This is a genomic window from Phycicoccus sp. Soil748, from assembly GCF_001428025.1.
Classification (GTDB): Bacteria; Actinomycetota; Actinomycetes; order Actinomycetales; family Dermatophilaceae; genus Pedococcus.
Genome location: NZ_LMSC01000007.1, coordinates 119352 through 231888 on the forward strand (window position 1 = coordinate 119352; position 112537 = coordinate 231888).

111 protein-coding genes, 1 tRNA gene and 2 pseudogenes (2 of these 114 only partly in view) are annotated in these 112537 nt (G+C 72.9%); 75 read left to right on the forward strand and 39 right to left on the reverse strand.

Annotation, left to right across the window (positions count from 1 at the left end):
* The 7 genes from ASG70_RS08265 to ASG70_RS19255 all read left to right on the forward strand — a co-directional run.
* Nucleotides 1–590, forward strand: partial view of a TIGR00730 family Rossman fold protein gene (locus tag ASG70_RS08265; protein ID WP_056884079.1) — the 3' portion only. Its footprint begins 130 nt before the window's first position; the window shows 590 of its 720 coding nt (coding positions 131–720); its start codon lies beyond the left edge, outside the window; its stop codon occupies nt 588–590.
* 40 nt (nt 591–630) lie between these two features.
* Nucleotides 631–885 (forward strand): hypothetical protein, encoded by a 255-nt coding sequence (locus ASG70_RS08270; RefSeq protein WP_156399897.1) that lies wholly within the window; start codon nt 631–633, stop codon nt 883–885.
* 113 nt (nt 886–998) lie between these two features.
* A complete protein-coding gene (locus ASG70_RS08275; RefSeq protein WP_056883373.1) occupies nt 999–1313 on the forward strand; it encodes a DivIVA domain-containing protein in 315 nt (104 codons plus the stop codon).
* 4 nt (nt 1314–1317) lie between these two features.
* Nucleotides 1318–1782: an SRPBCC family protein gene (locus ASG70_RS08280; RefSeq protein WP_056883374.1), complete on the forward strand. Its 465-nt coding sequence runs from the start codon at nt 1318–1320 to the stop codon at nt 1780–1782.
* Complete coding sequence (locus ASG70_RS08285; RefSeq protein WP_056883375.1) at nt 1779–2384, forward strand: DNA-3-methyladenine glycosylase I; 606 nt, start codon at nt 1779–1781, stop codon at nt 2382–2384. The genes ASG70_RS08280 and ASG70_RS08285 overlap by 4 nt, the downstream gene beginning before the upstream one ends.
* On the forward strand, nt 2384–3574 hold the full coding sequence (locus ASG70_RS08290) for a hypothetical protein (RefSeq protein WP_156399898.1): 1191 nt from the start codon (nt 2384–2386) through the stop codon (nt 3572–3574). The genes ASG70_RS08285 and ASG70_RS08290 overlap by 1 nt, the downstream gene beginning before the upstream one ends.
* Nucleotides 3571–4872, forward strand: a complete 1302-nt coding sequence (locus ASG70_RS19255) for a hypothetical protein (RefSeq protein WP_056883377.1) — start codon at nt 3571–3573, stop codon at nt 4870–4872. Before ASG70_RS08290 ends, ASG70_RS19255 begins: the two co-directional genes overlap by 4 nt.
* Before the next feature lie 15 nt (nt 4873–4887).
* On the opposite strand, the gene ASG70_RS08300 is transcribed toward ASG70_RS19255, so the two are convergent.
* A complete protein-coding gene (locus ASG70_RS08300) occupies nt 4888–5721 on the reverse strand; it encodes an enoyl-CoA hydratase/isomerase family protein (RefSeq protein ID WP_056883378.1) in 834 nt (277 codons plus the stop codon).
* A gap of 165 nt (nt 5722–5886) precedes the next feature.
* Between ASG70_RS08300 and ASG70_RS18860 the strand changes: the two genes are divergently transcribed.
* From ASG70_RS18860 to ASG70_RS08310, 3 genes are all read left to right on the forward strand, one after another.
* Nucleotides 5887–6060 (forward strand): DUF3117 domain-containing protein, encoded by a 174-nt coding sequence (locus ASG70_RS18860; RefSeq protein ID WP_082590346.1) that lies wholly within the window; start codon nt 5887–5889, stop codon nt 6058–6060.
* Between the two features lie 128 nt (nt 6061–6188).
* A complete protein-coding gene (locus tag ASG70_RS08305) occupies nt 6189–7715 on the forward strand; it encodes a M17 family metallopeptidase (RefSeq protein WP_082590348.1) in 1527 nt (508 codons plus the stop codon).
* Nucleotides 7712–8068: a hypothetical protein gene (locus tag ASG70_RS08310; protein ID WP_056883379.1), complete on the forward strand. Its 357-nt coding sequence runs from the start codon at nt 7712–7714 to the stop codon at nt 8066–8068. The genes ASG70_RS08305 and ASG70_RS08310 overlap by 4 nt, the downstream gene beginning before the upstream one ends.
* Nucleotides 8069–8111: 43 nt before the next feature.
* Here the strand turns inward: ASG70_RS08310 and ASG70_RS08315 are convergent, their stop codons facing one another.
* Nucleotides 8112–8744, reverse strand: coding sequence for an O-methyltransferase (locus ASG70_RS08315; RefSeq protein ID WP_056883380.1), 633 nt, complete (start codon nt 8742–8744; stop codon nt 8112–8114).
* A gap of 149 nt (nt 8745–8893) precedes the next feature.
* Between ASG70_RS08315 and sigE the strand changes: the two genes are divergently transcribed.
* The 4 genes from sigE to ASG70_RS08335 are packed head-to-tail and all read left to right on the forward strand — an operon-like array spanning nt 8894 to nt 12388.
* Nucleotides 8894–9571, forward strand: a complete 678-nt coding sequence (gene sigE, locus ASG70_RS08320; RefSeq protein WP_056883381.1) for an RNA polymerase sigma factor SigE — start codon at nt 8894–8896, stop codon at nt 9569–9571.
* Nucleotides 9568–10206 (forward strand): hypothetical protein, encoded by a 639-nt coding sequence (locus ASG70_RS08325; RefSeq protein ID WP_056883382.1) that lies wholly within the window; start codon nt 9568–9570, stop codon nt 10204–10206. Before sigE ends, ASG70_RS08325 begins: the two co-directional genes overlap by 4 nt.
* A complete protein-coding gene (locus ASG70_RS19905; protein ID WP_056883383.1) occupies nt 10203–12032 on the forward strand; it encodes a trypsin-like peptidase domain-containing protein in 1830 nt (609 codons plus the stop codon). The genes ASG70_RS08325 and ASG70_RS19905 overlap by 4 nt, the downstream gene beginning before the upstream one ends.
* Nucleotides 12033–12043: 11 nt before the next feature.
* The gene (locus ASG70_RS08335) at nt 12044–12388 is read left to right on the forward strand and encodes a twin-arginine translocase TatA/TatE family subunit (RefSeq protein WP_056883384.1); all 345 of its coding nucleotides are present in this window, start codon (nt 12044–12046) and stop codon (nt 12386–12388) included.
* Nucleotides 12389–12395: 7 nt separating this feature from the next.
* Here the strand turns inward: ASG70_RS08335 and ASG70_RS08340 are convergent, their stop codons facing one another.
* From ASG70_RS08340 to ASG70_RS08355, 4 genes are read right to left on the reverse strand one after another with little or no spacing between them, the layout of a single operon-like run.
* A complete protein-coding gene (locus tag ASG70_RS08340) occupies nt 12396–13541 on the reverse strand; it encodes an Mrp/NBP35 family ATP-binding protein (RefSeq protein ID WP_056883385.1) in 1146 nt (381 codons plus the stop codon).
* Between the two features lie 9 nt (nt 13542–13550).
* Complete coding sequence (locus ASG70_RS08345) at nt 13551–14123, reverse strand: DUF1003 domain-containing protein (RefSeq protein WP_056883386.1); 573 nt, start codon at nt 14121–14123, stop codon at nt 13551–13553.
* Nucleotides 14116–15393, reverse strand: a complete 1278-nt coding sequence (locus ASG70_RS08350; RefSeq protein WP_056883387.1) for a magnesium transporter MgtE N-terminal domain-containing protein — start codon at nt 15391–15393, stop codon at nt 14116–14118. Before ASG70_RS08350 ends, ASG70_RS08345 begins: the two co-directional genes overlap by 8 nt.
* Before the next feature lie 21 nt (nt 15394–15414).
* Nucleotides 15415–16023: a hypothetical protein gene (locus ASG70_RS08355; RefSeq protein ID WP_056883388.1), complete on the reverse strand. Its 609-nt coding sequence runs from the start codon at nt 16021–16023 to the stop codon at nt 15415–15417.
* A 51-nt stretch (nt 16024–16074) separates the two neighbouring features.
* Here ASG70_RS08355 and ASG70_RS08360 point away from each other — a divergent pair, with 51 nt between their 5' ends.
* The 3 genes from ASG70_RS08360 (at nt 16075) to ASG70_RS18870 (ending at nt 19243) form a co-directional block, all read left to right on the forward strand.
* Entirely contained in the window at nt 16075–17166 is a 1092-nt protein-coding gene (locus tag ASG70_RS08360) for a CoA ester lyase (protein WP_056883389.1), read from the forward strand.
* Nucleotides 17166–18065 carry a CoA ester lyase gene (locus tag ASG70_RS08365; protein ID WP_056883390.1) on the forward strand — a complete coding sequence of 300 codons (900 nt, stop codon included), beginning with the start codon at nt 17166–17168 and terminating at the stop codon, nt 18063–18065. Before ASG70_RS08360 ends, ASG70_RS08365 begins: the two co-directional genes overlap by 1 nt.
* A gap of 257 nt (nt 18066–18322) precedes the next feature.
* Nucleotides 18323–19243 (forward strand): L,D-transpeptidase family protein, encoded by a 921-nt coding sequence (locus ASG70_RS18870; RefSeq protein WP_082590352.1) that lies wholly within the window; start codon nt 18323–18325, stop codon nt 19241–19243.
* A gap of 34 nt (nt 19244–19277) precedes the next feature.
* On the opposite strand, the gene ASG70_RS08375 is transcribed toward ASG70_RS18870, so the two are convergent.
* Both ASG70_RS08375 and ASG70_RS08380 read right to left on the reverse strand, forming a co-directional pair.
* The gene (locus ASG70_RS08375; RefSeq protein WP_056883391.1) at nt 19278–20066 is read right to left on the reverse strand and encodes an alpha/beta hydrolase family protein; all 789 of its coding nucleotides are present in this window, start codon (nt 20064–20066) and stop codon (nt 19278–19280) included.
* Nucleotides 20067–20085: 19 nt separating this feature from the next.
* Complete coding sequence (locus ASG70_RS08380; protein ID WP_056883392.1) at nt 20086–20925, reverse strand: serine protein kinase RIO; 840 nt, start codon at nt 20923–20925, stop codon at nt 20086–20088.
* 277 nt (nt 20926–21202) lie between these two features.
* Here ASG70_RS08380 and ASG70_RS08385 point away from each other — a divergent pair, with 277 nt between their 5' ends.
* The 6 genes from ASG70_RS08385 to ASG70_RS08410 all read left to right on the forward strand — a co-directional run bounded on the left by ASG70_RS08385 (nt 21203) and on the right by ASG70_RS08410 (nt 29023).
* Nucleotides 21203–22414, forward strand: coding sequence for an acyl-CoA dehydrogenase family protein (locus ASG70_RS08385; protein WP_056883393.1), 1212 nt, complete (start codon nt 21203–21205; stop codon nt 22412–22414).
* Nucleotides 22415–22495: 81 nt separating this feature from the next.
* On the forward strand, nt 22496–23074 hold the full coding sequence (locus ASG70_RS08390) for a general stress protein (protein ID WP_056883394.1): 579 nt from the start codon (nt 22496–22498) through the stop codon (nt 23072–23074).
* Nucleotides 23075–23188: 114 nt separating this feature from the next.
* Nucleotides 23189–25897, forward strand: a complete 2709-nt coding sequence (locus ASG70_RS08395; protein WP_056883395.1) for a GAF domain-containing protein — start codon at nt 23189–23191, stop codon at nt 25895–25897.
* On the forward strand, nt 25894–26283 hold the full coding sequence (locus tag ASG70_RS08400) for a response regulator (protein WP_056883396.1): 390 nt from the start codon (nt 25894–25896) through the stop codon (nt 26281–26283). The genes ASG70_RS08395 and ASG70_RS08400 overlap by 4 nt, the downstream gene beginning before the upstream one ends.
* Entirely contained in the window at nt 26280–27428 is a 1149-nt protein-coding gene (locus tag ASG70_RS08405) for an adenylate/guanylate cyclase domain-containing response regulator (protein WP_235531406.1), read from the forward strand. Before ASG70_RS08400 ends, ASG70_RS08405 begins: the two co-directional genes overlap by 4 nt.
* Nucleotides 27425–29023 carry a peptide ligase PGM1-related protein gene (locus ASG70_RS08410; RefSeq protein ID WP_235531407.1) on the forward strand — a complete coding sequence of 533 codons (1599 nt, stop codon included), beginning with the start codon at nt 27425–27427 and terminating at the stop codon, nt 29021–29023. The genes ASG70_RS08405 and ASG70_RS08410 overlap by 4 nt, the downstream gene beginning before the upstream one ends.
* Nucleotides 29024–29103: 80 nt before the next feature.
* Here ASG70_RS08410 and ASG70_RS08415 read toward each other — a convergent pair whose 3' ends face one another.
* Nucleotides 29104–29289 (reverse strand): hypothetical protein, encoded by a 186-nt coding sequence (locus ASG70_RS08415; protein WP_056883397.1) that lies wholly within the window; start codon nt 29287–29289, stop codon nt 29104–29106.
* Nucleotides 29290–29439: 150 nt separating this feature from the next.
* Here ASG70_RS08415 and ASG70_RS08420 point away from each other — a divergent pair, with 150 nt between their 5' ends.
* Together ASG70_RS08420 and ASG70_RS08425 are read left to right on the forward strand one after the other, a co-directional pair.
* The gene (locus ASG70_RS08420) at nt 29440–30111 is read left to right on the forward strand and encodes a Crp/Fnr family transcriptional regulator (RefSeq protein ID WP_056883398.1); all 672 of its coding nucleotides are present in this window, start codon (nt 29440–29442) and stop codon (nt 30109–30111) included.
* 39 nt (nt 30112–30150) lie between these two features.
* Complete coding sequence (locus tag ASG70_RS08425; RefSeq protein WP_056883399.1) at nt 30151–30486, forward strand: hypothetical protein; 336 nt, start codon at nt 30151–30153, stop codon at nt 30484–30486.
* 24 nt (nt 30487–30510) lie between these two features.
* Here ASG70_RS08425 and ASG70_RS08430 read toward each other — a convergent pair whose 3' ends face one another.
* From ASG70_RS08430 to glpK, 4 genes are all read right to left on the reverse strand, one after another.
* Nucleotides 30511–32004 carry an aminopeptidase P family protein gene (locus ASG70_RS08430; protein WP_056883400.1) on the reverse strand — a complete coding sequence of 498 codons (1494 nt, stop codon included), beginning with the start codon at nt 32002–32004 and terminating at the stop codon, nt 30511–30513.
* Between the two features lie 105 nt (nt 32005–32109).
* Complete coding sequence (locus ASG70_RS08435) at nt 32110–33111, reverse strand: DNA topoisomerase IB (RefSeq protein WP_056883401.1); 1002 nt, start codon at nt 33109–33111, stop codon at nt 32110–32112.
* A 63-nt stretch (nt 33112–33174) separates the two neighbouring features.
* The gene (locus ASG70_RS08440) at nt 33175–34890 is read right to left on the reverse strand and encodes a glycerol-3-phosphate dehydrogenase/oxidase (protein WP_056883402.1); all 1716 of its coding nucleotides are present in this window, start codon (nt 34888–34890) and stop codon (nt 33175–33177) included.
* Nucleotides 34887–36416 carry a glycerol kinase GlpK gene (glpK, locus tag ASG70_RS08445; protein WP_056883403.1) on the reverse strand — a complete coding sequence of 510 codons (1530 nt, stop codon included), beginning with the start codon at nt 36414–36416 and terminating at the stop codon, nt 34887–34889. The genes ASG70_RS08440 and glpK overlap by 4 nt, the downstream gene beginning before the upstream one ends.
* A 196-nt stretch (nt 36417–36612) precedes the next feature.
* Between glpK and ASG70_RS08450 the strand changes: the two genes are divergently transcribed.
* On the forward strand, nt 36613–37149 hold the full coding sequence (locus tag ASG70_RS08450) for a MarR family winged helix-turn-helix transcriptional regulator (protein WP_056883404.1): 537 nt from the start codon (nt 36613–36615) through the stop codon (nt 37147–37149).
* A gap of 45 nt (nt 37150–37194) precedes the next feature.
* Here ASG70_RS08450 and ASG70_RS08455 read toward each other — a convergent pair whose 3' ends face one another.
* Entirely contained in the window at nt 37195–37722 is a 528-nt protein-coding gene (locus ASG70_RS08455; RefSeq protein WP_369818890.1) for a MaoC family dehydratase, read from the reverse strand.
* A gap of 154 nt (nt 37723–37876) precedes the next feature.
* Between ASG70_RS08455 and ASG70_RS08460 the strand changes: the two genes are divergently transcribed.
* Genes ASG70_RS08460 through ASG70_RS08475 form a run of 4 tightly spaced genes read left to right on the forward strand, consistent with a single transcriptional unit; the run spans nt 37877 to nt 40706 of the window.
* A complete protein-coding gene (locus ASG70_RS08460; RefSeq protein ID WP_056883406.1) occupies nt 37877–38251 on the forward strand; it encodes a YciI family protein in 375 nt (124 codons plus the stop codon).
* Between the two features lie 52 nt (nt 38252–38303).
* A complete protein-coding gene (locus tag ASG70_RS08465; RefSeq protein WP_056883407.1) occupies nt 38304–39155 on the forward strand; it encodes a PHP domain-containing protein in 852 nt (283 codons plus the stop codon).
* Nucleotides 39152–39769: a MarC family protein gene (locus tag ASG70_RS08470; RefSeq protein ID WP_056883408.1), complete on the forward strand. Its 618-nt coding sequence runs from the start codon at nt 39152–39154 to the stop codon at nt 39767–39769. Before ASG70_RS08465 ends, ASG70_RS08470 begins: the two co-directional genes overlap by 4 nt.
* A gap of 10 nt (nt 39770–39779) precedes the next feature.
* Nucleotides 39780–40706, forward strand: a complete 927-nt coding sequence (locus tag ASG70_RS08475) for a PD-(D/E)XK nuclease family protein (protein WP_235531408.1) — start codon at nt 39780–39782, stop codon at nt 40704–40706.
* Here ASG70_RS08475 and ASG70_RS08480 read toward each other — a convergent pair.
* Entirely contained in the window at nt 40690–41601 is a 912-nt protein-coding gene (locus ASG70_RS08480; protein WP_156399899.1) for a hypothetical protein, read from the reverse strand. The genes ASG70_RS08475 and ASG70_RS08480 overlap by 17 nt on opposite strands.
* Nucleotides 41602–41799: 198 nt before the next feature.
* Between ASG70_RS08480 and ASG70_RS08485 the strand changes: the two genes are divergently transcribed.
* Nucleotides 41800–42555, forward strand: coding sequence for a ParA family protein (locus tag ASG70_RS08485; protein ID WP_235531409.1), 756 nt, complete (start codon nt 41800–41802; stop codon nt 42553–42555).
* Between the two features lie 75 nt (nt 42556–42630).
* Entirely contained in the window at nt 42631–43683 is a 1053-nt protein-coding gene (locus tag ASG70_RS08490; RefSeq protein ID WP_056883412.1) for an NAD(P)-dependent alcohol dehydrogenase, read from the forward strand.
* Between the two features lie 7 nt (nt 43684–43690).
* Here the strand turns inward: ASG70_RS08490 and ASG70_RS08495 are convergent, their stop codons facing one another.
* The 3 genes and pseudogenes from ASG70_RS08495 to ASG70_RS19915 form a co-directional block, all read right to left on the reverse strand.
* A complete protein-coding gene (locus tag ASG70_RS08495) occupies nt 43691–45217 on the reverse strand; it encodes a hypothetical protein (RefSeq protein WP_056883413.1) in 1527 nt (508 codons plus the stop codon).
* Nucleotides 45218–45350: 133 nt separating this feature from the next.
* Nucleotides 45351–46284: C-terminal helicase domain-containing protein (locus ASG70_RS19910; protein WP_235531410.1), on the reverse strand; the 934-nt coding region annotated here is incomplete at its 5' end.
* Nucleotide 46285: 1 nt separating this feature from the next.
* Nucleotides 46286–46853: pseudogene (locus tag ASG70_RS19915) on the reverse strand (DEAD/DEAH box helicase); the annotation flags it as partial.
* A gap of 207 nt (nt 46854–47060) precedes the next feature.
* Between ASG70_RS19915 and ASG70_RS08505 the strand changes: the two are divergent.
* Entirely contained in the window at nt 47061–47753 is a 693-nt protein-coding gene (locus tag ASG70_RS08505) for a ferritin-like fold-containing protein (protein ID WP_056883415.1), read from the forward strand.
* Between the two features lie 66 nt (nt 47754–47819).
* On the opposite strand, the gene ASG70_RS08510 is transcribed toward ASG70_RS08505, so the two are convergent.
* The 3 genes from ASG70_RS08510 to ASG70_RS08520 form a co-directional block, all read right to left on the reverse strand.
* The gene (locus ASG70_RS08510; protein WP_056883416.1) at nt 47820–48098 is read right to left on the reverse strand and encodes a GlsB/YeaQ/YmgE family stress response membrane protein; all 279 of its coding nucleotides are present in this window, start codon (nt 48096–48098) and stop codon (nt 47820–47822) included.
* Between the two features lie 228 nt (nt 48099–48326).
* Nucleotides 48327–48548 (reverse strand): DUF3107 domain-containing protein, encoded by a 222-nt coding sequence (locus ASG70_RS08515; RefSeq protein ID WP_056883417.1) that lies wholly within the window; start codon nt 48546–48548, stop codon nt 48327–48329.
* 98 nt (nt 48549–48646) lie between these two features.
* The gene (locus tag ASG70_RS08520) at nt 48647–49303 is read right to left on the reverse strand and encodes a TetR/AcrR family transcriptional regulator (RefSeq protein WP_056883418.1); all 657 of its coding nucleotides are present in this window, start codon (nt 49301–49303) and stop codon (nt 48647–48649) included.
* Nucleotides 49304–49379: 76 nt separating this feature from the next.
* Between ASG70_RS08520 and moeB the strand changes: the two genes are divergently transcribed.
* The 4 genes from moeB to ASG70_RS08540 are packed head-to-tail and all read left to right on the forward strand — an operon-like array spanning nt 49380 to nt 57575.
* Nucleotides 49380–50576 carry a molybdopterin-synthase adenylyltransferase MoeB gene (gene moeB, locus ASG70_RS08525; RefSeq protein ID WP_056883419.1) on the forward strand — a complete coding sequence of 399 codons (1197 nt, stop codon included), beginning with the start codon at nt 49380–49382 and terminating at the stop codon, nt 50574–50576.
* A gap of 3 nt (nt 50577–50579) precedes the next feature.
* Entirely contained in the window at nt 50580–50927 is a 348-nt protein-coding gene (locus tag ASG70_RS08530) for an MGMT family protein (RefSeq protein ID WP_056883420.1), read from the forward strand.
* A 52-nt stretch (nt 50928–50979) separates the two neighbouring features.
* Nucleotides 50980–54129: an ATP-dependent DNA helicase gene (locus ASG70_RS08535; protein ID WP_056883421.1), complete on the forward strand. Its 3150-nt coding sequence runs from the start codon at nt 50980–50982 to the stop codon at nt 54127–54129.
* A complete protein-coding gene (locus ASG70_RS08540; protein ID WP_056883422.1) occupies nt 54126–57575 on the forward strand; it encodes an ATP-dependent DNA helicase in 3450 nt (1149 codons plus the stop codon). The genes ASG70_RS08535 and ASG70_RS08540 overlap by 4 nt, the downstream gene beginning before the upstream one ends.
* Nucleotides 57576–57605: 30 nt before the next feature.
* Here ASG70_RS08540 and ASG70_RS08545 read toward each other — a convergent pair whose 3' ends face one another.
* Nucleotides 57606–58007, reverse strand: coding sequence for a cupin domain-containing protein (locus ASG70_RS08545; RefSeq protein WP_056883423.1), 402 nt, complete (start codon nt 58005–58007; stop codon nt 57606–57608).
* 76 nt (nt 58008–58083) lie between these two features.
* Between ASG70_RS08545 and ASG70_RS08550 the strand changes: the two genes are divergently transcribed.
* Nucleotides 58084–58539, forward strand: coding sequence for a MarR family winged helix-turn-helix transcriptional regulator (locus ASG70_RS08550; RefSeq protein WP_082590356.1), 456 nt, complete (start codon nt 58084–58086; stop codon nt 58537–58539).
* A 66-nt stretch (nt 58540–58605) separates the two neighbouring features.
* Here ASG70_RS08550 and ASG70_RS08555 read toward each other — a convergent pair whose 3' ends face one another.
* Nucleotides 58606–60006 carry a phosphotransferase gene (locus tag ASG70_RS08555; protein ID WP_082590358.1) on the reverse strand — a complete coding sequence of 467 codons (1401 nt, stop codon included), beginning with the start codon at nt 60004–60006 and terminating at the stop codon, nt 58606–58608.
* A 41-nt stretch (nt 60007–60047) separates the two neighbouring features.
* Between ASG70_RS08555 and nudC the strand changes: the two genes are divergently transcribed.
* Nucleotides 60048–60992: an NAD(+) diphosphatase gene (gene nudC, locus ASG70_RS08560; RefSeq protein ID WP_056883425.1), complete on the forward strand. Its 945-nt coding sequence runs from the start codon at nt 60048–60050 to the stop codon at nt 60990–60992.
* Between the two features lie 56 nt (nt 60993–61048).
* Here nudC and ASG70_RS08565 read toward each other — a convergent pair whose 3' ends face one another.
* Nucleotides 61049–61312: a glutaredoxin domain-containing protein gene (locus ASG70_RS08565; protein WP_056883426.1), complete on the reverse strand. Its 264-nt coding sequence runs from the start codon at nt 61310–61312 to the stop codon at nt 61049–61051.
* Nucleotides 61313–61442: 130 nt separating this feature from the next.
* On the opposite strand from ASG70_RS08565, the gene ASG70_RS08570 reads away from it, so the two are divergent.
* The 8 genes from ASG70_RS08570 to ASG70_RS19260 all read left to right on the forward strand — a co-directional run bounded on the left by ASG70_RS08570 (nt 61443) and on the right by ASG70_RS19260 (nt 67786).
* The gene (locus ASG70_RS08570; protein ID WP_056883427.1) at nt 61443–61886 is read left to right on the forward strand and encodes a PPOX class F420-dependent oxidoreductase; all 444 of its coding nucleotides are present in this window, start codon (nt 61443–61445) and stop codon (nt 61884–61886) included.
* Between the two features lie 73 nt (nt 61887–61959).
* Nucleotides 61960–64128 (forward strand): ATP-dependent DNA helicase UvrD2, encoded by a 2169-nt coding sequence (locus tag ASG70_RS08575; protein ID WP_056883428.1) that lies wholly within the window; start codon nt 61960–61962, stop codon nt 64126–64128.
* A gap of 137 nt (nt 64129–64265) precedes the next feature.
* Complete coding sequence (locus ASG70_RS08580; protein ID WP_056883429.1) at nt 64266–64517, forward strand: hypothetical protein; 252 nt, start codon at nt 64266–64268, stop codon at nt 64515–64517.
* A gap of 236 nt (nt 64518–64753) precedes the next feature.
* Nucleotides 64754–65041 (forward strand): WhiB family transcriptional regulator, encoded by a 288-nt coding sequence (locus ASG70_RS08585; RefSeq protein ID WP_056883430.1) that lies wholly within the window; start codon nt 64754–64756, stop codon nt 65039–65041.
* Nucleotides 65038–65319, forward strand: coding sequence for a hypothetical protein (locus ASG70_RS08590; protein ID WP_056883431.1), 282 nt, complete (start codon nt 65038–65040; stop codon nt 65317–65319). The genes ASG70_RS08585 and ASG70_RS08590 overlap by 4 nt, the downstream gene beginning before the upstream one ends.
* Nucleotides 65320–65418: 99 nt before the next feature.
* Nucleotides 65419–66939 carry an alkaline phosphatase family protein gene (locus ASG70_RS08595; protein ID WP_056883432.1) on the forward strand — a complete coding sequence of 507 codons (1521 nt, stop codon included), beginning with the start codon at nt 65419–65421 and terminating at the stop codon, nt 66937–66939.
* A gap of 50 nt (nt 66940–66989) precedes the next feature.
* Nucleotides 66990–67607: an HhH-GPD-type base excision DNA repair protein gene (locus ASG70_RS08600; protein ID WP_056883433.1), complete on the forward strand. Its 618-nt coding sequence runs from the start codon at nt 66990–66992 to the stop codon at nt 67605–67607.
* Between the two features lie 2 nt (nt 67608–67609).
* Nucleotides 67610–67786 (forward strand): hypothetical protein, encoded by a 177-nt coding sequence (locus ASG70_RS19260; RefSeq protein ID WP_156399900.1) that lies wholly within the window; start codon nt 67610–67612, stop codon nt 67784–67786.
* 17 nt (nt 67787–67803) lie between these two features.
* On the opposite strand, the gene ASG70_RS08605 is transcribed toward ASG70_RS19260, so the two are convergent.
* Both ASG70_RS08605 and ASG70_RS19635 read right to left on the reverse strand, forming a co-directional pair.
* Complete coding sequence (locus ASG70_RS08605; protein ID WP_056883434.1) at nt 67804–69141, reverse strand: AarF/ABC1/UbiB kinase family protein; 1338 nt, start codon at nt 69139–69141, stop codon at nt 67804–67806.
* Between the two features lie 1058 nt (nt 69142–70199).
* On the reverse strand, nt 70200–70358 hold the full coding sequence (locus tag ASG70_RS19635; RefSeq protein ID WP_091788997.1) for a DUF5679 domain-containing protein: 159 nt from the start codon (nt 70356–70358) through the stop codon (nt 70200–70202).
* Nucleotides 70359–70488: 130 nt separating this feature from the next.
* Between ASG70_RS19635 and ASG70_RS08615 the strand changes: the two genes are divergently transcribed.
* Nucleotides 70489–71313 (forward strand): enoyl-CoA hydratase/isomerase family protein, encoded by an 825-nt coding sequence (locus ASG70_RS08615; protein ID WP_235531411.1) that lies wholly within the window; start codon nt 70489–70491, stop codon nt 71311–71313.
* A 103-nt stretch (nt 71314–71416) separates the two neighbouring features.
* The gene (locus tag ASG70_RS08620; protein WP_056883436.1) at nt 71417–71989 is read left to right on the forward strand and encodes a M48 family metallopeptidase; all 573 of its coding nucleotides are present in this window, start codon (nt 71417–71419) and stop codon (nt 71987–71989) included.
* Between the two features lie 3 nt (nt 71990–71992).
* On the opposite strand, the gene ASG70_RS08625 is transcribed toward ASG70_RS08620, so the two are convergent.
* Nucleotides 71993–72577, reverse strand: a complete 585-nt coding sequence (locus ASG70_RS08625; RefSeq protein WP_056883437.1) for an NUDIX hydrolase — start codon at nt 72575–72577, stop codon at nt 71993–71995.
* Nucleotides 72574–74034, reverse strand: coding sequence for a zinc-dependent metalloprotease (locus ASG70_RS08630; protein ID WP_235531412.1), 1461 nt, complete (start codon nt 74032–74034; stop codon nt 72574–72576). The genes ASG70_RS08625 and ASG70_RS08630 overlap by 4 nt, the downstream gene beginning before the upstream one ends.
* Nucleotides 74035–74097: 63 nt before the next feature.
* Between ASG70_RS08630 and ASG70_RS08635 the strand changes: the two genes are divergently transcribed.
* The 3 genes from ASG70_RS08635 (at nt 74098) to ASG70_RS08645 (ending at nt 76879) form a co-directional block, all read left to right on the forward strand.
* Entirely contained in the window at nt 74098–75252 is a 1155-nt protein-coding gene (locus tag ASG70_RS08635) for an NAD(P)H-binding protein (protein WP_082590362.1), read from the forward strand.
* On the forward strand, nt 75249–75713 hold the full coding sequence (locus ASG70_RS08640; protein ID WP_200949231.1) for a molybdenum cofactor biosynthesis protein MoaE: 465 nt from the start codon (nt 75249–75251) through the stop codon (nt 75711–75713). The genes ASG70_RS08635 and ASG70_RS08640 overlap by 4 nt, the downstream gene beginning before the upstream one ends.
* A 101-nt stretch (nt 75714–75814) precedes the next feature.
* Nucleotides 75815–76879 (forward strand): PDZ domain-containing protein, encoded by a 1065-nt coding sequence (locus ASG70_RS08645; protein ID WP_235531413.1) that lies wholly within the window; start codon nt 75815–75817, stop codon nt 76877–76879.
* A gap of 59 nt (nt 76880–76938) precedes the next feature.
* Here the strand turns inward: ASG70_RS08645 and ASG70_RS08650 are convergent, their stop codons facing one another.
* Nucleotides 76939–77475 carry a PPA1309 family protein gene (locus tag ASG70_RS08650; RefSeq protein ID WP_056883439.1) on the reverse strand — a complete coding sequence of 179 codons (537 nt, stop codon included), beginning with the start codon at nt 77473–77475 and terminating at the stop codon, nt 76939–76941.
* A gap of 164 nt (nt 77476–77639) precedes the next feature.
* Here ASG70_RS08650 and ASG70_RS08655 point away from each other — a divergent pair, with 164 nt between their 5' ends.
* Both ASG70_RS08655 and ASG70_RS08660 read left to right on the forward strand, forming a co-directional pair.
* On the forward strand, nt 77640–80741 hold the full coding sequence (locus ASG70_RS08655; RefSeq protein WP_056883440.1) for a UPF0182 family protein: 3102 nt from the start codon (nt 77640–77642) through the stop codon (nt 80739–80741).
* Nucleotides 80742–80812: 71 nt separating this feature from the next.
* Nucleotides 80813–80889 (forward strand) — tRNA-Met (locus ASG70_RS08660).
* 72 nt (nt 80890–80961) lie between these two features.
* On the opposite strand, the gene ASG70_RS08665 is transcribed toward ASG70_RS08660, so the two are convergent.
* The 5 genes from ASG70_RS08665 to ASG70_RS08685 form a co-directional block, all read right to left on the reverse strand.
* Nucleotides 80962–81582, reverse strand: a complete 621-nt coding sequence (locus ASG70_RS08665) for a rhodanese-like domain-containing protein (protein WP_082590363.1) — start codon at nt 81580–81582, stop codon at nt 80962–80964.
* A gap of 97 nt (nt 81583–81679) precedes the next feature.
* Nucleotides 81680–82492 (reverse strand): sulfite exporter TauE/SafE family protein, encoded by an 813-nt coding sequence (locus ASG70_RS08670; RefSeq protein ID WP_056883441.1) that lies wholly within the window; start codon nt 82490–82492, stop codon nt 81680–81682.
* A gap of 172 nt (nt 82493–82664) precedes the next feature.
* The gene (locus tag ASG70_RS08675) at nt 82665–82844 is read right to left on the reverse strand and encodes a hypothetical protein (protein ID WP_056883442.1); all 180 of its coding nucleotides are present in this window, start codon (nt 82842–82844) and stop codon (nt 82665–82667) included.
* Nucleotides 82845–82895: 51 nt separating this feature from the next.
* Nucleotides 82896–84305, reverse strand: coding sequence for an MBL fold metallo-hydrolase (locus tag ASG70_RS08680; RefSeq protein ID WP_056883443.1), 1410 nt, complete (start codon nt 84303–84305; stop codon nt 82896–82898).
* 42 nt (nt 84306–84347) lie between these two features.
* Nucleotides 84348–84686: a rhodanese-like domain-containing protein gene (locus ASG70_RS08685; protein ID WP_369818891.1), complete on the reverse strand. Its 339-nt coding sequence runs from the start codon at nt 84684–84686 to the stop codon at nt 84348–84350.
* A 193-nt stretch (nt 84687–84879) separates the two neighbouring features.
* Between ASG70_RS08685 and trxA the strand changes: the two genes are divergently transcribed.
* Genes trxA through ASG70_RS08705 form a run of 4 tightly spaced genes read left to right on the forward strand, consistent with a single transcriptional unit; the run spans nt 84880 to nt 87311 of the window.
* Nucleotides 84880–85248 carry a thioredoxin gene (trxA, locus tag ASG70_RS08690; protein WP_056883444.1) on the forward strand — a complete coding sequence of 123 codons (369 nt, stop codon included), beginning with the start codon at nt 84880–84882 and terminating at the stop codon, nt 85246–85248.
* 59 nt (nt 85249–85307) lie between these two features.
* The gene (locus ASG70_RS08695; protein WP_056883445.1) at nt 85308–85700 is read left to right on the forward strand and encodes a DUF302 domain-containing protein; all 393 of its coding nucleotides are present in this window, start codon (nt 85308–85310) and stop codon (nt 85698–85700) included.
* Nucleotides 85701–85744: 44 nt separating this feature from the next.
* Nucleotides 85745–86011, forward strand: a complete 267-nt coding sequence (locus ASG70_RS08700) for a metal-sensitive transcriptional regulator (protein WP_056883446.1) — start codon at nt 85745–85747, stop codon at nt 86009–86011.
* Nucleotide 86012: 1 nt separating this feature from the next.
* The gene (locus tag ASG70_RS08705; RefSeq protein ID WP_056884090.1) at nt 86013–87311 is read left to right on the forward strand and encodes an MFS transporter; all 1299 of its coding nucleotides are present in this window, start codon (nt 86013–86015) and stop codon (nt 87309–87311) included.
* Nucleotides 87312–87363: 52 nt separating this feature from the next.
* Here the strand turns inward: ASG70_RS08705 and ASG70_RS08710 are convergent, their stop codons facing one another.
* Nucleotides 87364–87717, reverse strand: a complete 354-nt coding sequence (locus ASG70_RS08710; RefSeq protein ID WP_056883447.1) for a cupin domain-containing protein — start codon at nt 87715–87717, stop codon at nt 87364–87366.
* Nucleotides 87718–88103: 386 nt separating this feature from the next.
* Here ASG70_RS08710 and ASG70_RS20350 point away from each other — a divergent pair.
* Nucleotides 88104–89360, forward strand: a pseudogene (locus ASG70_RS20350) (alpha/beta hydrolase); the annotation flags it as partial.
* Nucleotides 89361–89523: 163 nt separating this feature from the next.
* Nucleotides 89524–90711 carry a C40 family peptidase gene (locus tag ASG70_RS08725; protein WP_156399901.1) on the forward strand — a complete coding sequence of 396 codons (1188 nt, stop codon included), beginning with the start codon at nt 89524–89526 and terminating at the stop codon, nt 90709–90711.
* Between the two features lie 59 nt (nt 90712–90770).
* Here the strand turns inward: ASG70_RS08725 and ASG70_RS19925 are convergent, their stop codons facing one another.
* Nucleotides 90771–91337, reverse strand: coding sequence for a dsRBD fold-containing protein (locus ASG70_RS19925; protein WP_056883451.1), 567 nt, complete (start codon nt 91335–91337; stop codon nt 90771–90773).
* Nucleotides 91338–91543: 206 nt separating this feature from the next.
* On the opposite strand from ASG70_RS19925, the gene ASG70_RS08735 reads away from it, so the two are divergent.
* Complete coding sequence (locus ASG70_RS08735; RefSeq protein ID WP_156399902.1) at nt 91544–92515, forward strand: Gmad2 immunoglobulin-like domain-containing protein; 972 nt, start codon at nt 91544–91546, stop codon at nt 92513–92515.
* Between the two features lie 78 nt (nt 92516–92593).
* On the opposite strand, the gene ASG70_RS08740 is transcribed toward ASG70_RS08735, so the two are convergent.
* Nucleotides 92594–93409: a PAS and ANTAR domain-containing protein gene (locus ASG70_RS08740; protein WP_082590367.1), complete on the reverse strand. Its 816-nt coding sequence runs from the start codon at nt 93407–93409 to the stop codon at nt 92594–92596.
* Between the two features lie 406 nt (nt 93410–93815).
* Between ASG70_RS08740 and ASG70_RS08745 the strand changes: the two genes are divergently transcribed.
* The gene (locus ASG70_RS08745) at nt 93816–95996 is read left to right on the forward strand and encodes a DEAD/DEAH box helicase (protein WP_056883454.1); all 2181 of its coding nucleotides are present in this window, start codon (nt 93816–93818) and stop codon (nt 95994–95996) included.
* Nucleotides 95997–96073: 77 nt separating this feature from the next.
* On the opposite strand, the gene ASG70_RS08750 is transcribed toward ASG70_RS08745, so the two are convergent.
* The gene (locus tag ASG70_RS08750; RefSeq protein WP_056883455.1) at nt 96074–96982 is read right to left on the reverse strand and encodes a MerR family transcriptional regulator; all 909 of its coding nucleotides are present in this window, start codon (nt 96980–96982) and stop codon (nt 96074–96076) included.
* 321 nt (nt 96983–97303) lie between these two features.
* Here ASG70_RS08750 and ASG70_RS08755 point away from each other — a divergent pair, with 321 nt between their 5' ends.
* From ASG70_RS08755 to ASG70_RS08810, 12 genes are all read left to right on the forward strand, one after another.
* A complete protein-coding gene (locus ASG70_RS08755) occupies nt 97304–98533 on the forward strand; it encodes a heparan-alpha-glucosaminide N-acetyltransferase domain-containing protein (RefSeq protein ID WP_056883456.1) in 1230 nt (409 codons plus the stop codon).
* Between the two features lie 62 nt (nt 98534–98595).
* Nucleotides 98596–99912, forward strand: coding sequence for an NAD(P)/FAD-dependent oxidoreductase (locus ASG70_RS08760; protein ID WP_056883457.1), 1317 nt, complete (start codon nt 98596–98598; stop codon nt 99910–99912).
* On the forward strand, nt 99909–100640 hold the full coding sequence (locus tag ASG70_RS08765; protein ID WP_056883458.1) for a DUF1365 domain-containing protein: 732 nt from the start codon (nt 99909–99911) through the stop codon (nt 100638–100640). The genes ASG70_RS08760 and ASG70_RS08765 overlap by 4 nt, the downstream gene beginning before the upstream one ends.
* The gene (locus ASG70_RS08770) at nt 100637–101974 is read left to right on the forward strand and encodes a class I SAM-dependent methyltransferase (protein ID WP_056883459.1); all 1338 of its coding nucleotides are present in this window, start codon (nt 100637–100639) and stop codon (nt 101972–101974) included. The genes ASG70_RS08765 and ASG70_RS08770 overlap by 4 nt, the downstream gene beginning before the upstream one ends.
* Nucleotides 101971–103287 (forward strand): cyclopropane-fatty-acyl-phospholipid synthase family protein, encoded by a 1317-nt coding sequence (locus tag ASG70_RS08775; protein ID WP_056883460.1) that lies wholly within the window; start codon nt 101971–101973, stop codon nt 103285–103287. Before ASG70_RS08770 ends, ASG70_RS08775 begins: the two co-directional genes overlap by 4 nt.
* On the forward strand, nt 103287–104075 hold the full coding sequence (locus tag ASG70_RS08780) for a DUF1295 domain-containing protein (RefSeq protein WP_056884091.1): 789 nt from the start codon (nt 103287–103289) through the stop codon (nt 104073–104075). The genes ASG70_RS08775 and ASG70_RS08780 overlap by 1 nt, the downstream gene beginning before the upstream one ends.
* 42 nt (nt 104076–104117) lie before the next feature.
* A complete protein-coding gene (locus ASG70_RS08785) occupies nt 104118–104540 on the forward strand; it encodes an HIT family protein (protein WP_056883461.1) in 423 nt (140 codons plus the stop codon).
* A complete protein-coding gene (locus ASG70_RS08790; RefSeq protein ID WP_056883462.1) occupies nt 104537–105058 on the forward strand; it encodes a methylated-DNA--[protein]-cysteine S-methyltransferase in 522 nt (173 codons plus the stop codon). Before ASG70_RS08785 ends, ASG70_RS08790 begins: the two co-directional genes overlap by 4 nt.
* Nucleotides 105059–105245: 187 nt before the next feature.
* Nucleotides 105246–106370: a lytic murein transglycosylase gene (locus ASG70_RS08795; RefSeq protein ID WP_056883463.1), complete on the forward strand. Its 1125-nt coding sequence runs from the start codon at nt 105246–105248 to the stop codon at nt 106368–106370.
* A gap of 159 nt (nt 106371–106529) precedes the next feature.
* Nucleotides 106530–107948, forward strand: coding sequence for an NAD(P)/FAD-dependent oxidoreductase (locus tag ASG70_RS08800; protein ID WP_056883464.1), 1419 nt, complete (start codon nt 106530–106532; stop codon nt 107946–107948).
* Between the two features lie 62 nt (nt 107949–108010).
* Nucleotides 108011–109294, forward strand: coding sequence for a pitrilysin family protein (locus ASG70_RS08805; RefSeq protein ID WP_056883465.1), 1284 nt, complete (start codon nt 108011–108013; stop codon nt 109292–109294).
* Nucleotides 109291–110658 (forward strand): pitrilysin family protein, encoded by a 1368-nt coding sequence (locus ASG70_RS08810; protein ID WP_056883466.1) that lies wholly within the window; start codon nt 109291–109293, stop codon nt 110656–110658. Before ASG70_RS08805 ends, ASG70_RS08810 begins: the two co-directional genes overlap by 4 nt.
* 4 nt (nt 110659–110662) lie before the next feature.
* Here the strand turns inward: ASG70_RS08810 and hisN are convergent, their stop codons facing one another.
* Complete coding sequence (hisN, locus tag ASG70_RS08815) at nt 110663–111454, reverse strand: histidinol-phosphatase (RefSeq protein WP_056883467.1); 792 nt, start codon at nt 111452–111454, stop codon at nt 110663–110665.
* A gap of 531 nt (nt 111455–111985) precedes the next feature.
* On the opposite strand from hisN, the gene ASG70_RS08820 reads away from it, so the two are divergent.
* Nucleotides 111986–112537 carry the 5' end (the start) of an ABC transporter substrate-binding protein gene (locus tag ASG70_RS08820; protein WP_235531416.1) on the forward strand. The gene runs 906 nt beyond the window's last position, so only the first 552 of its 1458 coding nucleotides appear in the window; the start codon lies at nt 111986–111988; the stop codon falls past the right edge of the window.

Below are 112537 nucleotides of genomic sequence, written 5' to 3' on the forward strand. Positions count from 1 at the left end.
GCTTCGGCGCGCTGGCCGAGCTCGGACCGGCGGTGAGCGTCTTCGGCTCGGCGCGCACGGAGCCCGGCACGGCCTACTACGAGCTCGGCACCGAGCTGGGGCGTGCCCTGGTCGAGGCGGGGTATGCCGTCATCACCGGCGGTGGGCCCGGCGCGATGGAGGCGGCGAACCGGGGTGCCATCGAGGCCGGCGGCGCCTCGGTCGGGCTCGGGATCGAGCTCCCCTTCGAGCAGGGGCTCAACGAGCACGTCAACCTCGGCGTCAACTTCCGCTACTTCTTCGCCCGCAAGACGATGTTCGTCAAGTACGCGCGCGGGTTCATCGTGCTGCCCGGCGGATTCGGGACCCTGGACGAGCTGTTCGAGGCGGTGACGCTCGTGCAGACGCGCAAGGTCACGTCGTTCCCGATCGTCCTCATCGGCACCGAGTACTGGGGTGGGCTGTTCGACTGGCTGCGCGGCGCGGTCCTGGAGGCGGGCACCGTCAACGCCAAGGACATCGACCTGCTCCACCTCACCGACGACGTGGCTGAGGCCGTCCGCATCGTCACCCTCGCCGACGAGGAAGTCACCGCCAGACGACCCGAGTGAGCCATGGACTGCGGCCGTGGTCCTGGCGGATGATGGTCAGGTGACCATCTCGCCGCTGCCGAGGCATGGTGACGTCGTCGTCGGACGGGACGTCGCCGGTCGCACGCTGCGCGTCTCGGGGCACCCGGAGTCCGGGCGGGTGGTGCTGTCGATCTGGCAGGACGGCGTCTGCCGGGCCACGGTGCGCCTGCTGCCCGAGGACGTGCCCGCCGTGGTCGAGATGCTCGCGCGCAGCGCCGTCGCGCACGCCGACTCCGACGACGAACCGGCGCTGGGGCTCGACACCGCAGGCTGATCCCCGGCTGGCCTCGACCTCCCGCTCCCCGGCGCTGGTCTCCCGCTGCTCGTGTGGCCACGCACCGCGGGGTGGATAGGAAGTCCTGAGGAACTCGTGCGACGATCACCTGCGTGATCTGGGTCCTGTTCATCGCCGTCGCCGTCCTGCTGGTGGGGGGATTCGCCGCGCTCGTGACCGGCCGGCTGCACTACGACCCGCTCGCCGAGGCGACCACGACCCAGAGCGAGCCCCACCTGCCCGACGGCTTCGCGGCCGACGAGATCTCCGCGCTGCGCTTCGACACCGCGCTGCGCGGCTACCGCATGGACCAGGTCGACACGGTCCTCGACCGGCTGCAGGACCGCATCGCCGAGCTGGAGCAGCGCGTGGCCGAGCCGCAGGAGCGCCTCGAAGCGCCTCACGACGGCACCGACGCGCTGCGCTGACACCATGGCCGCCCTCCACCTGGTCCGCGAGACCTCCGCGACCCCCGCGCAGGTCTGGGACGTCGTCGCCGCGTTCGACGGGTACGGCGCGTGGATGCCCATGACGCGCATGGTCACCGACGAGGGGCAGCCCCGCGTGGGGTGGGGCTTCGCCGGCCTCACCGGTCTCGGCCGCCTGGCCTTCTCCGACTCGATGCTCGTGACCCGCTGGGACCCGCCGGCCGACGGCACCACAGGCGTCTTCCGCGTCGTCAAGACGGGACGGCTGCTCGGCGGCTGGGCGGAGGTCACGGTGTCGCCGAGGGAGGACGGTGGCTCGCGGCTCGACTGGGTGGAGGACGTCGTCGTGCGGCCGCTGCCCTTCAAGCGCTTCTTCGACCCGCTGCTCGACCGCGCGAGCGCCTGGCTCTACGGCCGCGCCATCGACGCGATGCTGGTGCGGGCGGCGTCCCGCCGGATCCCGCGGTGACCGGCCTCTCCACCGGTGCGGACGGGCTCACCCGCTGCGCGTGGGCCGGTGCGACGCCGGACTACCTCGTCTACCACGACAACGAGTGGGGCGTACCCGTCCACGGTGAGCAGGCGCTGTACGAGCGCCTCACCCTCGAGGCGTTCCAGTCCGGCCTGTCGTGGCTGACGATCCTGCGCAAGCGCGAGGCCTTCCGAGCCGCGTTCGCCGGCTTCGACGCCGAGGTCGTCGCGCGCTTCGACGAGCGCGACCGCGAGCGGTTGATGGCCGACGCGGGCATCGTGCGCAACCGCCTCAAGGTCGACGCCGCCATCCGCAACGCCGCTGCCGTCCTGGCCCTGCGCGAGCAGGGCGGGCTCGACGCCTTCATCTGGTCGCACGCGCCCGCGGATCACCAGCCACCGCGCTCGGTGGCGGAGCTGCGCGCGACCTCCCCGGAGAGCATCGCGCTCGCCAAGGGCCTCAAGAAGGCCGGGTTCGTCTTCGTCGGCCCCACGACGATGTATGCCGCGATGCAGGCGTGCGGCCTCGTCGACGACCACCTGGCCGGGTGCCACCGCGCGGCAGTCCTGGGCAGCGGGACGGCCGGCGAGCGGTCATGATGCGCACCCTCACCGCGAGGGTGGCCGTGACCTACCTGGGACTGCGGGCGGTGTCGGCGCTGCTGCTGCTGCTCGCCAGCCGAGACCAGGTCGTCATGCCGGACTGGACCGGCCCGAGCGTCGAGTTCATCGACATGACGGTGCTGTGGGACGGCAGCTGGTACCGCCACGTCGCCGAGCACGGGTACCCCACCGTGCTACCGGTCGACCCGGCCAGCGGGCACGTGGCCCAGAACGCCTGGGCGTTCTACCCGCTGTTCCCGCTGCTGTCGCGGATGCTCATGGGCGTCACCGGGCTGGGGTTCCCGGCCGTGGCCTCGACACTGGCCCTGCTGTGCGGACTGGGGGCAGCCGTCCTCATGGCGCGTCTGCTCGCCGACCGGGTCGGGCCGGCGGTCGCGCTCGGGGCGGTGGCCGTGTGGGCGGCGTTCCCGGCGTCGGTCTCGCTCCAGCTGGCCTACACCGAGTCGATGGCGATGCTCGTGCTCTGCGGACTCCTGTGGGCGGTGATGCGCCGGAGCTGGGGTGTGGTGGCCGTGCTGGCGCTGGTCCTCGGGCTGACGCGCCCCATCGCCGTCCCCGTCGTGGCGGTCGTCGCCGTCGCGGCCTGGCTGCGCTGGCGGTCGCGGGAGCGGGACCCGCTGCGCCGGGGCGAGCTCCTCGCCATGGGCGCGGCCCTTGCCACCTCCTGCCTGGCGGCCGTGCTGTGGCCGCTGGTCGCCTGGTACGTCACAGGCTCCCGCACCGCGTACACCGACACCATGGCGTCCTGGCGGGTAGGCAACCACATCGAACCGCTCAAGCCGTGGCTGGGCATGTCGCAGTGGGCCTTCCGCGACTTCGAGGGGGCGGCGGTCTTCGGCCCCGTCGGCCTTGCCGCGCTCGTGACGACCATCCTGGTGCTCACCTGCGGTCCCTGGGCCACGCGGCTCGGGCCGGAGCTGCGCACCTGGTGCCTCGCCTACCCTGCCTACCTCGCGCTCGTGCTGGACCCCTTCACCAGCATCTTCCGCTACGCGCTGCCCCTGTTCCCCCTCGTCGCCGTCGTGCTGGGCGGGGGATGGGTCACCCGGACCGCGCGCTGGCTGTGGGTGCGCGTCGGGGTGCTGGTCGCGCTCGGCGTGGTGGGCCAGGCGGCGTGGATCTGGAAGCTGCTCGTCTACCACCCCCCAGCGGACTACCCGCCGTGACCGCCCCCACCGCTCCTGCCGGTCTCGGCGGTCGCCGTCTGCCCTCGCTGCTGACCTCCGACGGACGCAGCGCCGCCGCCGGGTGGGCTCTGCGCCGACCCGTCGTGTTCCTCGTGCTCTGGTACGCCGTGACCCGGGTCCTCGTGCTCCTCGCCATGTGGGTGGCCGCGACGTGGTTCCAGACGCCTGCCGGGGTGGGCCACCTGCACCCGTCGGTGGGCGACATCCTCGAGAGCTGGGACAGCGTCTGGTACCGGCGCATCGCGACCGGCGGCTACCCGGTGCCACTGCCGGCCGACCCCGAGACCGGGCTGCTCACCTACAGCGCCTGGGCCTTCTACCCGGCGTTCCCCATGCTCGTGCGGGTCCTCATGTGGACCGGCCTGCCGTTCGAGCTCGCCGCCGTCGCGCTCAACCTGGTGCTCGGCGCCGCCTGCACGGTGCTGGTCTGGAAGTGCTTCAACTTCGCCCTGCACGCAGCGCCCCAGCCGGCGCGTGAGCGCCTCGCGCTCGTGGCCGGCCTGCTGTGGTGCCTGTACCCCGCCACGGCCATCCTCGTCATGCCCTACACCGAGGCGCTCGCGGGCGCCCTCATCGCGCTCTCGCTGCTGCTGCTCATGCGGCGCAGCTACGCCCTGGTCGCGGTCGTGGCCATCGCCCTCGGCTTCACCCGGGCCGCGGCCCCGGCGATCGCCTGCGCGGCGATCGCCCACCTGGTGCTGCGCTGGCGCGAGGACCGCGCCGCGGGGACCCGGCCCCTCGGTGGGCAGCGCACCTCGGCCGTCGCCATGCTGGCGGCCACGGCCGCCTCCTCGCTCGCGTGGCCCGTGGCGGTCGGCCTCGCCAGCGGCCTGCCCATGGCCTTCTTCGACGTGCAGGCGGCCTGGGGGCAGAAACCGGAGTCGGGCCCCTTCGTGCTCTGGCTCGCCTGGGCCTGGGACGCGCACGGCGTCGTCGGCGTGGCCGTCCTCGTCGGACTCGTCGCGACCTACATCGCCCTCATCCTCGGCCGCCACGGCAGGTGGCTGGCCATCGAGCTGCGGGTGTGGGCGCTGGCCTACCCCCTCTACCTGCTCGCCGTGGTCCGGCCCATCACCAGCATGTGGCGGTTCCTGCTGCTCGACTTCCCGATCGCCGCGCTCGTCGCGTCGGTGGCGATGCGCACGTCCACGGGGGCCTCGGTGGTGCCGCACTGGCGCCGGCGGGTGGGGCTGGTGGCGCTGGCCCTGCTCGCGGGGCAGCTGTGGTTCACCTGCACCCTGCTCACCTACGTGCCGTGGGCCGCGACCCCGCCCTGACCTGGCCCGGCCCCGTCAACTCCCGCTGAAGACCGGCTTCTCCTTGGCCAGGAACGCCGCGACCGCCGCCTTGTGGTCAGCGCTCGCGCCCGTGCGAGCCATGTACTCCGCCTCCTGCGCCAGCGACGCGGTCAGGTCGTGCCCCGCGCTGAACGCGACCGCGCGGCGGATCGAGCCGTAGGCCAGCGTGGGGCCCTGGGCGAGCGTGGTGGCGAGCTCGGTGACCGTCGCCTCGAGGTCCTCCGCCGCGACGACCCTGGTCACGAGGCCGAGGGAGAGGCACTCGTCGGCGGGGACGGTGCGCGGGAGGAGCAGCAGCTCCTTCGCGCGGGCCGGCCCGACGAGCCGCTGCAGGGTCCAGGAGGATCCGGAGTCGCACGACAGGGCGATGCCCGCGAAGGCGAGGTTGAACCCGGCCGTGTCGACCATGACCCGGAAGTCCGCCGCCATCGCGAACGCCGCCCCGGCGCCGGCGGCCACCCCGTTGACCGCGGCCACGACGGGCTTGTCCATCGTGGTGAGGAGCTCGACGACCGGGTTGTAGTGCTCGGGCACGGTGCGCCACAGCGACTCGTCGTCGGCCTGCTGTAGGCGGATGTGCTCGCGCAGGTCCTGCCCGACGCAGAACGCCCGACCGGTGCCGGTGAGCACGACGCAGCGCACCTGCGGGTCGTCCGCGACCTCGGTGAGGGCGGCCAGCAGGGCCTCCTTGGTGGGGGTGTCCAGGGAGTTCATCGCGTCGGGCCGGTTGAGGCGCACGGTGGCGACCGCCCCGGCCCGCTCGACGACCACGGGGTCCTGCGCGGTGGGCTGGTCGGCGGGTTGCGGCGATGCGGGGGTCTGCGTCATGGCGCCATCATGCCCTGCCGCAGGTCAGCGCCCCGGGACGGATTTCGCCTGCGGGCCCCTTCACGGGATAATGGAGCAAATCTGGCACGCACGGGGCGGAACTCAAGCACTGGCGTGGACCCGCGTGCCCAGCAGCAGACCACGCCATACGGAAGGGACAGACCCATGGCGGCAATGAAGCCGAGGACTGGCGACGGCCCGCTCGAGGTGACCAAGGAAGGTCGCGGCATCGTGCTGCGCATGCCCCTCGAGGGTGGCGGTCGTCTCGTGGTCGAGATGACGCCGGACGAGGTCCGGGCGCTGGGCGACGCCATCGACAACTGCGAGGGCCTCAAGTAGGGCTGCTTCCCCACCTGTTCGAGGACCCCCACCGGCCGACGCCGGTGGGGGTCCTCGCACCTCCGGGCACCTGCCGGAGCGACCCCGCTCCGTACACGGCCACGACCCCGGTGGGTAGGGTCGCCCTCGTGCCCACCCCGCAGCTGACCGACCCCGCCACCAGCCGGTGGTCCGTGCTCCCCGACGCCCTCGGCGACGTGCTCGCGGACCTCGACCCGACCGACCTGCTGCTCGCGGTCCCCGTCCCGGACGACGGCCTGCGCCAGGACGAGCGGGCCGGTGCCGCCCTGGCGCTCGTGGGCCTCGCCGCTGCCGATGTCGAGGCGGCCCACGAGCCCTCGTCCGAGGCCGGGGCGACGACACGCATCCCTCTCGTACCCGGTGAGCGCGCCGCGCGCGCGGTGTTCCTGGTCGGCGTTGGCAAGGGCACGGCCGCGGACCTGCGGACGGCCGGGGCAGCGCTGGGTCGCGCGGGCAGGGGACGGGCCGACCTGGTCGTGGCCGTCGGCGCGCTGGCCCAGGAGCCCGAGTCCGCTGGCGCGCTCGCCGAGGGGATCGCCCTGGGCGGCTACACCTCGCCGCGCTGGCTCTCCGAGGGCACGACGCCCTCCAAGCCCCCGGCCTCGGCCGTGACCCTCGTGGGTGCGGTGGACGAGCGGGCCGTCCTGCGCGCGGTGGCGCGGGCCCGGGCCACGATGCTGGCCCGCAACCTCGCGGTCGTTCCCTCCAACACCAAGAACCCCGCCTGGATGGCCGCCCAGGCACGAGCCATCGGTCGCCGCACGGGGCTCGAGGTCAAGGTCTGGTCCGACCGCGACCTGCGCGCCGAGGGTTTCGGCGGCCTGCTCGCCGTGGGTGCCGGATCGGTGACCCCGCCGCGCCTCGTGCAGCTCTCGTACGCCCCGCAGGCGGCCACCGCTGCCACTCCGCACGTGGTGCTCGTGGGCAAGGGCATCACCTTCGACACCGGTGGCCTCGACATCAAGCCGGCCGAGGGCATGCTGGCGATGAAGACCGACATGTCCGGCTCCGCCGTCGTCCTCGCGGTCCTCGCGGCCTGCCGGGAGCTCGACGTGCCGGTCCGCGTGACCGGACTGCTCGCCCTCGCCGAGAACGCCGTGGGCGGCGCCGCCTACCGCCCCTCCGACGTGGTCACCATGTACGGCGGGCGCACGGTCGAGATCGGGAACACCGACGCCGAGGGCCGCATGGTCATGGCCGACGCGCTGGCCTACGCCGACGCGCACCTCGACCCCGACGTGCTGCTCGACATCGCGACCCTCACCGGGGCGGCCCGCGTCGCCCTGGGCCGCACGATGGCGCCGGTCTACGCGACCGACGGCGGCCTCGGCGAGGCCCTCGTCGCCGCCGGACGCGCGACCGGGGAGCTGCTGTGGCCGTTCCCCCTGGTCGAGGACTACCGCCCCTCGCTGGACAGCCCCGTCGCCGACGTCAACCACATCGCGGGCACTCCCGTCGGCGCCGGCTCGATCACGGCAGCATTGTTCCTGCGCGAGTTCGTGGGCGAGCGTCGCTGGGCGCACCTCGACATCGCCGGGGTGGGACGCTCCGACGTCGACCGCGGGCTCCTCACCAAGGGCGGGACGGGCTTCGGTGCCCGCCTGCTGCTCACCTGGCTGGAGGAGATGGCATGAACGCGGGATACGGGTTGTCGGTGCGCTGGTCGCTGGAGGACGCACCCTCCGACGTGGCGACCTCGCTGCGGGACTACGTCGTGGGCACGTCGATGGCGAACTTCATGTTCCTCGACGGCCTCGCCTTCAAGACGTGGCGCATGGTCGAGGGCGAATGGTTCGAGGGCACCTACGTGTTCGACCAGCAGGTCTACCGCGACGACTTCCTCGAGGAGTTCGCCCGGACGGCGGCGGACTCGGCGGGCAGCTCGATCATCGGGTCGGCCCCCATCCTGATGGAGCCGTTCGAGGTCGTCGCGATCGCCGAGGGGCCCGAGCGGTTCCGCCGCGGCCCCGGCCCCGGCACGGCCTGAGGCTGCGCCGCCCGAGGCTCAGGCCGGGTCTGGAACGGGTGCCTCAGCGCTTGACGGCGGCGAGCACGCCGTCGCCGACGGGCAGCAGCGCGGGCACGAGGCGCTCGTCGTCGCGCAGCTTCTTGCCCAGGTCGCGCAGCACCGTGGTCTGCGGGTCGCGGGAGGCCGGGTCGGCGACCTTGTCGTGCCAGAGCATGTTGTCCAGGACGAGGACACCGCCGGAGCGCAGCAGCCGGATGGCGTGCTCGACGTACTGGGGGTACTCGGCCTTGTCGCCGTCGACGACGACCATGTCGTAGGCGCCGTCGGTCATGCGGGGGAGGACGTCGAGCGCGCGGCCGGTGATGACGCGGGTCCGCTGGTGGGCGATGCCCGCCTCGGCGTACGCCTTCTTGGCGACGCCCTGGTGCTCGGCCTCGACGTCGATCGTGGTGAGGATCCCGTCCTCGGGCATGCCCTGCAGCATCCACAGGCCGGAGGTGCCGGCACCGGTGCCGATCTCGACGACCGACCGGGCCTTCGCTGCCGCCGCGAGCAGCCGCAGCAGCACCCCGGCGCCGTTGCCGACGGGGGTCGCCCCGAGCTCCTCGCCACGGCGGCGGGCGCCCTCGATGACCTCGTTCTCGGCGACGAACTCCTCGGCGTACGCCCAGCTGGCCGGCTTCTGTGCACTCATGCGGGAAACCCTACTGCCGCGGGCCCACCGCACCGTGCGCACGACGTACAGGAAACAATCAGGTTGGTGGGGAACCATTCACACCGTCCGGTCGTCTGGACCGGATGCATGTGGTGAGCGCCGTCAGGCGCCCGACGGAGGTGAGGGACGTGACCGCGACCGACACGATCGGCCCGGCCCGAGGGGATGTCCACGGTGATGTCCGGGGTGACGTCCAGGAGGCCCCCGCGTGGGTCCCCCCCACGTGGGAGGAGATCGTCGAGCAGCACTCCGCGCGCGTCTACCGCCTCGCCTACCGGCTGACCGGCAACCCGCACGACGCCGAGGACCTCACCCACGACGTGTTCATCCGCGTCTTCCGGTCGCTGCACAGCTACCAGCCGGGCACGTTCGAGGGCTGGCTGCACCGCATCACCACCAACGTCTTCCTCGACAAGATGCGCCGCAAGCAGCGGATCCGCTTCGACGCCCTGTCCGACGAGAGCGCCGCCCGCCTGCCCACCCGTGAGGCGGGCCCCGAGGCCGCGTACGACGCCACCCACTTCGACGACGACGTGCAGCGCGCGCTCGACGCCCTGTCACCCGACTTCCGCGCCGCCGTGGTGCTGTGCGACATCGAGGGCCTGTCCTACGAGGAGATCGCGGCCACCCTGGGCGTCAAGCTCGGTACGGTGCGCTCGCGCATCCACCGCGGCCGCGCCCAGCTGCGCGAGGCCCTGGCCCACCGCGACCCCTCGCTCGCCCGTCCGGCCCTCGACGTCGACCGCACCCCGGCCCCCCGGCGCCGGCTCCCGGTCATCGGCCGAGCGGTGCCGGGGTCGCGGTGAGCCGGCTCGGGCTGCCCGGAGCCGCCAGTCGCTGCCTCGGGGCCGACCTGACCGCCTACGCCGACCGCACGCTGGACGCCGCCACGCTGCTGCGGTGGGACCGGCACGTCGTGGCCTGCGCCTGCTGCCGCGCCGCCGTCGAGGACGAGCGGCGGGTGCTCGCCGCGCTGCGCTCACCCTCCGCCTCACGCGTCCCCGGTGACCTGCGGGGCATGCTGCTGGCGATGGGCGCCGAGCTGTCGGCGTCGTCCCCGGCGGACGACCGGCCTGACGCGGGCCCGGCGGTGCGCCGCCCGGCCGTGCCCCCGGTGCCCGTCGCGCCCGTACGGGTCGTGGACCGGGGTGCGCCGGCCCTTCACCGCTCCGCCCGCCGCGCGACCGTGTTCGCCGGACTCGCGGCGGGAGCCACCGCCGCCGCGGCCTGGAGCCTGGTCGTGACCGGTGGCGGGGTGGCGTCGCCCGCTCCCACCGTCACCCCCGGCACCGTGCAGCCCGTCAGGCCCGCCGGCCCGGTGTTCGCCACCGCCGTCTTCACCGTCCCCGGCCTCGGGGCGCGCTCAACCCCCGGCCGCAGCACCACGTCCGCCCCCGGCGTGGGCACTGCGCGGTTCGGTTCGGCACAATCGACGCCATGAGCGACGAGCGGGACCCGGCCACCGACACCCCCGGCCCCGACCAGCGGAGGGTCCCCGAGGGCGGGGAGTGGTCCGGCACGCAGGGGTCTGCGGCACAGGGGTCTGCGGCACGCGAGTCTGCGGCACACGAGTCTGCGGCACACGAGCCGGCCGCGCCACGCGAGGACGTGCAGTGGCACGAGGACCAGCACGCGTCGCAGCCGTGGGACCCGTGGGCCCCGCCGCCCGCCGAGGCCGCCCAGCCCGTCGACCAGACCCAGCCGGTCGCTGCCGACCACACGCAGCCCGTCGACCAGACCCAGCCGGTCGCTGCCGACCACACGCAGCCCGTCGACCTGTCGCACACCCAGGAGATCTCGGGTGCTCCGGGGGTCGGCGCTCCCCGGCACGGGACGCCGCACCACGAAGACGCCCCGCACCACGACGCCCCGACGGCCTGGGCCCACGAGCCGACCGGCTGGCCCGGTGACCAGGCCGCGCACGGCGGTCGGGCCCCGCTCGGGAGCTCGCCGGTGCCCGGCGCCCAGACCGACCCCGGAAACCACAGCCACCCGTCTGCAGCCGCGGCGGGGCAGGCGGCCGGCGTGCCGACCGCCGCAGCCCACGGCGGGTGGGACCCCATCACGGCCGACCACGCCGACGGCGGGTACGGCGGCCAGCGGGCCCGGTGGGCCGGCGACCACCCCGTACCGGCCACCGCCCCCCATCAGAAGGGACCGGGCTGGGGCGCGCTCGTGGCCGTCGCCGCTGTCGCGGCGCTCGTCGCGGCCACGCTCGGTGGCATGTTCGGCGGCTGGCTCGGCGCCACCGACCGGCTCGGCTTCGGCCGCCTGGACCGCACGCCGACCTCGATCCCGTCCGCGGGCGCGGGCGCCACGGCGCGGCCCGAGGGGTCCATCGCCAACATCGCGGCCAAGGCGCTGCCCAGCGTCGTGACCATCAAGGTCAAGGGCGCCGACGGCGCAGGCACGGGGTCGGGGTTCGTCCTCGACCGTGACGGCCACATCATCACCAACAACCACGTGGTCGCCAGCGCAGCCGACGGCGGCACGATCAAGGTCGAGCTCTCCAACGGCACCGAGATCAGCGCGACGATCGTGGGCCGGGACGGCTCCTACGACCTCGCCGTCCTCAAGACCTCCCGCACCGACCTGCAGCCCCTGGTCATGGGGTCGTCCAAGGACGTCGTCGTCGGCGACCAGGTCATCGCGGTCGGGGCGCCGCTCGGCCTGGAGTCCAGTGTCACGTCCGGCATCGTCAGCGCGCTCGACCGCCCGGTGAGCCCCGGCGGTGACGGCGACCAGCAGTCGTTCATCAACGCGATCCAGACCGATGCGGCCATCAACCCCGGCAACAGCGGCGGCCCGCTGCTGGACATGCAGGGCCACGTCATCGGCATCAACTCCGCGATCGCCCGCATCCCCGGCTCGAGCGACAGCCAGTCCGGCAACATCGGCGTCGGCTTCTCGATCCCCAGCGACCAGGTCGTCAAGACCGCCCAGCAGCTCATCAAGACCGGCAAGGCCGAGCACCCGGTCATCGGCGTCATCCTCGACCGGCAGTACACCGGCGAGGGCGTCAAGATCCTCGAGTCCGCGTCCGGCGGCAGTGGCAACCCGGTCACACCCAACGGCCCGGCCGGCAAGGCGGGGGTCAAGCCCGGTGACGTGATCGTCGAGTTCGACGGCAGGCCGGTCAACGACCCCGACGACCTCGTGGTCGCGATCCGCGCCAAGAGCGTCGGTGACAGGGTGTCGATGAAGGTGCGCCGCGGGAGTGAGACGATCAGTGTGACGGTCACCCTGACCGGCACCTCGGGCAGCTAGGACGGAGCACTGTGCTTGACGTCAACGGGTGGGAGTTCGTCGCCCTGATCGTGCTCGCCGTGGTCATCCTCGGCCCCGAGCGGCTGCCCGAGTACGCCGCGAAGCTGGGCCGCTTCGTCCGCCAGGCCCGCGCGATGGCCGAGGGCGCGAAGGGGCAGCTGCGCGAGCAGATGGGTCCCGAGTTCGACGACATCAACTGGAAGCAGTACGACCCGCGGCAGTACGACCCGCGCCGGATCGTCCGCGAGGCGCTGTTCGACCCGCCCCCGGACGCCGAGGAGGCCGGGGTGCCGACCCCGGCGGTGGTCGCCCACGACCCCGCGCTGGCGACGCCGTACGACGAGGACGCGACCTAGCCGGTCCTCAGCGGCCGACGGGCGAGAGGCCGAGCGAGCGCCCGGCCAGTCCGCGCGAGCGGGTGGCGAGGCCGCGCGCGATGCCCCGCAGGGCCACGCCGGCGGCGGAGTCGGGGTTGCGCAGCACGACGGGCAGGCCCTCGTCGGCGCCCTCACGCAGGTTGGTGTCGAGCGGGATCTGGCCCAGCAGCGGCACGTCGGCGCCCACCGCGCGGGTGAGCGACTCGGAAACACGCTGGCCGCCGCCCGAGCCGAAGATCTCCTGGCGCGAGCCGTCGGGCAGCTCGAGCCACGACATGTTCTCGATGACGCCGACGATCCGCTGGTGCGTCTGCAGGGCGATCGACCCGGCGCGCTCGGCGACCTCGGCGGCGGCCTGCTGCGGGGTGGTCACCACGAGGATCTCGGCGCCGGGGATGAGCTGGGCCACCGAGATCGCGATGTCACCGGTGCCGGGCGGCAGGTCGAGGAGCAGGACGTCGAGGTCGCCCCAGAACACGTCGCCGAGGAACTGCTGCAGCGCCCGGTGGAGCATGGGGCCGCGCCACACGACGGGCTGGTTGCCGGGGACGAACATGCCGATCGAGATGACCTTCACGTCGTGGCTCACCGGCGGCAGGATCATGTCGTCGACCTGCGTCGGGCGGTGCTCGACGCCGAGCATGCGCGGGACCGAGAACCCGTACACGTCGGCGTCCACGACGCCCACGCGCAGGCCGGAGGCGGCGAGCGAGGCCGCGAGGTTGACGGTGACCGAGGACTTGCCGACGCCACCCTTGCCGGACGCCACGGCGTACACGCGGGTGAGGCTGCCGGGCTTGGCGAAGGGGATCTCGCGCTCGGCGGTGCCACCGCGCAGCTGGGTGCGCAGGGCGGTGCGCTGCTCGTCGCTCATGACGCCGAGGTCGACCTTCACGCCGGTGACGCCGGGCACGGCGGCCAGCGCGCGGGTGGTGTCCTTGGTGAGCGTGTCCTTCATCGGGCAGCCCGACACGGTGAGCAGGATCGTGACGGCGACGCGGCCGGCCTCGTCGACCGTGCAGCTCTCCACCATCCCGAGCTCGGTGACCGGCTTGCGGATCTCCGGGTCGATGACCGTGGCCAGGGCTTGGTGGAGGGCCTCGTCGGTCACTGGGGCTGCGGGGTGGGACATGCCCCCATGCTAGGTCGCGGGCAGGTCGCGCGAAGAACCGGTGCCGCCGGCAGCGCTGTCGTCCTCGTCACTGCGCTGGCGCACCTCGAGCCCGCGGTCCTCCATCTCCTCGAGCAGGCTGCGCAGCTCGGAGCGGACGAAGTCGCGGGTCGCGGTGTCGCGCATGGCCAGCCGCAGCGCCGCGACCTCGCGGGTCAGGAACTCGGTGTCGGCGAGGTTGCGCTCGTCCCGCGCGCGGTCCTGCTCCAGGGCCACGCGGTCGCGGTCGGCCTGGCGGTTCTGCGCGAGCAGGATCAGGGGCGCGGCGTACGACGCCTGCAGGCTCAGCATGAGCGTGAGGAAGATGAACGCGTAGGGGTCCCAGCGCAGGTCGGCTGGACCGACGGCGTTCCAGCCGATCCACAGGACCACGAACGCGGTCATGTAGATGAGGAAGCGCGGTGTGCCCATGAAGCGGGCGAAGCGCTCGCTCCAGACGCCGAAGGTCTCCTGGTTGACGGATGGGCGGGGCAGCAGGGTGCGGCGCGTCTCGCGCGGCTGGTCGAGCCGGGCGACGGCGCGGCCGGGGCGCTGGTCAGCCACGGGTCACCTCGTGCCGCTCCTCGCGCCAGTCGTCGGGGAGGATGTGGTCGAGCACGTCGTCGACGGTGACCGCGCCGACCAGCCGGCCGTCCGCGTCGACGACCGGGACGCCGACGAGGTTGTAGGTCGCGAGCATGCGCGTGACCTGGCCGAGCGGGGCGTCGGCCGTGAGGGGCTCGATCTCCTTGTCGAGGATGCCGCCGATGGAGCCGTGCGGGGGCTCGCGCAGCAGGCGCTGGATGTGCACCATGCCGAGGTACTTGCCCGTCGGCGTCTCGTGCGGTGCGCGGCAGACGTAGATGGTGGAGGCCAGGGAGGGGGAGAGCTCGACCCGACGGACGACGGCGAGGGCCTCGGCGATCGACGCCTCCGGCCCCAGGATCACCGGCTCGGTGGTCATCATGCCGCCGGCCGACTCCTCGTCGTAGGTCAGCAGGCGGCGCAGGTCGGCGGCCTCGTCGGGCTCCATGAGCTGGAGCAGCTCCTCCTGCTTCTCCGTCGTGAGGTTGTGCAGCAGGTCGGTGGCGTCGTCGGGCTCCATGGCCTCGAGCACGTCGGCGGCGCGCTCGACGGGCAGCGAGTCGAGGATCTCCACCTGGTCGTCCTCGGGCAGCTCCTCGAGGACGTCGGCCAGCTTGTCGTCGTCCATCGCCTCGGCCACCTCGGCCCGGCGCTTGGGGGACAGGTCGTGGATGACGTCGGCGAGGTCGGCGGACTTGAGGTCGTCGTAGGTCTCGAGCAGCAGCGCCGCCGACTGGCCGCTGGAGGACTGGTGGATGCCGCTGACGTCCTCGACGGGGACCAGCACCGTCGCTCCACGACGCCGGCGGAACGGCCCGAGGCTGCCACGGCCGGGACCGCCCTGGCGGACGAAGACCTTGGAGATGGACCAGTCGCGGCTGCGCTCCTGCTCGATGGCGACGTCCTCGACCGTCGCGGCGTACGGCCCCTCGGGGTCGGCCACGGTCACCGGGCGCTCGAGGATCTCGGCCATGACCAGGACCTCGTTGGTGCGCTGCTCGAAGCGGCGCATGTTGACCAGGCCGGTGGTGATGACCTGGCCGCCGTCGACGGAGGTCACCCTCGTCATGGGCACGAAGACGCGACGTCGGCCGGGCACCTCCACGACGAGGCCGATGACGCGGGGACGTCGCCGGGAGGCGCCGAACGTCACCACGACGTCGCGGACGCGACCCACCTGGTCGCCGAGCGGGTCGAACACGCTCAGGCTCGTCAGGCGGCCCACGAAGACACGCGACGGAGTGCTCACGCCGCAAGGCTATCCGGCTGGTCAGTCCCCGGCAGGGAGGTGGCTGCCGCGACGGCGGCGCGGGCGTCCACGCCAGTGCCACGGGCGCCAGTGGGAGGTCGTCGCGTCGGACGGCGGGACAGGTGCGGCCCCTGACCCCGCGCCGTACGAGCCAGGTGCCTCGAGCGGCGCCCCGAAGGGGGTGACGGCGCGGACGGTGCACTCGCGCGACCAGCGCTCGACCACGTCGTCGGTGGCGTTGAGGCGCCCGGCCTTGAGCGCCTCGGTGGCCGCGGCCCACTGCTCGTCCTGCGGGCCGACCTCGCGCACGCTGGCGTTGACGGTCAGGAGCCGGCCACCGTTGTGCTTGCTGCGCAGCACCAGCACGACCTCGGCAGGCAGCCACGGCAGCGTCTGCTCGCCCGGGCCCGAGACGACGTAGACGGTGTCGTCGGCCCACGCGTGCCAGAACGGCCAGGCGCGGTCGCCGGGCGGTTGCACCCACATCAGGCCGGACTTGGCGGCAGCCTCCGCGAAGAGCGCGGTGACGTTGAGCTGGGTGACCGCTGCCGGGCCCGCGCTCGCGTCAGCGGGGGTCGCGCCGGCCACGGCCGGGGCGGCGCCGGGCCCCTCGCTGGCGGTGTCGGTCACACGTGAACTGTGTCATAACCGCCCCGGCTGCGTCGCTGCTAGCGTCGCCGCGTGCGCAGCCCCAAGGACTTCTTCCGACCCCTGGCCGTGGGCGCTCCCGCCCCCCTCACGCAGGTGCCCGCGAGGCCCTCCCGGGTGATCCACTTCTTCGACCCGGGCAACGAGAAGATGGCGGCGAAGGTGCCTGCCATGGTGGGCACGGTCGACGTCCTGCTCGGCAACCTCGAGGACGCCGTCAAGGCCGACCGCAAGGTCGCGGCGCGCGAGGGGCTCGTGGCGATCGCCAAGGCCACCGACTTCGGCGACTCCACCCAGCTGTGGACCCGGGTCAACAGCCTCGACAGCCCCTGGGTGCTCGACGACCTCACCACCCTGGTCACCGAGATCGGCGACAAGCTCGACGTCATCATGGTGCCCAAGGTGCAGGGCCCGGAGGACATCCACTACGTCGACCGCCTGCTGGCCCAGCTCGAGGCCAAGGCGGGCCTGACCCGGCCGATCCTCGTGCACGCCATCCTCGAGACCGCCCGCGGCGTCGCCAACGTCGAGCAGATCGCCGGGGCGAGCCCGCGCATGCAGGGCATCTCCCTCGGACCCGCCGACCTCGCGGCCGACCGCCGGATGAAGACGACGCGCGTGGGCGGCGGCCACCCTGCCTACCTCGTGCGCCAGGACCCGCCCGCCGGCGTCGACGACGCGGTCCACGCGTCGCGGGCCACCTACCAGCAGGACCTGTGGCACTACACGATCGCCCGCATGGTCGACGCCTGCGCGATGCACGGGATCTTCCCCTACTACGGCCCGTTCGGGGACATCGCCGACGTCGTCGCCTGCGAGGACCAGTTCCGCAACGCCTTCCTGCTCGGCTGCGTCGGCACGTGGTCGCTGCACCCGGTGCAGGTCGAGATCGCCAAGCGGGTGTTCAGCCCCTCACCGGAGGACGTGGCGCACGCGCGTCGCGTGGTCGAGGCCATGGGTGACGGGACCGGCGCGGTGATGCTCGACGGCAAGATGGAGGACGACGCCTCCCTCAAGCAGTGCCTGGTCATGCTCGAGCTCGCGGAGCGGCTCGCCGCGCTCGACCCCGAGCTCGCGCAGGCGTACTCCGCGCAGTCGCCCCAGCCTGCGGGCGGGGGTGCGTGATGGGTGATCCCCACGGCTCGCAGGAGCAGGCGGCCTACCGTCCGCGGAGGTCCGTGCTCTACATGCCGGCGTCCAACGAGCGCGCGCTCGAGAAGGCCAAGTCACTGCCGGTCGACGCCCTGATCCTCGACCTCGAGGATGCCGTGGCCCCGGATGCAAAGGTGGAGGCGCGCGAGAACGCCTGTGCTGCAGCACGATCGGGTGACTACGGCCGGCGCGAGGTGACCATCAGGGTCAACGGCAGCGGCACCCAGTGGCACGAGGACGACCTGCGCGCGGTGTGCGCGGCCGGACCGGACGCCGTCGTGGTGCCCAAGGTCGGGTCCGCCGACGAGGTCCGTCGGCTCGTCGGGGCGATGGAGGCGGCGGGCGCGCCCGCGCACACCGAGCTCTGGGCCATGGTCGAGACCCCGCGGGCGATGCTGCACTGCGAGGAGATCGCCGCCGCGTCCGACCGCCTGACCGTCCTGGTCATGGGCACCAACGACCTGGCCAAGGAGCTGCGGGCGGAGCACGTGCCCGGCCGGCAGCCGCTGCTCGCGGGCCTCGGCCTCTGCCTGCTGGCCGCCCGGGCCACCGGCAAGGCCATCCTCGACGGCGTCTACAACGACGTCCGCGACGCCGATGGTTTCGCCGCCGAGTGCCGCCAGGGCCGGGAGCTCGGGTTCGACGGCAAGACGCTCGTCCACCCGGGTCAGGTCGAGGCCTGCAACGAGGTCTTCGCTCCCAGCCCCGAGGCCGTCGAGGAGGCCCGCGGCCTGCTCGCCGCCTGGGAGGCCGGCGCCGGGGCCGGGGTCGTGGTGCACCGGGGCCGGATGGTCGAGGCGCTGCACGTCGACACCGCCAGCCGGGTCCTGGCCGTCCACGAGGCCATCACCGGGGGCGCCTCGAACGGTTGAGGAATCAACCGGGAGATCGAGGCAACCTTTCTCGTCCCCACCGCGTCTGGGTGGTTGCGGTCGTCCTCGGGGGGAGGGCGGCCGCACCATGCTTTCCGGCCCGGACCGCGTCCCGCCGGGTCTTGCAGCGCCCCGCCAGGTCTCGGGTCGGCAACGAGGCGGGTTTCGCGACAACCAGTTTGCGTGCTGGTGCGTCACCATGAGTGAGGTTCCGTACGGGCGGGGGAGTCCCCGCGTGCGCTGACGAGAGGGACACCATGCACCAGAAGCGGCTTCGCTCGACCACCGTCCTCGCGGCGGGGGTGCTCGCGGCGGTCACCGCGCTCTCCGGGTGCGGCGGCCTGTCCCTCGGGGGGAGCGCCTCCTCGAGCACCGGCGCCGCCCCGGCGTCGTCCACCTCGGCGCCGTCCCCCACGAGCGAGGCGCCGACGGTGACTGCACCCAGCACCTCCAGCAGCGGGACGAGCACGGCGCCCACCACCTCCGCACCCAGCCCCAGCACCTCCAGGCCGACGCCGAAGCCGAGCCCGTCCAAGCCCGCCCCCACACCGACCACCCCGAAGCCCAAGCCGACCCCGGTCGAGGGCGACACGCTCCACGTCGGCGACACCGGCCCCTACGTCCGGTCGGTGCAGCAGCGGCTCAGCGACCTCGGCTACTGGAACGGCACCCCCGACGGCCAGTACGGCGGGCTCACCGCCCAGGCCGTCATGGCGCTGCAGAAGGCGGCCGGCCTGGGACGCGACGGCGTCTACGGACCCTCCACCCGCCAGGCGCTGAAGGCCGGTGTGCGGCCCGTCTCCCGCATCGGCGGCACGGGCATCGAGATCGACAAGGCCCGGCAGCTGCTCCTGGTCGTCCGGGGTGGTGCGGTCACCATGGTCCTCAACACCAGCACCGGCAGCGGCCAGCCCTACACGAGCGGCGGCGTCGAGTACACGGCCACGACGCCGGTCGGTACCTACTCGGTCTTCCGCTCGGTCGACCACCTCGACAAGGGGCCCCTCGGCGACCTGTGGCGCCCGCGCTACTTCAACGGCGGCATCGCTGTCCACGGCGCCGGGTCGGTGCCCGGGTACCCGGCGTCCCACGGCTGCGCCCGCGTCACCAACGCGGCGATGGACATGATCTGGGCGACCAACACCATGCCGATCGGGAGTCGCGTCGTCGTCTACTGACGACCCTTCGCCGTTCTGGCATGGCTCGAGCTCCCTACTGGCGCAATGTCTTCGCGATCCACTCGAGCTGCGGCCCGGCGTGGTCGCGCCAGTAGGTCGCGGTGTGGCCGCCCTCGTCGAAGGTCGGTCTCGCCGACGGCAAGGCCCTGGCGAAGGCCCGGTTGCCGGGGACGAACGGGTCGGACCGCCCGCAGTCCAGCCGCACCGGTATGCGGGAGAGCACGTCGGTGCGCCGGAACACGTCGTGGGCGATGAAGTCCTCGCGGTCGTCGAAGGCGCCGGGTGCGCTGAGCCCGGCGTCGGTCCACAGCGCCGCGCTCTCCGCGACGACGGCACCGACCCGGTCCGGGCCGAGCTGCGAGGCGAGCAGCAGCGACCCGTACCCGCCCATGGACCACCCGAGGAAGGCGACCTTGCCGGACCAACCGGTGAGCTCGTGCAGCATCGGCAGGAAGTCGTCGACGACCATGGCGCCGGTGTCGACGCCCGCCCGCCTGGCGTGCCAGTAGTAGTCGCCGCCGTCCACTGCGGCGACGGCGAGGCCGGTGTCCTGGACGTGCTCGTCGAGGCCCACGATGCGAAAGGCGTGGCTGGCGTCCCCACCCTTGCCGTGCAGGACGACGACGAGGGGGTGCTGGTCGTCGCGCCCCTCGGTGGGCGTGGCGAGCTGCCAGTGGACGTCCCGTCCGGGCCAGTGGCGGCTGTGCAGCGTGCCGGACCGTCGCCCGGGCTGGGGACCGGCGCACGCCGCCAGCGAGAGCGCGCTGCCGGCAGCGGCTCCCGCCGCCCCCAGCAGCACCCCCCGCCGGCTCACCGTCGCCATGCCGCGAGCCTAACCGGGGCTACCAGCGCGACGTGGCCTCCGCGACCAGGTCGCCGAGCAGCTCGCCCTCGTCGACCGGCAGCCCGCGCGTCACGAACCAGCGGCACATGTTGCCCACGTCGCGCTCGAGGAACTCGAACCCGCGGGGGTTGCCGATGATGTCGACGATCTGCGGCCAGTCGATGATGACCAGGCGCTCGCCGTCGAGCAGCACGTTGTAGGGCGACAGGTCGCCGTGGGTCCAGCCCTGCCGGGCGAGCAGCACCATGGCGCGGCGCAGCTGCTCGAAGAGCTCGGCCAGCAGGTCCGGCGCCGGCCGGGCCTGGGCCAGCCGTGGCGCGGCGACGCCGTCGGTGCCGACCAGCTCCATGAGCATCTCGCGGTCGCTCAGCTGCACCGGGTAGGGCACCGGGAGGCCGAGCTCCCACAGCGTGCCGAGGGCCGCGAACTCCGCTGCGGCCCACTGCCCGGACAGCAGCTCGCGACCGAACTCGGTACGTCGCGCCATGGCCCGCATCTCGCGGCTGCGGCGGACGCGTCGGCCCTCCTGGTAGCCGGCGTCCCGGTGGAACATGCGGTGCTCGCCGGTGCGGTAGCGCTTGGCGGCGAGGTGGCTGTCCAGGGCGGGCTCGCTCGTGCCGTCGGGCACCCAGCGGCGCACGACGTGGACGTCGGCCTCCTTGCCGGTCTTGATCACGCCGAGGTCGGCCTCGACGGCACGGAGGGCGGTGATGACCCAGTCGGGCCGGGGTTTCGGACCGTGCGTGGCACCGTCCCAGCTCGACCAGCGCTCGCCCTCGGGCGGTGCGTCAGGAAGGCTGTCGAACGAGAACTCGGTGTTCTCCTGTGAAGCGTGCAACGGAAGACTCCATCGTGGAAGGGGTGTGGGCGCGAGGGCAGCCCGGGACCGTCATGGACATGTCGCCCCTCCTTCTGTTCGATGTGGTCTCCCCTTCAGGGGAGTCGTGCCGCGGCCTGTGGCGCGGCGTGCGCTGCCATGGTGGCAGCCGTGACGTGACGCTCGCTACCGAATAAACCCTGTGCAGCACGCACCACGTGGCGCCGGGTCCGCGGGTGGGCAGGCTCACACGCCTGGCCGGTACCCACCGCAGGGGGCACTCGGCATACTCGCCAGCATGTCCCGACTCCAGACGACCGACGGCCTCACCGACGAGCAGACCGAGCTGGTCAAGCTCGTGCGGGAGTTCGTCGACGAGCAGATCATCCCGGTGGCGCAGGAGCTCGAGCACGCCGACGAGTACCCCGAGAAGATCGTCGAGGGCATGAAGGAGATGGGGATCTTCGGGCTCATGATCCCCGAGGAGTACGGCGGCCTGGGGGAGTCACTGCTGACCTACGCGCTGGTGGTGGAGGAGATCGCGCGCGGCTGGATGTCGGTCAGCGGCATCATCAACACCCACTTCATCGTCGCCTACATGCTGCTGCAGCACGGCACCGAGGAGCAGAAGCAGCGCTACCTGCCGCGCATGGCCACCGGCGAGGTGCGCGGCGCGTTCTCGATGAGCGAGCCGGGCCTGGGGTCCGACGTCGCGGCCATCAAGACGAAGGCGGTCAAGGGCGCCGGCGAGGGCCCTGACACCGAGTGGACGCTGACCGGCCAGAAGATGTGGCTGACCAACGGCGGCAGCTCGAACCTCGTTGCGGTGCTGGTGAAGACGGACCTCGGCGCCGACTCGGTGTACAAGAACATGACGACCTTCCTGGTCGAGAAGGAGCCCGGGTTCGGCGAGACCGCCCAGGGCGTCACCGTCCCCGGGAAGATCGAGAAGATGGGCTACAAGGGCGTCGACACGACCGAGCTCGTCCTCGACGGCCACCGCACCACCTCGGCCAAGATCCTCGGCGGCGAGCCCGGCAAGGGCTTCTACCAGATGATGGACGGCGTCGAGGTGGGCCGCGTCAACGTCGCCGCCCGCGCCTGCGGTGTCTCCATGCGGGCGTTCGAGCTCGGCATCACCTACGCCCAGCAGCGCGAGGCGTTCGGCAAGAAGATCGCGCAGCACCAGGGCATCCTGTTCCGCCTCGCCGACATGGCGACCAAGGTCGAGGCCAGCCACCAGATGATGGTCAAGGCAGCCCGGCTCAAGGACGCCGGGGAGCGCAACGACCTGGAGGCAGGCATGGCCAAGTACCTCGCGGCCGAGAACTGCGCCGACGTCGTCGAGCAGTCGTTCCGCATCCACGGCGGCTACGGCTACTCCAAGGAGTACGAGATCGAGCGCCTCTACCGCGAGGCCCCGATGCTGCTCATCGGTGAGGGCACGGCCGAGATCCAGAAGATGATCATCGGCCGACGGCTGCTCGAGGACTTCGCCCTCAAGGGGTGAGCAGCGCCCTCGAGGGGTGAGCAGCGCCGACAGGACGGGATCGTGCAGCGCGCTCCCAGCGGGTTTTGACACACTGGGGTCATGAGCACGCAGCCGAACGCCCTGAGCCGCTCCCGCGCCGTCCTCGCGCTGGAGTACCCGATGTCCCTGGGTCGCTACGACACCTACGACAAGGCACAGTTCGCGGTCGACTACCTGTCCGACCACGAGTTCCCCGTCCAGAACGTCCTCATCGTCGGCACCGACCTCAAGCAGCTCGAGCGTGTCACCGGCCGGCTCACCCGGGGCCGTGCAGCCATCGGCGGCATCATCTCCGGCGCCTGGCTCGGCCTGTTCGTCGGCCTGATCTTCTCCCTGCTCGACACCTCGAGCTCGGCCGGCCTCTCCAGCATCCTCGCCACCGTCGCGTTCGGCGCCCTCTTCGGCCTCGTCTGGAGCCTGCTCGGCTACCAGCTCACCCGTGGCCCGCGTGACTTCACCTCCGTCACCCAGGTCGTGGCCACGCAGTACGAGGTGCTCGTCGAGCACAAGTTCGCCGCCCAGGCGCGTGAGCTGCTCACCCAGATGGACCCCATGGCGGCCGCGCAGGCGCAGGCCCAGGCGAACCTCGACGCCGCGCGTCGCGCCCAGGCCGAGCAGGAGCACCCGCCCACCCCCTGAACCCGGGGCAGCCCGGTCCTACGTCGACAGCCGTAGGCAAGCCGACGCCACCGGGAGCACACTGCTAGTTGGCATCCGCCAAGCTGTCCCGCAGTCCCGCTCTCAGGGGGCCCCATGGCCCGGCCCGCCGACGACCTCGTCGACCCCGTCCCGCAGGACGACGCGCCCGTGCCCCCCGAGACGCCTTCCCAGGCCCTGGGTGAGGCCCTGCGCGAGACCCAGGACCAGCTCGCGGCCACGAGCGAGATCCTGACGGTCCTCTCGACCTCCGCCACGTCGCCCGAGGAGGTGTTCGACGCGATCGTCGGCCGGGCGAGGCAGCTGTGCGACGCCGACGCCGCGCAGATCCAGGTCGTCGAGGGCGGCGAGTTCCTCCTGGTCCGCTCGGCCGGCACGACCCCCGAGTACGTCGAGGTGGTGACCAGGGTGCGCCCCAGCGTCCGGACGAGGGCCACACTCGTCGGCCGGGTCGCCCTGGACCGCGCCCCGCAGCAGATCACCGACGTGCTCGCCGACCCCGAGTACTCGGGCTCGGAGTACCAGCACGTGGGCGGCTTCCGCACGATCATGGGGGTGCCGATGCTCGTCGACGACGAGGTCGTCGGGGTGCTGTCGGTGTGGCGGCGCACGGTGGCCCCGTTCGACGAGCAGGACGAAGCGGTCCTCCTCACGTTCGCGGCCCAGGCTGCGCTGGCGCTGCGGACCGTGGAGCTCGTCCACGCGGTGCAGGAGAGCGGTGACCAGCTGGCGCGCAAGGTCGAGCAGCTCGAGGCGCTGGCGGAGGTCGGGCAGGCCATCAGCTCGACCCTGGACCCCGACGAGGTGCTCGGCACGATAGTGCTGCACGCCGTCGAGCTCTCCGGCGCCGACGGGGGCTCGCTGATGGAGTACGACGAGGAGTCCGGCCTGTTCCGCGTGCGCACCGCCTACGGCACCGACCCGGGCACCATCACCGCGCTCAAGGGCACGCGGATCCACCTCGACGAGACCGTCGTGGGCAGCGCCGCGCGGTCGGGGACCGCCATCCAGGTGCCGGACCTCGCCGACATCGAGCTCGACCCCCACCTGCGGGTGCTGCACGACGCCGGGTGGCGCTCGCTGGTCGCGATCCCCCTGACGCACTCCGGCCGGACGGTTGGGGTGCTCGTGGTGCGCCGCAAGTCGACAGGGGCGTTCAGCGACGAGACCTGCGACATGCTGTCCGCCTTCGCGAGCCAGTCGGCCGTGGCGCTCGTCAACGCCCGGCTCTACCGCGAGCTGGAGCAGCAGCGCACCGAGCTCGCCGTCACCAGCCAGCACAAGTCGGAGTTCCTCGCGAGCATGTCGCACGAGCTGCGCACCCCGCTCAACGCGGTCATCGGGTTCTCCGAGGTGCTGCTCGAGCGCATGTTCGGCGACCTCAACGAGCGGCAGGAGGACTACCTGCAGGACATCCTCAGCGCCGGGCGCCACCTGCTGGAGCTGCTCAACGACGTCCTTGACCTGTCGAAGGTCGAGGCAGGCCGGATGGAGCTCGAGCCGAGCTCCTTCCCGGTGGCCGAGGCCGTGCAGCCCGTCCTCGCGCTCCTGCGCGAGAGGGCGACCCAGCACGACATCAGCCTGCTCCTCGACGTGGCCCCGGGCCTGCCGCCCGTCACTGCCGACCACCTGCGGCTCAAGCAGGTCCTGCTCAACCTCGTGGGCAACGCGGTCAAGTTCACCCCCGACGGCGGGACCGTCACCGTGGCCGTCAGGCGCGACGGCGACGAGCTCACCGTGACCGTGGCCGACACCGGCGTGGGTATCGCGCACGAGGACCAGGAGCGGATCTTCGACTCCTTCCAGCAGGGCACGCGCTCCGCATCCGCTACCGAGGGGACCGGCCTCGGCCTGACGCTCACCCGGCGCATCGTCGAGCTCCACGGCGGACGCGTCTGGGTGACGAGCGAGCCGGGCGCCGGGAGCACCTTCGGCTTCAGCCTGCCCCAGCCGCAGCCCTACACGGCGGGTGACGAACCGGGCTGGAGCCGGCCGGCCCTCGACGACGCCCGACCGACCGTGGTCGTCATCGAGGACGACCCCAGCTCCTCCGAGCTCGTGGGTGTGCACCTCGCGGCAGCCGGGCTGCGAGCCGTGCCGGTGCGTACCGGTGAGGAGGGGCTGGCCGCGGTGCGGGACCTGCGCCCGAGCGCCGTGGTGCTCGACATCCGCCTGCCGGGCATGGACGGCTGGGACGTGCTGGGCGAGCTCAAGGCCGACCCGGAGCTGGCCAGCACGCCGGTCGTCGTCGTGTCGGTGCTCCCGGACCGAGGACGCGGCTTCGCCGTGGGCGCCTCGGACTACCTCGTGAAGCCGGTGGCCGGCGAGGTCCTGCTCGGCGCGGTGTGGAGGGCCGTCGCCGAGCACGACCTCGCCGACGGACACACGGACGGGCACGCGGACGGGGGGAGTCGACGCACCCTGGTGGCCATCGACGACGACCCCCTCGCCCTCGAGCTGGTCCGGGCGACCCTCGAGCCGCAGGGGTGGGCGGTGGCGACCCACACCCAGGGCAGCGACGCCCTGCGCTCGATCGCCCGGGACGTCCCGTCGGTCGTGCTGGTCGACCTGCGCATGCCGGACACCGACGGCTTCGAGGTCATCGACGCCCTGCGCGCCGACCCCAGGACCCGCTCGGTGCCGGTGGTGGTGCTGACCGCCAAGACCCTGACGGCCGAGGACCGGGCACGTCTCCAGGGCCGCATCGAGTTCGTCGCGTCCAAGAGCCAGCTCGACCTCGGGCTCCTGGCGCAGCGCCTGGCCCAGGTCGCGCGTCGGGGGACGACCGCGGAGGCCTCGTCGTGAGCGGGGCCACGGTGCTGCTCGTCGAGGACAACGAGCGCAACCTCAAGCTCGCCCGTGACGTCCTGGAGTTCGCGGGGTTCACCGTGACCGTGGCCACGGACGGGGAGCAGGCGGTGGCCGAGGCGACGCGCACGCTGCCGGACCTGGTCCTGATGGACCTGCAGCTGCCCGGGATCAGCGGCCACGCCGCGCTCGCCAGGCTGCGCGATGATCCCCGCACCGCGGGCATACCCGTCGTGGCCCTGACGGCGTTCGCGATGGCCGCCGACCGTGAGCAGGCCCTGTCGGCCGGCTTCGACGGCTACCTGGAGAAGCCGATCAGCGTGCGCGAGTTCCCCGAGCAGGTGCGCAGGCACCTGCGCCCGTCCGCGCCGAGGTCGCCGTGACCGCCGCCGGGGCGCCGGGGACCGACACCGGGGGGACGGTGCTCGTCGTGGACGACCTGCCGCAGAACGTGCGGCTCATGGACGCGGTGCTGTCGCCGCGCGGCTACACCGTGGTGGCGGCGAGCTCCGGCACCGAGGCGCTCGCGCTCCTCGCCCGGGAGCTGCCAGACGTCGTCCTGCTCGACGTCATGATGCCGGGTCTCGACGGCTACGAGACCTGTCGGCGGATCCGCTCCGACCCCGCCACCTCCTACCTGCCCGTGGTCATGGTGACCGCGAGCGGCGACGCGCAGCGGTTGCGCGCCCTCGAGGCGGGCGCCGACGACTTCGTGACCAAGCCGCTCGACCAGGCCGAGCTCCTCGCCCGGGTGCGGTCGCTGGTCCGGGTCAAGCGCTACCACGACACCGTGACCGCCCAGGCGGAGGCGCTGGCGGCCTGGAACCACGAGCTGGAGGAGCGCGTCAGGGCGCAGGTCGAGGAGCTCGAACGGTTCGGGCGCCTGCGTCGCTTCCTGTCGCCGCAGGTCGCCGAGCTCGTCGTCGACAGCGGCGACGAGTCGTTCCTGCAGAGCCACCGGCGCGAGATCACGGCGGTGTTCACCGACCTGCGGGGCTTCACGCCGTTCGCGGAGACGGCCGAACCGGAGGAGACCATGGCGGTGCTCGCGGAGTACCACCGCGCCCTGGGGGAGCTGGTGTTCCGGTACGAGGGCACCCTGGAGCACTTCGCCGGGGACGGCCTGCTCGTGTTCTTCAACGACCCCGTACCGTGCCCGGACGCCCCCGAGCGCGCGGTGCGGATGGCGGTGGAGATGCGCACCCGCGTGGAGGAGCTCTCGGCGTCGTGGCGGCGACTCGGGCACGACCTGGGGTTCGGGGTGGGGATCGCCCAGGGCTACGCCACGCTGGGGCGCGTCGGGTTCCCGGGGCGCTACGACTACGCGGCGATCGGCACGGTCACCAACCTCGCGGCCCGTCTCTGCGCGGAGGCTGCGGCCGGCCAGATCCTGGTCACCCCTCGGGTCCTCGCTGCTGCGGGCGCGGTGACCAGCAGGAGCGTCGGCCCCCTCGCCCTGCGCGGGTTCAGCCGACCGGTCGAGGCGCACGAGGTCATCGGCGCCCAGGACGTGGAGGTGGTCCGGTGACGACCGTGCAGCAGGACCCCGGCAACGCCCGCCCCTCCACCTCAGGCCCCACCCTGGCCGAGCTCGACGAGGAGGCCCGGAACGCCGCGTTCGACGACCTCCAGGCACGGATGCCGCAGGTCTGGCGCGACATGCGTCGCGACGAGCCCGACGAGTCGGTGGTCGTCGTGCCCTCGATGACGGTCGACCGGGTCGTGGCGAACGCCGGCGGCATGAACCAGGCCCTGGAGGAACGCTTCCTCTTCTTCCTGCTGCTGCTGCGCCAGCCCCGCCTGCGGATGGTCTACGTCACGTCCATGCCCATCAACCCGCTGGTGGTGGAGTACTACCTGTCCCTGCTCCCCGGCGTCATCCCCAGCCACGCCAGGGCCCGCCTGACCCTGGTCCCGGTCGGCGACCCGGGTCCCGAGCCGCTCACCGAGAAGCTGCTGGCACGACCGAGGCTGCTCGCCCAGGTCCGGTCGCTCATCCCCAACCGCGCGCGGTCCCACCTCATCCCGTACAACACCACCGAGCTCGAGCGCGACCTCGCCCTCGTCCTGGGGATCCCCATGTACGGCGCCGACCCGCGGCTGTTCCCCCTCGGCACCAAGACGGGGTGTCGCAGGCTCTTCGGCGAGGCGGGGGTGTCCCACCCCGCGGGGTACGAGGACCTGCACTCCCGCGCCGACCTCCAGGACGCCCTGCGCGACCTGCGCCGGGCGCGGCCCGGGGCCACCGGGGCGATGGTGAAGCTCAACGAGGGTGTCTCCGGCGCGGGCAACGCCCTGGTCCGGCTCGACGGGCTGCCACCGGTGGGCGACCCCGACGAGCCGGCGGCGCTGGCGGGTCGCGTCGACACCATGGAGCTCGAGGACACACGGGTGCCGGTCGCCGACTACCTCGCCAAGCTGGCCGAGCGTGGGGGCATCGTCGAGGAGCGCATCACCGGCGACGAGGTCCGCAGCCCCAGCGTGCAGCTGCGCGTGACGCCCCTCGGCGAGGTCGAGCTGCTCTCGACGCACGACCAGGTCCTCGGCGGCCCGAGCGGCCAGTCCTACCTCGGGTGCCGCTTCCCGGCCGATCCCGCGTACGCAGGGCTCATCACCCGCGACGCCCAGCGGGTGGGGGAGCTGCTGGCCGAGAAGGGGGTGCTGGGGCGTTTCGCGCTCGACTTCGTCACCGTGCGGGAGGGGGACACGTGGGCGGCGCACGCCATCGAGGTCAACCTGCGCAAGGGGGGCACCACCCACCCGTTCCTCACCCTGCAGTTCCTCACCGACGGCAGGTACGACGCGGACACGGGGAGGTTCCTCACCCCCGCCGGGGAGGAGCGGCACCTCGTGGCCACCGACCACCTCGAGCACCCCAGCCTGCGCGGCCTGCGGGTGGACGACCTGTTCGACCTCGTCGCCTTGGCGGGCCTGCACTTCGACCAGGCCCGCCAGACCGGGGTGGTCTTCCACATGATGAGCGCCCTGACGGCCTACGGCAGGGTCGGCATGACGGCGATCGCCGAGTCGCCCGAGGCTGCCGAGCGCCTGTACGCCGTGGCGGAGCGGCACCTCCTGGCGGAGGCGCAGGCCGCCCTGCGCCCCGAGGCCGTGCCGACCTGACTGCCGACCTGACTGTTCGACCTGACTGCCCGCCTGACCGCCCCGGCCCCTCCCCGGGACGGTCAGGGGACGTCGGTGGCTCACGGGGCGATGACCGTGGCGTGCAGCAGGGCCTCGACGAGCGCCTGCCGCCAGGTGACCCGCGCGGTACCGGTGCGGCACGAGGCGCCGCCGCAACGGCACTCCCACCCCCAGCGGCTGCCCACGCGGCGTACGGCGGGGTGGTGGTGCGCGCCGTCGGGACGGTGTCGGTGGGTGGTCGTCATGGCGTCCTCCTCGTGCCTGGCCGGCGGACCGGCCTCCTCGGGTGCTGCACCTCCACGGTGCTGCCGGGGGTCCGGCGGGTCTGTGCTCCCCGGCACCCCCGCTGTGTGCCGCCCGTGACACAGCCGGTCGGGCCGTGCTGGACTGGCCGCATGGAGTGGCGGCTGCTCGGCGGTCTGTCCGAGCAGGAGCGCCGGGCGGTCATCGCGGGCACCCAGCGGCACCGCTACCGCGCGGCGGAGGTCGTGTTCCACGAGGGTGACCTCGCCGACACCCTGCACTTCGTGGCCGAGGGGCGGGTCGCCGCACGCCGGACGACGGTCACGGGGGAGAGCGCGACCTTCGCGGTCATGGGACCGGGCGAGGCCTTCGGGGAGATGGCGATGCTCACACCGGGCGGACGACGCACGTCGTCCGTGGTGGCCCTCGAGCCGGCCGTGACGCTCAGCCTGCGGTTCGTGGAGTTCGACCGGCTGCGCCACGCCCACCCCGGCGTCGAGCGGCTCCTCGTCGACGTCCTCGCCGAGCGCGTGGTGCGGTTGTCGGACCACCTGGTGGAGGCCCTCTACGTGCCCGCCGACCAGCGGGTGGTGCGCCGCCTCGCCGCACTGTGCGACCAGTACGGCGTGGGTGGTGGTAACGGGGTGCCGACGCGGATCCCGTTGACCCAGAACGAGATCGCGGACCTCGGTGGCACCTCACGTTCGACGGCCAACCGGGTGCTGCAGGCCCTCGCCGGCGATGGGGTGGTGGCCCTGCGCCGGGGGCACGTGGACGTCGTCGACCAGGACGCCCTGCGCAGGCGCGCCGACTCCGTCGGCTGACGGAGGCGGCGTGGACGGGTGCCGCCATACCCTCGACCGATGACGCAGGCACCCGGCGACCCGGCCGGCCCGCCGCATGCCGTGGCCGACGCGGGCAACCGGTGGATCTTCCCCGAGCTGCTCGAGGAGGGACTCGAGCCGTGGACCGTGAAGCGGCTCTGCTTCGGTGGCTCGCCCACCCCCACCCACTACGTCGAGGTCGACGGGCTGCTCGAGGCGGCCGTGGGCTCCCTCGAGGCCCACGCGGCGTACAACGCGGCGCTGCCGCCCGAGTTCCCCTCACCGCGGGAGCTGATCACCATGGTGCTGGGCTGGGGCGGCAGGGCCGCGGGGGTCGAGCACGCCGTGACGTTCGACGTGGTCGACCGCCGCTGACCCAGCGACCAGGAAGGCCCGGCCTCAGCGGGACTGGACCTCGCGGATCCACGCCTCCACGTCGGCGGACGTGCGGGGCATGCCGGCGGACAGGTTCTCGTGGCCGTCGGCCGTCACGAGGACGTCGTCCTCGATGCGCACGCCGATGCCGCGGAACCTCTCGGGCGCCTTGAGGTCGTCGGCCTTGAAGTAGAGCCCCGGCTCGACGGTCAGCACCATGCCGGGCTGCAGCTCGGCGTCCATGTACTCCTCGCGGGTCGCGAGGGCGCAGTCGTGGACGTCGAGGCCGAGGTGGTGGCTCGTGCCGTGGACCATCCAGCGACGGTGGTACTGGCCGTGCTCCTTGTCGAGCGTCCCCTCCACGTCGACGCCCTCGGGAAGCAGGCCCCAGGCGTGCAGGTGCTCGGCGATGACGCGGATGGCGGCGGCGTGCACGTCGGAGAACTTGTTGCCCGGCTTCACCGCGGCGAGGCCCGCCTCCTGCGCGGCGTACACGGCGTCGTAGACCTCGCGCTGCGCGTCGGTGAACGTGCCGCTCGCCGGGAGGGTGCGGGTGATGTCGGCGGTGAAGAGGGAGTCGACCTCGACGCCGGCGTCGAGCAGGACGAGGTCGCCCTCGCGGATCTCGCCGGTGTTCTTGATCCAGTGCAGCGTGGTGGCGTGGTCGCCGGCGGCGCAGATCGAGTCGTAGCCGACGCCGTTGCCCTCGTGGCGCGCGGTGAGGCCGAAGACGCCCTCGACCCAGCGCTCGCCGCGGCCCTTGGCGACGGCCTCGGGCAGGTCGGCGATGACGGCCTCGAACCCGTGGTGCGTCGCCTCGACGGCCTTGCGCATCTCCTCGACCTCCCACTCGTCCTTGGTCATCCGCAGGTGGGAGAGGAAGTGGGCGAGCTCGTCATCGGTCTCGGAGAGCGCGTCGTGGTCGGTGTTCTCGTGCGCGCGAGACTCGTCGAGCTGCCGGGTCAGGTCACGGTCGGCGTCGCGGACCAGGCGCACCGTCACCTCGCCCGAGTCCTTGGCGACGGCGTCGGCGAACTCGTCGATGTGGCGGGCGGTGACCCCGAGCTCGGTCTCGACGTCCTCGAGGGTGGGGCGTGCCCCGACCCAGAACTCGCCGTACCGGGCGTCGGCGAAGAACTCGTCGCTGTCGCGACCTGCGAGGGGGCGGAAGTACAGGACCGCCTCGTGGGTGCCGTCGTCACGGGGCTCCATCACGAGGACGGCGTCCGGCTCGCGGTCGCCACCCAGCCCGGTGAGGTGGACGAAGGCGGTGTGGGGACGGAAGACGTAGTCGGTGTCGTTGGTGCGCACCTTCAGGCCCCCGGCGGGGACGACGAGCCGGTCGCCCTCGAAGGCCTTGCTGACCGCGGCGCGACGCTCGGCGGCGTACCGGGCGGCCTCGCTCAGCCCGCTCGGCCCCGGTGGGCGCGGGGCCCAGTCCTCGGCCACGAACGCCCGGAACTCGTCGGTCGTGGGGCGGGCGCGGTTCTCCGGCTTGGTCTGCTCTTCGCTGCTCACCCCCGCATCGTGCCACGGTCGTCCGCCGTGCGGCAGGCGCCGGGGGAGAGCCGGGTTGGTCAGCCGGCCGGGCTGCTGATCGGTCGGCTGGTCATCGGCTGCTGGTCAGCTGGGGGACAGCAGGGCGAGCACGGCCTTCTCGATGGCCACCTGACGACGCTCCGGACTGCGGAAGCGGCTCGGGTCGACGTCGATGAGGGTGCCGGACTCGTAGCTGTCGAGCACCCGGGGGTCGATGTAGGAGCTCTTGGCGATGGTCGGGGTGTTGCCGAGGTAGCTGGCGACCTCCTCGACGGCCGCCTTGATGGCGCGCTTGCGCGAGGCCTTGGTGTCGCCGGGCTCGGTGCTGGAACGCAGGGCCACCGCGGCGAGCACCGTCGCGTGCCAGGTGCGGAAGTCCTTGGCGGTCATCTCGCCGCCGAGCAGCTCGCGCAGGTAGGCGTTGACGGTCGTCGCGTCCAGGTCGGCCCACCGGCTGCGGTCCTGGTAGGCCAGCAGCCGCTTGCTGGCCGAGCGACGGCGGCGCATCCGCTCCAGCGCCTCGATGGCAGCGGAGTCGTCGATCTCGATGCAGTGCTCGATGCCTGACTTCCCCACGAAGCAGAACACGATGACGTCGCCCTTGCGGCGCACGTGCTGGCGCTCCAGCGTCGTCAGCCCGAACGACCCGTTGTCCTCGGTGTAGGCGTCGTTGCCGATGCGGAAGTAGCCGAGGTCGAGCAGGCGCACGGCGGCGGCGGCCGCCCGGTGCATTGGCATCCCCTCGGCGGCGAGGTCGCTCAGCACGCGCTTGCGGGCGGCTGGGAGGCGGGTGGCGGCGCCGAGCACGCGGTCGAACTTCGCCGCGTCCCGCTTCACCCGCCAGTCGGGGTGGTAGAGGTACTGGCGCCGGCCCGCGACGTCGGTGCCGACGGCCTGGATGTGCCCGTTGGGGGCGGGGCAGATCCACACGTTGCTCCACGCTGGCGGGATCGCCAGGGACCGGATGCGCTCGACCTCCTCGGCGGGCAGGCGCACCCCGTCGGCGTCGAGGTAGACGAAGCCCTTGCCCGCCCGACGGCGGGTCCAGCCGCGGGAGGCGGGGGAGACGGTGCGCAAGCGAGCCATGACCGGACCCTAAGCGAGAACCGCAGGTCAGGCCCTGTCGGAGAGGTGCTGGAGGACTGCGGGTCAGATCCGGTCGTCGGGACCGCTGCGCCGTGCCTTGTCGGCGGAGGCGTCGTCGGGCATCGTCTGGCTGACCCGCTCCGCCTCGACCCGCCCGAGGTACATCGCGATCTCCTCGGCGGTCCGCTGCTCGTTCCAGCCCAGCACCGGGGCCACCAGCGCGGCGGCGTGCGGCGCCGCCGACACCCCCCGGTCCCAGGCCTCGATGGAGATCCGGGTACGGCGCGTGAGCACGTCGGTGAGGTGCAGCGCACCCTCGTGCGACGCGGCGTACACGACCTCCGCGCGCAGGTGGTCCTCGGCGCCCTCGAGGGGCTCGCCGAGCTCGGGGCGCTCGGCGACGAGGTCGAGCACCTCCTGGGCCAGCACGCCGTACCGGCGCAGCAGGTGCTCCACGCGCGCGACGTGCAGGCCGGCGTCCTTGGCGAGGGTGTGCCGCTGGTTCCACACGGCGGGGAAGCCGACCGCGCCGACCAGGGGCACGGTGTCGGTGGTGGACTCGGGGACCCGGCGCGAGATGGCCTGCACCGCCTCGTCGACGGCGTCCTTGGCCATGACCCGGTACGTCGTGTACTTGCCACCCGCGACCACGACGAGACCGGGGGCGCTGTGGGCCACGACGTGCTCGCGCGAGAGCTTGCTCGTCGACTCGGACTCCCCCGCGAGCAGGGGGCGCAGGCCGGCGTAGACGCCCTCGACGTCCTCGTGGGTCAGCGGCGTCTGCAGGACCCGGTTGACGTGGTCGAGCACGTAGTCGATGTCGACGCGGGTGGCTGCGGGGTGGGCCTTGTCGAGCGCCCAGTCGGTGTCCGTGGTGCCGATGATCCAGTGGCGGCCCCACGGGATCACGAAGAGGACCGACTTCTCGGTGCGCAGGATCAGGCCCGTCGAGGAGTGGATGCGGTCGCGTGGGACGACCAGGTGGATGCCCTTGGACGCCCGGACGTGGAACTGTCCGCGCTCGCCGACCATCGCCTGGGTGTCGTCGGTCCAGACGCCGGTCGCGTTGACGATCTGCCGGGCGTTGATGACGAACTCCTCGTCGGTGAGCTTGTCGATCGCCCGGACCCCGGTGACGCGCTCGCCCTGGCGCAGGAAGCCGATGGCCGCGACGCGATTGGCGACGTGGGCGCCGTAGTGGGCCGCGGTGCGCGCGAGCTCCATGGTGTGGCGGGCGTCGTCGACCTGGGCGTCGTAGTACTGGACCGCGCCGGTGAGGGCGTCGCTCCTCAGGCTGGGCATGAGCCGCAGCGCCTGGCGCCGCGTGAGGTGGCGGTGGTGGGGCAGGCCGGCACCGCCGCTCGAGGCCATCGCCATGGCGTCGTAGAGGGCGATGCCCGAGCCGACGTAGGCGCGCTCCCACACGTGGTGGTTGAGCGGGTAGAGGAACGGGACAGGGCGCACGAGGTGGGGCGCCAGGCGGGTCAGCAGCAGCCCGCGCTCGTGCAGGGCCTCCTTGACCAGGGCGAAGTCGAGCATCTCGAGGTAGCGCAGGCCGCCGTGGATGAGCTTGCTGGAGCGCGAGGAGGTCCCGCTGGCGAAGTCGCGCTGCTCGATGAGCCCGGTGGACAGCCCGCGGGTGACGGCGTCGAGGGCCGTGCCGCTGCCGACGACACCGCCGCCGATGACCAGCAGCTCGAGCTCCTCGCCGGACCTGAGTGCCTCGATGGCCTGCTGCCTCGCCTGCGGCGACAGCCCTGCGGCGGATCCGGTGCTCATGCCTGCTCCTCGTCGACGTCGACCCAGTCAAGGGTGCGCTGCACGGCCTTGCGCCACCCGGCGTACCCGTCGGCGCGCTGCTTGTCGCTCCAGCTGGGCGACCACCGCTCGGACTCCTGCCAGTTGGCGCGCAGCTCCTGCGTGTCCTTCCAGAAGCCGGTGGCCAGACCAGCAGCGTAGGCCGCGCCCAGCGCGGTGGTCTCGGCGACCACAGGGCGTGAGACGGGGACGCCGAGGATGTCGGCCTGGAGCTGCATGCAGAGGCTGTTGGCCGTGACCCCGCCGTCGACCTTGAGCACCTCGAGCTCGACCCCGGAGTCGGCGGTCATGGCGTCGGCGACGTCGCGGCTCTGGTAACAGATCGCCTCGAGCGTGGCCCGCGCGAGGTGGGCGTTGGTGTTGAACCTGCTCATGCCGACGATGGCGCCGCGGGCGTCCGGTCTCCAGTAGGGGGCGAAGAGCCCGGAGAACGCCGGGACGAAGTACATCCCGCCGGCATCGTCGACCGAGCGGGCGAGGCGCTCGACGTCGCTGGCGCCGGAGATGATGCCGAGCTGGTCGCGCAGCCACTGCACCGCCGACCCGGTGACGGCGATCGAGCCCTCGAGCGCGTAGACCGGCTGGGCGTCGCCGAGCTGGTAGGCGACGGTGGTGAGGAGCCCCGACTTGCTGCGGACGATCTCCTCGCCGGTGTTGAGGAGCATGAAGTTGCCGGTGCCGTAGGTGTTCTTGGCCTCGCCGGGGCTGAAGCAGACCTGGCCCACGGTGGCTGCGTGCTGGTCGCCGAGGTCGCCGGACAGGGCCACCTCGCCGCCGAGGGGCCCGCCGGCCCGTGTCGTGCCGTACAGCCGGGGGTCCGAGCTCGGCCGGATCTCGGGAAGCATCGAGCGCGGGATGTCGAAGAAGGACAGCAGCTCGTCGTCCCAGTCGAGGGTGCGCAGGTCCATCAGCATCGTGCGGCTGGCGTTGGTGACGTCGGTGACGTGGACGCCGCCGTCGGTCCCGCCTGTGAGGTTCCACAGCAGCCAGGTGTCGATGGTGCCGAAGATCGCGTCGCCCTTCTCCGCGGCGGCCCGGGCACCGTCGACGTTCTCGAGGACCCACTGCACCTTGCCTGCGGCGAAGTAGGCAGCCGGGGGGATGCCGGCGCGCTCTCGGATGACGTCACCCCGGCCGGACTGGTCCAGGGCGCGAGCGATCCGGTCGGTGCGGGTGTCCTGCCAGACGATCGCGTTGTGCAGCGGGCGGCCGGTCCGGCGGTTCCAGACCACGGTGGTCTCGCGCTGGTTGGTGATGCCGAGGGCCGCCAGGTCGGAGGCCTGCAGGTCGAGCCGCGCCAGGGTCGAGGCGATGACGGTCTGGGTGCGCTCCCAGATCTCCAGCGGGCTGTGCTCGACCCATCCGGCGCGGGGGAGGATCTGCTCGTGCTCGAGCTGGCGCCTGCCGACCTCGGCTCCGTCGTGGTCGAACACCATGAACCGCGTGCTCGTCGTTCCCTGGTCAACCGCTCCGACGAAATCGGCCATGCCCCGACCCTAGTGGCGCCGACAAGCCCCCTCCCGGCGCGTCCCCACCCGACTCCCCTCGGCGGCCGTGGCCGCCCATCCGGGGAGCGCGGGACGTGCGGTGAGCACCGCGAACCTGGGGTGTGGATATCCGAAACCCAGGTTCGTGTTCCGGACACAGACTGGTGCGGGTCGGCGGGGTGATCGGGAGGAAGACGTGGGGGAGTACGACGACGGCTGGGTGGCTGCCGAGGACCGCGAGTGGCAGTGGCTGGCGCGGCAGGCGGACGAGCGACGCGAGGCGGCCGAGCTCGACGAGCGCATCGACCACCTGCCGTTCACCTTGCGAGAGGCATCGCGTGCCGTCGACGACGTGCTCGCGAAGCTGCTCGACCGTGCCAGCGTCACGAACTTGCCGCTGACCGCCCTGCACGTCCTGGTGCTTGCACGTCGCGGTGGGCCGATCGTGAGCGTGGCCCACCGCCTGCGCATCAGCCCGCAGGCGACCAGCCGGCTGGTGAAGGAGCTGGTCGGCCGGGGACTGGTCGACACGGCCCCCAGCCCCCTGGATGCGCGAGCACGCCTCGTCACCACCACGCCGGAGGGGGAGGAGCTGCTGGGCGAGCTGCGGCGCCAGCTGTTCGTGGCAGTGACCACGGTGGCAGAGTCCGTCGGCGAGGACCGGCTCGTGGCCATGGCGGACGAGCTCGCCGTCCTCGCCCTGGTCGAGGCCGACCGCCCCCTGGCGTGGTGACTGCCGCCGACTCGGCCCGCGGTGGCCGCCGCGGACTCGTCCGGCCTAGCTCTCGGGGGCGGGCTCGACCAGCTCGGGGCGGCCGGGCTGCTCACCGCCGCGGGCGGCGAGGTAGCTGTCCTTGGGCACCATCACCTTGCGGCGGAAGATGCAGACGAGCGTGCCGTCCTGCTTGTAGCCCTTGGTCTCGACGTGGACGACGCCGCGGTCGTCCTTGGACGTCGACTCCCACTTGTCGAGGACCTCGGTCTGGCCGTAGATCGTGTCGCCGTGGAAGGTCGGCGCGACGTGGCGCAGCGACTCGACCTCGAGGTTGGCGATGGCCTTGCCCGAGACATCGGGGACGGACATGCCCAGCAGCAACGAGTAGATGTAGTTGCCCACCACGACGTTCTTGCCGAACTGCGTGGTGTTCTCGGCGTAGTTGGCGTCGAGGTGCAGGGGGTGGTGGTTCATGGTCAGGAGGCAGAACAGGTGGTCGTCGTACTCGGTCACCGTCTTGCCGGGCCAGTGCTTGTAGACGGCACCGACCTCGAACTCCTCGTAGCTGCGTCCGAACTGCATGGGGGCCATCCTGCCGAGGACCAGCGCCGGGCGACACCGGGGCAGGCGTGCGTTCGCTCACAGAAGATCTTCGGCAGGGAAATGTCGAGGATGTCGCGTGTCGACCGTCAGGGTGGTGTCAGGGCCGCACCGGCCACCAGCACCCGAGACAGGGACACCGCCCATGAAGTACGTCATCCTCATGCACTCCAACCCCCGGCCGTGGGGTCACCCCACCAGCGACTTCCTGCCCGAGTACCAGTCGCTCCCGGCTGGCGAGCGCGAGCGGCTGGGCGCCGACTTCGACGCGCTCCTGCAGGACCTGTCCGAGCGGGGGGAGCTGGTCGGCAGCCAGGCGCTGGGCGACCCCCGCGACGCCCGTCTCTTCCGCTGGGAGGGCGGCCGGCGCAAGGTCACCGACGGGCCGTACGCCGAGACGGTCGAGCACTTCGCCGGGTTCTTCCTCATCGATGTCGCCGACCAGGCCCGGGCCGAGGAGCTGGCAGCGAGGTTCTCCGGCCCGGGGGAGACGGTCGAGCTGCGCCCCCTGGCCGGCTGAGGCGCGCCACCGGCTGGCCGGACCGGCCCGCCGGTGCCCCTACCCTTGGGTCGTGCAGATCGACCTCCATACCCACTCCTCGGCGAGCGACGGCACGCAGCTGCCGGCGGAGGTCGTCCGGTCGGCCGCGCAGGCCGGCCTCGACGTCGTGGCACTGACCGACCACGACACGTACTCCGGGTGGCCGGCCGCCGAGGCCGCCGCCCTCGAGCTCGGGGTCGACCTCGTGCGCGGCGTGGAGATCTCGTGCACCCACCGCGGCATCAGCGTGCACCTGCTCGCCTACCTCGTCGACCCCGAGCACCCGGGCCTGCACGCCGAGCTCGTCCGGGCCAAGGACTCCCGGGAGACACGGGTCGCCCGCATGGTCGCCGCCATGGCGGCCGACGGCATACCGGTCTCGCTCGAGCAGGTCCACGCACTCGCCGGCGAGGGGGCCACGCTGGGGCGTCCCCACATCGCCGACGCCCTCGTCGAGAGCGGCTACGTCGGCACCCGCGACGAGGCATTCGCCGAGGTGCTGCGCAACGGCAGCCCGTACTACGCCTCGCACTACGCTCCCGACGCCGTGCGGGCGGTAGAGCTCGTGCGGGCGGCCGGCGGCGTGCCGGTGATGGCGCACCCGTTCGCCAACGCGCGCGGCTGGACCGTCGCCGACGAGGTCGTCGCCGAGATGGCCGACGCCGGGCTGGCGGGCCTCGAGGCCGACCACCGCGACCACTCCACCCGCGAGCGCGCCCACGCGCACACGCTGGCCGCGCGGCTGGGGATGTTCACCACGGGCTCGAGCGACTACCACGGCACCGGCAAGCAGAACCGGCTCGGCGAGAACACCACCGCCCCCGAGGTCCTGAAGCAGATCGAGGACGAGGCGACCAGCGGCGTGGGAGTGGTCAGCGCGTGAACAGCATCATCGACCTGCAGGTCTTCGGCTCGGTCTTCGTGACGCTGCTGGTGATCATGGACCCGCCCGGCGCCCTGCCGATCTTCCTGGCCCTCACCGGCACCCTGACCCAGAAGCAGAAGATCGCCGCGGCCCGGCGCGCCTCCCTGGTGGCGCTCGGCGTGATCGTGCTCTTTGCGGTGTTCGGCCAGCAGATCCTGACCTACCTGCACATCTCGCTGCCCGCCCTGCAGGGCGCCGGTGGACTGCTCCTGCTGCTCGTGGCGCTGCAGCTCCTCACCGGTTCCGAGCAGGAGCAGCACGCCGACGCCGGCGTCAACGTCGCCCTCGTGCCGCTGGGCACCCCTCTGCTCGCCGGCCCCGGCGCCATCGTCGCCACCATGCTGCAGGTCCAGCGCGCGAACCACCCCAGCCAGTACATCGCCGTCGCCCTCGGGCTGGTGGCCACCATGTTCGTCGTGTGGCTGTTCTTCCGGTTCGCCGGCCAGGTGCACCGGGTGCTCAAGGACAGCGGCACCGTCCTCATCACCCGCATCGCCGGCCTGCTCCTCTCCGCGATCGCGGTGCAGATGGTGGCCGACAGCGTCCACGCCTTTGTCCGTGCCAGCGCCTAGCGTGGCGGGCATGGAGCAGGGGAGCCCCGGCGGGACGGGGAGCGCACGACCGGGAGCGTTCGTGCAGGAGGCGTTCGGGGGTATGCCGCAGCGCCTGTTCCGGGCGAGCCCGAGCCGCCTGCTCGCCTGGGTGGACTGCCCGCGGCGCTACCGGATGCAGTACCTCGACCGGCCCTCGCCGCCCCCGCGTGCGCAGCGGGCCCACACCTCGGTCGGCACCGCCGTGCACAACGCCCTGCGCGACTGGTGGGACCTGCCCGTCACCCGGCGCACGCCCGACGCCGGCGCCGAGCTCGTGCGCACGTCGTGGATCGAGGCCGGGTTCCGTGACCTCGACCAGTCGGCGCAGTGGCGGCAGCGCGCCCAGCGCCAGGTGACCGGCTACCTCGCCGACGTCGACCCGGGCGAGCAGCCGCTCGGCATCGAGCGCACCGTGTCGCTCAAGACCGAGGTGCTGGCCCTGCAGGGGCGCATCGACCGGCTCGACGACCGGGGCAGCGAGCTCGCGGTGGTGGACTACAAGACCAGCCGCTGGGAGCCCACCGACGACGACGCCCGCACCTCGCTGCCGCTCGCGCTCTACGCGGCGGCGGCCTGGAAGATGTTCCGCCGGCGCTGCGTCCGGGTCGAGCTGCACCACCTGCCCAGCGGGACGGTGGCGGCCCACGAGCACACGGGCGAGTCCCTCAAGCGCAAGATCGCCGAGGCCGAGTCCATCGCCCGTGACGCACGGCGGGCGGAGGACGACTACGCCGAGCGCGGGGTCGAGTCCGCGCGCTTCCCTGCCGCGGTCGGCCCGCTGTGCCAGTGGTGCGACTTCCGGGCGCACTGCCCGGAAGGCCAGGCGTTCGGTCCGGAGAAGTCGAGCTGGGCCGCGCTGGAGGACGTGCCTGCGAGCGTGACCAGCAGCGCGCCGAGGGTCAGAAGCTCCACCTGATGCCGACCCGGCCGGGGCCGATGCGGTGCACGACGTGCTGGACGCTGGTCGAGCCGCCGAGGTCGACCAGCGAGGTCGTGGTCCGGCCGTCGACGACGGTGTAGGTCTCGACGACGGTCGGGAGCCGGCTCGGGTCGAACCGCACCCAGACCATGATCTCGGTGACGCGGTGCAGCAGGAAGTACTCCACCGCGTCGTCGGGGGCAGCGCCGCGAGGCGACACGACCCGGTGCTCGGCCGCCGCCGTCTCGTCGATCCGCAGCGGACGCTCGAGCAGGATCTCCGCGGCGAAGACGCCTTCGTGGGCGTGGGTGACCTGCCGGCCGATGCGGCACCCGCTCACCGCCTCGAACTCGGCCACCTCACCGGTGGGCTCCGAGACCGACAGCAGGGCGGGGATGCGGTGGGCGCCGTCACGGGTGGCCCGGACGACGTTGCGGATGGTGCGCACGCGCTGCACCCCTGCGGCGTCCACGTCGATGGTGTCGTGCACGGTGACGTCGACCAGCTCGTGGTGGACCCCGAACCCGAGCTCCTCGAGCGCCCGCTGGCCGAGCGGGATCTCCTCCGGGAGCGGCGCCGCCGTCGGCAGGCCCCGAGCCGGCCCGGGGCGGCGTGGGGGCCCCAGCCTGCTCACGAGGTGCCCGCGGGGCACGCCGAGGATCTCCTCCAGGTGGGCCACGGCCTGCAGGGAGGCTGACCGCTGGGGCTGGCTGCGGCCGGACTGCCAGTAGCTGAGCGTGGCGATGCTCACCGGGGAGCCGCGCTCCTCCAGCCGCCGGCGCAGCGACTCCAGGCTGCGCCCGCTACGCCTCACGGCAGTGCGCAGCGCATCGGGGAACGACACGTCCACGCGTGCGGCGCCCTCCAAGCCACCGTGTTGCGGCACTGCCACCAGCCAAGCCCCTGTCTTCCGGGCAGGTGTGCCGCCCGAGCTCTTGCCGTGCTCTGACCCCACACGATAAGGGGTCGACCGTCGACGTGCCGCGTCGATGGAGATTCCCACCCACCTGACAGACTGGCCCGGACAGCACGCCCTCCCGCACGAAAGGCCGTCGCGTTGGCCAGAGCCCGCACCAGACCAGCGGTCGTCGTGTCCGTCGCCAACCAGAAGGGCGGCGTGGCCAAGACCACCTCGGTCGCCTCTCTGGGGGCCGCGTTCGCCGAGCAGGGCAAGCGGGTGCTGCTCGTCGACCTCGACGCGCAGGCCTGCCTCACCTTCAGCCTCGGGGTCGACCCGGACGAGGTCGAGTCCTCGGTCAACGAGGTGCTGCTCGGCAAGGCCACCATCGCCGACGTGCGCGTCACCTGCGAGGACGGCGTCGACCTCGTGCCCAGCGTCATCGACCTGGCTGGGGCGGAGGCCCAGCTCCTGCCCCGGCCCGGCCGCGAGTACGTGCTGCGCACCGCGCTGGAGGAGGTGCGCGCCGAGTACGACGTCATCCTGCTCGACTGCTCCCCGAGCCTCGGCGTGCTGACCCTCAACGCCCTCACCGCCAGCCAGGGGCTGGTCATCCCCATGCCGTGCGAGATGCTCAGCCACCGTGGCGTGGGCCAGCTCCTCGACACGGTCGCCGACGTGCAGCGCATCCTCAACAAGGACCTCGCCGTCCTCGGCATCCTGCCCACGCTGTTCGACGGGCGCAGCAACCACGCCCAGGAGGTGCTTGCCGACGTGGGTGAGCGCTACGGCCTGCCGGTGCTCGACCCGCCCATCCCGAAGACGGTCCGGTTCGCGGAGGCGCCCGCGGTCGGACGGTCGATCCTGGCCACGTCGCGCACCTCCAAGGGCGCCAAGGCGTACCGCGACGTGGCCGCCGGGCTGTCGAAGAAGCTCGCAAGACTCTGAGGGCGGGCGGAATACCTCCCGGGTTCGGGGACTTGTCACTGGACGGTGACTGACCCCCTACCCCCGAGGAGAACCATGTCCCGCACTGCAGCCCTGGCCATGCCGTCCGCTGACGGCCGCTTCCAGACCACGACCGTGGAGCGTCGCGACCTGCGCGCCGACGACGTGCGCATCGACATCAAGTTCGCCGGCATCTGCCACAGCGACATCCACACCGTGCGCGGCGAGTGGGGCCAGACGTCCTACCCGCTGACCCCCGGCCACGAGATCGCCGGCGTCGTCAGCGAGGTCGGCCCCGAGGTCACGAAGTTCAAGGTCGGCGACCGCGTCGGCGTCGGCTGCATGGTCGACTCCTGCGGCGAGTGCGCCCAGTGCCAGGCCGGTCACGAGAACTTCTGCGGGAAGAAGACCGTCTTCACCTACGGCGACACCGACGTCGACGGCACGACCACCCAGGGTGGCTACAGCCAGCAGGTCGTCGTGACCGACCGGTTCGTCGTCCGCATCCCCGACGGCCTGGACCTCGACAAGGCCGCGCCCCTGCTGTGCGCCGGCATCACGCTCTACACCCCGCTCAAGCGCTGGCTCGACCACGCCGGCCCTGACGCCAAGGTCGCCATCGTCGGCATGGGTGGCCTCGGCCACATGGGCGTGCAGATCGCGGCAGCCATGGGCGCCGACGTCACCGTGCTGAGCCAGGGCCTGTCCAAGGAGAAGGACGGCCGTCGCTTCGGCGCCAAGGACTACCGCGCGACCAGCGACGCCAAGACCTTCGAGGAGCTCGCCGGCTCGTTCGACGTGATCATCTCGACGATCAGCGCGGACCTCGACCTGGCGCAGTACCTGTCGCTGCTCAAGCCGTTCGGCACGTTCGTGACCGTCGGCCTGCCGCCGAACCCGCAGAAGCTGCCGTTCGGTGCGCTCATCAACGGCGACAAGACGGTGGCCGGGTCCAACATCGGTGGCATCGCCCTCACCCAGGAGATGCTCGACTTCTGCGCCGAGCACAACATCGCCGCCGAGATTGAGACGATCAGCGCCGACCAGGTCGACGAGGCCTACGACCGCGTCGTGAAGTCGGACGTGCGCTACCGCTTCGTCATCGACACGGCCACGATCGGCTCCTGACCGCCGGTCAACGCCCGGTCGCCCAGTAGCGGACGAGCGGCGCAAGTGCCGCCTCGGCCTCCCGCTCCTGCTCCCGGGTGTCTGCTCCGAGGGTGCCGACGGACGGCGCGGCACCCTCGGGGACGTTGAGCACCGCGGTCCGCGCCGTGCCGGCCACCGGCAGCAGCAGGACCAGTGCCGGGTGCGCCGACTCGAGGTCGGCCCGTCGGGCCCGGACGACGTCCAGGACCGGCCGCCAGGCCGACCCCCTCAGGGGGACGCGCACCAGGACCGACTGGGTCGTGGGTCGCCGGTGCTCGGCGGGCTCGGCCCAGTGCACGCAGGTGGCGGCCGGTGCCGCGGCCAGGAGCAGCGCGAGGTAGCTCGCGGCCCGGGTGAGCTGCGCCGGTGACCCGCTGTAGGCGAGGTTGAGGCGGCCGTCCGCCGCGGCCGGGCAGTCGACCTCGGGGTCGGGCGCGAGGGCGTCGTCGCGGGCGTAGTCCGGCGCGGCCGCGGCGGTGTGGAGCTCGACGCGCTCGACGGCCGGTGGCAGCGAACGCACGACGCTGCCGAGCGACACCTCCGGGACGACCCGGAGGTCGGCGGTGACGGGGAGGTCGTGCTCGCGGTCGCCGGGGTTGACGGTGGCCGCCACGACGCCGGGCACCCGGGAGAGCGCCTGCGCTGCAGCCGAGGCCCACGCCTGCTCGTCCATCGGGATGGGCCCACCCGGCCCCTCCACCAGCTGGCCCAGCCGGGTGAGGCCGAACCCGGCGTCGTGCAGCGCGGCGGCGGTCGCCTCCGTGCGAGGCGAGCCGGCCAGCCGGATCACGCTCGTCGCGCGCTGCTCCCCGGTGCGGGAGACCAGGACCACGGGGTGGGTCGGGTCCTGCTGCACGGCGAGTGCGAACGCGCGGCCGGCTGAGGGTGTGACGACGGCACCGGGACCCACCCGCACCTCGTGGCCGACGTCGTCGCGCACTGCGACCGCCGTGCCACCCGTGAGCCAGGACGTCCCCGGCTCGGGCAGTGCCCCGGCCAGGTCGTCGGCGGCAGCCACCAGGTCGGTGCCGGTGCGGACCGTCGCGGTGAAGGGAGCGGCGCCCGACTGCACCTGCAGGGCCACCGAGGTCACCGCCGGCAGCGCCTGCATCGAGCGGAGCACCCGCAGCGCGATGGCGTTGGGGCCGGCGCTCGTGGAGGCCAGCACCACGTCGCGGCCGTGGCGCAGCTCCACCGTGGTGCCGGCGACGGCAGGGTGCTCGGCGGCATACCCCTCGATGGCCCCGGTCAGCCGCTGCACGACGGCGACGTCGGGTGGGCCGGCGAGCTGCGCCCTCAACGTCGGCTCGAACGCCCTCGCCGCGCTCCCGGAGGCGAGCGCCTGGTCCACCAGCTGCACGGCCACGACGCCGGGCTGGGCCCGCAGCCATGCGCGGAACCGCTCCTGCTCGCTCGGCCGCAGCACGGCGACGACCACCGCTGCGACCGCGACCGCGGCCACGAGCAGGAGCGCCACGGTGCGGCGGCCGACCCCCGCTGCGATGTCACCCACGCCGCGAGGATGGCACCTGCCCGGCCCCGTACGGAGCCGTCGTGACCGTTTCGCAACGGGACCGGCCACCGCGGACAGGAGTCCGCGGTGGCCGGTGAAGGGCGCTGGGCCGGGCAGGCGCGCCGGGGGAGGGTCAGCCCTCCTGGGCAGCCGGGCTGGAGTCGCCCGCGCCACCACGGGTGCGGCGACGGTTGCGGTTGCGTCGGGGCTTGCTCGCCGCGTCGCCGTCCTGGGGGGCCGAGTCGGGGCGGCGCTCGCCACGGCCGCCGTCGCGGCCACTGTCACGACCACTGTCACGACCACCGTCACGACCACCACGGCCCCCGTCACGACCACCGTCACGGCCTGAGCGGCCGCCACCGGCGGGACGACGCCCGCTGGACTTGCCGGTCTCGCCGAGGTCCTCGAGCACCTCGGCGTCGAGCCCGGCCAGCTTCTGCTCCGACCTGGGCAGGCGCCCCTTGGCCGTGCGCGGGATGTCGAGCTGCTCGTAGAGGTGGTCGGAGGAGGAGTAGGTCTCCTCGGGCTCGGGGATGCCGAGGTCGAGGGTCTTGTTGATCAGGCCCCAACGCGGCATGTCGTCCCAGTCGACGAAGGTGACCGCGATGCCCGTGTTGCCGGCACGCGCGGTGCGGCCGATGCGGTGCAGGTAGGTCTTCTCGTCCTCGGGGCACTGGTAGTTGATGACGTGCGTGACGTTGTCGACGTCGATGCCGCGGGCCGCCACGTCGGTCGCGACGAGGATGTCGACCTTGCCGTTGCGGAACGCCCGGAGCGCCTGTTCGCGGGCCCCCTGGCCGAGGTCGCCGTGGATGGCCGCGGCGGCGAACCCACGGTCGACGAGCTCGTCGGCGACCTTCGCGGCCGTGCGCTTGGTGCGGCTGAAGATGATCGTCAGGCCACGCCCCTCCGCCTGGAGCATGCGGGCGAGCATCTCGACCTTGTCCATGGCGTGCGCGCGGTAGACGAACTGCTCGACCGCCTTGACGGTGTGGGCGTTCTCCTGGTCGTCGCCCATCGCCCGGATGTGCGTGGGCTGGCTCATGTAGCGGCGGGCGAGGGCCACGNGCTTCTCCACGTCGGGCAGGAAGCCGAGGTCCAGCATCTCGTCGGCCTCGTCGAGCACGACCGACTTCACGTGGGACAGGTCGAGGTGGCCCTGCTTCGCGAGGTCGATGAGGCGACCCGGCGTGCCGACGACGATCTCCACGCCGGCCTTGAGCGCGTCGATCTGCGGCTCGTAGGCCCGGCCGCCGTAGACGGTGAGGACGCGGATGCCACGGCGCTTGCCGGCTCGCTCGAGGTCGCCGGCCACCTGGACGGCGAGCTCACGCGTGGGGGCGACGGCCAGGGCCTGCGGCTTGCCGGCGTGGGGCATGCCCTCCCAGGCGGCGTCGCCGCGCGCGACGGTGCGGTTGAGCATGGGGACGCCGAAGCCCAGCGTCTTGCCCGTACCGGTCTTGGCCTGGCCGATGATGTCGTGGCCGGACAGCGCCACGGGCAGGGTCATCGCCTGGATGGGGAAGGGGGAGGTGATGCCGGCGTCGGTGAGCGACGCGACAATGTCGGGGTGGACGTCGAAGTCGGCGAAGCTGGGGGTTGCGGGCGCAGCAGCGTCCGTCGTGGTCTCGGTCATGGAGTTCTCTCGATCGGGGCGCTCCCTGCGTGGGAGGCCGACGCGCAGCGGGCCGATCGGAGGTCTTCGTCAATGCTCGTCGAGCGGGGCGCGGAGGGTCTCCGCGGCTGATTCGTGCCGACCGGGCACCTTTGACGAGGCCCAGACTACCGCCGTGGTCCGGTTTCGCCCGCATCGACCGCACCCAGCGCCGTTAGGGTGACGACCATGACGCAGGACGACTGGCTCGCCGACCCGCAGTACCGCGAGGCGGTGGCTGACCTGCTGGGCGCACTCGCGTACGGCGAGCTCACCGCCTTCACGCGCCTCGCCGGCGACTCCGAGCTCTCCCCCACCCAGCCGCTCAAGGCCGCCGTCGCGGGGCTCGCCGTGGCCGAGTTCCGCCACTACGAGATGATCGTCGCCCGGCTGGAGGCCATGGGCGTGGCGCCGGAGACGGCCATGGCGCCGTTCATCCCCGCCGTCGACGCCTTCCACGAGCGCACCCGGCCCAGCACCTGGCTCGAGGGGCTCGTCAAGGCCTACGTGGGCGACGGCATCGCCACCGACTTCTACCGCGAGGTGGCCGCCTACGTGGACCCCTCCACCCGTGACCTCGTCAACTCGGCCATGCAGGACGTGGGGCAGGCGGACTTCGTGGTCAAGGTGGTGCGCGAGGCGATCCGCACCGACCCCCGCATCGCCGGGCGCCTCGCGCTGTGGGGTCGCCGCCTCGTGGGTGAGGCCCTGTCGCAGGCGCAGCAGGTGGCCGTCGAGCGCGACGCGCTCGCGTCCCTGCTCGTGGGTGGTGTGGGCGGCCAGCAGCGGCCGAGTGCCGACCTGGCCGAGCTGGGGCGCATGTTCGCCCGGCTCACCGACGAGCACACGCGTCGTATGGGGCGCCTCGGCCTCGCTGCCTGAGCCCGTCCCCGGACGCGCGAGAGGCCCGGTCCACCAGGACCGGGCCTCTCGGCTGTCAGGCTGAGGTCAGACGTGGGTCGCGCCCCGGCGACCGGTCATGCGCTCGTAGATCACGATGAAGACGGCTGCCAGCACGACGCCGGCCAGGAACGGGATGATCTTGAACCCGCCGTTCGAGTTGTTGTAGCCGAGCTGGTAGACGAGCCACGACCCCACGAGGGAACCGAGGATCCCGAGGATGATGGTGACCAGCACCGAGATGTTCTGCTTGCCGGGAAGCACCAGTCGCGCCAAGGCTCCAATGATGAGGCCAGCGATGATGGCCCCGATGATCGTTCCAATCATCGTTCACTCCTTCTGCACGTGATGAGCTGTGCTGTTGTCGAGGCCGCGGTGCGGCCCTCACCGGAGTACTCAACACGCTCAGGCCGGGTGACGCACGTTGGACGAGGGAGTGTCGAGGTCACGGCTCGGGAACGATCCTAGCGCGTTTGCGCAGGTCAGCGCCCTGCGATAAGGGAGCTCCCGGTGCGGGGCGGCCGGCCGGACCCTGCTCGCCCCGCCCTCGGGACCTCAGACGCCGAAGCCGACGCCGCGCTTCTCGGACTCGCCGATCTGGACGTAGCCGACCGAGGCTGCGGGGACGAGGACCTGCCGGCCCTTGTCGTCGGTGAGGCGCAGGACGGCGCCCTCGCCGAGCGAGGCGCTCACCGCCGCCTCGACCTCGGCCGCGGTCTGGTTCGACTCGATGACGACCTCGCGGGAGACGTTCTGCACGCCGATCCTGACCTCCACGGTGGTGCCTTCCTGTTCTGGGGTGACCGGCCGCGGTGCGGCGCCCGGCGATGAGGTGCGCACGCGCCGTACCCGGCCGCGCGCTGCTGTCGACAAGGCTAACGAGCCGCCTCGGTGGAACCTTCCCCGCCCACCTTGGGGAACGAGCCGAGGCCGCGCCACGCGAGGGTGCCGACGAGGCGGGCGGCCTCGTCCTTCGGGATGTCGGAGCCCTGGGCGAGCCAGTGGCGGGCGCTGACCTGCGCGAGGCCGGTCAGCGCCATGCCCAGCAGGGAGGCGTCCTCCTCGGGGAGGTTGGTGTCCTCGGCGATGACCTCGGCCACCGCCTCGGCGCAGACCAGGCCGACGGCGTCGAGGCGGTTGCGGACAGCGGACTCGTTGGTGAGGTCGGACTCGAAGATGAGCCGGAACGCCGCGCCGTCGCGTGAGACGAAGTCGAAGTAGGCGCTGATGGTCGCGTAGACGCGGTCCTTGTTCTCGTGGGTCGAGGCCAGCGCCTCCCGCACGAGGAGCTCGAGTCCCTCGCTGTGCTTGTCGAGCAGGGCCAGGTAGAGCTCGAGCTTGCCCGGGAAGTGCTGGTAGAGCACGGGTTTGGACACACCCGCACGGTCGGCGATGTCGTCCATGGCGGCGGCGTGGTAGCCCGACTCCACGAACGCCGCCTGCGCGGCCTCGAGCAGCTGCGCCCGGCGGGCGGAGCGCGGCATCCGCTGGCCCCTGGCCGTGTCGGTGCCGGTCTCGGCGCGAAGCGACATGCGTCCCTCTCTCGTGGCTGGCCCACCGCAAGGCGGAGGTGTCGGTGACATCGTACGCACGGGTAACGTGAGTCACATGGGGATCCCACCGCTGGTCGCTCCCGGGCCCGAGCTCACGGTCGAGCAGAAGGCCCGCTACGCCCGGCACATCCTGCTGCCCGACATCGGGGTCGAGGGCCAGCGACGCCTGTCCAACGCGCGCGTCCTCGTCGTGGGCGCCGGCGGCCTGGGCTCGCCCGCGCTGCTCTACCTCGCCGCTGCCGGCGTCGGCACCATCGGCATCGTCGACGACGACGTCGTCGACGCCTCCAACCTCCAGCGGCAGGTCGTCCACGGCGTCGCCGACGTGGGGCGCCCCAAGACGGAGTCGGCCGCCGAGAGCGTCGCCGCGGTCAACCCGCTCGTGACCGTCGTGCGCCACGACCTGCGGCTCACCGCCGACAACGCCCTGCAGGTCCTGGCCGACTACGACGTGGTCCTCGACGGCGCCGACAACTTCGCGACCCGATACCTCGTCAACGACGCCTGTGTCCTGCTGGGCCTGCCGCACGTGTGGGGGTCCATCTACCGGTTCGACGGCCAGGTGTCGGTGTGGTTCGCCGGGCACGGGCCCTGCTACCGCTGCGTGTTCCCCGACCCGCCGCCGCCGGACGCCGTGCCGTCCTGCGCGACCGGCGGGGTGCTCGGCGTGCTGTGCGCGTCGATCGGGTCGGTGCAGGTGGCCGAGGCGGTCAAGCTCGTCGTCGGGCGGGGCGAGCCGCTCGTGGGGCGGCTGCTGGTGCACGACTCCCTGCGCCAGACCTGGGACACGCTCCGGGTGCGCGCCGACCCCGACTGCCCGGTGTGCGGCGAGTCGCCCACGGTCACCGGGCTGGTCGACTACGACGACTTCTGCGGGATCGGGGGAGCAGCGGCCGGGGTCGTGGAGACCCCGGGTTTCGCCGAGGTGTCGGCGACCGAGCTGGCGCAGCTGCTCGCCGAGCGGGAGCGGGGGGAGGCCGAGTTCGAGCTGGTCGACGTCCGCGAGCCGGGGGAGCGCGACATCGTGTCGGTGCCCGGGTCGCGAGCAGTCCACCTCGACGCCTTCCGGGCTGGCACCGCCGAGCAGGAGCTGCCGCGCGGCGTACCCGTCGTGGTGCTCTGCAAGTCCGGCGTGCGGTCCGCCGAGGCGGCCGGCCTGCTGGCGGCGCAGGGCCGCGACGACGTCCGCAACCTCACCGGCGGGGTGCTCGCGTGGGTGCGCGACGTCGACCCGAGCCTGCCCGTGTACTGAGCAGTGGTCACCGACGCCACGGGCTTCGGCCCGCCCAGCGAGTTCGCCGACGACGTCCTCGAGGTCGTCGACCAGATCCCGGAGGGCATGGTCATGACGTACGGCGACATCGCCGAGGTGCTCGGGCGCGGAGGCGCGCGCGGGGTCGGTTCGGTGATGGCGCGGTACGGGTCGGACGTGCCGTGGTGGCGCGTGCTGCGCTCCGGGGGGTACTTCCCGCAGGGGCTGGAGGACGAGGCGCTCGCGCACTACCGGTCCGAGGGGACCCCCCTGGTGGGTGGCGCCTTGGACGGCAGGCGGGTGGACCTGTCGGTGGCCCGCTGGAAGGACGCCCAGCGCCCCAGCGCGTGACGCGCCGGGACGTGTCGGCGCGGTGTCGGCGCGAGGTGATGGAATCAGGACCGTGCTGACCCTGCGCCGTGCCCCGAGCCTCGTCGTCGACGCGCCCGCGCTCGACGACGTGCAGCGGCAGGCCGTCGACCACCGGGGCGGCGTCCTGCGTGTGCTCGGGGGCCCCGGCACCGGCAAGACCACCACCGCCGTCGAGGCCGTCGTGGCCAGGGTCGCAGCCGGCGAGGCGACGCCCGACCAGTGCCTGGTCCTCACGTCGTCGCGCGTCGGGGCAGGGACCTTGCGCGAGCGCGTGACGGCCCGGCTCGGGCGGACCTCGACCGAGCCGCTGGCCCGCACCCACCAGGCCTTCGGGTTCGGCATCCTGCGGCAGGCCGCGGCGCTGCGTGGCGACCCCGCGCCACGACTGCTCAGCGGGCCCGAGCAGGACGTCATCCTTCGCGAGCTGCTCGCCGGGCACGCGGCCGGCGACACGAAGGCGCCGCTGTGGCCCGAGCGCGTCCACGCCGCCCTCGGCACCCGCGGGTTCCGGCACGAGCTGCGCGACCTGCTCATGCGCGCGGTGGAGCTCGACCTCGAGCCGCACGACCTCGCCCGCTGGGGACGCGAGCGCGACCGCCCGGAGTGGGTGGCCGCCGCGTCCGTCCTCGCCGAGTACGACGAGGTGACCGCCCTCTCGGCGCCCGGTGCCTACGACCCGGCGTGGATCCTGGGTGCCGCGGCCGACCTGCTGGTCGAGGACCCCGACGCCCTGGCCCGGCTGCGCGACGGGCTGCGGCTCGTCGTGGTCGACGACGCCCAGGAGCTCACGTCGGCGGCCGCGCGGCTCCTGCGGACCGTGCTGGCGCCGGGCATCGACCTCGTCCTCCTCGGCGACCCCGACAGCGCGGTCCAGACCTTCCGGGGCGCCGACCCTCGATACCTCGCCGACGGCTGGACCGAGCTGGGCACCGGGCCCACGCTGGTGCTGCCCACCGCCCACCGCCTGCCTGCGGCGGTCCACGAGGCAGCCGGTCGCGTGGCGCCCAAGATCGGGGCGCTCGGGGGCGGGGCGCAGCGCGCGGCAACCGCCGCCCGCCCCGGCGGCCAGGTGGAGGTGCGGCTGCTGCGGGCGGTGAGCCAGGAGGCCAGCTGCGTGGCCGCCGAGCTGCGCGAGGCCCACCTGCGACACGGCGTGCCGTGGTCGCAGATGGCCGTCGTCGTGCGCGGCCAGGGACGCACCTCGACGCTGCGCCGCGTGCTCATGGCGTCCGGTGTCCCCGTCGCCGGGTCGGCCACCGACCTGCCGGTGCGCGACGAGGTGGCGGTCCGGCCCCTGCTCGCCCTGCTGGGCGTGGTGCTCGACCTGGCGCGGGGCCTCGAGGACGCGCTCACCCCCGAGGTCGCCGTCGACGCGCTGCTCTCACCGGTGGGCGGCGCCGACGCAGTGGGCCTGCGCCGGCTGCGTCGGGCGCTGCGGCGCCGCGAGCTCGAGGGTGGCGGTGGGCGCACCAGCGACGAGCTCCTCGCCGAGGCCCTGTGCATCCCCGGTGCGCTGGTCGAGCTGGGGCCCGAGGCCAACCCGGCGCGCCGGGTCGCGCGCACCATCGCCGCAGGGGTCAGCGCCGCCAAGGGCGGTGTGGAGGGCGCCTCATGGCGGTGGGCCACGGGCGTCAGCGCCGAGTCGGTGCTGTGGGAGATGTGGTCGGCCACCGGGCTGGCGCGGGAGTGGCAGGCAGCCGCCCTCGCGGGCGGCCAGGCCTCGGCCCGCGCCGACCGCGACCTCGATGCCGTCGTCGGGCTCTTCGACGCCGCAGCGAAGTTCGTCGACCGGCTGCCCCAGGCCGGCCCCGAGGAGTTCCTCACCCACATCGGCAGCCAGGACATCCCGGGCGACACCCTCGTCGCCCGCTCGCCGGTCGGTGAGTCCGTCACCATCACCACCCCGCAGGCGGCGGCAGGTCGGGAGTGGCAGTTCGTCGTCGTCGCCGGTGTGCAGGAGGGGGTGTGGCCCGACCTGAGGCTGCGCGGCTCGCTGCTGGGCTCCGAGCACCTCGTCGACGTCGTGTCCGGGCGGTCGACCACCTTCCGGGCGGCGCAGGCAGCAGTGCGCTACGACGAGACCCGGCTCTTCCTCGTCGCGCTCACCCGCGCCAGCGAACGTGTCCTCGTCACCGCGGTCCGCAGCGACGACGAGCAGCCCTCGGTCTACCTCGACGTCGTCGACCCGGAAACCATTGCGGAGCAAGGCGATCGACCGTTCGCCGACGTGGCCCGCACCATGACCCTCCCCACCCTGGTAGGCCAGCTGCGGCGCCAGCTCCTCGACCCCGACCCCGCCGAGCGCGACACCGCCGTCGCCGCGCTGGCACGCCTCACCCACGAGCGCGTCCCCGGCGCCGACCCCGGTGAGTGGTGGGTCATGCGGTCGGTGTCCGACGACCGGCCACTGCGCACCGACGACCAGCAGGTGCGGGTCTCGCCGAGCAAGGTCGAGGCGTTCGGCAAGTGTGGGCTGCGCTGGCTCTTCAGCTCGGTCGGCGGCGACGGCCCCTCCGTCGGGGCCGCCGACATCGGCACGCTGGTGCACGCCATCGCCCACGACCTCGGCGACGCCGACGCCGAGCGGATGGTCGCGGAGGTGGACGCCCGCTGGGGTCGCCTCGGGCTCGCGTCGGGCTGGGTCTCGGACCGCAAGCGCCACGAGGCGCACGACATGGTGCGCCGGCTCGGCCGCTACTTCCGTGAGGCGGAGGCGGCCGGCTGGACCCGGCTTGGAGCGGAGCTGGACCTGCGTGTCGTCCTGGGGCGCGCGGTCCTCACGGGCCAGGTCGACCGCCTGGAGCGGACGCCCGACGGCCAGGGCCTGCGGGTCGTCGACTACAAGACCGGCAGCAGCAAGCCACGCACCGACGAGCTGGCCCGTCACCCCCAGCTCGGCGCCTACCAGCTCGGGGTGGAGCAGGGCGCGTTCCCCGAGCACGGGACGACCACCGCCGGGGCGGCCCTGCTGCAGGTGGGCAAGAGCGCCCTGGTGAAGACCACGCTGCAGACCCAGCCGCCGCTGGGGGAGGACGAGGACCCGCAGTGGGCCGCCGAGCTGGTGGGTGCGACGGCCGAGGGCATGGCCGGGTCGACGTTCCACGCGACGGTGGGTGAGTGGTGCACGCAGTGCCAGGTGCGCAGCTCCTGCCCCGTGCAGCCCGAGGGGAGGGTGCTGTGAGCACCGACGGACAGCCGCGCGCCAGGCTCTCGGCCCAGGAGGTCGCCGCGGCTCTGGGCCAGCCCGAGCCGACGCCCCAGCAGGTCGCCGTCATCGAGGCGCCGTTGTCGCCCCTGCTCGTGGTCGCCGGTGCCGGGTCCGGCAAGACCGAGACGATGACCGGTCGCGTCGTCTGGCTCGTGGCCAACGGCCTCGTCGAGCCCGACCAGGTCCTCGGCCTCACCTTCACCCGCAAGGCGGCCACCGAGCTGTCCGAGCGCATCGGTGCCCGCCTGCGCCTGCTGCAGTCGCGTGACGTGTGGCACCCCCGCACCGACGACGAGGAGACCGGCGCCGAGGTGCTCGGCGGCACCCCGACGGTGTCCACCTACCACTCGTACGCAGGTCGCCTGGTCCGCGAGCACGCCCTGCGGCTCGGCTACGAGTCGGAGTCGCGGCTGCTGTCCGAGGCCGCCGCCTGGCAGTACGCCTCGGAGGTGGTGTCCGCCTACGACGGGCCGATGGAGCACGTGCCCAACGCCGAGTCGACCGTCACCGCCGCCGTCGTCGACCTCGCCGGCGAGATGGCCGAGCACCTGGTCACCCCGGCCCAGGTCCGCGAGCACCTCGAGGAGGTCCTCGCCTCCCTGGCTGCGCTGCCGCCGGGGACCAGCCGCGCCAAGGACCTGCCTGGCGAGGCCAGGAAGATGCGCGACGCCCTGCGCGCCCGGGCGGGGGTGCTGCCCATGGTGGAGCGCTACCTCGACCTCAAGCGACAGCGCGACGCGATGGACTTCTCCGACCAGATGGCGCTCGCGGCCCGGCTGGCCATGACCTTCCCGGACATCGGCGCCATCGAGCGGCAGCGTTTCGGGGCTGTCCTGCTCGACGAGTTCCAGGACACCTCGGCGGCGCAGCTCGAGCTGCTGAGGTCGCTGTTCGTCGCCGAGGGAGAGCCGGTCCCCGTGACCGCGGTCGGCGACCCGCACCAGTCGATCTACGGGTGGCGCGGCGCCAGTGCCACCACGCTCAGCGCCTTCCGCGAGGTGTTCCGCGACGGTGGTGCGACCGGCGCGCCGGCGCCGGTCAAGCCGCTGTCGACGAGCTGGCGCAACGACGAAGCCGTGCTCGACGTCGCCAACGCCGTGGCCGGGTCGCTGCGCGCCGACTCCGCCGTCCCGGTGGAGGAGCTGTCGGCCCGCCCCGGGTCCGGTCCCGGCCGCGTCAGCGCCGCCCGGGTGCTCACCGCCGCCCAGGAGGCCGCCCTCGTCGCGACCTGGCTGCGGGACCGGCGCACCCAAGGCGCGAAGTCCGCCGCGGTGCTGTGCCGCAAGCGGTCGCAGTTCGCGCTCGTGATCGACGCCCTCGAGGCTGAGGGAGTTCCCTACGAGGTCGTGGGCCTCGGCGGCCTCCTGCTCACCCCCGAGGTGGAGGACATCACCTCACTGCTGCACGTCGTGCACGACCCGACGCGTGGTGACCAGCTCATGCGCCTGCTCACCGGTCCGCTGTGCCGCCTCGGCGCTGCCGACCTCGACGGGCTGATGGCCTGGGCCCGTCACCAGCAGGACCTGCGCATCAGCGCCGCCCGTCGTGCCGCAGGAGACGAATCCGCCAACGGGGCCGGCGACGCGACGAGGGCGACCGGCGGCGCGACGGAGTCCGGCCCCGGTGGGGGCGGCGCCACGGTCGAACCGGTCGACCAGGCGCCGGACAGCACCGACCGGGTCAGCATCGTCGAGGCCGTCGACGACCTGCCGCCCTCGGGGTGGCTCGGCCGCGACGGCCAGAGGGTCAGCGACGTCGCCCTCGGCCGGCTCGCGGGTCTGCAGCATGCGATCCGCCGACTCAGGTCGCTGAGCAGCCTTCCCCTCGCCGACCTCGTCGGGGAGGCCGAGCGCGTGCTCGGCCTCGACATCGAGGTCCTCGCTCGGGAGGGCTACACCCCGACGGCCGCCCGCGCACACCTCGACGCCTTCGCCGACGTCGCCGCGAGCTTCACCGTCAGCGCCGACCGTCCCAACCTCGGGGGCTTCCTCGCCTGGCTCGCCGCTGCCCTCAAGGAGGAGCGCGGGCTCGACAAGGGCTACATCGAGGCCTCCACCGATGCCGTCCAGGTGCTCACCGTCCATGCGGCCAAGGGCCTGGAGTGGGACGCCGTGGCGGTTCCCGGCCTCGTGGAAGGGTCGTTCCCGGCCCTGTCGTCGGCGGTCAGCCGGGTCGTCGACGACGAGTGGGCCGTGCCCACGCCGAAGGCCCGCGGCTGGGTCGCGGGCCTGCAGGACGGCGGCATCCCCTACGCCTTGCGCGGCGACGCCCACGGCCTGCCCGTCCTGGACTGGCGTGCGGCCGAGGACTGGAAAGACATCGACGGCCGGGTCGAGGAGTTCCTGCACGCCGGGGGCGAGCACGCAGTCGCCGAGGAGCGGCGCCTCGCCTACGTCGCGTTCACCCGCGCGAAGACCGACATGCTGCTCACGGCCCCGGTCTGGACCGACGGGAAGACACCGAAGGTGACCTCGCGCTTCCTCCTCGAGGCCCTCGCGGGTGAGGACCTCTCCGTGCAGGTCCTGGAGTGGGCCGACATGCCCGACCCGCTCGAGCCCGAGCGCGCGGAGAACCCCGCCGCGGCGGAGGTCGTCTCGGTGCAGTGGCCGGCGGACCCGCTGGCCGAGCGCAGGACGGCCCTCGCCGACGGCGCCATGGCGGTGCAGCAGGCGATCGAGGACTACGACCAGCGCACGTCACGGGGCGACGGCCCCCTCGAGCAGGGGCTGCTGCCGCTGCGGGGGGAACGGCTCTCGGTCCTCGAGGAGCTCGACCTGCTGCTCGAGGAACGGCGCCGGCTCGCGACCCGTGGCGACGTCGCCGTCCTGCTGCCGCGCCACCTGTCGGCGTCGGCGGTGGTGTCGCTGGCGCAGGACCCCGAGCGGTTCGCGTCGGCGCTCCGTCGACCGATGCCCGAGCCCCCCGCACTCGCGGCCCGGCGAGGCACCGCGTTCCACGCGTGGGTCGAGCAGCACTTCGCGAAGGCGGCCATGGTCGACATCCTCGACCTGCCCGGCAGCGCCGACGACGACCCGGCAGACGATGCCGAGCTGCCGGTGATGAAGGAGCACTTCCTCGCCAGCGAGTGGGCCTCCCGCACCCCGGCCGAGATCGAGATCGCGGTGGAGACCGTGATCGACGGCATCGCGGTGCGCGGACGCATCGACGCGGTGTTCCCGCGCCCCGGCGGTGGCTTCACGGTCGTGGACTGGAAGACCGGGGCCAAGCCGTCGGGGGAGGTGGCCCGGGCGCGCGCACTGCAGCTGGCTGCCTACCGCGTCGCCTTCGCCCGCCTGCGCGGCCTGGACCTCGAGGACGTCGATGCCGCGTTCTACTACGCGGGCTCGGGGGAGACCGTTTTCCCCGAGCTGCCTGACGACACGCACATCGCCCAGCTCCTCGCGGCGGTACCGGACTAGGGCGCGAGCAGGACAGCGCGACCAGGGACGCTACTGCGCCCAGGGCGGCGCGAGCTCCTCGCCGCCCGGCTGCATCGACGCCTTCATCCCCACCAGGGACGTGACCCAGGCGCAGGCTGGTTCGTCCGCGCTGTTGCCGACGGTGAGCACCGCCCCGGCCGGCACGAGGACGGCGTCCCCGGTCTGGGCGGTGAAGTGCTCGCGGTCGACCTCGACGTCGAGCTCACCGGCGAGGACGTGCAGGACCTCCTCCTCCGTCATGGTGTGGGGCCGTCCGGGGGTGTGCGGCGCAAAGTCGGCTCGCCAGGCAGCGATGCTCCTGGCGCCGCTGGCGCTGGACACCAACGAGCTGAACCTGACGCCGTGCAGGTCGAAGACCCGGGCCTCGGAGCGGGGACGGTGTCGCCCTTCCCTCTTTTCCACTTCTTCCATGACTTCCTCCTCAGATGGACAACCTGGTTGACCATATACGGTCAACCAGGTTGTCGACAAGGCCTAGGGTGGGGGTATGGACCCAGTGGACGACCTGGCAATGCCGTTCCTGCTGATGTCGGCGTTCCGGAACCTCGTCGACGCCGTGCACGCGCAGCTGGCCGATGACGGGTTCCCCGGTGTCCGGGCCACGCACGGGTTCGCGATGCAGGCGATCGGGGCCGGCTGCACGAGCGTCGAGCTGGGTGAGCGGCTCGGGGTCTCGAAGCAGGCGGCCGCGAAGACCGCGTCGACGCTCGAGGAGATGGGCCTCCTGCGGCGCGAGCCCGTCGAGCGGGACGCTCGTCAGAAGCTGCTCGTCCCCACGCCTGCAGGTCGTCGCATGCTGAGGCTGTCAGCGTCGGCCTTCCGCGCGGAACTGGCCAGGTGGCGCGAGGACGTGGGGGACGCCGGCGTCGACGCCACCCTGGCCACCCTGTCGGTGGTCGCCGCCGGTGGTCGTGGCCCCACCGACTTGTCCGACTGGACCTGAGCTGCGCAGGCGGTCCGGGCCAGCCCCGAAGGAAGCACGGGGGAGGCGCAGGGGAGGCGCCGGCGGCTAGGGGCGCGAGTAGCCCGGCTCGAACTCCGGGCCCGGGTCCTCGTCGTCGTCGTCGAACTGCACCGGGGCCGCGGAGGCGGGTGGCCGTGGGGTCGCCGGCGGTGACGCGACCGGGATCTCGGTGGTGGAGTCGTCATACGGCTCAGGCACGGGGTGCTCGTCGTGGTCGTCCTGCGCGGGATCGTGGAGGAGGTGCTCCTGGCCCTCAGGCTCTTCCTGCTCCCGTTCGTCCTCGTGGTCCTCGGGGTCAGCGGGGGACTCGTCGCCGTCGTCGCGACGCTCGTCCTCGTCCGCCGCCTGGTCGAGGTAGTCGGCAGCCTCGTCCTCGTTGACCGTGGGGGCGAACATCACCGCGACGTCCTCGTCCTCCTCGTCCTCGGTGTCCTCGACGACGTCCGGCGGGACCACGACAGGCCCGGGGCGGCGCGCAGGGGTGGTCCCGGCCCGCCGGTAGTCGTGGGCCGCCTCCTCCCGCTCGTGCACCTCGTCCTCGAGCCGGCGCAGCGCGGCCGCGTGGCGCTCGACGAGCAGGCGGTCGGCGCTGCCGACCGCTGCCAGCAGTGCCGACAGGACCCGCATCTCGGCGACGAGCCGGGCGCGGGTCAGCAGGTGGGGGTCGGGGCGTTCGGAGCGCGCGTGGGCGTAGGCCTCCATGAGCGTCTCGAGCGCGGGCTCGGACGCCTGGGTCGCCAGGGCGGAGAAGTCGTCTGCCGGGTCGGCGACCTTGGCGTCCTCCCACCCGGTGAAGGCCTTGACGCGGCCGGTGGAGGCGTCCTGGTCGTCCTCGAAGACCACGAGCACCTGGTCGCCGGTGAGGTCGCCGTGCGTCGGGGTGGGCGCGAACCGCCACAGGGCCACGTCCTCGAGCTGCTTCTCCCACCGGGCGAGCAGGCCCGTCGGCACGTGCCCCGTGGCGGCCGCCCGGTCGAGCTCGGTGAGCCGGCGCGTGCGGTAGGTGTCGGCGTCGTACGCCGGAAGCCCTGCCTCCTCGAAGAGCCCGTGGTCGGCGTTGTGCAGCGCGGCGATGGCGCGTCCGAGCTCGGCGGCGAGGCCGGGGCCCGGGGGCAGGGCCGAGAAGTCGATGTTCTGGCCGGGCAGGAAGGGGTAGATCGCGGCCCGTCCGCCCTCCTTCAGCGGCGCGAAGCCCTTGGGCGTGGGGACGCTGAACGGCAGCCGGCGCGCGAGGAGGCCGAGCAGCCCGAAGGTGGACTCCATCTGCGCCGCGGCAGCCTGGCTGCGCGGCACCCGGACCACCCACCGGCGGTGCTGGGTGTCCTGGACGAACGCGACGTCGTACTGGTGGTCGGGGGTCCCCGGCAGTGCCTCGACGCTCGCGGGGTCCAGGCCCGGCACGGCGGCGCTGGCCAGTGCGGCGAGGAAGAGGGGGGTGCGTTCCACGCGCCCACCGTATGCCGAGAGGGCGCACCTAGGGTGGAGGCGTGGGCTCCTTCGCCAAAACTCTCCCGAATCTGCCGTTCGCCCAGCCAGGGCTCGACCGCTCGGCCGAGCTCCGCAGCGACCCCGGTCTGCTGGCGGACCTGCTCGCGACGCCGACGACCCGCGTCCTGGAGCTGCACGGCGACCGGGTCGAGGTCCGCGAGGAGGAAGGCCTCGCGCGGTTGTCGCTGCGGGCCCCGCAGGCCGGCGACATCGACCGGCTCGGACTCTTCCTCGGCGTCGACGACCACGACGCCGCCCACGTCGCCGTGGTGCTCGACCCACCCCCGGAGGATCACGAACGGCCGGACGGCTCCCACGGCGTGGAGGGGGGCGGGCTGCGTACCCTGCGGCAGGTCGGTGCCCACCTCGAGGCGCTCGACGCCACCCTCTTCACGACGTCCCTCGCGCTGGCCAACTGGCACCGCGCGCACCCGTTCTGCCCGCGCTGCGGCGCCCCCACCGAGCCGGCCCACGGCGGCTGGCTACGCCGTTGCACCGCCGAGGGCAGCGAGCACTACCCGCGCACCGACGTTGCCGTGATCATGTCCGTCGTCGACCAGGACGACCGGCTGCTGCTGGCCCGTGGCGCGGGCTGGGGCGAGGGCAGGTTCTCCGTCCTCGCCGGGTTCCTCGAGCCCGGGGAGAGCCTGCCCGTCGCGGTCGCCCGGGAGGTCCGCGAGGAGGTGGGCCTGGAGGTCACCGACGTGGAGTACCTCGGCGACCAGCCGTGGCCGTTCCCGACGTCACTGATGGTGGGGTTCACGGCCCGGGCCCTGGGCGTCGACCTGGCCCTTCAGGACTCGGAGATCGCGGAGGCCCGCTGGTTCACCCGTGAGGAGCTCCTGGCCGCGGTCGAGGACGGCCGGCTCGCGATGTCGGGTCGGCTGTCGATCTCGCGGCGCCTGCTGGAGCACTGGCTGGGCCACGAGCTCGACCGCCCGTGACAGCGCTCAGCCGCCCGGACCCGGACGGGTGGGGCGGCTGAGGGCTGTCCAGCGGGTCAGGAGGCGAGGCGCTTCTTGACCTCGTTGATCGAGGGGTTCGTCGCGGCGGTGCCGTCGGGGAACAGCAGCGTGGGGACGGTCTGGTTGCCGCCGTTGACGTCCATCACGAACTTCACCGCGTCGGCCTCGTCCTCGATGTTCACCTCGGTGAACGCGATGCCCTCGCGGCCCATCTGCGCCTTGAGGCGGTTGCAGTACCCGCACCACGAGGTGGTGAACATGGTCACGGAACCGGGGGCCGGGGCCTTCAGGGTCGACATCGGGCAGCACTCGCTCTCTCGAGGGGTCGGGATCGTCGTACGGGCCCCGTCGTGGGGCCACGGTCGTCAACGTCGACGGGGGCCGCGGTCTTCCCCTGCGCCGGTGTGACGTCGGTGACCATGATGTCCCATGCCCGAAACCCGCCTCGACCCAGCGCTCCTGCGACTCGCCGCCTCCCGCAACCTCGCCGCCCTGGCTGCCCTCAAGCGCGACGGCCGGCCCCAGCTGTCCATGGTCAACTACGCGCTCGCGCTCGAGGGCGACACGGCGACGGCGAGGGTGTCGGTCGTCGACGGCCGGGCCAAGGTCGCGAACCTGCAGCGCGACCCGCGCGCGTCCCTGCTCGTCACCTCGCCCGACGGCTGGTCCTACACCGTGCTCGAGGGCGATGCCGAGCTGTCGCAAGTCGCGCGGGCGGAGGACGACCCCACGGTGGGGGAGCTCGTCGAGCTCTACCGGGCCATCCGCGGGGAGGACCACCCGGACTGGGACGACTACCGCCGGGCGATGGTGGCCGACCACCGGCGCATCCTGCGGGTCCACGTGCACAAGGTCTACGGCCTGGTGCAGTGACCGGCGCGTGGGCCGGACCGGGCTGGGGACACGCGTACGCCGCCGTCAGCGGGGTCTGACAGGATCGCGGGCGATGTCCCCTGCACCTGCGACGCCCAGCGCCGACGAGATCCTCACCGCCCTCGACCCCGAGCAGCGTGAGGTGGCCGCCCACCCCCTGGGGCCGATGTGCGTGCTCGCCGGGGCGGGCACCGGCAAGACCCGGGCCATCACCCACCGGATCGCCTACGGGGTCCACTCCGGCGCCTACCAGCCCCAGCGCGTGCTGGCGGTCACCTTCACCGCCCGCGCTGCCGGCGAGATGCGCACCCGCCTGCGCGACCTCGGGGTGGGAGGGGTGCAGGCGCGCACCTTCCACGCGGCCGCGCTGCGCCAGCTCCACTACTTCTGGCCGCAGGCCATCGGGGGTGCCGCGCTCGAGGTCATGCCGCACAAGGCGGCGGCCGTCGCCCAGGCGGCTGCGTCGCTGCGCCTCGACCTGGCTCGCGACCGCACCGCCATCCGCGACCTCGCCGCCGAGGTCGAGTGGGCCAAGGTCTCGATGCTCACCCCGGAGACGTATGCCGCCGGCGCCCGTGCCGCCCGCCGTGAGCCGCCGGGCCTCGACGCCACGGCCATGGCCCGCGTGCTCGAGGCCTACGAGCAGGTCAAGACCCAGCGCGGGGTCATCGACTTCGAGGACGTGCTGCTCCTGACCGTCGGCATCCTCTCCGAGCGGGAGGACATCGCGCGGGCCGTGCGGGCGCAGTACCGGCACTTCGTCGTCGACGAGTACCAGGACGTCAACACGCTGCAGCAGCGGCTGCTCGAGCTGTGGGTGGGTGAGCGCCCCGACCTGTGCGTCGTCGGCGACCCCGCGCAGACCATCTACTCGTTCACCGGCGCGAGCCCCCGCCACCTGTTGGAGTTCCCGGCCACGCACCCCAAGGCGCAGGTCGTACGGCTGGTGCGCAACTACCGCTCGACACCGCAGATCGTGGGGCTCGCCAACCTCGTGGTCCGCGGGCCCTCCGGCGCGATGCGCAGCAACGCCGTCACCCTGCGGGCGCAGGCGGCCGACGGCCCGACCCCCTCGCTGACCGCCCACCCGGACGACCCGGCCGAGGCCGCCGCCGTGGCGGGCGAGATCGCCGACCGGGTGGCCAAGGGCGTCTCCCCGGGCGACATGGCGGTCCTGTTCCGCACCAACGGCCAGTCCGAGGCCTTCGAGGCGGCGCTGGCCGAGCGGGACATCCCCTACCTGGTGCGCGGTGGCGAGCGGTTCTTCGCCCGTCGGGAGGTCCGCGACGCGATCCTGCTGGTGCGCGGCGCGGCGCGGTCCGACGACGGGTCGATCCCGCTCCCGGACCTCGTCCGGGACGTCCTCCTCGGCGCCGGGTGGACCCGGGAGGCGCCCAACGCCGGTGGGGCGGCCCGCGAGCGCTGGGAGTCGCTCGCCGCGCTCGCCGCCCTGGCCGACGACCTCGTCGCCGCCTCACCGGAGGCTCGGCTGCCGGACTTCGTGCGAGAGCTCGACGAACGCGCCGCCGCCCAGCACGCGCCGGCGGTGCAGGGTGTCACGCTCGCCTCGCTGCACGCCGCCAAGGGCCTGGAGTGGGACGTGGTGTTCCTGGCCGGGGTGTCCGACGGCTACCTGCCGATCACCATGGCCGACACCCCCGAGGCGATCGAGGAGGAGCGCCGGCTCGCCTACGTCGGGGTGACCCGCGCCCGCCGCGAGCTGCGGCTGTCGTGGGCTGGTGCCCGCACGCCCGGCGCCCGGGCCAGCCGTCGCCCGTCGAGGTTCCTCGACGGCGCCTCGAGCATCCTCGGTGAGGGCGCGCGGTCCCAGCCCAAGAACAGCTCCGGCCGGCGCGGCGCCGCGGGCAAGCCCGGGAAGCCCGTGCTGCCTGCCCACTGCCGCTCGTGCGGCACCGAGCTGACGACGGCGGCCCAGCGCAAGACCGGTCGCTGCGACGACTGCCCTCCCACCTACTCCGAGGCCGTGTTCGACCGGCTCCGCGAGTGGCGCCTGGCCGTCGCCCGCGCGACGAGCGTGCCCGCCTACGTCGTGTTCACCGACGCCACGCTCACCGCCATCGCCGAGCGGGAGCCCTCCTCCGAGGGCCAGCTGGCGCAGATCTCCGGTGTCGGGGCCCGCAAGCTGGGTCTGTACGGCGCGCAGGTCCTCGCCCTGATCGGCGGTTCCTCTGTAGAAGAAGTTCTCGGAACTCGTTCGGCTGCAACAGATTCCGAAGACTGACCGCCGGCGGCAGAATTCTCTGCCGAATTTCTCGTTAAATGCGTTGCTGGCCCCTCGGACGCTGCTCTACCCTTGACGAGCACGCCCGGTGGGAACACCGACCGGGCCCGAACGACACCGCGAAGGAGGGTGACCCCATGGAGAACATCACGATGACGATCGACGCGACGCACATGTCCCGCGTCCGTTCCGTGTGCCCCGAGGTCGCCCGTGTCGTCCTCGCAGGCCGTGGGCCGGTCGCCCAGGGGACCGCTGTGTCCGCCTCCATCGCCGTCCGCGCCATCGCCGATGCCCAGCTCCCGACGTCCGACGTCGACGGCTTCGGCGCCGGCAACGGCACCACCGTCAAGGATCTCGCGTTCCGTCCCTTCGGAGAGCCACCTGTCTAGGCCACCAGCCAGCAGGACCTCTCCGAGGCCGCGGAACCCGACATCCGGGATCCGCGGCCTTTCTGTTTGTCCAGACAGATTTCTTCCGCACCAGACCTGCAGGGAGAAGCACCACCGATGAAGCACGACAGCACCGACGAGAACACGCCGGCCCCCGACCGGGGAACCACCGGCGAGAACGAGACGCACACCACTGCCACCACCGTGGCGGGACGACGAGAGGGAGGTGACACCCGATGCAGTTGAGCGCACTCCACGACCTGAACGAGCAGGCCGCGACGGCAGGCGACGGCATCCCGTGTCGAGAGAACGACGCCGAGATGTGGTTCGCCGAGAGCCCCGCCGACGTCGAGTTCGCGAAATCGCTGTGCCACACGTGCCCGGCCCGGATGGCCTGCCTCGCAGGAGCCATCGACCGTGCCGAGCCGTGGGGCGTCTGGGGAGGCGAGCTCTTCGTCCAGGGGGTCGTCGTCGCCCGCAAGCGGCCGCGCGGCCGCCCGCGGAAGAACCCGGTCGCCGCATGAGCGCCGCCGTCGTGACCGCCACCCCGATCGCGGGGGTGCCTGAGGGGGCTCCCGTGGACCCGGCCGTCGATGCCGGGTCCACGGGACGGCTCCTGCGCCGCCCGCACACCACCACCGTCCAGCACCGCACCACCAGGAGACCGATCATGTTCCAGGCCTTGTACGCCGACCTGGCGCGCGCCCATCGCCGGCGCCGTCAGCGGGAGTACCAGCGCCGGCTCGAGGCACAGTCGCAGCACGAGATGCTGCTGGCCATGCCTCGCATGCTGGCCCGGTGACCCGCCGCCCCGAACCCGCCGGGACCCCCGTATCGAGGTGGTCCCGGCGGGTTCATCCATGTCCGGGCACTCGCGGGCGGCACCACCTAGGCTCGCGGCATGTCGCGTGACGCCGTGGTGGCAGCCCTGACCGCGCCCGAGCTCGCCCCCGTCGTCGACCTGGTCGTGTGGGTGGAGGACGGCGCCGCGATGGCGGCCAACCACCTCGGCCGGGTGCGGCTGCACGCCGACGGCCGCCACGAGGTGGTGGCGGGTCAGGACCCGGTGCCCTCGACGGACCCGATGGCCTTCCTGCCGTATGCCGCCGAGCTCGCGTCCCCGGGTCCCCGCGTCTCCACCGACAACGCCTACCCGTACGCGGCGCGGCGGATCCTCTCGGCGTTCGGGGATGCCGACCGCAGCCCCGACGTCGCGGTGGTGCACACGCCCCGCCACTTCTTCCCCGACGAGGGCGGCCACCGCGGCGAGCACGGGTCGCTCGACGTGATCCAGTCCCGCGCGCCCCTGGTCATGGCCGGTCCCGGGGTGCAGCGGCTGGGCGCGGTCGACGACCACGCCCGTCTCGTCGACGTCGGCCCGACGCTCGCCGTGCTCTGCGGTGTCCCGGAGGCCGACCTCGCCGATGCGGGTGGTGAGCCGCTGGACGGCACCCCGCTCACGCAGTACCTCCGGCCGACCGCAGCGGAGGTGCAGCCGCGGACCGACGCAGAGGGTGTCCCGGCGAACCCACCTCGTCGCGTCGTCGGCATCCTCTGGGACGGCGCCCACTGCGGTGACCTGCTCGCCATGGCGGAGGCCGGCGAGCTGCCCGGCGTCGCCTGGCTCCTCGAGCGGGGGATGGCGCTGCGCGGGGGAGCGGTGGCGGAGTTCCCGAGCGTCACCCTGACCAACCACACCTCGATCCTCACCGGCGTCGGCCCGGGGCGGCACGGGGTGCTGGGCAACGTCTTCTTCGACCGGGCCACCGGTGAGCGCGTCGTGCCCAACGAAGCCGCGACCTGGCACCGCAGTGCAGAGTGGCTGCGGCCGGGTGTGCGCACGGTCTTCGAGATGGTGAACGACCATGTGCCGCAACGCAGCTCGCCGCGAACGGCCAGCGTCGACGAGGCGATCGACCGGGGCGCGGACTACGGCACCATGGCGCTGCTGCGCCAGGCCGGCGGGTTCCACGCGGCCGCCGACGGCATGGGCGACCTCATGCCCGACCCGGCGACGTCGGTGTTCCTGCAGCACCCCGAGCACCTCGACGACAGCTACTTCCACTGGGGCATGCAGGTCGACGACCTCGGCCTGCAGCAGGTGCTGCAGCTCTGGGAGGACGCCGACACCGCGCCGGTGCTGACCTGGTGGGCCAACGTCGTCACCGATGCCGGCTACCACGGTGGTGGCCCTCGCTCGCCGATGGCACGCGACGCCCTGCGGCAGAGCGACGCCCGGCTGGTGGCGTTCCTCGACCACCTCGAGTCGCTGGGGGTCCGCGACGAGGTCACCTTCCTGCTCACCGCCGACCACGGGTTCGAGGCGGCCGACCCCTCGGTCACCGGATCGTGGGCGCCCGCGCTGGAGGCGCTCGGCATCCCCTACCGCGACGAGGGCCCCGGCTTCGTCTACCTCCTCTGACCACCTCAGGGCTGCTGCGACCACCACCCCGCGTGGCTAGGCTGGCCGCCATGGCCACGCAGATCCGCATCGCCCAGGACGAGGCCGCCGACGCGGTCCTCAGCTCGGACCCGTTCGCGCTCCTGGTGGGCATGCTGCTGGACCAGCAGTACCCGATGGAGCACGCGTTCCGCGGCCCCTGGAAGATCGTCGAGCGATTCGGGACGCTGGACCCCTCGGCCATCGCCGACGCCGAGCCCGACGCGTTCGCCGACCTGTGCTCGACCCCTCCTGCCATCCACCGCTACGGCCGGTCCATGGCAGGACGCGTCCAGCAGCTCGCCGTGGTGGTCCGCGACGAGTACGACGGCGACGCGGAGACCATCTGGACGGGGGCGTCGGACGCGGCCGACCTGCTCGCGCGCCTCCGGGCGCTGCCCGGGTTCGGCGACCAGAAGGCCCGCATCTTCGCGGCACTGGTGGGCAAGCAGCTCGACGTGCGGCCGGCCGGCTGGCAGCAGGCCGTCGGTCCCTACGCCGAGGACGGCTCGTACCGGTCGGTGGCCGACGTCGTCGACGCCGAGTCGCTGGCCAAGGTGCGCGAGTTCAAGCAGGCCGCCAAGGCCGAGGCGAAGGCGAAGGCCGCCTCGGTCAAGCCGGTCAAGCCGGTCAAGTCGGCCAAGGCCTGACCGTGGCGCAGGACGCCCCGGTCTGCGCCACCTGCGGGCAGGTGGCGCCCGACCCGGCGCTGGCCGCCATCACCTGGACGCGCGGCACCGAGGACGGCCGCGACGTCTGGACGTGTGACCGTTGCAGCCGCGAGCACCTGCGCAGCATCGAGGGGAAGCTCGACAGCGCCTGGTGGTGAGCCTGCCCCCGGATGGGTCAGTCGAGGGGCGGCGGCAGGGTGTGCAGCTTCAGCCCGGGCATGTGCTCGACGACGATGGCGCGCGCGGGGATGGTGCCGTTCAGCTGGCACAGCACCCCGATCCCCCCGAGCCAGACGCGGTGGATGAGCAGGTACGACGGCGGCAGGTTGAGCTTCATGCCCACGAGGAACTCCGGCCGGCGCACGTCGTTGACGTGGGCGGCGACGCTGCGCAGCCAGGGTCGGCTGAAGGTGAACTCCTCGTGCATCAGCGGGTCGATGAACGGCTGGAGGTAGTCGAGCAGCGCGTGGGCGTCCAGCGACATGGTCGGCTTGATGAAGCCCTCGGACCGCAGGCCCGCCTCGAGGGCCGGGGCGTCACCGCACAGCGCGGCCGCCGCGAGCGTGCCCATCGCGGACGGCAGGCCGTGGGGGAGGCGGTTGACGGCGCCGTAGTCGATGACGCCGAGCCGGCCGTCCTCGAGCAGCCGGAAGTTGCCCGGGTGCGGGTCGGCGTGGAGCAGCCCCGCGCGGGCCGGGCCCACGAGCAGGAACTCCATGTAGCGCTGGGAGGCGGCGTTGCGCTGCTCGGGCGTGCCCTTGGCGACGATCGTCGACAGCGGGGTGCCGTCCATCCACTCGGAGACGATGACGTGCTCGCTGTGGACCAGGACCTCCGGCACCACGAAGTGCGGGTCGTCGCGGAACACCTTGGCGAACCTGCGCTGGTTGGAGGCCTCGAGGTTGTAGTCGAGCTCCTCGGACATGCGCGACTTCAGCTCGTCGGTGATCGGCTTGATGTCCATGCCGGGGATCCAGCCACCGGCCAGCCGGGCGACGCGGGCGAGCTGGTTGAGGTCGGACAGCAGCGCCTTGCCGGCTCCCGGGTACTGGATCTTCACGGCGACCTCGCGCCCGTCGCGCCACACCGCGCGGTGCACCTGGCCGATGGACGCGGCCGCTGCGGGGGTGTCGTCGAAGGACTGGAACTTCGCCGTGCGCCAGCGGGGGCCGAGCTCCTCGGCGAGGACGGTGTGGACCGTGGCCGCGGGCAGCGGGGGCGCGGCCTCCTGCAGCTTGGTGAGGGTGGCGCGGTAGGGCGCGGCCATCTCCTCGGGCAGGGCAGCCTCCATGACCGACATGGCCTGGCCGAACTTCATGGCGCCGCCCTTGAGCTCCCCGAGCACGGTGAAGAGCTGCTGGGCGGTGCGGGCCTGCAGCTCGGCGGCGACGAGCTCGGCCGGCTTGCCGCCGACGCGCTTGCCGAGGCCGACCGCGGTGCGCCCGGCGAACCCGAGGGGCAGGCTGGCCAGGCGGGCCGTGCGGCTGACGGCGCGACGCGGGAGCTCGTTCATCCAGCCATTCTCACCTGTCGCGGGGGAGTTGCGTCGGCGGGNACCCGCGGCCACGGCAGCCCGACCTCGAGCGACCTGCCGACCGGCAGCGGCTGTCCGTCCAGCACGCCGAGGACGACCATCGCCGCCATCGCAGAGGCCACGCCCACGAGCGACGCCTCGCCGCCGACGTCCTGTCCCGGCCCGACCGTGGGTCGGGTGAGCTGGCCGAGGAGGGCCGGCCAGGCGGGGTCGAGGTCGGCCCGGGCGAGGTCGAGGCACCGCAGGCACGGACCTCCGGTGACACCCAGCGGCCCGACGACGGCCTCCACCTCGTGCATCACGAGCGGCAGGACGGGTACGGCGTGCCGCAGCCAGGGCTGCGCCGACGCGGGGTCGACGGCGCCGGAGGCGACCAGCACGACGACGTCGGGCAGGCCGGCCGGCGCGTGCTCCCAGTCGTCCGCTGCCCTGGCTCCCTGCGACACGCGGGACACCCCGGCCCGGCGCAGGGCCACCGCCACGGCGCTCGGGACCTCGCCGCGCCCCGACACCAGCACGTGGGCGGCGTGGCGCCGCACGAGCGCGCCGTACCCGGCCTCGGGCGGCGAGGACGTGCGCAGCAGGGCGTCGGACTCGGGCGACAGCACGGCCCGCGTGGACGGCGGCAGGGCGGCCGGGCCGGTGGCGTCGACCACGAGGCCGCGGGCGAGGAGGTGGTCGAGCAGCACCCGGCCCGACGGCGTGGTGAGGGCCTCGGGCAGCTCGTGCGTGCCGTCGAGGGCCTCGACGGCCGCTACCTGCGCTGGCGTCAGGCCGACGACCACCGCCCCGCGCTCCACGTCGGTGCCGAACTGCACCTGGCCGGGCCCACGACGCAGCACGGGCCAGACGGTCTTGAGCAGGGGGCCTCGGGTCACCTGCGCCAACCTGCCACAGCCGGTGGGCGCCCTCGCCACTCATCCACAGGCGCCCCCAGGCGGCCCCGGACGGTCCAGGCCGCAGCGGGCGGGCCCGGGGACGCAGCGAGGGGCGGACCCGACCGTGGTCGGATCCGCCCCTCGCAAAGGCGGCCTGCGTCAGGCCTTGCCGAGAATGCGGTTGAGGTTGGTCCCGCAGACGGGGCAGACGCCCTTGGCCATGCGGCGGCCGTTCGTCTCCACGACACGGCCCTCGGCCTCGCGCTTCTCCTTGCACTTCACGCAGTAGAACTCGCCCTTGTAGGTCTCTTCAGCCATCGCGATGTCTCCTTGTCGATCTCGGCGCACGCTGCGCCGTCGGACTTCGGCCACCGTAGACCATGCTGAGCACAAAATCGCGGAAGGGGGCGTGTCCTCCGTGCTCAGCGCCACCCCTAGGCTTCGTGCCGTGACGGGTCACGAGTGGTGGGACGGGGAGTACGAGGACCTGCAGGTCAGGGCCCACGAGGCGTCCGGTCGGCGGGTGGCGGTGGTGACCCTGGACCTGCCGGAGCGGCGCAACTCGATGAGCGGGCCGATGACGGCGTCGTGGGTCGAGGTGATGCGGCTGCTGCGCGCCGACGGTGACCTGGCGGCTGTGGTCGTCACCGGGGCGGCTCCCGCGTTCTGCGCCGGCGGCGACCTGACGTGGCTCGTGTCCGACCCGGACGCCTCGGTGCCTGACCTGCGCACGAGGATGCTCGCGTTCTACCGGTCTTGGCTGGCCGTCCGCGACCTCGAGGTGCCGACCATCGCCGCGGTCAACGGCGCGGCGATCGGGGCCGGGATGGCGCTCGCCCTCGCGTGCGACCTGCGCTACGTCGCCTCCGACGCCAGGCTGGGCGTGCCCTTCACCGCCCTCGGCCTGCACCCCGGTATGGCGACCACGTGGTCGCTGCCCGACGTGGCCGGGTCGGCCGTGGCCCGCGACCTGCTGCTCACGGGGCGCCTGGTCACAGGGACCGAGGCCGTCCAGCTCGGGCTGGCCTCGCGCGCGCTGCCCGCGGACGCGGTGCTCGACGAGTCGCTGGCCGCGGCGGAGCGCATCGCCGCAGCCGCGCCGGTCGCCACGCGTCTGACCCTGCAGGCGCTGCGCTCGGGGGGTCACGCCGACCACGAGACCGCCCTGCAGTGGGAGGCGCTGGCGCAGGCCACGACCCTGGCCACCGAGGACGTGCAGGAGGGCATCGCCGCCGCCGCGGCGCGCCGTACGCCGCAGTTCCGCGGCCGGTAGCGCCCGGGCCCGTCGTGCCAGTCGCCGGCCGGCCCGGGCTGGGGCGCGGGTGTCGCGCCGCAGATCACCGGCGTTGTCAGCGTCCTCGCCTATCGTGAGGAGCATGGGGACCACTGACATCGAGGTCAGGCGCAGTCGGCGTCGGCGCCGCACCGTGAGCGCCTACCGCGAGAACGGGCGCACCATCGTGCTGATCCCCGCCCGGTTCACCCGAGCCGAGGAGCAGCAGTGGGTGGCCACCATGGTGGCCAAGCTCGAGAAGGGCGACCAGCGGCGCCGGCCCAGCGACAGCCAGCTGGCCAAGCGGGCCACGGAGCTGTCGCAGCGGCACCTCGGGGGTCTGGCCAAGCCGACGAGCATCCGCTGGGTCACCAACCAGAACTCGCGCTGGGGCTCGTGCACCCCCGCCGACGGCACCATCCGGATCTCGGCCCGGGTCAAGGGCATGCCGTCCTACGTCCTGGACTACGTCGTGCTGCACGAGCTCGCCCACCTGCTCGCGCCCGGGCACGGACCCGAGTTCTGGTCGCTGCTCGAGAGCTACCCGCGCACCGAACGCGCCCGCGGCTACCTCGAGGGCGTCGCCGCCACAGCCGGGCTCGACCTCGAGGACGACGTGAGCGACCGCAGCGACGAGCTCGGCGAAGCGGCCCTGGACATCAGCGCCACCGACTGAGCGTCAGGCGAGCAGCCGCTGCGCCGCCCGCACGAGCGGGCCGAGCTCGGCCTCGGTCTCCGGCGGCATGCCGTCCGCCGGCCACCAGGCGACGTCCAGCGACTCGTCGCTGACCGCGAAGGCCGCGTCGTCCGGCGCCACCCCGGCGAACCGGATGTCGAGGTGTTCTGCGCAGCGGCCGAACGCCGTGGCCAGCAGCTCGTGCCGGTGCAGCTCCACGATCCGTGGGTCGAGCACGATGTCGGGCAGCCCGCTCTCCTCGCGGGTCTCGCGGGTCGCGGCGGCGAGGACGGTGGTGTCCTCGGGCTCGAAGTGCCCCCCGAACTGCAGCCACATCCCGGCCTTGGCGTGCAGCGTCAGCAGGACCCGGTCGAGGGAAGGGCTGAGCACGATGGCGCCGGTGGTGAGGTGCTGCGGTGGTCCCTGCTTCCACAGGGCGCCCGGGTGCTCGAGGCAGTGCTCGACAAGCTCGCGACGCCACTGTTCCTGCTGGGGGTCCGGCGCCTGCCAGGCCTCCAGCCGGGCGAGGGCGTCCTCACGCAGCGACAGGTATGCAGCCGGGACCTCCGTGGGGGGAGCGCTGGTCACCGCCCGTCCCCGGCGTCCTCGCCACCGTCAGGGCGCGCGTCGCCGTCGCGCAGGAGGGCGTCGAGGGCTGCGTCCATGTCCGTGTCACCGGCCCCGCCGAGGCGCTCGACGTAGCCCAGCGGGTCGTCGAGGTCGGCGGCGGTGGGGGCGACGTCCGGGTGGCCCCAGGCGGCGTCCCGGCCGTCCTGGCCGTGGCGGTCCTCGAGGGCGGCCCACAGGTTCGCGGCGTCGCGCAGTCGGCGCGGCCGCAGCTCGAGGCCCACGAGGCCGGCGAAGACCTTCTCGGCGGGCCCGCCGGTGGCGCGGCGGCGGCGTACGGCCTCGCCGAGGCTCGCGGCCTGGGGGAGGTGGGCCCTGGTCGCGCGCTCCGACACGACGTCGACCCAGCCCTCTACGAGGGCGAGGTAGGTCTCGAGCCGGGCGAGGGCGGCCCGCTGGCTGGGGCTGGGCTCGGGACGGAACAGCTGGTCCTGCAGCGCGGACTGGAGCGCCGTCGGGTCGCTGGCGTCGACCGAGGTCAGCGCCGACTCGATGCGGTCGGTGTCGATGCTGATGTCGCGGGCGTAGTCGCGGACCGCAGCGAGCAGCTGCGGCCCGATCCAGGGCACCTCGGAGAACAGCCGCACGCGAGCCGCCTCGCGCACCGCGAGGTAGAGGCGCACCTGGTCGAGGTCGACGCCCAGGCCGTCGGCGAACGCCTCGACGTTGGCCGGCAGCAGCACGACGGAGCGGTCGGCGACGAGGGGCAGACCCACCTCCGTACCGCTGACCGTCTCCGTGGCGAGCGCGCCGAGCGCCTGGCCGACCTGCAACCCGAACATCGAGCCGCTCATCTTGGCCATCATCGGCTCGACCTGGCCGAGCAGGGCGGAGGGGTCGGTGCCCGCGGGCAGCAGGCCCTCGGGGATGAGGCCCTCCGGCAGGCCACCCTCACCGAGCTGCTGGAGCTGGGTGCGCATGGCGTCACCGACGGCGCGCCCGACACCCTCGGCCACCGGCTCCACGAGCGTGGTCCACGTCGCCATGGTGCCCTCGACCCACTCGGCGCGGCTCCACGCGTGAGTCGTGATGCCGGGCGCGTCGAACGCCGTGACCTCGTCGAGCCACAGCTCGGCGACCTGGGCCGCCTGGGCGACCTGGCGGCCCGCGGCCTCGCCGACGGTGGTGTCGCCCGCGGCGGAGACGGTCTTGCGCGCGGTGTCGGTGGCCAGGGCGACGTTGAAGGGGTCGGTGTCGGGGCTGGCGAACATCGCCTGCATCTGGCCGACCATCATCTGCAGCATCGCGGGGTCGACGCGGTCGATGCCCATGTCCTTGAGGGCCTTGGCCATCTCGGGGTCGAGGTGCCCGCCGGTGAGGCCCTTCAGCACCTCCTCGAGCTCGGGTGGCAGGCCGGAGCCGGACTCGTCACCGGACCCGTCACGGGGTGCGTCGGGGGACTGCGGGTGGTCGGGCACGACTGCTCCTGGGCTGTCCTGAGAGGATGGGCTTCCACCCAAGACAACCACGCGGAGGCCTGTGTGAGTTCCCCTGCCCGCGCCGGGCGGGGCGGCGTTCGCTCGCGGCGTAGCGCGATCGACGTGGCCGTCGTCGGCACCGCCGACCCGGCCAGCCGCGCCGTGCTGCGCGCCCTCGTGGTCGCGGCGGCCCGCGGGCACGCCGTACCCGGTGCGCCCGGGGCGCAGTCGCGGGTCGGCACCGTGGTCGCGGTCGACACCGAGCGCCCGTCCGTGGGCGGCGTGGACTTCCGCTACGCGGACCCGGCCGACCCCGCGCTCGTGACCGCGCTCGCCGGCGTCCACGCGGCGGTGTACGTCGCGGCGAGCACGAACCTCGAGCAGGACCTCGCCCTCGGCGCGCGGGTGCGCCGTGAGCGCAGCCTGCGACGTGCCCAGACCGTCGTCACCGCCGCGGCGGCCGCAGGGGTGCGGCACCTCGTGGTCGTCACCGGCGCACAGGTGTACGGCGCCCTGCCGGACAACCCGGTGCCGCTCGAGGACGACGCGCCACTGCGGGCGCCCTCGGACGAGGGCCAGGTCGGTGACCTCATGGACGTCGAGCATCTCGTGGCGGTGGCCCGCGAGGTGCACCCGGGGATGCGCACCACCGTCGTGCGGCCGGCCGCCCTCGTGGGTGACGGCGTCGACACGGTCACCACCCGCCACTTCGAGGCGCCGCGCCTGCTGTCGGTGCGCGGCGCGGACGCGGCGTGGCAGTTCTGCCACGTCGACGACCTGGGCTCGGCCGTCGCGGCCGTCGTCGCCTGCGCCATCGAGGGAGCCGTTGCCGTCGGTGCGCCCGGGCACCTCACCCAGGCCGACCTCGAGCGGCTGACGGGGATGCGCAGCGTGGAGCTGAGCATGGGCGCGGCCATGGGAACCGCCGACCGCCTCCACCGCGTTGGGGTCTTGCCGGCACCCGCCAGTGACCTGGCGTTCGTCGCGTTCCCGTGGGCGGTATCCTCCCACACGCTGCTGGGACACGGGTGGGTGCCGGTCCATGACAATGAGACGTGCCTCGGTGTCCTCCTGGACGCCATCCGGGGCTCACACGCGGTCGCGGCGCGACGCCTCGACCGCAAGGACGCCGCCCTCGGGGCGGCCAGTGCCGCGGTGGCCCTGGTGGGCACCGCGGCGATCATGCGGCGCCGCCGCAGGAAGGGTGCCAGCGCATGAGCGAACCGGTCACCACACCCACGGACCTGGACACCGATGTGCCCGAGGTCGTCCTCTGCGATGTCCGTGACGAGGCGCTGAGCGTCGACGAGGTCATGGGGCTGGTCCGCCACCCCCGCTGCGGGGGGATCGTGGTGTTCGTCGGCGTCGTCCGCGACCACGACCACGGCGAGGCGGTGGCGGCGCTGGACTACTCCGCGCACCCGTCCGTCGTGGCCGAGCTTCGCGCGGTCTGCGAGCAGGTCGCCTCCCGCCACCCCGTCGCCCGCCTCGGCGCGGTCCACCGGGTGGGCCACCTCGAGATCGGCGACACGGCCGTGGTGGCGGCGGTGTCGGCCCCGCACCGCGGCCAGGCGTTCGAGGCGTGCCGCGACCTCGTCGACACGCTGAAGTCGACCGTCCCGATCTGGAAGCACCAGCAGTTCTCCGACGGCTCCGACGAGTGGGTGGGGCTGCCGTGACGACCCCGTCCACCGGCCAGTCCGGTTCCTTCGGCACGCCCGGCCCGGGTTCGTACGGCGCACCCGGTGCACCTGGTGCGCCCGGCGCCCCGGGGAGTCCCGTGACCCAGGACCCGTACCGGCTCGGGCGCCGGTCGGCGACCGGTCTCGTGGTGATGTTCCTGCTCATCGCCCTCGCCGCGCTGTCGACCATCGTGGGCCTGCCCTACGTGATCATGAAGCCCGGCCCCATCACCAACACCCTCGGCAAGCTCTCCGGCAAGGACCTCATCACCGTCTCGGGGGCCCCGACCTACCCCACTCAGGGTGCCCTCGACTTCACGACGGTGCGGGTCGCCGGCGGCCCCGGCTTCCGCGTCACCGTGTGGGACGTCCTCAAGGCGGCGGTCGACCCGAACGAGGCGGTCGTCAAGGAGGAGCTCTACTTCCCCAAGGGCGTGACCGACAAGCAGGTCGAGGAGGAGAGCACGGCCGAGATGATCGACTCCCAGCAGGAGGCGATCGCGGTGGCGCTCAAGGCCACCGGGCAGAAGGTGCCGACCCAGGTCGTCATCGGCCAGGTCGCCCAGGACGCGCCGTCGGCCGCGCTGCTCAAGGCCGGTGACCGGGTGCTTGCCGTCGACGGCAAGAAGGTCGACGGGCCCGACGCCATCCGCAGCGCCATCAGCACGCACAAGCCGGGCGACACCGTCGCCTTGAGCCTGCTGCGCAACGGCAAGGACGTGCAGGTCGAGGCGAAGACCCGTGAGTCCGACGGCCGCACCACGGTGGGTGTGTTCCTCGGGACGAGGTTCGACTTCCCGTTCGACGTCAAGATCGACGCGGGCAACGTGGGCGGGCCCTCGGCGGGGACGATGTTCGCCCTCGGTGTCTACGACCGCATCACGCCCGGGGCGCTGACCGGCGGGCAGAAGATCGCCGGCACGGGCACCATCGACGCGACCGGCACGGTGGGCGCGATCGGGGGCATCCGCCAGAAGCTCGTCGGCGCCCGCGACGGCGGGGCCAAGTGGTTCCTGGCCCCGGCATCCAACTGCGACGAGGTCGTCGGCCACGTGCCCGACGGGCTGCGGGTCGTGCGGATCGCGTCCTTCGACGAAGCGAGGAAGTCCGTCGAGGCCATCGCGGCAGGCAGGGCCACGGACCTGCCCACCTGCACGAAGTAGCTCACCGGGCGCCAGGTCACCGGCCGCGTGCCCGCAACGGGCGACGGCCGGTGACTGCGTCAGTCCTGCAGGGTCGCGCGCAGGGCGTGCACGAGGCCCGGCGCGATGTCCTCGCCGAGGGCGACCTGGTCGTCGCGGTCGTGGGCGCGCTGGCGCAGCAGGCAGCGGCTCTGGCCGTCGCGGGTGACGGCGACGAGCAGGCGCACGTCCTGGCGCAGCGGGTGCGCGGCCAGGGCGTCGACGGCCGACTCGGCGTGGACCGGCAGGTCGCGCTCGGCCTCCGGCGGGACGACGATGCGCTCGATCGCCAGGGCGGCCCCCACGACGGTGTCGGGCCAGGCGATCCCCCCGAGCAGCGACTCGAGGTTGGAGGTGCGGGGGAGGTCCTCCTGCTCGATGGCGCTCAGCGCACCCTCGGCGAGGTCTGCCCCCTTCAGCTGCGCCTTGAGGTGCGGCTCGCGAGCGACGAGGTCCGAGGTGGGCACGAGCGCGAACAGGCGCGGGTTCTGGTCCCACCCGGAGGCGGCGACGTGCCGCTCGGTGTCGAGGGCTGCGATGGACAGCGGGTCGGCGACGGGCTGGGAGGTCTGGCTCACGCGCCCATCGTGCCGTACCCCGCCGTGCGGGGGCCACGCGGCGGTCCTCGGGCGGCGAGCGGCATGTCCGGGTACGCAGCGGGAACCCCAGCGGTGGTCGGTAAGTTGGTCCCACTACCAGCAGGCCGCCACCGTGGGCGGTGGCGCGGCAGATCGGGCGTGCAGTGAGTTCTTCAGAGTGGTTCGGCCAGGGCGAACCGGGCGAGGGCGGTCGGCCGGCGGGTCCACCCCGTGGGGGAGCGGGCGGACGACGTCCCCCGACCCTGAGCTTCCGGCGGCGCCGCGGCCCGCTGCTGCCGACGATCCTCATCCTCGTCGTCCTCGGGTTCATCGTGTCCATCGCGTCGTCGCTGTGGACCGAGGTGCTGTGGTTCGACTCCGTCGGCTACGAGAGCGTGTTCACCACCCAGCTGACCACGAAGATCCTGCTGTTCGTCATCGGGTTCGTCATCACCGCGGCACTGGTCGCCTCGAGCCTGCTCATCGCGTACCGGACGCGCCCGATCTACGCGCCCGTCACGACCCAGCAGCAGAACCTCGACCAGTACCGCGAGGCCATCGAGCCGCTGCGCAAGGTCGCCATGTTCGGCGTCCCCGCCGTCCTGGGGCTGCTCGCCGGCACCGGTGCCGCGGGCCAGTGGCAGACGTTCCTGCTGTGGCGCAACGGCGGGACGTTCGGCACCACGGACCCGCAGTTCGACAGGGACCTCTCGTTCTTCGTCTTCGAGCTGCCGTGGATCCGCTTCATCCTCGGGTTCTTCACCATGGCGCTGGTGATGGCGCTGCTGGCGGCGGCCTTCACCCACTACGTCTACGGCGGTCTCCAGATCCAGGCCCGGGCCGAGCGAACCACGCGTGCCGCCCGCACCCACCTCGCCGTCCTCGTCGCCGTCCTGGTGCTGGTCCGCGGGGCGACGTACTGGTTCGACCGCTACTCGCTGGCGGTCAAGGACTCCTCGCTGCTGACCGGCATCCGCTACACCGACGCGCACGCCGTGCTGCCGGCCAAGGCGATCCTCGCCGTGTCGGCCGTCATGGTGGCCGGCATCTTCGTCGCCTCGATCTGGACCCGCTCGTGGCGCCTGCCCGTCGTCGGGGTCGCCCTCCTGGTGATCACCTCAGTGGTCGTCGGCAGCATCTACCCCGCCCTGGTGCAGCGCTTCGAGGTGAAGCCGTCGGAGAAGTCCAAGGAGCAGCCCTACATCGAGCGCAGCATCAAGGCGACGCGCGCCGCCTACGGCATCGAGTCGGTCAAGACCACGCCGTACGCCGCCACCACCGAGGCGAGCCAGGGCCAGCTGCGCGACGACGCCGAGACCATCCCCGGCATCCGCCTCGTCGACCCGATCGTGGTGTCGCCGACGTTCAAGCAGCTGCAGTCGGTGAAGTCCTACTACGCGTTCCCGGACGCGCTCGACGTCGACCGCTACACCGTCGACGGCAAGACCCGTGACACCGTCGTGGCCGTGCGTGAGCTCGACCTGCAGGGTGTCCCCACCAACCAGCGCAACTGGCTCAACGACCACACCGTCTACACCCACGGCTTCGGCGTCGTCGCCGCGTACGGCAACCAGCGCACCCCTGACGGTGAGCCGGTCTTCTACGAGCGCAACATCCCCCAGACCGGGCCGCTCGGCACCTTCGAGCCCCGCGTCTACTTCGGGGAGAAGTCGCCCCAGTACTCCGTGGTCGGGGCCTCCTCGTCGGCGTCGCCGCGCGAGTTCGACTACCCCGACAACAGCGCAGCCGGTCAGAAGAACACGACCTACACCGGCAAGGGCGGCGTCTCCATCGGCTCGTTCGCCCGCAAGGCGGCCTACGCCCTGAAGTACCGCGAGCTCAACTTCCTGCTCTCCGACGCGGTCAACAAGGACAGCAGGATCCTCGACCACCGCACGCCGCTCGAGCGCGTCAAGCGCGTCGCGCCGTGGCTGACCGCCGACGGCAACCCCTACCCTGCGGTCGTCGACGGCCGGGTGCAGTGGATCATCGACGGCTACACGACCTCGGCCGACTACCCCTACTCGCGGCTCACCGAGATCGACAACGCCACCTCCGACTCGACCACCGCGCGCTCGAGCGCGGTGACGACGATCGGCGCCGGCCAGGTCAACTACATCCGCAACTCGGTGAAGGCGACGGTCGACGCCTACGACGGCTCGATCAAGCTGTACGCGTGGGACAACCAGGACCCGCTGCTCAAGGCCTGGAGCAAGGCGTTCGGCAACACTGTGCGCCCGCTGTCGGAGATCAGCAGCGACCTGATGTCGCACCTGCGCTACCCCGAGGACCTGTTCAAGGTGCAGCGCCAGATGCTCACGCGCTACCACGTCACCGACGCAGCCTCCTTCTACGGCGGCCAGGACTTCTGGGAGGTACCAGAGGACCCGGCCCAGGAGGAGCGCAACGTCGACCAGCCGCCCTACTACCTGACGCTGAAGATGCCCGACCAGGCCAGCGCCAAGTTCTCGCTGACGACGACGTTCAAGCCGGTCGGTGACCGTCAGGTGCTCTCGGGCTTCCTGTCCGTCGACGCCGACGCCGGCTCGCAGGCGGGCAGGCCGAGTGCCGACTACGGCAACCTGCGGCTGCTCGAGCTGCCCAAGGACAGCCAGGTCAAGGGTCCGGGCCAGGTCCAGAACGACATCGGCTCGTCCAACCAGACGTCGCCGGCGTTCAGCCTGACGCTGTCGCAGTTCCTCAACAACGCGCGGCAGCAGGGGTCGCGGGTGACGCTGGGCAACCTGCTCACGCTGCCCGTCGGTGGGGGACTGCTCTACGTGCAGCCCATCTACGTCAGCGCCAACACGACGACCGCCTTCCCGCTGTCCCGCGCGACCGTGGTCGCGTTCGGCAACAAGCTGGCGTGGTCGGACACCCTCGACGGTGCGCTCGACGGCCTGTTCGGCGGCAACTCCGGCGCCACCGCCGGAGACTCCGGGACCGGCGGCACGGGCACGGGTGGCACCGGTACGGGTGGCGGCACGCCGACCGCCCCCTCGGCCGGGGACGCCAAGGCCCTCGCCAAGGCGCTCGCCGACCTGCAGGCGGCGTACGCGGACGGCCAGGCCGCGCTGAAGAAGGGTGACTTCACCGCGTACGGCGAGGCGCAGAAGCGGCTCGACGACGCGATCCAGCGGGCGGTCGCCGCCTCGCCGAAGGGCGGCACGGCCACCGTCACGCCGACGCCGACCACCACCGGCACGGCGACCCCGTCGCCGTCGCCGTCGACCTCCCCGTCACCGTCGGCGACGTCGACCCCCTGAGCGTGGTCAGGTGGAGCCCTGCGCCCGATTTGGTTCGGGCGCAGGGCTTCACGTACAGTGGTGACTACCGACGCGGGGTGGAGCAGCTCGGTAGCTCGCCGGGCTCATAACCCGGAGGTCGCAGGTTCAAATCCTGCCCCCGCTACCAACGCGTCAGCGACAGAAGGCCCGGACCAGTGGTCCGGGCCTTCTGCTGTGCCGGTGGTCGACCCCGGACCGGCTAGCGGTCTTCGTGCAGCTGGCGCAGGACGGCCGCCAGGTCCGGGGTGTTGCGACGGTTGTAGGGCAGCTTCGACAGCAGCATGCCCATGGCGCAGCTGTTCGTCAGCGCAGCCCCGGCCAGGCCTGCCCCGATGCCGGCGGAGAGCCACTTGGCCCACGGCGCGACGGTGCTGGCCAGCACTCCGGCCAGGACGATGCTGCCGGCGACCAGGCGAACCTGTCGTTCGAGCTCCCACGTCTGCGCCCCACGCCTCAGGGGTCCTCCGGCGGCCTCCCAGGCGGTGATGCCGCCGGACAGGACGTGTAGGTTCCCCGGACCTGTTGCGGCCAGGACGGTCTCGGCCTGGGCGGCGCGGGCACCGGAGCGGCAGACGAGGACGACGTCGTCACCCAGGTGGGTGCGCAGCTCGTCCCTGTGCTCACGCAGCAGGTCCAGCGGGACGTTGTAGGACCCGGGGATGTGCGCGGTGGTGAACTCGGCGGGGCTGCGCACGTCGAGGAGGCGTGGCCCGTCCGCGGCGGTGAGCCAGTCCTGCACGGCGTGAGCGTCCAGCGCAGCGGGGCGACGCAGCCCGGTGCCGGCCTGAGCCGTGGTGGGGGTGTTCGTGGGGTGGGTCATCGTTTCCTTTCGAGGGCGCGCCGGGTCGGTCCCGGCGCAGGTCAGCAGGGCGCGTGCGCTGCCGGGTGGGAGCCTGCGAGCCGCGGACGATGGCGGGTCAGAACAGGGCGGGGATGCTGCGAACGGCCGTGTACAGCGCGACGGCAACGAGCAGGACGGCGAACGCCCGGGTCAGGTGCGTGGGCTTGACGCGGGCGGTGATGCGGCCGCCGAACAGGCTGCCGATGACGGCCGCAGCGGTGAAGCCCGCGATGAGGGGCCAGTCCAGGTGGATGGCCCCGGTGGTGATGCGGGCGGTCAGTGCGGTGGCGCTGTTGACGGCGATGACCAGCAGCGAGGTGCCGACGGCGACCGGCATCGGGAATGAGAGTGCCAGCACCAGAGCCGGCACCAGGACGAAGCCGCCACCGACACCGAAGAACCCGGTGAGCAGGCCCACCGCGGTGGCGGTGACGACGACCTTGGCCAGCCGTGGGCAGGCGCAGGTGATGGGGCGGAAGGTGAGGATGGGCTCGACCGTGGGGTCGTCGACGGCGCCGCTCGCGCCGGTGCTGCGTAGGGAGCGGCGGATCATCAGGGTCGCGACGACGAGCATCAACCCCGCGAACGCGGTCAGCAGGACCTCGGGGTCGACACGGCTGGCCAGCGCGGACCCGGCGAAGGACCCGGCGGTGCCGAGGGCTCCGAACATCAGGCCCTGCCCGAACCGGACGCGGCCTGCACGAGCGTGCGGCACAAGGGCGATGAGGGACGTGGCGCCGACGATGAGCAGCGAGCTGGTCGTGGCCGAGCGCGGGTCCTGGTCGAGCAGGTACACCAGGGCGGGGACGGTGAGGATGGACCCGCCTCCGCCGAGCGCGCCGAGCGCGAGGCCGATGAGCAGTCCGAGGGGCAGGACCAGAGGCGACACGGTGGGGTTCTCTCCTGGGTTTAGTGGGCCCGTCGGGGGGCCGGGCAGTGGGGCACCGGCCCCCCGACGGGGTTGACCAGGACGCGGAAGGGGGCGCGTGCGTCCTGGTCGCTCGGGCGCCGCCTGACAGGGGGATGGCGGCGACGCCCGGTCCTGGGGGGGAGGGAGCGGGTCAGCTCCTGCCGAAGAGCCGGCCGAGGAACGACCCGCCGGTCGTGGCCGCAGCCTCGTCGGCGCTGTGACCGGGACAGCGGTCAGCGCGGGGCACTCCGGCCATGACCTGGTCGACGTGTTGGCCGCAACCGGCCCAGGTGGTCTTGCCGCAGACCTTGCAGCTCACGGGACGGCACATGGTGGTTCTCCTTGCGGGTGAGGGGATGGGGCGTAGGAACTGGTGCGGGGGTCAGGCTGCCGCGGTGACGGGCAGGCCGGAACCGGCGGCATTCTCGCCGTAGCTGTCGTCGACGGCGACCACGGGGACACCGCGGGCGGCGAGGACGGAGGCGGCGATGGAGGCGCGGTACCCGCCGGCACAGTGCACCCAGACCTCTCCGGCGGGGACCTCGCCGACGCGGCCGAGGAGCTCGTGCAGGGGGATGTTCACGGCGCCGTCGATGTGGCCCTCGTCGAACTCGGAGGTGCGACGAACGTCCAGGACGGTGACCTGCCGGTGGTGGCGGACCTGCGCGAGGTCGGCGAAGACGGCCCGCTCGAAGCTGCCCAAGGGGTTGTCGGTCCACTGGTCCGGGGTGCCGGTCGCGGCGCCGGCGAGGTGGTCGATGCCGATGCGGACGAGCTCGCGCTGGGCTTCGGCCACCTGCTCGGGTGACTCTCCGAGCAGGGTGAGCGGTGTGCCCCACGGGATCAGCCAGCCGAGGTAGGTGGCGAACTGCCCGTCGACGCCGAAGTTGAGGGTGCCGGTGACGTGCCCGGCGGCGAACGCGGTACGGGTGCGCAGGTCGACCACCCACTCCCCGGCCGCGATCCGGGTGGCGAGGGTGTCCTTGTCGGCAGCCTCGGGTGCGGTCAGGTCCGGCGCGCTGGGGCCCGAGCTGTTGGCCGGCCCCATGTGGGCGTAGTAGGCGGGGTAGGCGTCCAGCCCGGCAAGGGTGTCGGCCACCCACCGCTCCTGCTCCTGGGTCAGGGCCGGGTTCTGGCGCTTCTCGTCCCCGATGGTGGAGGCGGTGGCCTCGCCCGTGGACCCGGCCGAGCAGAAGGACCCGAACCCGTGGGTGGGCAGGACGTGCGTGTGCTCTGGCAGCTGGTCGGCGAGGCGGTGCGCGGAGGCGAACTGGTGGTGGACCAGGTCATGGGTGTGGTCGTGGCCGAGCAGGTCCGGCCGGCCGGTGGCGCCGAACAGCAGTGACCCGCCGGTGAACACGCCGACCGGCTCGAAACCCTCACGGTCCGTGGAGGAGGCCTCGAGGGCGTAGGACAGGTGGGTGAAGGTGTGGCCGGGGGTCGCGATGGCGCGGACCCGCATCGTGTCGGACACCTCGATGACGTCGTCGTCGCTGATGGGCGACCGCTCGTAGGACACCTCGTCCGCCGCGTTGACGTGGTACCGCGCGCCGGTGGCCTGCGCCAGGGCGAGGCCACCGGTCACGTAGTCGTTGTGGATGTGGGTCTCGAAGACGTCCGTGATGCGCACGCCGGCCTCGACGGCGAGGGACAGGACGCGGTCGATGTCGCGTTGGGGGTCGATGACGACGGCGACCTGCCCGTCGTGGGCGAGGTAGGAGCGGTCGCCGAGGGTGGGGGTGTCGATGGGGATGATGACCGGGGCACTCACGGGCGAGGCGCTGGTGTTCATGGATGGTCCTTTCCGGGACAGGGTGCGGGGGAGGTCGGGAGGTCAGGCGTGCGGGCGCTGCCCGGTGACCACCGGGCGGCCCGCGCTGACCCAGGCGGAGGTGCCGCCGGCGACCGAGAGGGCGTCGAAGCCCGAGTGGGCCAGGTAGTCGGTCATGGCGCCGGAGCGGTTGCCGCTGGCGCAGATGACGTACACGGTCCGGGTCCGGTCGAGCTCGCTGGTGCGCGAGGGCAGCTGTCCCATGGGCATCAGCACCGCGCCGGGCACGTGGCCGCCGACGTACTCGCCGGGCTCGCGGACGTCGATGACGGTGGCTCCGTCGGCGTGGGCGGCGGCGAACGCTTCGAGGCTGACCTCGGACATCTGGCTGCTCTCCTTCACGTGGTCATTGATACCCAGCGGGGTATGCGATGGAGCCAACGGTAGTACCCCCGGGGGCATGGCCGTCAAATCGAGATGGCTGTTGTGACGTACCCCACGGGGTATCAGTCGACGCGGCGGGAATGGACGAGACTGGTGGGACGCTGCATACCCCAGCAGGTATATCCTCAGCTCAGCAGACCAAGGAGAACCCATGAGCGCCACCACCCTGACCGGTCAGAACTTCGAGTCCACCATCACCGCCGGCGGCATCGTCCTCGTCGACTTCTGGGCCTCGTGGTGCGGCCCGTGCCGCCAGTTCGCGCCCGTCTTCGAGGCCGCCTCGACCCGGCACGAGGACATCGTCTTCGGCAAGGTCGACACCGAGGCCGAGCAGGCCCTCGCGGCAGCCGCACAGATCACGTCCATCCCCACCCTGATGGCGTTCCGCGACGGCATCCTCGTCTTCTCCCAGCCGGGCGCCCTGCCAGCAGCCGGCCTCGAGCAGGTCATCGCCGGCGTCCGCGCCCTCGACATGGACGCCATCCGGGCCGAGCTCGCCCAGCAGAACCAGCCCGCCTGAACCAAGCACCCCGCACCCTCGACCCGCCCGAACGCCAGCGCCGACCAAGGAGACCCGCCATGGGCTACGCCCTGAGCACCACCGTGAACCAGCCGTTCGAGCCCGTCCTCTACGCCGCGCGGTCGGCGTTGGTCGAGGAGGGCTTCGGCGTCCTGACCGAGATCGACCTCGCGGCCACCCTCAAGGCCAAGCTCGACGTCGACATTCCTGCCCAGGTCATCCTCGGCGCCTGCCGACCCCCGCTGGCGTACGCAGCCGTGCAGGCCGAGCCGTCCATCGGGCTGCTCCTGCCGTGCAACGTCGTCGTCCGAGCCATCGACGACACCACCACCATGGTCGAGGCGATGGACCCCGAGGTCATGGTCACCATGACCGGCAACGAGAACCTCGCGCCCGTCGCTGCCGACGCCCGCGAACGACTCACTGCCGCCCTGGCCGCCCTCACCGCCTGACCCCGTCCCACCCGCCCTTCCACACCCCGCTCAGGAGCGTCACGATGGTCACCCTCAACACCGACGACATGACCCCCGTCATCAACCGCCTGCGCCGCGCCCAGGGCCAGCTCGGCGGCGTCATCCGCCTCATCGAGGAGGGGCGGGACTGCCGCGACGTCGTCACCCAGCTCGCCGCCGTCAACCGCGCGCTGGACCGGGCCGGGTTCGCCATCGTGTCCTCCGGCATGCGCGAGTGCATGACCTCACCCGACGGCATCAGCTCCGAGGACCAGGCCACCATGGAGAAGCTCTTCCTCACCCTTGCCTGACCTGTCCGCACGCGCCGCCCGCAGCGGCGGCGGCACGAGTGCGCCCGCCCTCGGCCTTCGAGCGAACCTGCCGCAGTTCGTCCTCCTGGTGGCCGTCAACGCCCTCGTCGGCGGCATGCTCGGCCAGGAACGCACCGTCCTGCCGCTGCTCGCCGCGGGGGAGTTCGGACTCACCGCCCACACGGCAGCGTTGACGTTCATCGCCGCCTTCGGGCTGTCCAAGGCGGTCGCGAACTACGCGGCTGGGACCTGGTCCGACCGGTACGGACGCAAACCGGTCCTCGTCGCAGGGTGGCTGGTGGCCGTCCCGGTGCCCCTCCTGCTCATCTGGGCACCCTCCTGGACGTGGGTCATCGTCGCGAACGTCCTGTTGGGTGTGAGCCAAGGGCTGAGCTGGTCGACCACCGTCGTCATGAAGATCGACCTCGCGGGCCCAGCCCGACGCGGCCTCGCCATGGGACTGAACGAGGCAGCCGGGTACGGAGCTGTCGCCGCCACGGCGCTGGCGACCGGCTACATCGCGGCGCACGCCGGCCTGCGACCCGAGCCGTTCTACCTCGGCATCGCCTTCGCTGCCCTCGGTCTGGGGGCCTCGGCCCTGTTCGTCCGTGAGACCCACGACCACGCCCACCACGAGGCCAGCACGGCGGCGTCCGGACACCTGCAACGGGCCTCCCTGTCCGACCGGGACATCTTCGCCCGGACCAGCTGGCGCGACCGCACCCTGTCCTCGGTCAGCCAGGCAGGTCTCGTGAACAACCTCAACGACGGCCTCGCCTGGGGGCTGTTCCCCGTCCTCTTCACCAGCGCCGGCCTGTCCGTGAGTCGCATCGGATGGCTCGCAGCCACCTACCCAGCCGTCTGGGGAATCGGGCAGGTCGCCACCGGTGCACTGTCCGACCGGTGGGGCCGCAAACCGTTCATCGTCACCGGCATGCTCACCCAGGCCGTCGCCCTCGCCCTCGTCGCCCTCAGCGGCACCTTCTGGACCTGGCTGGCAGCAGCCGTCCTCCTCGGCGCCGGCACCGCGATGGTGTACCCGACCTTGCTCGCCGCCATCGGCGACGTTGCCCACCCATCGTGGCGCGCCCGGTCCGTCGGCATCTACCGCCTGTGGCGCGACGGCGGCTTCGCAGCCGGCGCCCTTCTCGCCGGAGCCATCGCCGACCTGTGGGGTGTTCGGCCGGCCATCTGGGTCGTCGCCGCCCTCACGGCAGCGTCCGGTGTCGTCGTGCACCTGCGGATGAGCTCCGGTGCCGCGTCCAACCCCACGCGTGCCGCATCGAGCCTCACGCGCTGAACCAGGCCCACGCCGTCGGCGAAGATCCAGAGGTCACCTCCGCGGAGGGTCCTCAGCGCGGTTGCGCGTAGGCAGCGATGCCGGTGTCGAGGAGGACGCAGGCCTCGTCACCCACGGTCCACGCGTCGTGCCCGGGCTCGATGTCCACGACGTCGCCGGGGCCGACCTCGAGCTCGGTGCCGTCGTCGGCCTGCACGGTCATGCGTCCGGAGAGGCAGATGCCGGTGTGGTGCGTCTGGCACGAGGTGGTGCCGGCGATGGGCTTCACGTCCTCGGACCAGCGCCAGCCCGGTTCGAAGACGCCACGGCCGAGGGTGAAGCCACCCAGCGTGACCACGTCCATGTGGCCGTGGTCCCGGTAGGGGCGCTGCTCGTGCGGTGTGTCGATGTTCTGTTTGCTGCTCATGGGCCTCCCTTCGCCACGCACTCCAGCCTCCGGCGCGCCCGCCGGGGCGACAACCCGCAAAAGTGTGAGCCGCTGGTCGTGGGGTGGGGGTGGGGACCTTCGCCTCTGCGCGGTGCCGGCGCCCTCGACCCATGCTGGAGCGCGGGGTGGACGGCGTCCGTGCCGCACGCGGTGGGGCACGGACGCCGGCGACAGGGATGTGCGTGCAGCGTGGGAGGTGCGTGGTGGGAGCACGTGGCAGCACACGGGTCCGCGTCGCCGCGCTCTGCCCCGCAGTGCTGGCTCTGGCCGTCGCCTGTACGACGTCGCCGGGCACCCCCTCCAGCGGCACCCGGACGCCGCCCACGGCGAGGGTGGTGGAGGGAAGGACGCTGGCGGGGACACCGATGGCGGCCTGCACCATCAGCGGTGAGCAGCCGGTCAAGGCGCAGGCGGCTGCCCTGTGCGGAGTCCTGTCCGTGCCGGAGGACCGGTCCACGAGTGGCGGCCGACAGGTCGGCCTGAGGGTGGCGGTGGTGCCAGCCGTTGCGCCGCACCATGATCCGGACCCCGTGTTCGTGCTGGCCGGTGGTCCGGGGGACGTGGCGACCCAGTTCTTCGCGTGGCTGCCGTCGGTGTTCAAGGACCTCCACGCGACGCGCGACATCGTGCTCGTCGACCAGCGTGGCACCGGTGGGTCCCACCCCTTGACCCTGCCGCAGCCGCCGGACACCACGGGACAGTCACCTTCTCGCGCCGACCAGCGCCTGACGGCCTGGTCCCGCGCAGGCCTCGCGTCGCTGGACGCCGACCCACGGCTCTACACGACCTCGGTCGCAGCGGACGACCTCGACGCGGTCAGGGCGGCCCTGGGCTACGCCAAGGTCGACCTGTACGGCACGTCCTACGGCGGCACCGTCGCCCAGTACTACCTGCGCCAGCACGGCGACCGGGTACGGGTGGCGGTCCTCGACGGGTCGACGCCGGTCGACGTGCCGGTGCTCGAACGGATAGGGCGCAACAGCCAGGCGGCCCTCGACCTGCTGTTCCGCCGATGCGCAGCCGACCCGGCGTGCCACCACGCATTCCCGCGCCTGGGCGCCGAGTGGAACGGGCTGGTGAAGCGGTTCGGCCACCCGGTCACCGTCGTCGACCCCGCCTCCGGCGCGACGCAGACGGTGGACAAGGTCATGCTCGCCACCGCGGTCCACGCTGCGCTGCTGACCGAGTCCGGTGCGGCGCAGCTCCCGCTGGCACTCCACCTCGCCTACCGGGGCCGGCTGGTCGAGGCCGCCCGGCTCATCGGCACCTCGGATGGCGGCGGTCCGCGCCTGCTCATGGCCGACGTCATCACCTGCTCCGAGAGCTGGGCGCGGTACGACCCGGTGGAGGTGGCGCGGCAGGGCGCCCGGTCCTTCGCCCTCGCCCGGGAGCTGGCGCTGGCACGGCAGCGCGCCGCCCTCTGCGCCCACCTGCCGAAGGGCGTGGTCCCGGCCGACGACGCCGCCGCGGTCCGCACCGACACCCCGGTGCTGTGGGTGACCGGCGACGGCGACCCGCAGGACCCACCGGCCAACCTCTCCGCGGTCACCGCGCAGGAGACCCACAGCCGCGTCGTCGTGGTGCCGGCGCAGCAGCACGTGGTCGGCCACCTCGGGTGCCTGCCGTCGGTGGTCGCCGTGTTCGTCGACGCCGGGAGCGCCGACGGGCTGGACGTCTCGTGCGTGGCGCGCGCGACCCCGGCCCCTGCGTTCAGGCTGAGGTTACGGCGCCGTGCCGGGACGTCGAGCACTGGTGCCGCGCGGTCGCGGGGCAGACGGTCGAGGCGTGGGCTCCAGGATCGTCGTCACCGCAGTGACCCTCGTGTGGGGGCTCGCCCTGACCGCGTGTGCGGGCCCCTCGCGTCCGACGCCCTCGACGCTGCGCCCCGCCACCGCCGCCACGGCCACCACCACGACCTCGGGCTCCCGGAGCACGACGACGCACGACGCCACTGCCGGGCCGTCGACGTCGTCGCCCCGGTCGAGTGCGGCCCACACGTCGACCTCTCCTCGGACGCACACCACGACGGCTTCCGCCCCCTCCCGGACGAGCAGCCAGGTGACACCGCGGGCCGGGCACTCCGCGTGGGTCGCCGTGTCCGTCGCGACCCTCTGGCGCTCGTGGTCCTCGCCGCGGGCCGTGGACCAGCCCGCGCTGCGCGCCCCGGCCGACATCCGCGGGTGGCTCGCGGCGATGACCCTGTCCGACCGTCGTGGCCTCCAGGGCCGGGCCGACACCCAGGCGCTCCTGGGCGACCGCGTGCTGGTGGTCGCCATCTCCGGCACGTGGGCGAAGGTCGTCGTGCCCGACCAGCCCACCCCGCTCGACGCCCGCGGCTACCCGGGGTGGCTGCCGCTGCGCCAGCTCAGCGCCGCACCCGCCGCATCGGCGACCGAGTACGCCACGGTCGTGTCACGGACCGCGTGGCTGCGCACCGACTCCGCCGCTGCCACCCCGGTCGTGGAGATCAGCTACGGCACGCGCCTGCCGGTGCTGGCCGGTGTCGGGAGCCGGCTGCGCGTGGGGCTGCCCGGCGGCATGGTCCGCCGGGTCGACGCGGGGCTCGTCGCCCGCCGGAGCGGTACGGCCGCGGCGCAGCCGACCACCGGCGCCTCGCTCGTGCAGTCGGCCCAGGCCTTCACCGGGCTGCCGTACCTCTGGGCGGGACGCTCGGGGTTCGGCTTCGACTGCTCGGGCCTGACGTCGCTGGTCCACCGCGTGCACGGCGTGGTCGTCCCCCGGGACGCCGACGCGCAGGCCACGAGGGGCAGGAGCGTGTCCTCCAGCGCGCTGCAGGCCGGCGACCTGCTCTTCTACGCGACGGCGTCCGGCTACGTCCACCACGTGTCGATGTATGCCGGGGGAGGGCTCATGGTCCAGTCGCCGGCCACCGGGCAGGCCGTGCAGACCATCCCGGTGGCCACGCCGTCGTACGCCGCGCAGTTCGCGGGCGCGCGGCGCTACCTCCCCTGACCCGCCAGCGCCCGCGGGTCCGCCAAGGGGTTCGTCAGGGAGCGAGGTGCCGCCCTCAGTCAGCGGGGGCGCAGGGTGACGTCGTGCTCGCCGGTGCGGTCCTCGATGTCGCCCTCGGCCGTCTCGAGCAGCTGGTCGGCGAGCCGGCGCAGGGCCCGGGCGACCGCCACCTCCTCACCGATCTCGGGGGTCACCAGGTCGTGGGGGCTCCGCTCGCTGTGGCCGCTGGCGCTCAGCCTGTTCGGTGAGTCGGCCACGAGCAGGACGTGGGCGTCGGTCTCGTCGTCGGAGCCGAAGATGCTGATCCGCACCTGCCAGTCGCGGACGTGGTGCGGGCTGTCACCACCGGCCGCCCTGGGTGCCGCGGAGGTCCCGTGGCCGGCCTCCTCGTGCCGGCCGTTCCCGTCGTGGCCCTCGTGGTGCCCGTCCTCGTGGTGCGGCGGTGCGCCGATGCGCAGGACCGCCCCGGGACCCGGGTAGATCAGGCCCTCGTGGCCGTCACTCCACTTGACGAGGAACGGCGGTGTGCCGCCCGGCCCCCGGGCCTCGAGCACCTCCCCGTCCCTGACCGGGCCCTCCACGACGACCGGCGCGAGGACGATGCGGTCTCCAGGCTGTGCCTTCATGGCAGCCTCCATTCTGGTGTCCGGGAGGCCAGTCTGTGCGTCCGGTGGGGCGGCTCCACAGGGCCCTAGGTCCCGTGCCGACGTTGGTCGAGAGCTCGGCGCCGAGATGAATCGTCAACGAGGAGTAAGGGACGGGGCTTTCGACCCTGGAGGCAGTCGCAGGCATGCGGTGTGCTGTGGGGGAGGGAGAAGAGGGAGAAGACGTCATGAGGAGTCGACGAGCAAAGGTGGTGGCGGGGGCTGTCGCGCTGCTCGCCACGGTCACGGCGTGTGCCGGAGCGGGCAACGACGCCACGTCCAGCTCGTCCTCGTCGACGGCAACGACCTCGTCCACCCAGCCGAGCGCGTCGTCGAGCAGCAGCTCTTCGAGCGCAGGCCCGTCCAGCTCCACCACACCGGGTGGCGCCACGTCGACCACCCCCCACGGCTCGTCCACCCTGCCCGCCCGCACCCTCCCGAGCATCCCCGTCTACTACATCGCCGAGTCCCAGCGCTCGTTCCGGCTGTACCGCGAGTTCCGCACCGTCCCCGACGCGGGCGGGGCGGTCGCGTCGGCCGTGCGCGCGATGACCCGGCTGGCCCCACTCGACCCGGACTACATGACGCCGTGGCGACCCGCCAGCCGGATGACGGTGTCGCAGCGGGGCACCACGATCACCGTGGACCTCTCCGCCGACGCGTTCTCCAACCACGACGTCGGCAGTGAGGTCGCGGCGACGGCCATCCAGCAGCTCGTCTACACGGCGACCGCGGCGGCGTACCAGAACGGCACCCCCGCCACGACGGTCACCATCACCAAGGACGGCGGCCCCGCCGACGTCTGGGGCGTCCTGCGCATCGGCACCCCCACCCGCCGCGCCCCGCTGCAGGACGTCCAGGCGCAGGCGTGGGTGACCTCACCCCAGTACGGCGAGGTCCGCAAGGCGGGCTCGGTCAGGTTCACCGGGTACGGCACGTCGTTCGAGGCCACGTTCGGCTGGGTCGTGCGGACCAGGGCCGGAGCGGTCGTGGCCCGCGGGACCGCCATGGGCGGGACCGGCACCGGCGGATTCGGGCAGCTGTCCTTCACGACGCGGCTGCGGCCCGGGACCTACACCGTCACCCTCTCGACCGACGACCCGTCGGGTGGCGAGGGCGCCGGACCGGCCACCGACGACAAGACGTTCACCGTCCGCTGACGCACCGTAGGCCGGTCCGAGCGACCAGCCGGGCCGGGCGACCAGCCGGGCCGGGCGACCAGCCGGGCCGGGCGTCCCTCAGTCGTCCTCGAGGGGCTTGAGGCCCAGGTAGGTGCAGGCACGCCGCGCCGGGCTGAGGTCGTCGTCGTCCTCGACCGCGACGAACTCGGTGACCAGGCCCTGCGCGATGACCTCGACGGGCTCGCCGGTCTCCTCCGACCGCCACCGCAGGAGCTCGAGGGCCGCGCCGGCCGTGAGCCGGAAGGCGCCGATGAGGATGCCCTTGGCCTGCTCGAGGGCGATGAGGTGCTCGAGCGACGGGGTGCTCTGCGTACGGGCGTCGTCGGCGTGCCCGGAGAAGGCGTGCGTGAGGTCGACGAAGTAGCCCTGCACGGCGATGACGTTCCCGTCGTCGTCGCAGAAGCCCTCACCCACCGAGAGCACCTCACGGACCCGGCCGCGGGCGTCGACGACGCGGTGGCGGCAGCAGAAGGGCTCGCCCGTCGTGAGGACGCCTCGCAGCGTGTCCTCGGTCGCGAGGAGGTCCTCGGGGTGCTTGTGCGCCATCAGGAGGTCGGTGCTCGGGTCGACCTCACCGGTCTCGAACCCGTGGAGCGCGAACATGCCCGGCGACCACCACCACGAGCCGGTGGGCACGTCGTAGCGGAACCTCGCGGCCGGCTCTGAGGTGCCGGCAGCGACGGCCACGAGCGGGTTCAACGGGGCGTCCCAAGGGTCGTTGACGTCGACGGCGTCCTTGTCGGGGGTCGCGTCCGTCGTCGTGCCGACCGGGTCGTGCGCCGGCTCCATCGCCTCGGTCGCCGGCCTCGCGTAGTCAGGGCTGGGCTCCGTCGGCGCCGTCCCAGAAGTCTCTGGCGGGGTGGCAATGCTCATGTCGACTCTTCCGCGTAGGCCCCTCGAACAGTGCCCCGACCCTACCCACAACCAGGGGAGATATGTCCCTTGCGGTCTTCCGACCTTGCCCTTCCCGACCCGGACCGGCCCTGCCGTCCGCCACCGGCGCCGCTGGGCGGTACGATCGGAGCAGTACCGGCTCCCGGCCGGACCGCCCCATCTCGCCCCGGCTCGGCCCGGTGCTCGGCGGCTGTCGTCCAGGAGTTCGTCGGTGCCACTCGGGGGTGAGCCGCCTGGCCGCCCCGACCTCCAGCGGGTGGGTGGTGCCGAGTCGCGTCGTGGGGGTCCTCGGACCGACCCGACGTCCGATCGTCCGGCCGTGACGTGCGCGCCGGTTGTCAGTCCGCACACCAGCTCGTCGCGGTCTACGCGGAGGAGGAGTCAGTTGGCTCGAGGCCAGCGCCAGAACGGCGCCGCCCGCAGCGGCGGTTCAGCCGGCGGTCCCGGCCGGGGCGGTGCGTCCCGGCGCGCCGGCGACGGGGGTTCCCGACCCGGTCGGCGGCTCCGCGAGCTCGACAACGAGGGCATCATCCCGGTGCTCGCCAAGGCGGTCCGGGAGGTGGAGACCGCCGCCCAGCGCGGTCGTGTCCGCCCCTCTGGCCGCACCACCTTCCAGGTCGTGGCCCTGCTCGTGCGCGAGGAGCGTGCGCGGCTCAAGGCCGACACCAGCCTGACCGAGGGCCAGCGCGCCGAGCAGCTCAAGCGGCTCGACGGCATCGCGACCATCCTCGCCAAGACGGCTGCCCGCGACACCTCGCTGCTGGTCCTCCTGGCCGAGGACGCCACGGTCTCCGACGACGCGAAGGTCCTGCGCCGCGAGATGCAGGTGGCGGCGGGGCTCGCGCTCCCCGAGGAGGAGGAGCCCGAACCCGAGCCCGAGACCGTGACGGCCACCGTGGACCGCCGGGTCGTGCCCAGGTCGGTCGTCGCGCGCCAGCTCTCCAACCCGTTCCTCTCCCCCGACTTCTCCGCCGTCGAGCACCACCGCCCCGTGACCGGCCGCCTCGGCAGCTGGGAGCTGCTCGGCCCGCTGTTCCGCTCCTTCGAGTACGGTGGCGCCTCCTCCTGCATGGACCTGCCCGAGCCCGGACCGCTGGCCACCCCGCCCGGTATGGAGCTGATGCACCACCAGGCGCAGCTCGTCGAGTCGGCGGCCCAGGGGCACCGCACCTTCCTGCTGGCCGACGAGCCGGGCCTCGGGAAGACCGCGCAGGCGCTGCTCGCCGCGCGGGCAGCCGAGGCATACCCGCTGCTCGTCGTGGTGCCGAACGTCGTCAAGACCAACTGGGCCCGCGAGGCGCAGCTGTGGACCCCGGAGCACCCCGTGACCGTGGTGCACGGCAACGGCGAGGACATCGACGGGTTCGCCGACATCGTCGTCGTCAACTACGAGGTGCTCGACCGCCACGTCGGGTGGCTGGGCGACCTCGGGTTCCGGGGCATGGTCGTCGACGAGGCCCACTTCATCAAGAACAAGACCTCGCAGCGCTCGCAGCACGTGCTGCAGCTCTCGGAGCGCATCCGCACCCGCACCGTGCGCCCGCTCCTCATGGCCCTCACCGGCACCCCGCTCATCAACGACATCGAGGACTTCCGGGCCATCTGGCAGTTCCTCGGCTGGATCGACGACAAGAAGCCGCTCGGGCCGCTCATGCACGCGCTCGAGCAGACCGGGCTGACCCCGGCGGATCCCGGCTTCTACACCGCGGCCCGCGCCAGCGTCATCGACCAGGGCATCGTGCGCCGGCGCAAGGTCGACGTCGCCTCCGACATCCCGGCGCGTCGCATCGCCGACCTCCCGGTGGAGCTCGACGACGAGGCCGGGCGCTCGATCCGGGCCGCGGAGCGCGAGCTGGCCAGGCGCCTGGTGGCGCGCTACGACAGCGCCATGGAGACCCGCAGGTCCAGCGTCCTCGTCGAGGGGATCGACCACGAGCTCGTACGGCGCGTGGCGCGGTGGGAGCGGGAGGACACCAGCCCCTCGGCGACCGAGGAGAACGTCTTCGGCGTCATGCGGCGCATCGGCCAGGCGAAGGCCGGCCTCGCCGCCGACTACGCCGCGCAGCTGGCCCGCAGCGTCGGCAAGGTCGTGTTCTTCGCCAAGCACATCGACGTCATGGACGTCGCGGAGGAGACCTTCGCCAAGCGGGGGCTGCGCTACTCGTCGATCCGCGGTGACCAGACGCCCAGGCAGCGCGAGGCGGCGATCGCGGCCTTCGTGCAGGACCCCGACGTGGCGGTGGTCGTCTGCTCGCTCACGGCGGCGGGGGTCGGCCTCAACCTGCAGGTCGCGTCCAACGTCGTGCTCGCAGAGCTGTCGTGGACCGACGCGGAGCAGACGCAGGCCATCGACCGGGTGCACCGCATCGGCCAGGGTGAGCCGGTCACCGCGTGGCGGATCATCGCCGCGCAGACCATCGACCCCAAGGTCGCCCAGCTCATCGACGGCAAGGCGGGACTCGCGGCGCGCGCGCTCGACGGCTCCGACGAGGACGTCAGCTCCTCCGAGGACATCCAGCTCGAGGCCCTGGTGGCCCTGCTGACGGAGGCGCTCGAGAAGCGGTAGGCCGGCCACGTGGCAGAGAGGCGGCCTACGCCGCCTCTGTGCCCTGGGCCCACTCGGCGTACCCCGCGTGGGGTGCCTCAGTGCCGCGGAGCCTCGTCGAGGGCCGCGGCCAGCGCCTGCGAGGCCGCCTGGATCGTGTGGCCGAGCGGGCGGGTCCCGTGCCCGACGTCGTCCTGCGCCGAGCCCCCGACGCACAGCGGCAGTTCAGGGTGCGCGGCCCGCAGGGCCTCGACCGTCTCGCGCACGGCGACCACGTCCATCCCCATCGGGGCGCCGATGACCACCGCGGCCGGGGACCGCGCGCCGACGAGGCCGACCCAGCTGGGTACGGGGAGGTCGGCGCCGAGGTAGACCACGTCGACCCCGAGGCGTCGCAGCGCGACCGCGAACGCGAGGACCCCGAGCTCGTGCAGGGCCCCACGCGCCAGCCCCACGGCGACCCGCGGGCGGTGCACGGGGACGATGACGGCGTCCAGGGCCGCGCCGAGGCGTCGCTGGACCGCTGCGCTCACGAGGTGCTCGCCCGCGACGTCGACCACGCCGTCACGCCACCACGTCCCGACGGTCTCGAGCGACGGCATCAGCCACTCGTCGACGACCTGCTCGAACCCGGCGCCGGCGAAGGCGGTGTCGAGGGCGGCGGCGACGGCCTCCCGGTCGAGATCAGCGGCTGCCTGGGCCAGTGCGGTGGTGTCCCACGTCCTGCCGCTGGGACCGGCCGGGGGAGGGGCAGCTGCCAGGCGCCGGTGCCCGTCCACGGGCAAGGCCTGGGCCTCGCCCAGCAGGTGGGCGGCCGCCGTCTGCGGTGACCACCCCGCAGCCACCAGCGACGACATCGCGCGGACCACCTGCAACGCGTGGTCGTCGTACAGGCGGTAGCCGCCCTCGGTGCGCTGCGGGTGGACCAGGCCGTAGCGCCGCTCCCACACGCGCAGGGTGGCTGCGGGTACGCCGGTCAGCTGCGCCGCGTGCCCGATCGTGTACACCCCGGAAAGGCTAGTCCGCATCCTTGGGCAAAGGCTGGACAACGGCGTGGACGAGGGGCACCATCGTTCTTGAGAGACCTTGAACAGAGATTGGACACGGTGACCTGGCCCGACTCCTGTGTCCATCCCCGTGGCTCGGGCTGTCCCTCTGGCAGCCCCTGCGCGGGCGGACCGTGGATGGCCCCTCCCGGTCTGCCCGGCACGGCCCCGACGCGCTGTGACGCGCTCCAGCGCGTCGGGGTCCGGCCGAGACCCCTCGCGCTGCCGTTGCCCCGTGCCGGGAGACGCGCGGCGGAGCACCGCTGCTGTCAGGATAGGCTCATGAGCGAGCCGGTGCTGCCCGACGTGGCGGCGGGCCGGATCGTCGGGGTCGACGTCGCGCGGGCGCTGGCGCTGGTCGGCATGATGGCCACCCACGTCCTGCCTGGCCGGGTCGGCGACGAGGTGCCGTGGGTCCAACAGCTCGCGGGCGGTCGCGCGTCGGCCCTGTTCGCCGTGCTGGCCGGGGTCAGCATCGCGCTGGTCAGCGGGCGCACCACCCCGCTGCACGGCACCGCGCGCCGGGATGTGTCGGTGCGCCTGGTCGTGCGGGCGCTGCTCATCGGCGCCCTCGGGCTCGCCCTCGGCACGGTGCCCACGGTGATCGCGGTCATCCTGGCCTACTACGGCCTGCTGTTCGTCCTCGGTCTTCCCTTCCTGGGCCTTCGGGCCCGGGCGCTGGCGGGCTGGGCGGTCGGCTGGGCGCTGGTTGCCCCGGTGGCCGCCCACCTGCTGCGTCCCCACCTGCCGCCGCACGAGGTCGGCAGCCCCACGCCGGGCGACCTCCTGCGACCGGGGCACCTGCTCTCCGAGCTGCTCCTGACCGGCTACTACCCGGCCGCGGTCTGGCTCGCCTACCTCCTCGCGGGTATGGCGCTGGGTCGCCTCGACCTGCGCCGCACCGCGACCGCGGCGCGCGTCGCCGTCGTCGGGGTGGTCACGGCCGTCGCCGCGACGCTGGTCTCCGCGGCGCTGCTGGGCCGCCCGGGTGCGCGAGCGGCCCTGGCCTCGACCTACCCCGACCTCGCGCACGCCGACCCCGAGCTGCGGACCGACCCCGGCGCCCTCGACGCCCTGCTGACCCACGGCCTGTCCGGGACCACGCCCACCGGTTCCTGGTGGTGGCTGGCCACGGTGGCACCCCACTCGGGGACCGCCCTCGACCTGGCACAGACGACCGGCTCGGCGATGGCCGTGGTCGGCGGTTGCGTCCTGCTGGTGCGCCGCCGGCCGGACGTGTGGGCTGCGGTGTTCGGGGCCGGCGCGATGACCCTGTCCCTCTACACGCTGCACGTGCTGCTGATGGCGCAGGGCTGGTGGCCCGACTGGGAGGCTCCCGAGCACTTCGACGACCAGGTGCTCGTGGTGGCCGTGGTGGGGGCGTTCTTCGCCCTCGTGCCACTGCGCGGTCCGCTCGAGACGGTCGTCGCCGTGTTCTCCCAACAGGCCGGCCGGTGGGCGCGGCGGCTGCCAAGGCTCGAGCCCGCTGTCCACCGGGGGCACCCCGGCTGAGGCAATCCGACCAGGCGCACACGACGAACGACCAGCAGTTGACCACGATCGGATGGACACCAATGCCAGCACCACGCCGCGCCGTCATCGGCAGCGGGATCGCAGGACTCGCGGCCGCGCACGTGCTCAGCACGCGCGGCCCCGTCACCCTGTACGAAGCCGACAGCCGCCTCGGCGGCCACGCCGACACCCACGAGGTGCAGGTGGGAGGTCGCACCGTCGGCATCGACACCGGCTTCATCGTGCACAACGACCGCACCTACCCGACCCTGCTGCGCCTGTTCGCCGAGCTGGGTGTGGCGACGCAGGAGTCGGACATGAGCATGTCCGTCCGGGACGACGAGTCGGGCCTGGAGTACGCCGGCGCCAAGAAGGCCAAGGGCCTGTTCCCCCGCAGGCGCAACCTCACCGACGCCGCGTACCTGCGGATGCTGACCGAGGTGCGCACGTTCCACCGCGAGGCGCGTGCGGTCCTGGCCCGGACGCTCGGCGACGACGGCGTCGACGAGACCCTGGGTGGCTTCGCCGAGCGCGTCGGCTTCACCACCTACTTCACGCGGCACTTCCTCGAGCCGGTCGTGGCCGCCGTCTGGTCCTGCGACCCGTCCCTGTCCCTGGACTACCCGGCCCGCTACCTGTTCGAGTTCCTCGACCACCACGGCATGCTCACCGTCTTCGGGTCGCCGACGTGGCGCACCGTCACCGGTGGCTCCAAGCGCTACGTCGACGCGCTCGCAGCCGGTCTCGACGAGATCCGCCTCTCCAGCCCGGTGCGCTCCGTCGTGGAGACCTCGCTCGGCGTCGTCGTCGAGGACGCCCGGGGTGGATCGGAGACGTACGACTCGGTCGTGGTCGCCGCCCACCCGCACCAGGCGCTCGCCATGCTCGGCGAGGCGACCCCTACCCAGCGTGAGGTGCTCTCCTCGATCCACTATTCCAGCAACGTCGCCCAGCTGCACACCGACGAGGCGGTCCTGCCTCGCAGCGAGGGTGCGCGGGCCTCGTGGAACTACTGGCGGCGGCCCTCGGCTGCCGCCGGCACCGGGGTCCTGGTGACCTACGACCTCACGCGGCTGCAGCGGCTGGACGTGCGGGGACCGCGGTTCCTGGTCACCCTCAACGGCATGGACTGCGTCGACCAGGCGAAGGTGCTCGACACCATGTACTACGAGCACCCCCTCTACACGCCGGAATCCGTTGCGGCGCAACGTCGCCTGCCGGTGATCAACACTGCGCGCATCGCGTTCGCCGGCGCCTACCACGGCTGGGGGTTCCACGAGGACGGCGCCCTCGCGGGCGTCCGCGCCGCAGCGGCCCTGGGCGTCGACTGGGACGAGCCGGCAGGGCGGCCGGTGCCGACGGAAGCGGCGGTGCGGTGAAGGCCCCGGCCTCGACGCGCATCTACGCGACCTCGGTCCACCATGCGCGCAAGGAGCCGGTGGCACACCGGTTCCGGACCCGCAGCCAGCAGTGGCTCGTCGACGTCGACGACCTGCCGCAGCTGGGACGCCTCGCGCCCCTGGCACGGTTCGAGTCGCGTGACCACCTCGGCGACCCGGGACGCACCCTGCGGCAGAACATCGACACCTTCCTCGCGTCCCGGGGCGTCGACCTCGGGGGCGGACGGGTGATGATGCTCGCCGTGCCCCGGGTGCTCGGGACCGTCTTCAACCCGATCAGTCTCTTCTGGTGCCACGGCCGCGACGGACGCCTGGTGTGCACCGTGGTCGAGGTGCACAACACCTACGGCGACCGCCACGCCTACCTCGTGCACGCCGACGACCGCGGCCGTGCGGAGGTCGACAAGGCGCTCTACGTCAGCCCCTTCAACGACGTCTCCGGCTCCTACAGCCTCGTGGTGCCCGAGCCCGACGACCAGCTCCGCGTCCAGGTCGTCCTGCGCCGTCCGGGCCACGCCCCGTTCGTCGCCGGCATGACCGGCCGGGCGCTGCCGGTGCGGACCAGCACCGTCCTGCGCTTGGCGCTCACCCAACCCCTCGAACCCCTGGCCGTCTCGGCGCGCATCCGCATCCACGGCATCTGGCTGTGGCTGCGGCGCCTGCCGGTCCAGCCCCGACCTTCCCACCACCAGGAGGCAGTCCAGTGACCACCGCCACCGCCGGCCTCTCCACGAGCCCGGTCATCGACCCCACCCGCTGGCCCGACCTGACGGCCCGTCGGGCCAGGGTCCGTCGCGCCGTCGAGGGCGCTGTCGCGCGCCGCATCTTCCTGTCCGTCGTCCGCCGCCTGCCCGTGCGCGTGCAGATCGGCCGCGAGGCGATCGTCGGCGGGGGCATCGGCGACCTTGCCGCGCCCCTCATGGTGATCGAGCGGCCCGACGCGTTCTTCGCGGCCGTCGGAGCCGGGGGGCTCATCGGCTTCGGCGAGTCCTACATGGTCGGTGACTGGAACGCCGAGGACCTCGGCGGGCTGCTCGAGATCTTCGCCGCCCAGATGGGCACCCTGATCCCCGAGCCGCTGCAGCGGCTGCGCGCGTTCTACGTCGCCCGGGCCCCGCACACCGAGAAGAACACGACGACCAACACCCGCAACAACATCGCGCGCCACTACGACCTGTCCAACGACATGTTCGCGACGTTCCTCGACAGCACGCTGAGCTACTCCTCGGCCCTGTTCGAGGCGGACGACGTGGCCGGCACCCCGCTGGCGGGGGAGCGCGTGACGCTCAGCACCCCGCACCTCGTGCCCACGTGGGAGGCGCTGGCCGAGGCCCAGGGCCGCAAGGTGGAGCGCATGCTCGACTCGGCCGGGGTGGGCGACGGGACGCGGGTGCTGGAGATCGGCACCGGGTGGGGTGAGCTGGCGATCCGCGCCGCCCGGCGGGGGGCCAGCGTCGTCTCGGTGACGCTGTCGTCGGAGCAGCAGGCTCTCGCCCGCGAGCGTATCGCCGCAGCCGGGTTCGCCGACAGGGTCGACGTCGAGCTGCTCGACTACCGGCTCGTCGAGGGCGAGTTCGACGCGGTCGTCTCCGTGGAGATGATCGAGGCCGTGGGCCACGACTACTGGGGTGAGTACTTCCGCACCATCGACCGGGTGCTCGCGCCGGGCGGCAAGGTGGCGGTCCAGGCGATCACCATGCCGCACGACCGCATGCTGGCCACGCGCTACACCTACACGTGGATCCACAAGTACATCTTCCCCGGGGGCTTCCTGCCCTCGACCCAGGCGATCATCGACGTCAACCGCGTAGAGACCTCGCTCCGCGTGACCGAGCGGCTCTCCTTCGGCCAGCACTACGGTGAGACGTTGCGGCTGTGGGACGAGCGCTTCCTGGCCTCGCTCGACCGCATCCACCAGCTCGGCTTCGACGAGGTCTTCGACCGCATGTGGCACTTCTACCTCGAGTACTCGCGGGCGGGCTTCCGCTCCGGCTACCTCGACGTCCAACAGCTCGTCCTCGAGAGGGAGGGGGGCCGATGACCGCGACGCAGACCACCACCACCCGCACCACGACGACGTCCGTGCCGGGGGTGGCGACCGAGGTCGCCGAGGCCCTGGCGCCGTTCGTGGGCGGTGAGCTGCCCGTGCGCCTGACCGCCTGGGACGGCAGCAGCGCCGGACCGGCCGATGCGCCCCATGTCGTGCTCCGCTCGCCGCGGGCGCTGCGACGCCTGCTGCGCCACCCCGGCGAGCTCGGCGCGGCGCAGGCCTACGTCACCGGCGAGCTCGACGTGGAGGGCGACCTCGGCACGGCACTGACCCACGTGTGGGACGTCGCGCACGAGCGCGGGCTGGGCGGCATACGCCCGACGCCGGCGACGCTCGCCGCAGTCGTCAAGGTGGCGAAGAGCGTTGGGGCACTAAGCATCCCGCTGCCCCCTCCGGCGAGCCAGGCCGTCCTCAAGGGGCGCCTGCACAGCCTCGGCCGCGACAGGCAGGCCATCCACCACCACTACGACCTGTCCAACGAGTTCTACGAGCTCATCCTCGACCCGCACATGGCCTACTCGTGCGGCTACTGGACCTCCGACGATCCCGACTACACGGTCGAGGACGCCCAGCGGGACAAGCTCGACCTCGTCTGCCGCAAGCTCGGCCTCGAGCCCGGGATGCGGCTGCTCGACATCGGCTGTGGCTGGGGCTCGATGAGCCTGTACGCCGCCGAGCACTTCGGCGCCCAGGTCACCGGGGTGACGATCGCCGCCGAGCAGAAGAAGCTCATCGACGCCCGCATCGCCGAGCGCGGCCTGCAGGACAGGGTCGAGATCCGGCTGCAGGACTACCGCGACGTGCCGGACAGCGGCTTCGACGCGGTCGTCTCGTTGGAGATGGGGGAGCACGTCGGGCAGCGCAACTACCGCACCTACACCCACGTGCTGCACAACCGCGTCCGCCCCGGTGGGCGGGTCCTCATCCAGCAGATGTCGCGCCGGGGCCGTCACCCGGGCGGTGGGCCGTTCATCGAGTCCTTCATCGCCCCCGACATGACGATGCGCCCGGTCGGGCAGACCGTCGACCTGATCGAGGAGTCGGGGCTGGAGGTGCGCGACGTGCACGCCCTGCGTGAGCACTACGTGCGCACCGTCGACGCCTGGCACGACACGTTCGAGGCCAACTGGGACCGCGCCGTCGCCCTCGTGGGCGAGGAGGTGGCGCGGGTCTGGCGCCTCTACCTCGTGGGTGGGTCGATGGCCTTCCGCGACGGTCGCATGGGGGTCGACCAGATCCTCTCCGTCCGCCCGGACCGCGGCACCTCGGGTCTTCCCCCGCAGCGACCGACGACGTGGTCGTGATGTTCGACGGCTCGAACTTCGTTGCGGTCAGCGGACTCTCGCTGCTGGCAGTCCTCGTGCTCATGGCCGTGACCGCCGTGGTGGGCGCGCGCCAGGGGCGGGTCAGCGTGGTCGACACCACGTGGGGGCTCGGGTTCGTCGTCGTGGCGCTCGTGGCTGCCCTCGTCGGCGACGGCACCGGCTGGCGGCGACTCGCCCTCGTGCTGGTCGTCGCCGTGTGGGGCCTGCGCCTCGCCTGGCACGTCACGCGGCGCAACGCCGGTAAGGGCGAGGACCCGCGCTATGAGGAGATGCTGGCCAAGGAGGAGGGCAACCCCACCTGGGTCGCGATCCGCAAGGTCTACCTCGTGCAGGGCGCGGCCGTGTGGTTCGTCTCCCTGCCCATCCAGGTCAGTGCCGCGGCCGGCCCCGGGGTCACCGCGGTGGCCGTCGTCGGACTGCTGCTCTGGGCGGTCGGGCTCGCCTTCGAGGCGGTCGGCGACGCCCAGCTCAGGGCGTTCAAGGCCGACTCCTCCAACAAGGGCAAGGTCATGGACCGTGGCCTGTGGTCCTGGACGCGGCACCCCAACTACTTCGGCGACTCCTGCGTCTGGTGGGGCATCTACCTGGTCTCCGCGAGCGCATGGCCCGGGGTCCTGACCTTCCTGTCGCCGGTCGTCATGACCTACTTCCTCGTCTTCGCCACCGGCGCCCGGTTGCTCGAGAAGCACATGGGCGAGCGACCCGGCTACGCCGATTACCGCCAGCGCACGAGCTACTTCCTTCCCCGTCCGCCCAGGAAGGCCTGAGGGGCGCCCGCACTGTCCGACCCGGCGGCTAGGGTCCATCGGGTGGACTGCCTCTTTTGCCGGATCGTCGACGGCTCCGTGCCGGCCACCGTCGTCGTCGACGAGCCGTTCGTCCTCGGGTTCCTCGACACCCGTCCGCTGTTCAAGGGGCACGTCCTGCTGGTGCCGCGCATCCACGTCGACACCTTCGCCGACCTGCCCGCCGAGCTGCTGCCGGTGCTCATGGGGGCAGCCCAGCGCACGGCCGGGGCCGTCGTCGCGGGGCTCGGCGCGCAGGGCTCGTTCGTCGCGATGAACAACGTCGTGTCGCAGTCGGTCCCGCACCTGCACGTGCACGTCGTGCCGCGCACCAAGGGCGACGGCCTGCGCGGGTTCTTCTGGCCGCGCACCAAGTACGCCTCGGACGACGAGGCACGGGAGTACGCCGCTCGCGTCGCCGCCGCCCTCGAGCCTCCCCGCGCATGAGCGGCGCGGCACCGGGTGGCCCGAGGACCCACTCGGTCCTCGCGTCCCCGATCGGTGAGCTCACCGTCGTGGCGCAGGACGGCGCGCTCGTGGCGGTCCACATGGACGCGGCGAAGCACCGTCCCGACGACTCGTGGTTCGGTGAGCGCGACGACGACGCGTTCGAGGCTGCGGCGACCCAGCTCGAGGAGTACTTCGACCGCAGGCGCACGTCCTTCGACCTGCCCCTCGCACCGGTGGGCAACGCCTTCGAGCAGCGGGTCTGGGCCCTGCTGCGCGAGATCCCGTACGGCGAGACCCGCAGCTACGGCGACCTCGCGCGGGCCCTGGGCGATGTCGGGTTCAGCCAGGCGGTGGGTGCTGCGAACGGACGCAACCCGCTGGCCATCGTGGTCCCGTGCCACCGGGTGGTCGGTGCCGACGGCAGCCTGGTGGGGTATGCCGGGGGCCTGGACCGCAAGCGGTTCCTGCTCGCGGTGGAGGAGTCCGAGGACACGCGGTCACAGCGGCTCTTCTGACGCCCTGCGACCACGCGTCCGCCGGCGCGGGTGGGCGTGGGTCGGTGGTCGCCGGCGGTGCCGGTGTGGCTGGTGGTGCCAGTGACCGTTCTGGCCTCGTCCGTTCGTGCCGAACACGTGCCGTCCACGAGCCCTTGCAGGCGTCGCAGGGCAGGCTGCTGGGGTCGAGAGAGGGGCAGGGGACGGCGTGAAGGTGTTCAAGCTGGCCGTGCTCGGCGGCCTGGTCGCGGCCTTCGGCCTGCAGGCGGCCGTGGTGCAGCGGTCCGTCACCGCGCAGCCCGCGGGCAGTCACGCTGCCGTGGCGGCTCCCGCCGTCCTGTCCACCGCCGACGTCCCCGACACGTGGTCCTTCGACGACCGTGACCGTGCCCGGCCCGTGGTGGTGCAGGCTGTCGCTGTCGCCCGGGTGACCCGGGCTGCCGCCGTCCGCCGGCCGCCGCGACCTCCCCGCACCGCCGCCACCGGCGCGATGCCCGCACCCGGCACCCCGCAGGCAGTCCTGGCCAAGGCCTATGTGTCCGCCGTGGCCAAGGCGCCGGACGGCTGCCACCTCAGCGCCGCCCACCTCGCAGCCATCGGCCAGGTCGAGTCCGGGTCGGTCGGCGGACGGTCGGTCGACGGCGACCACCGGGTGACGCCCCAGATCTACGGTCCGCTGCTGGACGGCGGTCCGTTCGCGGTCGTGCACGACAGCGACGGTGGCGCGTACGACGGTGACAGCAGCTACGACCGCGCGATGGGCCCGCTGCAGTTCCTCCCCGGCACCTGGCGCTGGGCGGGTCGCGACGGTGACGGCGACGGTCGCCGCGACCCCCAGAACGTCTTCGACGCAGCCCTGGCCACGGCCGGGTACCTGTGTGCGGACGGGCGCGACCTGCGAGCCGACGGGCAGCTGCGCTCGGCGATCCTGTCCTACAACTTCTCGGGTGACTACGTCGCAGCCGTCACCGACTGGGTCGCGTTCTTCAGCCGGCACGGGCTGGCCGCGATGGACGACGTGGCGTTCAGGGTCGGGTCCGGTGGCCGGGCGAGCGACCTGCCGGTCCCCGAGACCTCGACGACCTCGAGCACCTCGTCCACCACCAGCTCGTCCACCACGAGCACGGCGAGCACCACCACGCGACCCGCCACCACCCGGACGACGGCCCCGAGCGCCCCGTCGACGACGAGGACGGCGCCACCGACCCGCACACCCGTGCCGCCCCCGAGCTCGTCCTCGACCACCACGCCAGCTCCGCCGACCACCACGACGCCGCCCTCGGACCCGGTCGTGCCGGCGCCCTCCGACACGACCCCGGGGGCCACGGGCTGAGACGCCCGACGTGACGCCGGTCGCACCGCGAGCACGGACCGCAGCCGCGGCATACCCCTGCCACTAGGGTTGTTGACCACAACGCACGAGCGTCATCGAGGACGGCACCCCCCATCGGTGGGGTGGCCGTCCTTCGTCTTTCACAGGAGAGTTGTCGGTATGTCGCACGAGGCCCAGACCCGCCCCCGCCACCGCGTCGTCGTCATCGGCTCGGGATTCGGGGGGTTGTTCGGCACCCAGGCGCTCAAGCGCGCCGACGTCGACATCACGCTCATCGCCAAGACCACGCACCACCTGTTCCAGCCGCTGCTCTACCAGGTGGCCACGGGCATCCTCTCCGAGGGCGAGATCGCCCCGGCGACGCGCGAGGTGCTCGCCCGGCAGGACAACGCGCGGGTCCTGCTCGGCAACGTCACGCACATCGACCTCGCCGCCCGCACGGTCACCTCGCGGGTGCTCGACCGCGAGACGGTCACGGCCTACGACTCGATCATCGTGGCCGCCGGGGCCGGCCAGTCCTACTTCGGCAACGACCAGTTCGCCCGCTACGCCCCCGGCATGAAGTCGATCGACGACGCCCTCGAGCTGCGCGGTCGCATCTTCGGTGCGTTCGAGTGGGCCGAGCTGGCCAGCACCCCCAAGGAGATCCAGCGCCTCATGACGTTCGTCGTCGTGGGCGCCGGCCCCACCGGGGTCGAGATGGCCGGCCAGATCGCGGAGCTGTCGCGGCGCACCCTCCGGCGTGACTTCCGGGCCATCGACACCAGCCGCGCCCGCATCGTCCTGCTCGACGCGGCTCCGACCGTGCTCGGCGCGTTCGGTGACCACCTCGGCGCGAAGGCGGCCGAGAAGCTGCGCAGCCTCGGGGTCGAGGTGCAGCTCGGCGCCATGGTCACGGGCGTCGACGCCACGGGCATCGACGTCAAGGACTCCGACGGCAGCACCCGACGCATCGAGGCCGTGACCAAGGTCTGGGCCGCCGGGGTCCAGGCCTCGGAGCTCGGCGCCCAGCTCGCCGAGCAGTCCGGTGCCCAGGTCGACCGCGCCGGCCGCGTGCAGGTCAACGACGACCTGACCCTCCCGGGCCACCCGGAGGTCTTCGTCGTCGGCGACATGGCGGCCCTCAAGGGCTACCCCGGTGTGGCCCAGGTGGCCATCCAGGGCTCCCGCTACGCCGCGGACCAGATCAAGCGCCGCCTCGCCGGGAAGGAGCCGGCCGGCCCGTTCGCCTACAAGGACAAGGGCTCGATGGCGACGATCTCGCGGTTCAGCGCGGTCGCCTCGATCGGCAAGCTGCACTTCAGCGGCTTCGCCGCCTGGGTGCTGTGGCTCGCGGTGCACCTCGTCTACATCATCGGGTTCAAGCACCGCCTGACCACGCTGCTGCACTGGGCCGTCAGCTTCGTCGGCCGCGGCCGGTCGGAGCGCACGGTGACCGAGCAGCAGGTGTTCGCGCGCACCGCGATCGAGCAGCTGGGGGAGGGGTACGCGCCCTCCCTGCCGCGGGTGCCCGCCGACAAGCGACCGCCGGCCCAGTCCGTCGCCCAGGCCCGCGAGCAGGGCAGCAGCACCCTCTGACCCCGACGCGGTGCCGGCCCAGGTCGGGCGCGCGAGCCGGGGGCTTCGCCTAGGGTTTGGCCATGCCCCTGGACTACCCGATCCACCAGCGGACCCTGGCGAACGGCCTGCGCGTCGTCGTCTCGCCCGACCCGAGCGTCCCGACCGTCACGGTCAACCTGTGGGTCAACGTGGGTTCGCGGCACGAGACGCCGGGCCGCACCGGGTTCGCGCACCTCTTCGAGCACCTGATGTTCCAGGGGTCGCGCAACATCGCCAGCGGTGAGCACTTCACGCGGCTGATGGCCGAGGGCGGCCGACTCAACGCGACGACCTGGTTCGACCGCACCAACTACTTCGAGACGGTGCCCAAGGGTGCCTACGAGCTGGCGCTGTGGATGGAGGCCGACCGCCACGGCCACCTCCTGGACGCCGTGACGCAGGAGAACCTCGACAACCAGCGGGACGTCGTCAAGGAGGAGAAGCGCCAGCGCTACGACAACGTCCCCTACGGCAAGGCCCTGATCGAGGTGTATGCCGCGGTCTTCCCGCCCGAGCACCCCTACCACCACCCGACGATCGGCTCGATGGAGGACCTCGACGCCGCGAGCCTCGAGGACGTGCACGCGTTCTTCCGGCGCTACTACGGGCCCAACAACACGGTGCTGACCCTGGTCGGCGACCTCACCGCGGAGGAGGGGTTCGCCGCGGCCGAGCGCTACTTCGGGCACCTGCCGGCGACGGCCGAGACGCCGCGCGACACCCTGCCGCAGCTGGCGCCCCTCACCGCACCGGTCACGGTCGACCGTCCCGGCGCCGTGCCCAACGATCGCGTCCACATCGCCTTCCGGCTGCCGGTCGACAACACCGACGAGTTCTTCGCCTCTGCGCTGGCCATCGACGCCCTCGGGGGGCTGTCGACCTCGCGCCTGGTGCAACGGCTCGTTCGTCGCGAGCAGGTCGCCAACGCCGTGCAGGCCCACGCCATGGGCTTCGTGGACGGGGTGTCGCTCGGGTTCTTCGTCCTCGACGTCGCCGACGGCCAGGACCCCGCGACCTTGGAGGCGGCCGTCGTCGAGGAGCTCGAGCGGTTCGCCGTCGAGGGGCCGACCGCCGTGGAGATGGAGTCGGCGCTGGCCCAGTCCGAGCGCAGCTGGCTCTCTGCCCTGGCCGGGCACGAGGAGCGGGCCGACCTCATCAGCCAGCACGTCCTCCTCCATGACGACGAGCAGTTCGTCAACACGTTCCTCGACCGCATCGGCCAGGTCACGCCCGACCAGGTGCGGGAGGCCGCCGCCGCCTGGCTGCGCCCTGAGAGCCGGGCCGTCGTGCGGCACCTCGTGGCCGCCGAGGAGGACGCCGCATGAGCACCGTGACCGAGGCCCAGGGCGACGCGGCGCGCCCCGAGGTCGCCCCACCGGGCCCGTGGAGCTTCCCGGTCCCCGCCCGGCACACCTTGTCCAACGGCATCGAGCTGCTCGCCTACGACATCCCGGGCCAGTACGTCGTCTCCGTACGCACCGTGCTGCCGCTGCCGCTGTCGGCCGAGCCGCGCCACATCGAGGGCGTGGCCACGGCGATGGCCCGGCTGCTCGACGAGGGCACTGCCGAGCACTCGCCCGAGGAGTTCGCAGAGCTGTTGGAACGCAAGGGCATCGCGCTCGGCGCGTCGGTCAACGAGGCCGGCCTCGGCGTCGACCTCGACGTGCCCAAGCGCCACCTCCCGGAGGCGCTGGGGCTGCTCAGGCTGGCCCTCGCCGAGCCGGTCTTCCCGCAGGCGGAGGTCGAGCGCATCCGCCGGACGCGCCTGGCCGAGATCGAGCAGGAGCGTGCACTCGCGCCGCAACGGGCCGCCCGTGAGTTCGTCGCCACCTTCTACGACGCCGACGACCGGGCCTCGCGCCCGAGCGCCGGGACGGCCGAGACCGTCGGTGCGCTCACCCGGCAGGACGTCGTGGCCTTCCACGCCCGTCACGTCGGCCCGCAGGGCATGACCGTGGTCGTCGCCGGAGACCTCTCCGGCCTGGACGTGGTCGACGACTTCGAGCAGACGCTCGGCTCGTGGGAGGCGACGAGGCAGACCACGCCCGGCGCGGCCGCGGTGCGCTCACCCGATGCCGCGCGCATCGTCCTGGTCGACCGCCCCGGCTCGGTGCAGAGCGAGCTCTTCGTGGGTTGCGCCGGACCCGACCGGCGCGCCGAGGGCGGCTGGGCGCCGTACCCGGTGTTGGGCTTCGTCATCGGAGGCTCGCCGAACGCGCGGGTCGACGCGGTGCTGCGCGAGGAGAAGGGCTACACCTACGGCATCCGCTCGGTGTTCCGGCCCCGCAGCTCCGGCGGTCTCTTCCTCACCTCGGGCTCGGTGCGCGCCAACTCCACGGTGGAGTCGGTGGGCCTGCTGCTCGACATCCTCGACGGTGTGCGTGAGGGGCTCACCGACGACGAGGTCCGGGCGGGGGTCGACTTCGTGAGCAAGACCGCCCCCGGGCGCTTCGCCACCGCCGACGCCGTCGCCGACGAGGCCGCGACGCTGGCGCTGGAGGGCCTGACGACCGAGTTCACGACCAGCAACCTCGAGCGCATCCGCGCGCTGACGGCCGACGACCTCGTCACGGCCTACCGGCGCTGGGTGCAGGGGGAGTGGACGGTGGTCGTGGTCGGTGACGCGTCGGCACACGCCGAGGGGATCCGGAGCCTGGGCCGCGGAGAGGTCGCGGTAGTCCCCAACTGAGGGGTCAGGCCCGGGCGTCGGTCCCGAGCCGCTCGAGCACCTCGTCGTGCAGGATCCCGTTGGTGGCCAACGCGTTCCCGCCCCACGGCCCGTCCTGTCCGGCGAGGGAGGTGAAGCGGCCGCCGGCCTCGGTGACGATGGGCACCAGGGCGGCCATGTCGTGCACGGCCAGCTCCGGCTCCGCGGCGATGTCGACCGCACCCTCGGCCACGAGCATGTAGGACCAGAAGTCGCCGAAGGCGCGGGTGCGCCAGCAGTCGTCGGTCAGCTCGAGGAACTGCGCGTGGCGGTCGACCCGGCGCCAGCCGGCGAGGCTCGAGTAGGACAGGGACGCGTCCTCGACGCGCGACACCTTCGAGACGTGGATGCGCTTGGCGGCAGCCAGCGAGCGACCCGACCAGGCGCCCGAGCCGTTCGCCGCCCACCACCGCCGCCCGAGTGCCGGTGCGGCGACGAGGCCGAGCACCGGCATGCCGTCGTCGACGAGCGAGATCAGGGTGGCCCAGGCCGGCACACCCCGCACGAAGTTGTGGGTGCCGTCGATCGGGTCGATGACCCAGCGCCGGGGTCCGTGCCCGGTGGTCTCGAACTCCTCGCCCTCGACGGCGTCACGAGGTCGGGTCCGCTTGAGCTGGCTGCGGACGAGCTCCTCGGCCGCCTTGTCCGCGTCGCTCACGAGGGTGAGGTCGGGCTTGGACTCGACGACGAGGTCCTCCGCCCTGAACCGGGCCATCGTGATCCGCTCGACGGCGTCCGCCAGGACGTGGGCAAGGCGCAGGTCGTCGTCGTAGGGCACCTGCCCACGCTAGCCCGTCGGCGTCGCCGGGCGGGGGACCGCCACGGTGGCCGCCCGCTGACCGGCACGGCGAACGGCTTCCGGACGAAGGCCCCGAACCGGCCAAACGCCGCGCCCGCCGAAGATCTGCTCTCGGCAAGGGCTCGGGACGATCACGTTTTTGTCTCGGGTTGGCTGAGAACGTCGCCTTTACTCCTTGCTTGCTCTTTCATGGGTGCCACAACACGAACGCCCTGTGCGTTACAGGGCTGCGCTCCACCCGGTGAGCAGCCCGGACCGACCCGTCCGATTCCGGACGGCTGACCCTTAAGTAGGAGGACATCAATGCGAGGAACTACTCGCACGGTGACCCTGTTTGCCGGTGTTGCCTCTGTCGCGCTGCTTGCTGCAGCGTGCGGTGGCGGTAGCGACAAGACGGGCGCCAGCTCCAGTGCCAGCGGCGGCAAGACCGGCGGCACTGTCACGGTCCGTGGGTGCAACCCCCAGAACCCGCTCATCCCCAGCAACACCACGGAGACCTGTGGTGGAAACGTGCTCGACGCCATCACGGCCAAGCTCGTCCACTACAACCCGGAGACGGCTGCTCCCGAGAACGACATCGCGGACAAGATCGAGTCCACGGACAACCAGAACTTCACCGTCACCCTGAAGAAGGGTTACAAGTTCCACGACGGCACCGAGGTCAAGTCCAAGAACTTCGTCGACGCCTGGAACTACGCGGCCTACGGCCCGAACGCCCAGTCCTCCGGCTACTTCATGGAGCCCATCGAGGGCTTCGGCGACCTGCAGTGCGCGGGCAAGGACTCCGAGGACCCCTGCAAGGGTTACACCCCGAAGGCCAAGACCATGACCGGTCTCGTGGTGAAGGACGACTACACCTTCACCATCAAGACGACCGAGAAGGTCTCCAACATGCCGGTCCGTCTCGGCTACTCGGCCTTCTCCCCGCTGCCCGACTCGTTCTTCAACGACCCGAAGGCCTTCGGCGAGAAGCCGATCGGCGCCGGCCCGTTCAAGTTCGACTCCTGGACCAAGAACACCGAGATCAAGCTCAGCAAGTTCGCTGACTACTCGGGCAAGTTC

Coding starts and splice junctions, on each gene's coding strand:
- ASG70_RS08810 (WP_056883466.1), top strand. CDS start 109,291: ATGAGCACCGTGACCGAGGCCCAGGGCGACGCGGCGCGCCCCGAGGTC.
- ASG70_RS08550 (WP_082590356.1), top strand. CDS start 58,084: ATGGACCCAGTGGACGACCTGGCAATGCCGTTCCTGCTGATGTCGGCG.
- glpK (WP_056883403.1), bottom strand. CDS start 36,416: ATGGCCGATTTCGTCGGAGCGGTTGACCAGGGAACGACGAGCACGCGG.
- ASG70_RS08340 (WP_056883385.1), bottom strand. CDS start 13,541: ATGTCCCACCCCGCAGCCCCAGTGACCGACGAGGCCCTCCACCAAGCC.
- ASG70_RS08675 (WP_056883442.1), bottom strand. CDS start 82,844: ATGTGCCGTCCCGTGAGCTGCAAGGTCTGCGGCAAGACCACCTGGGCC.
- ASG70_RS19905 (WP_056883383.1), top strand. CDS start 10,203: ATGAGCGACGAGCGGGACCCGGCCACCGACACCCCCGGCCCCGACCAG.
- ASG70_RS08310 (WP_056883379.1), top strand. CDS start 7,712: ATGAACGCGGGATACGGGTTGTCGGTGCGCTGGTCGCTGGAGGACGCA.
- ASG70_RS08575 (WP_056883428.1), top strand. CDS start 61,960: ATGTCCCCTGCACCTGCGACGCCCAGCGCCGACGAGATCCTCACCGCC.
- ASG70_RS08580 (WP_056883429.1), top strand. CDS start 64,266: ATGGAGAACATCACGATGACGATCGACGCGACGCACATGTCCCGCGTC.
- ASG70_RS08665 (WP_082590363.1), bottom strand. CDS start 81,582: ATGACCCACCCCACGAACACCCCCACCACGGCTCAGGCCGGCACCGGG.
- ASG70_RS08490 (WP_056883412.1), top strand. CDS start 42,631: ATGTCCCGCACTGCAGCCCTGGCCATGCCGTCCGCTGACGGCCGCTTC.
- ASG70_RS08395 (WP_056883395.1), top strand. CDS start 23,189: ATGGCCCGGCCCGCCGACGACCTCGTCGACCCCGTCCCGCAGGACGAC.
- ASG70_RS08435 (WP_056883401.1), bottom strand. CDS start 33,111: ATGGCTCGCTTGCGCACCGTCTCCCCCGCCTCCCGCGGCTGGACCCGC.
- ASG70_RS08800 (WP_056883464.1), top strand. CDS start 106,530: ATGTCGCACGAGGCCCAGACCCGCCCCCGCCACCGCGTCGTCGTCATC.
- ASG70_RS08680 (WP_056883443.1), bottom strand. CDS start 84,305: ATGAACACCAGCGCCTCGCCCGTGAGTGCCCCGGTCATCATCCCCATC.
- ASG70_RS08290 (WP_156399898.1), top strand. CDS start 2,384: ATGCGCACCCTCACCGCGAGGGTGGCCGTGACCTACCTGGGACTGCGG.
- ASG70_RS08570 (WP_056883427.1), top strand. CDS start 61,443: ATGCCCGAAACCCGCCTCGACCCAGCGCTCCTGCGACTCGCCGCCTCC.
- ASG70_RS18870 (WP_082590352.1), top strand. CDS start 18,323: ATGCACCAGAAGCGGCTTCGCTCGACCACCGTCCTCGCGGCGGGGGTG.
- ASG70_RS08620 (WP_056883436.1), top strand. CDS start 71,417: ATGGGGACCACTGACATCGAGGTCAGGCGCAGTCGGCGTCGGCGCCGC.
- ASG70_RS08710 (WP_056883447.1), bottom strand. CDS start 87,717: ATGAGCAGCAAACAGAACATCGACACACCGCACGAGCAGCGCCCCTAC.
- ASG70_RS08375 (WP_056883391.1), bottom strand. CDS start 20,066: ATGGCGACGGTGAGCCGGCGGGGGGTGCTGCTGGGGGCGGCGGGAGCC.
- ASG70_RS08595 (WP_056883432.1), top strand. CDS start 65,419: ATGTCGCGTGACGCCGTGGTGGCAGCCCTGACCGCGCCCGAGCTCGCC.
- ASG70_RS08440 (WP_056883402.1), bottom strand. CDS start 34,890: ATGAGCACCGGATCCGCCGCAGGGCTGTCGCCGCAGGCGAGGCAGCAG.
- ASG70_RS08390 (WP_056883394.1), top strand. CDS start 22,496: ATGAGCACGCAGCCGAACGCCCTGAGCCGCTCCCGCGCCGTCCTCGCG.
- ASG70_RS08455 (WP_369818890.1), bottom strand. CDS start 37,722: ATGGCCCCCATGCAGTTCGGACGCAGCTACGAGGAGTTCGAGGTCGGT.
- ASG70_RS08420 (WP_056883398.1), top strand. CDS start 29,440: ATGGAGTGGCGGCTGCTCGGCGGTCTGTCCGAGCAGGAGCGCCGGGCG.
- ASG70_RS08520 (WP_056883418.1), bottom strand. CDS start 49,303: ATGTCGCTTCGCGCCGAGACCGGCACCGACACGGCCAGGGGCCAGCGG.
- ASG70_RS08790 (WP_056883462.1), top strand. CDS start 104,537: ATGAGCGGCGCGGCACCGGGTGGCCCGAGGACCCACTCGGTCCTCGCG.
- ASG70_RS18860 (WP_082590346.1), top strand. CDS start 5,887: ATGGCGGCAATGAAGCCGAGGACTGGCGACGGCCCGCTCGAGGTGACC.
- ASG70_RS08805 (WP_056883465.1), top strand. CDS start 108,011: ATGCCCCTGGACTACCCGATCCACCAGCGGACCCTGGCGAACGGCCTG.
- ASG70_RS08460 (WP_056883406.1), top strand. CDS start 37,877: ATGAAGTACGTCATCCTCATGCACTCCAACCCCCGGCCGTGGGGTCAC.
- ASG70_RS08425 (WP_056883399.1), top strand. CDS start 30,151: ATGACGCAGGCACCCGGCGACCCGGCCGGCCCGCCGCATGCCGTGGCC.
- ASG70_RS08300 (WP_056883378.1), bottom strand. CDS start 5,721: ATGACGCAGACCCCCGCATCGCCGCAACCCGCCGACCAGCCCACCGCG.
- moeB (WP_056883419.1), top strand. CDS start 49,380: ATGGGGATCCCACCGCTGGTCGCTCCCGGGCCCGAGCTCACGGTCGAG.
- ASG70_RS08475 (WP_235531408.1), top strand. CDS start 39,780: ATGGAGCAGGGGAGCCCCGGCGGGACGGGGAGCGCACGACCGGGAGCG.
- trxA (WP_056883444.1), top strand. CDS start 84,880: ATGAGCGCCACCACCCTGACCGGTCAGAACTTCGAGTCCACCATCACC.
- ASG70_RS19925 (WP_056883451.1), bottom strand. CDS start 91,337: ATGAAGGCACAGCCTGGAGACCGCATCGTCCTCGCGCCGGTCGTCGTG.
- ASG70_RS08760 (WP_056883457.1), top strand. CDS start 98,596: ATGCCAGCACCACGCCGCGCCGTCATCGGCAGCGGGATCGCAGGACTC.
- ASG70_RS08505 (WP_056883415.1), top strand. CDS start 47,061: ATGACGCAGGACGACTGGCTCGCCGACCCGCAGTACCGCGAGGCGGTG.
- ASG70_RS08600 (WP_056883433.1), top strand. CDS start 66,990: ATGGCCACGCAGATCCGCATCGCCCAGGACGAGGCCGCCGACGCGGTC.
- ASG70_RS08280 (WP_056883374.1), top strand. CDS start 1,318: ATGGCCGCCCTCCACCTGGTCCGCGAGACCTCCGCGACCCCCGCGCAG.
- ASG70_RS08585 (WP_056883430.1), top strand. CDS start 64,754: ATGCAGTTGAGCGCACTCCACGACCTGAACGAGCAGGCCGCGACGGCA.
- ASG70_RS08565 (WP_056883426.1), bottom strand. CDS start 61,312: ATGTCGACCCTGAAGGCCCCGGCCCCCGGTTCCGTGACCATGTTCACC.
- ASG70_RS08740 (WP_082590367.1), bottom strand. CDS start 93,409: ATGAGCATTGCCACCCCGCCAGAGACTTCTGGGACGGCGCCGACGGAG.
- ASG70_RS08640 (WP_200949231.1), top strand. CDS start 75,249: ATGAGCGAACCGGTCACCACACCCACGGACCTGGACACCGATGTGCCC.
- ASG70_RS08700 (WP_056883446.1), top strand. CDS start 85,745: ATGGTCACCCTCAACACCGACGACATGACCCCCGTCATCAACCGCCTG.
- ASG70_RS19635 (WP_091788997.1), bottom strand. CDS start 70,358: ATGGCTGAAGAGACCTACAAGGGCGAGTTCTACTGCGTGAAGTGCAAG.
- ASG70_RS08605 (WP_056883434.1), bottom strand. CDS start 69,141: ATGAACGAGCTCCCGCGTCGCGCCGTCAGCCGCACGGCCCGCCTGGCC.
- ASG70_RS08735 (WP_156399902.1), top strand. CDS start 91,544: ATGAGGAGTCGACGAGCAAAGGTGGTGGCGGGGGCTGTCGCGCTGCTC.
- ASG70_RS08775 (WP_056883460.1), top strand. CDS start 101,971: ATGACCGCGACGCAGACCACCACCACCCGCACCACGACGACGTCCGTG.
- ASG70_RS08510 (WP_056883416.1), bottom strand. CDS start 48,098: ATGATTGGAACGATCATCGGGGCCATCATCGCTGGCCTCATCATTGGA.
- ASG70_RS08415 (WP_056883397.1), bottom strand. CDS start 29,289: ATGACGACCACCCACCGACACCGTCCCGACGGCGCGCACCACCACCCC.
- ASG70_RS08545 (WP_056883423.1), bottom strand. CDS start 58,007: ATGGAAGAAGTGGAAAAGAGGGAAGGGCGACACCGTCCCCGCTCCGAG.
- ASG70_RS08315 (WP_056883380.1), bottom strand. CDS start 8,744: ATGAGTGCACAGAAGCCGGCCAGCTGGGCGTACGCCGAGGAGTTCGTC.
- ASG70_RS08755 (WP_056883456.1), top strand. CDS start 97,304: ATGAGCGAGCCGGTGCTGCCCGACGTGGCGGCGGGCCGGATCGTCGGG.
- ASG70_RS08780 (WP_056884091.1), top strand. CDS start 103,287: ATGTTCGACGGCTCGAACTTCGTTGCGGTCAGCGGACTCTCGCTGCTG.
- ASG70_RS08365 (WP_056883390.1), top strand. CDS start 17,166: ATGGGTGATCCCCACGGCTCGCAGGAGCAGGCGGCCTACCGTCCGCGG.
- ASG70_RS08695 (WP_056883445.1), top strand. CDS start 85,308: ATGGGCTACGCCCTGAGCACCACCGTGAACCAGCCGTTCGAGCCCGTC.
- ASG70_RS08590 (WP_056883431.1), top strand. CDS start 65,038: ATGAGCGCCGCCGTCGTGACCGCCACCCCGATCGCGGGGGTGCCTGAG.
- ASG70_RS08385 (WP_056883393.1), top strand. CDS start 21,203: ATGTCCCGACTCCAGACGACCGACGGCCTCACCGACGAGCAGACCGAG.